The organism is Sphingobium cloacae, assembly GCF_002355855.1.
GTDB classification, from domain to species: domain Bacteria; phylum Pseudomonadota; class Alphaproteobacteria; order Sphingomonadales; family Sphingomonadaceae; genus Sphingobium; species Sphingobium cloacae.
Genome location: NZ_AP017655.1, coordinates 3,619,541 through 3,726,314 on the forward strand (window position 1 = coordinate 3,619,541; position 106,774 = coordinate 3,726,314).

The window sequence follows — 106,774 nt, forward strand, 5'->3', positions numbered from 1 at the left end:
GAGGGGCAGGGCTTCGCCATGGTCGACGCGCCCGTGTCCGGCGGCATAGCGGCGGCCAATGGCGGCACGCTCACCTTCATGGTCGGCGGCACGGACGCGGCTTTCGCCGGCGCGAAGCCGATCCTGTCCGCCATGGGCAAGGCGGTGATCCACGCGGGCGGCGCGGGCAACGGGCAGGCGGCGAAGATCTGCAACAACATGCTGCTCGGCGCGACCATGATCGCGACCTGCGAGACGTTCGCCATGGCGCGCAAGCTGGGCCTCGATCCCCAGACCTTCTACGACATCGCCAGCGTGTCCTCCGGCCAGAGCTGGTCGATGACCAGCTATTGCCCCGTCCCCGGCGTCGGCCCGCAAAGCCCGTCGGACAACGACTATCAGGGCGGCTTCGCGGTCGGCCTGATGCTCAAGGATCTGAAGCTCGCGGCCGAAGCCGCCGCGTCCGTCAACGCCTCCGTCCCGATGGGCAGTGCCGCCGGGGCCCTTTATCAACTGCTCGCCAATCAGGGGAAGGCGGCGCGCGACTTCTCCGTCATGATCGAGATGCTGGAAGGGAAATAGGCGCCGTTCCCAGCGCATTTCGTGCTCCCGCGCAGGCACTCGAACGGGACGAGCGGCTCGCGAGAGCGCAGCCGCGCCGTCCGAACCATTCTCCCGCCCCCCGGCTCCCATCAGGGCAAACTCCCGCCATCCTCCAGCAATCGTCGCATATCCGGCACGGCGTCGCCTTGTCCCATACCGTGCCGTTCCATCTCGCGCAGCGTCGCCAGCGCCATCGCGCGATAGTCGGGCAGCACGGCGGGGCAGCGCTGGCGGAAGGCTTCCAGATGATCGCCGATGGTGCCCCGGTCCCCCCGCAGCAGCGGGCCGGACAGGGCCGCGAACCCGTCCGCAAGGCTGTTCTCCATCGCCGCCCGCGCCAGCGGCCCCAGCACCCCATGCGGATCGGCGACCCCGGCCGCCTCCAGGGCCCGCGCCGCGCCCTCCATCAGCGTCACCAGATGGTTCGCCGCATGGCTGAGCGCCCCGTGATAGAGCGCCCGCATCTCCTCCGCGATGACGAACCCCTTGCCGCCCAGCGCCTTCACGACCGCCATTGCCCGCTCGACCGCCTCGGCGGACCCGCCCGTCACGCCGAAGGGCGCGCCCGCCATGCGCCGCGCTTCGTTTGCCGGATCGCCGGTGAAGGTCATCACCGGATGAACGGCCGCCGTCACCGCGCCCGCCTGCCGCAGCGGTTCCAACACCCCCACGCCGCATCGCCCGCTCAGGTGAAATAGGAAAGGACGGCCCATCCCCGGCCTCCCAAAACTCAATCCCTTCGCCATCTCGTTCATGGAATCGTCCGCAACCGCCATGACGATCAGGTCGCAGCGCCGCCAGATCTCCGCCGCCCGCTCCACCGCCCGCGCCCGCGGCAAACGGGCCAGCGCTTCGCCCAGCCGCCTAGGCGAACGGTTGAAGAGCAGCGGCGCACCCTCCGAAAAGGGAGCGAGCGCAACGGCGAAAGCCTGACCCGCCCGCCCCGCGCCGATAATGCCGAGTTGCTTGCAGCGGGGAAACGCGCCCGTCATATCCGACGCGCGATCGCTCCGGCGGCCCAGCCCATGCCGACCGCCAGCAGGATGGCCGTCAGGCCATAGAGGAAGGACCAATGCTCCGCCGCCAGGGCCATGAACTGTTCGAAGCCCGATTTGCGGACCGTGATGTCCCGGATCGCCGCCGCGACCACGCGCCCGTCCTGGACGAGGAAGGTTTCCGCCGTATAGTCGCCCACCGTCACGCGCGCCGATAGCGGCAGCCGCGCGCGATAGAGAACGCCGTCCGTGATCTCGACCGTGCCGGGCCTTTCCACATAAAGGCCGACCCGTCTCCGCAGGTCGACCAGCCCCGCCTGGAACCGTTCCAGTTCCGCGCTGTCGTTCAGCGACGACGGCGACAATTGCAGCTTGTCCACGCCTAACTCATATATGGCCGCGGTCCGGTCATCGACGATCCGCCCGATCGGCCGGGAGGACGCCATCGCATAGAAGCTGGGCGCCGAGCGGAAGCGCGCACGGTCGGCATTGACCCAGATGCCCGCCACCTTTTCCTTCTCCCGCATCATGATGGACTGGTCCGGGCCCTTGAGGACCACGACGATGTCGGCGGGCTTTTGAGGGCGGCGGCCGTCCGGATAGACGATGGCGCCGAACAGCAGCAGATCCGCGCCGGTGAAACTGTACTGGATCTCGACATTGCGTTGCGACACGTCGGGCACCAGCTGAGGTTCGTCGGCTCCACCCAGCAACAGGAGCAGCGCGGGCGCCAGCAGGGAAAGGGCGGAAGCGCGCGTCATCGGACTTCGATCGTATAGATTTCATCCGGCCGCCATCCCAGGCCCAGAGCCATGCGCGCCGCCACCAGCAGGACGATGGCGGCCAGCAGCATGCGCAGATATTCCGGGCGGAGCGTCATCGATATGCGCGTCCCCACCTGCGCCCCTGTCACGCTGCCGATGAGGAGCAGCAGGGCCAGGACCAGATCCACCGCCTTGGTCGTCATGGCGTGCATCATCGTGGTCGCCATGGTGACGAAGAGAATCTGGAAAAGGGAAGTGCCGACCACCGATTGCGTCGTCATGCCCAGCAGGTAGAGCATCGCTGGGACGAGGATGAAGCCGCCGCCCACGCCCAGCAGCATGGTGAGAATCCCCGTCGCCACGCCCAGCAGCAGCGGCGCCAGCGGCGAGATGTAAAGCCCCGAGCGATAGAAGCGCCACCGCATCGGCAGCGCCGCGACCAACGGATGATGGCGGCGTTTTCGCGCCTGGATCCGCTTGCCGGTCTTGAGCGCGATCAGGGCCTGGATCGATTCCTTGGCCATCAGCGACCCGATGCCACCCAGCATCAGGACGTAGAGAAGGGCGATCACCGTATCGATCTGGCCCAGCGATTGCAGCAGCCTGAACAGCAGCACGCCGATGCCCGCGCCGACCACACCGCCCGCGATCAGCACGCCGCCCATACGGAAATCGACCGTGCCGCGCTCCATATGGGTGACTACGCCCGAGACGCTGGCGCCGGTCACCTGCGACGCGGCCGAAGCCGCCGCGACGGTCGGAGGAATGCCGTAGAAGATAAGCAACGGCGTCGTCAGGAAACCGCCTCCCACGCCGAACATGCCGGACAGCAGGCCGACGACCCCGCCCAGCCCGATGATGACGAGGGCATTTACCGATAGATTGGCGATGGGCAGGTAAAGGTCCATGTCTCTCCGGCTTAGGGCCAAAGCGCCGGGATATAAAGGCATGCGATATCTAGCTGCCTAAAAATCGGTAGCAAGCGTCATGGCCAGTCCGGATGGAGGATGTGTCCGCCCCGCGATCCGTTCGCGCCATTCGACGGTGACGCGGGCATTCACATCCGGAAGCCGAAATCGCCACTGCAATTCGGGACCCATGTCCAGACGTTCGAGATGGGGTTGCGCGCCGCCCGACACGCTGCCGCCGATGCGAAGAGGAGAGTGGCCCAAGGGTGAGGAAATCGAAATCCTCCCGTCGGCAAACAAGTCACGGCTCCGAAGCCCGACCATGCCCATCTGCGCATATCCTTCCGCCTCCAGTCCTTTCGTCAATGCAGTCGGCCCGAAACCGCCAACGATCAGCGCGGCGTTGGCATTCCGGCCGCCATCGCCCAGGGCCATCCGGCGTTCGACGCCGATGCTGACGGGGATATGAGAGAGAGGCTGTATGGAGAGGCCCAGTGCTGCCTCTGGCGCAACCGGACGGTCAAGTGCGCCGGCTATCCGCCCATAGGCGGTGACGCGCCCTTGCGCGGTCTCTGCCAGCAGGAAATCGATCCGCATACCCATTTGAGACGCGCCCAGCCGTCCGGGCGAGAGGGCATTGGGCACATTGCCGCCATCTCTCCAGAACAGCCATGCGCTTGTGTGCCAGCGACTGGGCGGTTTGCGGGAAGGAAGGAGCGCGGCCCCGGACGAAGGGACCGCCATAATGCCGGGCGCGCTCTCCCGGGATGGATTGGCGGATCGCGGGGGCGTGAATGAAGGGAGAGCAGGCGTTCCCGGATCGATCGATGCCTTGGGCCGGGCTTGGGCCTGATGATGATCGGGAGCCTTTTTGTAGAAGCCAAGTGCATCCCTGCCTGGTGTGATCGATAGGGTCGTCGATGGAGGGGGTGAGGCGGGCTGCGTTTCCAACGGCGAAGCCAGGCGCGGCATGGGCGGCATCGATCCGTCCATCTGCGTGACGATGATGCGGAATGCGGCCCATCCCAAAATCAGCAATCCGAAAAAGCGAAGGGGACGTCCGCTGGCCGGGGCTGTCATTCCTGCGTTCGCAATTCGGGGAAGCGATGTTTCGTCTTGTCCCATGCCAGCGGTCGGCCGGTCAGCGAGCGCACATAATGGAAGATGGCGCGACGGGCCGCCAATATGGCGATCATGTTCGCTATGACTATGCGCGGGATGGCAGCTGCTCCATGCCGCCAGCCATAGCTATGCCCGGCAAATAGAGCCCGCAGAAGCGCGCGCCAGATCATCAGTCCGGCGTTCAGGAGCAGCAATGTCCTGATGCTTTCGGGATAGGGCGGCAGTGCATGGGGCAGGAAAAATCCGATGACCAGTAAAGCGCCCCACAGCAGCAAGGAGAGATAGGCCGCGAACAGCACGAGCGCGGCCAGCGCCGCCCGGCGATCACGGAAGCGCATCCAGCATTCGATCGCGCCGCCGCGCCAGCCCAGCCGGTCCCAGCCTGCCAGGGATATGCCGATGATCCAGCGCGCCTTCTGCCTGATGGCCGCATCCAGTGTATCGGGAAAATATTCGCGCGTTGCGACCAGCCGACCCTCCTCGTCGCGCATTCGGACGAAGATTCCGCGCCCGCCCATCTCGCCGATGCGTAACCCGGCTTCATAATCTTCCGTCAGAGAGGTGGGATCGAACGGGCCCTCGCGCCTTTCGTCCGTCAGGCGGCCGAGCGCTTGCCGGTCGAAGGCGCAAGCCACCCCGGCGGAGGGAATGGCGGCGCCCAATGCTTCCCGCATGGTCAGGAACTTGGAATGACTTTCCGCAAATTCATCGCAATAATGGTTGGTGACGGCCCGAGCCAGCCATCCGCCTTGGCCCGGCAACGGCAGCACCGGTAGTTGGACAAGGGCGAAGCGGTCTATCATGAAGTCGAACAGGCGGATTTCATCGCAATGGACCACATCTTCCGCATCGTGGAGCAGAACGGCCTTGAACGCCGAACCGCTTTCCTTTTCCTCCGCTTCCATCGCGCGCCACAGCAGGTTGAGACAATCGGCCTTGGTGGTAGGGCCGGGGTGGGAATTGACCGCCAGAACCACGCGGGATTCCAAAGCCGCGATGCCGCTCACCGCTTCGATCGTCGCCCGATCATTGGGATAGGCGCCGACGAATATCCTGTAATCGGCGTCCTTCCAGCGATGCAGGGCATTCCTGATCATCGGGCCGATCACTTCCGACTCGTCCCATGCGGGCACGAAGACTGCGATCCTTCCCGGCTTCGAAGACGGCGGCAAGGTGGCCGTCGTCATGCGGGGATGGCGCGAATAAATGGTGAATTTGCGCCAGATGCGGCGGCACAGGAACAGTAGATCCAGGAGCAGATCGTCGATACCGCCCAAGAAAAGTCCTGCCACCGCGAAAAGAAGAATTTCGCGATGAGCGATCGCCAGAAAGGCGACCAACGCTTCCCCCAAAATACCTGCCCCCTGCCGTTATGGGAAAGGATGATGCCATGGCGATGATCGTTTTCCAAGGGTGGGATTGGAGAGTTTGCAGGATTTTTCAGTATGTTCGGATGAGTCGGACACCAAGGTTGCATGGCGCGCCATGCGCGGTGAACGGGTTCATTGGCGCGTCAGGCCGCGCCGCATATGGGATGGACGGATTCACGGTGAGGGACATAATAAGATAAGCTCTTTGCCGGCAGACCGCTCGCTGGTTGCCATGAGCCACCTGAAATACGCCATGTGATGCGAAGGAGGGGCTGATGAATATGGAGGTGGATGTCAATTATCTGCTGCATCGCCAGCAGATTTCCTTGATTCACGCGGAAAAGAGCCGATCCGTGGCTGGCAGGACGGCTTATGAAGATCTGGCTCGGGGCTATGGCGAGCGCGTGGAGGCTTACCGGCAGGAAAATTCCCGCATCATCGCTCTCGTGCATTAGACTCGGTCAGCGCCGCGCGATCAATCTTTCGAGAGCGTGGCGGTGCCTTTCATCGCCGCCGCATTCTCTTTCCAGCACGATCTTCACCTGTTCGAGTTCCGCTTCCGTGAGGTGCTCGATTCCGATGAAATCGTTGCGCGCCGCTTCGACGGCGCGAATTAGTTCGTCGAGCTTGGCCTGGATGGCCGATCCATCCCGGTTCTGGACGTTCTGTATCAGGAACACCATCACGAAGGTGACGATGTCGTGCCGGTATTGATGACCAACTGCCATGTATCGGAATAATGGAAAAGGGGACCGGACAAGACCCACAGCAGGACGATGGTGATGGAGAGAATGAAGGCTTGCGGTTGTCCCGACCAGCGGGCGACGTGATGCGACAAGGCTGCGAAAATCCGATCCATCCTGTTTTTGCTCCTGCAATCTTCCCGGGTTTGTTTAGGCTTGGTTCAGCGACATGTCGTCATCCATCCGGGATGACGAGTTCGATCTTCAACCGTGCCGCTCTGACGCTGGTCATCCCGGCACTGCTCTCTTCCTGCGCGGCGGTTTCGCCTGAGTCGCGGTTGCGGAACCGTCTGATGGAAGCTGGGCTTTCCCCTCGCACGGCGGCATGCATGGCGGGCAGGATGGTGGACAGGCTGAGCCTGGCTCAACTTCGCAAGTTGCAATCGCTTGCCTCGCTTCGCAACGCGGACATGGGGGAAGTCACGATCGATCGCTTTCTTCGCAAGATCAGGGCGTTGGAAGATCCGGAAATTTTTATCGTCACCAGCAAGGCGGCAATCTCCTGCACCCTATGACGACATCATAAGATACGGCTCCAAGCATTTTCGTTTTGCAATTTTGCAAAGTGATTTTGCGGAATTGGCTGGCCAGGCGGAAACAGCTGTGCTTTAGCCCCGACCGACAGTTTACGGCAAAAGGACGGCTGGACCGATGAACATCCATGAATATCAGGCGAAAGAGCTGCTGGCGAAATATGGCGCGCCAATCGCCGCGGGCTATGCCGCGTTTTCGGTAGAGGAAGCCGTCGAAGCCGCGAAGAAGCTGCCCGGACCGCTCTATGTCGTGAAGTCGCAGATTCATGCGGGCGGTCGCGGCAAGGGCAAGTTCAAGGAACTCGGCCCCGATGCAAAGGGCGGCGTCCGCCTGGCCTTCAATCTCGACGAAGTGAAGGCGCATGCCACCGACATGCTCGGCAACACGCTGGTCACCGTGCAGACGGGTGAAGCGGGCAAGCAGGTCAACCGCCTCTACATCACCGATGGCGCGGACATCGCGAAGGAATTCTATCTTGCCCTGCTGGTGGATCGCGCGACGGGCCGCGTGGCTTTCGTCGTGTCGACCGAAGGCGGCATGGATATCGAGGAAGTGGCTCATTCGACGCCTGAGAAAATCCACACCTTCGCCGTCGATCCGGCCACCGGCTTCATGCCGCACCATGGTCGCGCCGTCGCCGCCGCGCTGGAACTGACGGGCGATCAGGCGAAGCAGGCTGCGAAGGTGGCTTCGTCGCTCTATGCGGCGTTCCTCGACACTGACGCCTCGCAGATCGAAATCAATCCGCTGGCGGTGACCGAGCAGGGCAACCTTCTCGTCCTCGACGCCAAGGTGGGCTTCGACAGCAATGCCATGTTCCGTCACAAGGATATTGCCGAACTGCGCGACCTGACCGAGGAAGATCCGGCGGAAGTCGAAGCGTCCGAATATGACCTCGCCTATATCAAGCTGGACGGCAATATCGGCTGCATGGTGAACGGGGCTGGCCTTGCCATGGCGACGATGGACATCATCAAGCTGAATGGGGAATTCCCCGCCAACTTCCTGGACGTCGGCGGCGGCGCTTCCAAGGAGAAGGTGACGGCGGCCTTCAAGATCATTCTGAAGGACCCGGCCGTGAAGGGCATCCTCGTCAATATCTTCGGCGGCATCATGCGCTGCGACATCATTGCGGAAGGCATCGTCGCGGCCGCCAAGGACGTGAACCTGTCGGTTCCGCTGGTCGTTCGCCTGGAAGGCACCAACGTCCAGCAGGGCAAGGACATATTGGCCCAGTCCGGCCTGGCCATCGTTCCGGCGGACGATCTGGGCGACGCGGCGAAGAAGATCGTGGCGGAAGTGAGGAAAGCGGCCTGATCCCCAAGGCCTCTTGAACGGAACGATGGGACGCGGAGAGGAGACTCCCCGCGTCCTTGTCCGCGTTTGCGGACTATCGCGTGACAATGGAAGGATGTTGCAATGAAGATCCTTGTGCCCGTGAAGCGGGTGATCGATTATAATGTGAAGCCCCGCGTGAAGGCGGATGGGACGGGGGTTGACCTGGCGAACGTCAAGATGTCGATGAACCCGTTCGACGAGATTGCGGTCGAAGAGGCGATCCGTCTGAAGGAAAAGGGGGTCGCGACCGAAGTCGTGGCGGTTTCCATCGGCGTTGCAAAGGCGCAGGAGACGCTGCGCACGGCGCTGGCGATGGGGGCTGACCGGGCGATCCTGATCGAGGCCGAGGGCGATGTGGAGCCGCTGGGCGTGGCGAAGCTGCTGGCGAAGGTTCAGGAAGAGGAAGGCGCTGGCCTCATCATCCTGGGCAAGCAGGCGATCGACGACGATAGCAACCAGACGGGCCAGATGCTGGCCGCGCTCCTGAATCTGCCGCAGGGCACCTTCGCGAGCAAGGTGGAGGTCGAGGGAGACAAGGTGAACGTCACCCGCGAGGTCGATGGCGGCCTGGAGACCGTGAAGCTCAACGTGCCCGCGATCATCACGACGGACCTGCGTTTGAACGAACCGCGTTATGCCTCCCTGCCCAACATCATGAAGGCGAAGAGCAAGCCGCTGGCGACGAAGACGCCCGCCGATTACGGCGTGGACGTGTCGCCGCGTTTGGAGACGCTCGCCGTCAACGAACCGCCCAAGCGCTCGGCCGGGATCAAGGTGGCCGATGTCGATGAACTGGTGGCGAAACTGAAAGCTCTGGGAGTTGCCGCATGAAGACGCTTGTCTGGGTTGAACATGAAGGCGGTGCGGTCAAGGACGCGACGCTTTCGGCCGTCACCGCCGCCGCGAAACTGGGCGAGGTGCATCTGCTGGTCGCGGGGCAGGGCGTCGATGGCGTCGCCGCCGACGCCGCGAAGATCGCGGGCGTGGGCAAGGTGCATGTCGCCGACGATGCCGCCTTCGGCCATGCGCTGCCGGAGAATGTGGCGCCGCTGATCGTGGAACTGATGGGCCATCATGACGCCTTCGTCGCGCCCGCCACGTCCAACGGCAAGAACATCGCGCCGCGTGTCGCCGCGCTGCTCGACGTGATGCAGGTCAGCGACATCCTCTCCGTGGAGAGCGAAGACACGTTCACGCGCCCCATCTATGCGGGCAACGCCATCGCGACGGTCAAGAGCAAGGACGCGAAGAAGGTCATCACCGTGCGCGGCACCGCGTTCGAGAAGGCGGAACGGACGGGCGGCAGCGGAACCGTGGAAGCGGTGTCCTCGACCGGGGACAAGGGGCTGTCGAGCTTCGTGGGCGCGGAGATCGCGAAGTCCGAGCGTCCCGAACTCACCAGTGCGAAGGTGATCGTGTCGGGCGGCCGGGCGCTCAAGGATGGCGAGACGTTCGAGGCGACCATCTTCCCGCTGGCCGACAAGCTGGGCGCGGCGGTGGGCGCGAGCCGGGCTGCGGTGGACGCGGGTTATGTGCCCAACGACTATCAGGTCGGCCAGACCGGCAAGATCGTCGCTCCCGAAGTCTATGTCGCGATCGGGATTTCCGGCGCGATCCAGCACCTCGCCGGCATGAAGGACTCCAAGACGATCATCGCCATCAACAAGGATGAGGACGCTCCCATCTTCCAGGTGGCCGACATCGGCCTCGTCGGCGACCTCTTCAAAATCGTACCGGAACTCACGGAAAAGCTCTGAGATTTCGGGCCAGATAGAAAAAAGGGGCGCGGTCCGCCGGACCGTGCCCCTTTTTCCTGCTTATTCGCAGCGGATGTCGTTGCGGTCTATTGCGCGGCCCGCCAATGCGCCGCCAGCTCCGCCCAGAATCGTGCCGAGCGTTTTGGAGCCGCCCGGAGCAATCACATTGCCCAGCACGCCGCCTGCGATGGCACCGACGATGGTGCCGGTGGTGCCATCGTCGCGCTTGCAATAATAGCGGCCATCCCGATCACGATAGATGGTGTCATTGTCACCCAAATGACGCCGCTGATGGCGTGGACCATCCCGCCGGTCGCCGCGATGGTGGGGACGATCGTAGCCGCCGGGCCGGTCATAACCGTAACGGCCGCCATAACCATCGGAAGCGCATGCGCCTAATGGCAGCATGGCGATCAGGGCAACGGCGAGAATGGGGGTTCGCATATATCATCCTCCTTATGAGCCCTTCACCAACCCTTTGAAACGCAGAAAGTTGCGTGGCCGTTAGGATGGAAGAGGCCCGGAAGCAGCGGAAGAAGAGCCAGGTTCGGAATGAAGGGTCTCTTCGCTGGCCCGTTGCGCCTTGGCCTTCGTTTCATTGTAGCGGGCGGCGAGATCGTTCCGGAATGCCGTCAGCTTGCCTTCGTCATAAAGCTTTTTGCCGACATAGCCGGCAATGGCGCCAAAGATGAGGGTGCGGATCATGGGAAAATTCCTCGGTCTATGGAAACGGTAAGCCGCACAACGGACCGCCCCGCACTACAGTTCCGAACAAGGGAGATCGGTACGGCCAGCAGAAGAGGGGAGGCGGCGGACTGCCCGCCTAGCCTTACTCCGCGGCTACCGCCTCCATCCCCAGTAACGGCGCCAGATAGCGCCCGGTGAAGCTGCGGGCGTTCTTCGCCACCTTTTCCGGCGTGCCTTCGGCCACCACTTCGCCGCCCTTGACGCCCCCTTCCGGGCCCATGTCGATAATCCAGTCGGCGGTCTTGATGACGTCCAGATTATGTTCGATCACGACCACGCTATTGCCTTGCTCCACCAAGGCGTGAAGGACTTCAAGCAGCTTGCGGACATCCTCGAAATGCAGGCCTGTGGTGGGCTCGTCCAATATGTAGAGCGTGTTGCCGGTCGCCCGGCGGGACAGTTCCTTGGCGAGCTTGACGCGCTGGGCTTCGCCGCCCGACAGGGTCGTCGCCTGCTGGCCGACCTTGACATAGCCAAGGCCCACTTCCGCCAGCATCGCCATCTTGTCGCGGATCGGAGGGACGGCCTTGAAGAATTCCACCGCATCCTCGACCGTCATGTCGAGCACGTCGGCGATGGACTTTCCCTTGAACTTCACCTCCAGCGTCTCGCGATTGTAGCGCGCGCCATGGCAGACGTCGCAGGTGACATAGACGTCGGGGAGGAAGTGCATCTCGATCTTGAGCACGCCATCGCCCTGACAGGCTTCGCAGCGCCCGCCCTTGACGTTGAAGGAGAAGCGGCCGGGTTTGTAGCCGCGCGCCTGCGCCTCGGGGAGACCGGCGAACCAGTCGCGGATGTTGGTGAAGGCGCCGGTATAGGTCGCCGGGTTGGAGCGCGGGGTGCGGCCGATGGGCGACTGGTCGATGTCGATCACCTTGTCGCAATTTTCGAGGCCCGTCACCTTGTCATGCGCGCCCGCCACGATGCGCGCGCCGTTGAGCGCGCGGGCGGATGCGGCGTAGAGCGTGTCGATCGTGAAGCTGGACTTGCCCGATCCCGACACGCCGGTGATGCAGGTGAAGGTGCCGAGCGGGATCGACGCCGTGACGCCGCGCAGATTGTTGGCGCGGGCATTGTGGACGGTGAGCTTCTTGCCTGTGCCCTTGCGGCGTTTCGCGGGCACATCGATGCGGCGGGTGCCGTTGAGATAATCCGCGGTCAGGCTGTCCTTGTGGGCGAGAAGCTGGTTGAGGCTGCCTTGTGCGACAATGCTCCCGCCATGGACGCCTGCACCCGGACCCATGTCGACGATATAGTCCGCGGCGCGGATCGCATCTTCGTCATGCTCCACGACGATGACGGTGTTGCCCAGGTCGCGCAGGCGCTTGAGCGTGATGAGCAGGCGGTCATTGTCGCGCTGGTGCAGGCCGATGCTGGGTTCGTCGAGGACGTAGAGCACCCCTGAAAGACCGCTGCCGATCTGGCTGGCAAGGCGGATGCGCTGGGACTCGCCGCCCGACAACGTGCCGCTGGTACGGTCGAGATTGAGATAATCGAGGCCGACATTGTTGAGGAAACCGAGGCGCTCGACGATCTCCTTGAGTATCGCCTTGGCGATCTGGTTCTGCTGATCGTTGAGCTTTTCTGGGAGAGTCGAGAAGAAAGCGAGCGCGTCCACCACGGAGCGTCGGGTTGAAAGCGATATGTCCTCGCCCGCGATCTTGACCGCGAGCGCTTCGGGCTTGAGGCGTGCGCCATCGCACGTCTCGCAGGGCATGGCTGTCTGATATTTGCTGAGTTCCTCGCGCATCCATGCGGATTCGGTCTGGAGCAGGCGGCGGTTGAGGTTGCCGATCACGCCTTCGAAGGGCTTTCGGACTTCATAGCTTTTCTTGCCGTCCTGGAAGCGAAGGGTGACAGGCTTGCCCCCGGTGCCGTGGAGGATGATGAGTTTCACCTCGCCGGGCAAATCCTGCCAGGGCGTGTCGAGGGAGAAGCCGAATTCCTTCGCCAGGCTGCCGAGCACCTGCATGTAATAGGGGCTGGGCGGATTGGATTTGGCCCAGGGAACGACCGCCCCTTTCTTCAGGGAAAGGGCTTCATTGGGGACGACCAGTTCGGGGTCGAATTCCTGCCGTTCGCCCAAGCCGTCGCAAGCGGGGCAGGCGCCCTGCGGCGCGTTGAAGGAGAAGAGGCGGGGTTCGATTTCGGGGATCGTGAAGCCGCTCACCGGACAGGCGAATTTTTCGGAGAAGACGATGCGGTTGGCGGGAATCCCGCTGTTCTTCATCTTGCCGGAGGACTGGGTTTCGTCCTCGCGACCGGGGACGATGCCGTCCGCCAGATCGACATAGGCTAGGCCATCCGCCAGTTTCAGCGCGGTTTCGAAGCTGTCGGCGAGGCGCGTGGACATGTCGGGCGCGACGGCGAGGCGGTCGACCACGACTTCGATGTCATGCTTGTATTTCTTGTCGAGGGCAGGCGCTTCCTCGATCGCGTAGAGTTCGCCGTCGATGCGGACGCGGGTAAAGCCGGCCTTCTGCCATTCCGCCAGTTCCTTGCGATATTCGCCCTTGCGGCCGCGCACGACCGGGGCGAGCAGGTAGAAGCGCGTGCCTTCAGGCAACTGCATCACGCGGTCGACCATCTGGCTCACCGTCTGCGCGGCGATGGGCAGGCCGGTCGCGGGCGAATAGGGAATGCCGACACGCGCCCAGAGCAGGCGCATATAGTCGTAGATTTCCGTGACCGTCGCGACCGTCGAGCGCGGATTGCGGCTGGTTGTCTTCTGTTCGATGGAGATGGCGGGGGAGAGACCCTCTATATGCTCCACATCGGGCTTCTGCATCATCTCCAGGAACTGCCGAGCATAGGCGGAGAGCGATTCCACATAGCGCCGCTGACCCTCGGCATAGATGGTGTCGAAGGCGAGGGAGGACTTGCCTGAACCCGACAGGCCGGTAATGACCACCAGCGCGTCGCGGGGCAGGTCGACATCCACGCCCTTGAGGTTGTGCTCGCGCGCGCCGCGCACGGAAATATGCGTGAGACTCATGGGGGCCGCTTGTTCCAGATTTGTTCTGTTCGGGCAAGTGCGTGTTTCGCATTCGTACGCTTAGATAGGATCGTCGTTGCGAAAGGAAAAGGCGTGGGGTTCCATACTGCGTCACTCCGCATTAGGGTTCGCGCCATGAGCGGTGGAAAGGCGAAGGGGGTACGAGGTGGCGTGCTGGCGGCGACGGTGCTGCTGGCGGCCTGTGGCGGGGGCGTGAAATATCGACCGGTGAGCGACGTGCCGGTGAAGATCGGAAAGCCGTACAGCGTGCGTGGCGTGACCTATGTGCCGGCGGCCGATCCGACCTACGACTATCTGGGTTATGCGAGCTGGTACGGGAGCGAATCGGGTAATCAGACGGCCAATGGCGAACGATTCCGGCCCAAGGCGGTGACCGCTGCGCACACCACTCTGCCGCTGCCGAGCTATGTCGAGGTGACTTCGCTCGATACGGGGCGCACGATCTTGGTGCGGATAAATGACCGTGGGCCATTTTCCGGAAGAGGCAGGATTATTGACCTTTCCAAAGGGGCGGCGCAGCAACTGGGTATGCATCTTAAAGGCGTGGCTCCGGTACGGGTCCGCATAGCCAACCCATCGGAAAAAGACCGGAAAAGGCTGCGCGAAGGCCAGGAGGCGGCGGAAAGACCGCGTGTTCCGGAATCCGTGCTGGCGAAATGGCGGGCCCAATTGGCTGCGGAAAAATAGGTAAATATAGCTGTCATTATTTCCAAAATGAGACGGAAATCGCATTGACGTTACGGAAACGTAGCTATATTGATGCCCACCGCCAGATGTCGCTTGTGGCCGCAGGAAGGTCGTTTGTCCCGTGGGGATGCTGCCCGGCCGAAATTGACGACGGATCGTCGAACAGCGCCTGATATATGGCGTTTCTCGATTATCATTGGCAAATCGAAGAGGGTTTCCCTCTGTTCAGAGACGGTTAACGCGCAAGCGTGTCGTCTATTGAGTGACAGTTTCAAATCCTGGAGTGCCCGACAGCATCCTGGATACGCCCCCGGCCTTCCCTTGCGCCGGGGGCGTTTTCTATTCGCACAAGTCATTTCGATTCGCGGTTTCCGCTACGGAAACGTCGCTTGTCGATACGGGCATGTCGTTCGTCATGCCTTTGGTCGGGCCTTATGGGCTCTTTGTCGACACGGCCGCTGTTGGACGATGCAGCGCGCAGTCCACCGAACGCCGCGGGTATCGCTTCGGGCCTCTCGATAAAAGGGAAGGGTAACGGCGGCGAGCCTTCCTAATTCGGCCCTGCCTCCGTTTTCATACCGGATTTCTCCTCTTTCCCCGAGGAGGTCCGGCAAGACAATAGTTGAGGAGACCTTGCCATGTTCGCCCCATTCAAGACCCTTTCCATCGCCGTCTTTGCTGCTGCTTCCATCATCGCCACCAGCGCGAGCGCGGAAACATTCATTTCCAATGGCCGCACCTTCGAGGTTCGCTTTGGCGATCTGGATCTGTCACAGGCATCGGATCAGAAGGAATTGCAGGATCGTATAGGCCGGGCGGCCAGTCGCGTGTGCAGCAGTCCGAACCTGACGGAAGCCAATCGTTGCCGCAGCAATGCCATCGCGCATGTGAAGGCGCCCATCGCCGCTGCCATCGCTCGGGCGGAAAGCAAGGCGCGCTATGCCGAGGCGGGGCGAGATCCCGCCGCGGCCCTCGCCAACTGAGCGGCGCTTTGCCAGGACAAAGGCCCGGCATGACCGGGCCTTTCCCATGATGGCGGAAATCAGCGCCCCGCCATCGCCCGTACATTGGCCAGGAAGGTACGGCCGATGCGGATTTCCTCGCCATCGGCCAGGCAGGCGAACCAGACGCCGCTGCCGTCATGGCGCAAACGGACGATATGATCGCGCCGGACGATGTGCGAGCGATGGAGCCGAACGAAATGCTGCGGGTCGAGCCGTTCCTCCAGCGAACTGATCGTCTGGTGCAGCAGATAGCTGTGCGCCCCGACATGCAGCCGCATATAGTCGCGCTCCGCCTCGATCCGGTCGATCTGCCCGGTGGCGATGCGGATGAGTTCGGACCGATGCGGCACCCAGAATTCCTCTGCCCATTCGGGTTCCGGTTCGGCCAGCAGGGCGGGTTCGGCCAGCGCGCGGCTTTGCAGAGCCAGTTCGACGCGGTCGATGGCGCGGGCCAGCCGCTCATGCGCGACCGGCTTCAGCAGATAATCCACGGCGGCGAGGTCGAACGCCTCGACCGCGAAACCCTCGAAGGCGGTGACGAAAATCACCGCGGGACGCAGTCCCATGCGCCCGACCGCCCGCGCTACGCCGATCCCGTCGAGCAGCGGCATGGCGATGTCCAGCATAACCAGATCGGGTTGCAGTCCCTCGATCATGCGGAGCGCGGCTTCCCCGTCATTGGCCGTGCCCGCAAGCGTGATGCGCGGTTCGCGGGCGCAAAGCATCTGGAGGCGCTCAACGGCCAAAGGTTCGTCGTCGACGATCATGGTACGGATGGATGTCATGTGGTTCAGCAGCCCTTTCGGATCAGCGGAAGGACGAGTTCGACGGCAAAGCCGCCCTCTGCGCGGGGACCATAGACGATGCGGCCCTGATCGCCAAAGCGCGCCGCCAGCCTGTCCCGCACGTTGGCGAGCCCGATGCCGTTGCCGCCGTCCGATGGGCGGGGCGGCTGGTCGCCATTGTCGGTGACGCTGATGTGCAGCATATCGTCTTCCTCGCGCGCCGCGATGGCGATGGTGACGGGCGCGCCGGTGCGCGACACGCCATATTTGATCGCATTCTCCACCAGCGGCTGGAGGATCAGGCCGGGGACGCAGGCGCTGAGCAGGTTTTCGGGAATGTCCATGCGCGTGACGAGGCGGTCGGGAAAACGCACCGCTTCGATGTCGAGATAGAGCTTCTGGAGGTGGACTTCCTCCTCCAGCGGCACGTCCTCCAGCGGATCGCCGGTCAGGCTGGTCCGGTAGAAGTTGGAGAGGGAAAGGATCATCTGTTCCGCTTCGTCCCGCCTGTCCTTCATGACGAGGGAGGAGAGGGAGTTGAGCGTGTTGAACAGGAAATGCGGGTTCACCTGATAGCGAAGCGACCGCAACTCGGCCTGTTGCGCGGCGCGTTCGAGGCGGGCGGCGCGACGTTCGACGCGATGGGCTTCGCTGGCATAGGAAAGGGCGAGATAGAGCCCCGCCCATGCCGCGAGGAAGAAATAGCGGCTGATCGCATCTTCGGCGATCGACATGAGCGCATAGCCGGGCTTCGCATATTTCTCCGGTTCGGAATCGGGGAACATGCCCGCCGGATCATAGACGTTGAAGATGTAGAAATTGGCCGCCGCCATCGCGAGCGCGAAAGGGGCCGCGAGCGAGAAGGCCGCGACGATGCGGACGCTGAGCGGTTTATGATCGAACCGGCGCAGCGCCAGATAGAGGACCCAGGTGGCGACGACACCGATCACCGTCACCACCATGCGGCGTAGCGCCAGCTCGTCCTGTGCCTCGAATCCCATGACGGCGGCGCGAAGCGTGACCAGAAGCGCGTAGAAAAACCAGAAGCCAAGGATGGAATAGAGAGCGATGGCGGGCGACACGCCGCGTTCGCCATCTTCGGGAAGGAACGTCATGGGCACAGTCTACGCCAAAGGAGACCTCCTGTCGCGCATCCACCGCGTAGCTGGTCGAACGGCGCTGACCGTTGGTCGAAGCGCGGAACCGGGGCGCGCGTGCAGCCGTTTTCTCCCTGAAGATGGCGGGCGTTCCGGCATCGCAAGGAGAGTTCCATGTCTGACAAGACTGACATTCGCCCCAATAGTCGGGAAGAGGCGCATGACAAGCGTCCCACCGACGCACAGGATCACCCCGTCACGACGGAAGAGAAACTGGACGAGGGCCTCAAGGATTCCATGGATGCATCCGATCCGCCCGCCGCCACCATGCCGGGCGACGATGGCGAGCCAAAGCCGTCCTCGGGATTTAAGGAGCGTGACCGATAGCTCCCTGAACGCAAACATGCTAACGATAGGAAGACGGCGGCTTTCCAAGGCGAAAAATCCCATCAGGCCGCCGCTTTGAAGGAGAGCCGTTTATGCCGACATCAGCCACGCCCGCCATTGAACGTATTGCTCGTGTTCTTGCCGGACGCCAGTTGAGCCTGAATGGCGTGGGGAGCGAGCCGCATGCGGCGAACGCCGTGGATGAAACGTGGCCTCATCATGTCGACGATGCCTATGCCATACTCCATACGTTGCGCGAACCGGATGCCCAAATGGCACAGGCGGGCGATGTGGCCGTATGGCGCAACATGATCGGCGCGGTGCTGGAGCGACGCACGGATTGACCTTGCGGCATTTCATTTTCAAGCTCGTCAATCGGCCGATTGCGCCATGGCGACCGCCCTTCCTTACTTATTTTCGAAAATTGATGTTGCGCTGCAAAAGGAAATCTGATTCCTTATGAATGTCGGTGGAACAGGCGCTTAAGCCTTCAGTAACCATAGGGCGCGCATGTTCTGCATGACGACTGGAAGTCGGAGGGCAAGAGCATGGGCACGAGTGCAAGACCTGCGGACGGCGCGGTCACCCTGGCGGAATTGCGCGAATTTGCGAGTTTCACCAGCGCGACGCAGCGTTATATCAGACGATCCCTGGACATAGGGCTGCATCGTCGCGATGCGATGAAGCTGTGGTCGCGCGACATGGTGGAGGAAGCATCCATTCGCGCGCAGGCGCGCATCTATGGCCGACTGGATGAGATCAAGGCGCGAGTGCCCGACGACAGCGGACTCGACCAGGTGGAACCGTTCATGGCGCCGCTGGTAATTGTGTCGGCCTTCGATCTGGGACAGGATCGGCTGGGGACATTTTCGGCCTATCGTTTCCTCTATGAGCGGCTGTTGGGAGCGGGAGCGCGGCCATGGTTGCCCGGCGCTTTCTGCGCGGCTGCGAGCCTGCCGCATTTGCATCCCGACAAGCGGCGCGCGCTGCTCCAGTCGATCAGCGAGGCGGCGGCAACGGCGATCGGCTGGTCCAATCGGGAGCCGACCTTCTATCCCGAATGGGTCGACAAGGTGGACCTGAGCAAGGCGAACTGATCCGGTCATACCAGTCAGAAGCTGGTAGTACCCTCCGCTGCGCGGCTTCCTGCAAAGTCTGTGTCGATACCGATGGCAAGCGTCATGGTGCTGTGCGGCTGACCGCCCGCCTTCCACCTGTGCATCTGATCCCACGTCAGGACGGACTTTTCATCGACTTGTCGCGTCGACATAGAGGAGTCACTCCGACGGGGAGAATGCCGCGCCTATAAGTCGGAAGACATCTCAGGCTTTGTATCCGTCCGCCGATATCGCATATACCAGACTTCATGGCCCTGGCGCCGGGCCTTCGCCTCATAGCGGGTTTCGGGCCAGCCGCCGGGGCGAGCGAGGAAGTCCCGCGGCTCCTTCGCCAGCCATTCGAAAGCGGGATGACCGTTCATCACCATCAGCGCCCAGCGCAGATAGACCGGATGGTCGGTGCCGAAGCGGAACTCGCCTCCCGGTTTCAGCTTACGGGCTATCAGTTCGACAGGTCCCTTGTTCATCATGCGTCGCTTGGCATGACGTGCCTTGGGCCAGGGATCGGGATGTAGCAAATAGACGAAGCTGAGCGCTCCATCGGGTATGCGCTTCAGCACGGACAGGGCGTCGCCCATGTGGAGACGGATATTCGGCAGACCCTTGTCGCGTATATGGCCGAGGGCGCCGACGACTCCGTTCAGGAAAGGCTCGCACCCGATGAAGCCGTGATCCGGCAGCATGTCGGCGCGATACGCCATATGCTCTCCCGCGCCGAAGCCGATTTCGAAGTGGAGCGGGCGATCATGGCCGAACAGACCTTCCGCAGTGATTTCCCCTTCTTCGGGAACGGAAAGAATGGGGAGGAGGCGATCCACCAGTTCCTGTTGGCCCGCGCGGAGCTTGTGGCCGGACTGCCGCCCGTAGAGGCGGTTGAGGGTCGTGGGGTCACCGGATTTATGCGCGGTCATGGCGGGCCGATAGCGGGCGGCGAAGCCGGTAGCAAGCGGGAGAAGGACAATCCTTGCCTCCCGCCATCAGGATGCGTGACCTGATGGGAGGAGGCGGGAGGCAAGGTTCTTAAAACCGCTGACCCGAAGGCCGTGCGGTATCATTGTTCCATTCCAATGTCCCGGAAGCCGTCGGCGCGCAGGAGGGGAGCGTCGCGACGGCCTCCATGGGCCGACAGGAACGACAGCGGACATTCGTGACAGTCCATGTCCGCCGGAGCCGGGTGCCGGGTCCGACAGGGGTGCGGACCCGACGCCCTGCTTATGACGCTGCCAGACTGCGGAAGCTAATGAACTTTTGGTCATTTTGCGGCAGGGTTGGGACTGTCGCCAGCAGGTTAGCGGCAGGGCTTGCCTTCATATTCCCGGCGGTGAAACCTATAGCGACCGCCATCCCAGCGCAGCACCGGAAAGCAGAAGCCGGGACCGCCCACGGCGATATCGGGCCATCCGGCCACGCCCTTGGTCTTGAGGATATCGGGTATGCCGACATCCTGAGCCATCAATTTCCACTGACCGTCAGCTTGCTGGCTGAGCAGCCAGAAGGCCTGCCCGGTATTGCCGTAGCAGAAGAGGCTCGATTCGGAGACAATGGCCTCCGGGCGTCCATCGCCATTAAGGTCGCGGCGTTCCTCTACGACAGCGGGAGAGGGCGGATCGCCGGACTTATCGCATCCGCTGGTCCAGATGCCGCCCTTTTGCGTGAAACCGGCCGCGCGGAAGATCGCGGCATCATACGCCTGGCCGGGAGAAGCAAGAGAAGGGGAGGGGACGGAAGCGGTGATGGCCGCTCCCAATGCCATCATGACGATGGCGTTGCGGCTCTGCTTCTGTCCCATATGTCCTCCTTCATGGCATCAGGCGATGGCGGCCTTCAGCTTTTCGACCAGATCGGTGCGTTCCCAGGGGAAGAAATCGCCTTCGGGCTTGCGGCCGAAATGGCCATAGGCCGCGGTCGGGCGATAGATCGGCTTGTTGAGGCCCAGATGCGTGCGGATGCCGCGCGGTGTCAGGCCGCCCAGTTCCCCGATCGACCTGATCGCGTCTTCGATGCGCGCGTCGTCGACCGATCCGGTGCCGTGGGTGTCGACATAGAGCGACAGCGGCTCCGACACGCCGATGGCATAGGCGAGCTGGATGGTGCAACGCTTGGCCAGGCCCGCCGCGACGATGTTCTTGGCGAGGTAGCGGGTGATATAGGCGGCCGAGCGATCCACCTTGGTCGGGTCCTTGCCGCTGAACGCGCCGCCGCCATGGGGCGACGCGCCGCCATAGGTGTCGACGATGATCTTGCGGCCGGTGAGGCCAGCGTCGCCGTCCGGCCCGCCGATCTCGAAGCTGCCGGTCGGGTTGATGTGATAGACCGTCTCGTCGGAGAGCAGGTTCGCGGGCAGGATTTCCGCGACGATGCCCTTCACATAATTCTTCAGTTCCGCTTCCTTCTCGCCCTGGTCGTAGCCCGGTGCGTGCTGGGTCGACACGACGATGGCGGTGGCGGCGGCGGGCTTGCCGTTCTCGAAGCGGAGCGTCACCTGGCTCTTGGCGTCGGGCTCCAGGAAGGGCGCCTTGCCGCTGTGACGGTCGGCAGCCATTTTCGCGAGGATCTTGTGGCTATAGTCCAGCGTGGCGGGCATGAGGTCGGGCGTTTCGTCGCAGGCGAAACCGAACATGATGCCTTGGTCGCCCGCGCCTTCATCCTTATTGCCGGACGCGTCGACGCCCTGCGCGATATGCGCCGACTGGGCGTGGAGATTATTCTCGAAGCGGAGATTTTCCCAGTGGAAACCGTCCTGTTCGTAACCGATGCGCTTCACCGTGTCGCGGACGGCTTTCTCGATCTCTTCCTGCGCGCCGGGGGCCCACTGGTCGTTCTCATAGACGCCCTTGCAGCGGATTTCCCCCGCCAGCACGACAAGCTGCGTGGTGGTCAGTGTTTCGCAGGCGATGCGGGCTTCGGGGTCCTTGGACAGGAACAGATCGACGATGGCGTCAGAAATCTGGTCCGCGACCTTGTCGGGATGGCCTTCGGACACGGACTCCGAGGTGAAGAGATAATTGCTACGCATGGGACTCCCGTTAGCACGCTGACTGAGCAGGGGACATAAAGAAAAGTTTATGTGGCTATTAGCGGCTCGATCTGCGCGTGGCAATGGCTAGCCCGGCAAGGATCAAGAGGAAGGAGAATGGCAGCCAGTTGCCAAGCCGCGCGAACGGCGTCGGCGGCAGGGCGGCAGGAAGCCCCGTATCGAGGAAACCGGCGCGATGTGGGCCGAGTTTGTGCAGCACATGGCCGCGCGCATCGATGACCGCCGAAATGCCGGTCGGCGTGGAGCGGATGATGGGCAACCCTTCCTCCATGGCGCGCAGGCGCGCCTGCGCGAGGTGCTGGACCGGTCCCCAACTGCCGAACCAGGCGTCGTTGGACGGGTTGAAGAGGAAGGCGGGACGGTTGGCTTTGTCGATCACCTGCCCTGAAAAGATGATCTCATAGCAGATCTGGACGCCCATCTTCATTTCCGGACGGCCGGTCGCGGCGGGGAGCGTCAGGCTCTGCGGGCCGGGGCCGGGCCAGAAGTCGGCGTCTCCGGGAACGAGGCGCGAGAGGCCGAGCGGCTGGAGGATCGAGCGCATCGGCAGATATTCGCCATAGGGGACAAGATGCGCCTTGTCGTAGCGGGCGGGCAGGCGGGCGTCGGGCGTGACGATCCAGACGCTGTTGTTCGCGCCTGCAAGGACGGTTTCGCTATAGCCGCCCCCATGCGCCTGTCTCGCGACCTGTTTGTAATAGACCTTGTTCGCGCCCGTCAGCAGCAGATCGCCGCGACCAAGCAGGGCGGCGAGACGATCGCGCCATGCCGGTTCCATGTCGAGATAGGCGGGGATGGCGGCTTCGGGCCAGAAGAGCAGGCGCGGGGCCGGGCGCGGCGTGCCGGAGAGGGCGGCGAGGGTGCGGAAATGCGCCTGTTCGAGTTCGGCGGAATATTTCTCGTCCTGGCCGATATTGGGCTGGACCACGCGGATGCGCGGTGCGCCTGTGGGCGTGGCGGGTGCTTGCGACAGGAGGCCCCAGAATGCGAGGGCCAGCAGCGGGGCGGCGATGGCGGCGGCAGGCTGCCACCGGCGGCGGGAAGCGAGGACCAATGCGCCCGCCGCCAGTATCGCCAGCGCGCCGAGGCCATAGGTGCCGATGATCGTGGAGGCGATGGCGACGCCGGTCGGCAGCCAGATGACCCCTAGCGGATTCCATGCGAAGCCGGTGAAGGCGACCGCGCGGAGATATTCGGACGCCAGCCAGCAAGCAGCGAGGAAGAGGAGAAAGGGCAGCGGCTTGCCGGGAGCGAAGCGGCGGCCGAGGCACCATGCGCTGAGTGTCGCGAGTCCCGGATAGACCGCCAGATAGAGCGAGAGCAGGACCACCGCGCCATAGCCGAACCAGTGCGGCATCGCGTCCTGATAGGTGAAGGCGTGGGCGATCCAGTTGAGGCCCAATGTGAAATGGCCGAGGCCGAAGAGCCAGCCGCGCGTGAAGGCGGCTTTGCGGTCGGGCGCGCGCTCGATGAGCAGGATCAGCAGGGCGAGGCAGGCGAGCGTGACGGGCCAGAGCCTCAACGGCTCGAAACCCGTGGCCGACAGGAATCCGGCAAGCAGGGCGGCGAGCTTCGGGCGGCGGTCGAGGACTGCCGGCATCGGGGCGGTCAGCGGACCGTCGCCATGGTGGCGTGGGTGCATTTGTCGCTCTTTTCGCCGCCGCCGGTCAGCATGGAGGCGGCGATGAAACCGCCGACCAGCAGCACCAGGAACAGGCCGGAGAGGAGGGCGAGATATTTCTCGATGAAGGCCTTGATGGGGCGGCCGAACTTCCAGAAGAGGAAGCCCACCAGCATGAACTGGAAGGCGCGGCTGAGGATGCTTGCCCAGAGGAAGGTGAAGAGCGGCAGCCCGATGAAGCCCGCCGTGATGGTGATGAGCTTGAAGGGGATGGGCGTCGCCCCCTTGATCAGGATGATCTCCGCCCCATAGTCGCGCAGGTAGCAGGCGGCGACGGGGAATTTGGCGGTGAGGCCCAGGGCGGCGAGGATCTGGTGGCCGACCGTCTCATAGACGAAATGGCCGATGGCGTAGCCCAGCAGGCCGCCCAGCACCGAGGCGATGGTGCAGATGAGGCCGAAGCGGATCGCGCGTTCCGGGCGGGCGAGGCACATGAGGCCGAGCAGGGGATGCGGGGGAATCGGGAAGAAGCTCGATTCCATGAACGAGATGGCGAAGAGCCAGCGTTCGGCGTGGGCGTGGGCCGCCTTGGCGAGGGTCCATTGGTAGAGCCGGGTAAGCATCGGGGGCGGGCCTAGCCGAGATCAGGGCGGATCGCCAGCGGTTTCGCCAGCACGGCCATGCGATAAGGCGGGTCGAGCGGAATAGGAAATGGCCGCTTTTCGCCCGTAGGAAAATAGCCCCGCCGATCATACCAGGCGATGAGTTCGTGGCGGCTGTCGATCACCGTCATTTCCATGACCTTCGCGCCGAAGAGGCGGGCGGCATGATCCTCCGCCGCGGCGAGGAGCCGGCGGCCCAGGCCCGCCGCCTGACGCCGGGGTTCGATGCAGAAGAGGCCGAGATAGGAAAGGCCGCCGCCTTGATCGGCGATGTTGACGCAGCCGATGGGAATGCCCGCGCCGTCAAGCGCCACGAGGAGGCGTTGGGCGGGATCGCGGACGATGGCGGCGAGGCTTTCCATGTCGGTGCGCGGGTCGGCGAGGAGGTCGGCTTCGTGCGTCCAGCCCGTGCGCGCGCTGTCGCCCCTGTAGGCGCGTTCGATGAGCGGATGGAGCGCGGGGAGATCGGAGGCCATGGCGGGGCGGACGTGCATGGAGAGCCTGTTGGAGAACCAATATGTCATTGTAAAGAACAAGCGGACAATCGGTTTTGGCTGTATCTGGAATGGGCGAATCGGGGGATTGGCCTGGCTTGCCGTTGGCGCCTCGGGGGGGGATGGAGACATGACATTTCGAAGGGCCTTGGCGCTTTGGCCGGCAGCGATGGCCTGCGCCGCTTTCCTGGCCGCACCCGCCGACGCCAAGGCGCCGGAGCGCATGAGCTTGAGTTCGCAATCGCCCGACGCCATCGTCGTCCTGAAAACGGATTGGTGGCGGCCTGCCCCCAATATGCAATCGGCCTTCAAGCTGACGCTTTCCACTTATGCCGCGGAGGACGGGAAGCTGACCGGCAATATGCTGGGCGGAGCCGTGCTGGTCGAGGCGAAGCAGAAGAATATGGTGGAAGGCTATCTGATCGTTCCCATCAAAGCCGGGCGATGGATCGTGCAAAGCTATTCGCAGCAGGACAAATGGGCGCTGTGTTTCAATGCGTCCTCCCTTCAGTTCGAGGTGGGGCCGGGCGAGGTCGTCTATCTCGGCAAGTTCGATGCCCTGGCCCATCGTCGGCAGCTCACCGCGCAGGCGGTGGGTTCAGGCAAGACCATGATCAGCGGCTATGGCTTCGCGGATTTCTTCGATCTGTCCGAAGGGCCGCGTTTCGAACCCGTCGATGACATGCAAGTGGACGCCGTGAAGGAGATGCTGGGCCGCCGGGCGCCCGGCGTCACCGCGCCGGTGAAGGCGGTGGCATTCGGCCCGGCGTCGTTCGGAACGGGATCGACGCTTTTCGCCGAACGCAAATGCGGGGGATATTTCAAGGCCGGCGTCAAGAAGGAAGGCGGTGGCGGCTGACGCCCGTCGATCCGGTCCTGTCGCCCATGACCGGCTGGGCCGACCGGACTTATGCTTTCTGCATTCGCCGCGACACGGCTTGATTTTTTGAGTTCGATTTTTATTTCGATACGAAAATATATTCGATGAGCCGCAAGGAGACGGGCGATGCATGGTATGGGAGAGGGCGCTTGCCCGTTTGACTTCAATATGGACCCGGCGACCTTCCAGGTCGGGGATCAGGTCAGTTATCGGGTGACGGGCAGCCTGGAAGGCATGCCCTTTGCCGGAGTGCTGCTGGAGGTGCATGAGGATCATGTCGTGCTGACTTCCGATCCCGCCGACAAGGCGAGCCGGATGCGCGCCACCCGGGAAAGCCGTCCGGTCGTCCGCGAAGAGGATGTGTGCTGACGCGACGGCGTTGACCGCCCCATAGCGTCTGTGCCAGAGCCGCGGCGCGGCCTGAGCAGGCGATTTCCGTGTGAGCTTTTCTTCCCCTTCCAGATCACCCATCAAGGAACGTGCCGGCGGGCTGGCCTTTGCGCTGGGGCTGAACGCGCTGTTGCTGCTGGCGCTGCTGACGCTGGCACCGAAGATGCAGGCGCCGCCGGTCGATCCGCGCAACCCGGTGACGTTCGAACTCGCGCCCGGACCCAAGGAGGCGGAGGAAAAGGCGCAGGCGCAGAAAAGCGAAGAGAAATCGAAGGAAAGCGCGCCGCAGAAACAGGCGGAAGCCACGGTCCGGCCGCCGCGCCCGGTGGAAAAGCCGCCGGAACTGCCGCCTTCGCCGCTTCCCTTCCTGGTGCTGGACAGCAACCAGATGGCGGCGGCGGACATCGGGAAGATGCCGAAGAAGGGGCAGGGGCAGGGCGCGGCCCAAGGCGACAGCGCGCAGGTGGCGGGGCCGGGCGAAGGGCCGGGCGGCGTCCAGCTTTTCGCGGCGGAATGGTATCGCAAGCCGCGCGATGCGGAACTGGCGCCCTATTTGCCGGGCAACGCGCCGCCGGACGGCTGGGGCGAGGTGGCCTGCAAGACGGTCGACCATTATCGGGTGGAAAATTGCCAGGCGCTGGGGGAAGCGCCGATGGGATCGGGCTTTGCGCGGGCCGTGCGGCTGGCGGCGTGGCAGTTCCAGGTGCTGCCGCCGCGCGTCAACGGCAAGGTGATGGTCGGAAGCTGGGTGCGGATCAGGATCGATTATTCGCGCAAGGCGGTGGGGAGCGGCATCGACGGGGCGGGGCGGTAGTGAGGCAGGTGCCGGATGTTCTTACATTCGTGAATGTCCGCCTTTGGCCGGTTCCGGACGAGCCGGTTTGCCAATCGCGGTAGTGCCGTTTCCGATCTCCCGGAGGCGGCGCATAAGGGTTGCATTTTGAAATTGGTATGCCACTGTGCCCCCGCATGAGTCCCAGATGGAGCGGCAGATGATCCTTTATGGTGCCCGGCCTTCGCCCTTCGTGCGCAAGGTCATCGTGTTCGCGGCCGAGAAGGGCGTTGCGCTGGACGTGCAGCCGGGCGGCTTCGGGCAAGGTGGGGAGATTTTCGCGCAGGCTTCGCCCTTCGGCAAGATCCCGGCCTTTCAGGATGGGGATTTCCTTATCAGCGACAGTAGCGCGATCATAACCTATCTGGATACGATCTGTCCTGAACCTCCTCTGATCCCGGCGGAGGCGAAGGCGCGGGCGCGCACCATCTGGTATGAGGAGTTCGCCGACACGATCCTTCAGCCGGTGGGCGTGGAGATTTTCTTCAACCGGGTGGTCGCGCCCTTTCTGGGCCTGCCCAACGACCTCGCCGTGGCGGACAAGGCTGAAGCGGAGAAGGTGCCGGGGCTTTGCGATTATATCGAGAAGTCCTTGCCGGAGGGCGGTTGGCTGGTGGAGGATCGCTTCACGCTGGCGGACATCGCGGTCGCCTGTCCGCTCATAAACATCGGCTATTGTAGCGAGGGGCTGGACGCGGGACGCTGGCCCAGGGCGAAGGCATGGTTGCAGAAGGTGCGGGAGAGGCCGAGCTTCGTCGAGGCGCTGGCGGCCGAGGCCAGGGCGTTGAACCGGATGATGGGGATGTAATTCACCTATTTGGAACATTTATCTTGACATCGTGACGCTCTTCGGGCAGAGATGTCAACACTGGAAAATTGTGAGTCGCCGACGTGGCGGTGCAAGGGGCCGGTCCTGAAGGGATCGGCCCTTTTCGCGTTGCGCCGGGGGCGGAAGGTGGGGCGATGACGGGGGAGCGGGAAAAGGCGCGGCCGCGACTGGGCGGCCGGGCGGGGGACAAGGCCGAAGCATGGGTGGTGCAGCGCAACCAGCGGGGCGTGGCGGGAAGCGGGCCGCAATTGCGCGCGGTGCGCAAGGACGGATGGACGCCCGCGCGGCGCAAGCGGTTCCTGGAGACGCTGGCGGCGACCTGCAATGTGAGCGAGGCGGCGCGGGCGGCGGGCAAGAACCTGTCGAGCGCTTATTATCAGCGGCGGCGCGATCCGGGCTTTGCGCGCGAATGGGCGCAGGCGCTGAATGTCGGTTACGCGGAACTGGAGACGCTGTTGCTGCGGCAGTCCTTGTTCGGCGTGGAGGATGAGGAACTGACGCTGGATGGCGAGGGCGCGCTCAAGAGCCGCAAGGTGAAGCGCGGGCATCCGCATGTGGTCGCGGTGCGGCTGCTGCTGGCGCACCAGGCGGCGGTGGAGAAGATGCGCGCCGCCGAAATGCGCGACGGGCCGGAAGCGGAGGAGGCCATCGCGAAGATGCGGACGCTGCTGGAGGATGTGCGGCGTCGGCGGCAATCGGCGGGCGAATGAGGCGATGGGAGCGGCGGGCGATGCGGATGTCGGACATGGAGTGGCTCGCCGGGCAGGATGAAGCCGTGCGGGAGCGGGTGCTGGCGCATCTGGACGAAGCGGCGGCGGAACGGCTGGCGGCGGAGTGGCGCTGGACCGCGCGGGCGGAGCAGCTTGCGCCGGAGGGCGGCTGGCGGCTGTGGCTGATGATGGCGGGGCGCGGCTTTGGCAAGACGCGGGCCGGGGCGGAATGGGTGCGCGAGATCGCGGAGCATGATCCGGGGGCGCGGATCGCCCTGGTCGGGGCGACGCTGGGCGAGGCGCGCAGCGTGATGGTGGAGGGGCCTTCGGGCCTGCTGTCGATCGCGCCATGGTGGTGCCGTCCGGCCTATGCGCCTGCCTTGCGCAAGCTGATGTGGCCTAACGGGGCCGTCGCCACGCTGTTCGGCGCGGCGGACCCGGAGGCGTTGCGCGGGCCGCAGTTCAGCCATGGCTGGGCGGACGAGATCGGGAAATGGCCGAATGGCGAGGCGGTCTGGGACAATCTGATGCTGGGGATGCGACTGGGGCGCTGGCCGCGGGTGCTGGCGACGACGACGCCGCGCCCGGTGCCGCTGGTGCGGCGGCTGGTGGCGCGCGAAGGGCTGGACACGGTGGTGACGCGGGGGCGGACGGCGGACAATGCGGCCCATCTGGCGGAGGATTTCCTGGCGGCGATGGTGGAAGGCTATGGCGGCACGCGGCTGGGGCGGCAGGAACTGGACGGCGAACTGATCGGGGAGGTCGATGGCGCGCTGTGGACGCGCGATCTGCTGGAGCGGTGCCGGGTCAGGCATGTGCCGGCGCTGGCGCGGGTCGTGGTGGCGGTCGATCCGCCTGCTTCGGCGCATGGGGATGCTTGCGGGATCGTGGTCGCGGGCATGGACGCGGACGGGCGCGGCTATGTGCTGGCGGATGCGAGCGTGGAAAGGATGCGGCCCGAAGGCTGGGCGCGGGCGGTCGCGGCGGCGGCGGCGGCGCATGGCGCGGACCGGGTGGTGGCGGAGGCCAATAATGGCGGCGCGATGGTCGAAAGCGTGCTGCGCGCCGCCGAAGCCGGAATGCCGGTGAAGCTGGTCCATGCGAGCCGGGGGAAGGCCGCGCGGGCGGAGCCTGTGGCGGCTCTTTATGAAGCGGGGCGGGTGGCGCATCGCGGCGCCTTCCCCGATCTGGAGGACCAGATGTGCGGCCTGGTCGCGGGCGGCGGCTATGAAGGGCCGGGGCGATCGCCTGACCGGGCGGACGCGCTGGTGTGGGCGCTGACGGAATTGATGCTGACGCGGCGCGGCGAGGCGCGGATCAGGGCGATGGGTTGAGGAACCCTTTGTCCGGGCGGTTCGTTTTGAAGGCGTATCGTGGATTTATGGAGTTTGTACGATGAAGTTCGGCAAGGGTCTGATGGCTTTGGCTGGCGTTACGCTGATCGCTTCGCCGGTTTTCGCGGCCTCGCTCAACAGCAAGGAACGGGCGCGGGTGGCGCGCGCGCATCCTTCTGACCGGGACGATGTGCGCTATTGCCTGTTGCAGGGCAAGAAGGGCCGCGACAAGGGCACCGTCATAGGCGCGGCCGGCGGCGCGGGCGTCGGCGCGATCGCGGGCGGCAATCTGGGCGAATCGCTGCTGGCCGGCGCGGCGGGCGCGGTCGCCGGGCGCGTGATCGGGAAGAGCGAAGGCACCAATTCGGAATGCGACCGGGTGCTGGAACGCAATCCCTAGGACGGATCGCCATTCAGCTCTGTCGGCCTGCAAATGGCGGCTTTTCGCGCTCCGGAGCGCAGTATACTGAACGTGTGTGAGCACCGGAAGCGCGAAAAGCCGCCATTTTAGCTGGTGCTGGCCTTCGGCCTGCCACGCCATCTGCTGAATGGCGATCCGTCCCAGGACTGCGGGCGGGGTGGCGGTGCGTTTCGGGTGGGAGGGGCATCCCCTCATCCGTTCGGGCTGAGCCCTTCGACTGACTGCCCGCCAAGGCAGGCGCCCAGGACAGGCTTCGACTTCGCTCAGGGCGAAAGGTGGCGGCATGGAAGCACGCGTCGGCTTCCACCCTGTTTTGTCGTTCGCGGTGTCGGGCGGTTCGCAATCATGAGTTTTCCATCATCCTCGTTCCCCGATCGGGAGCGGGGATTTTTCGCGGGGTTTGGGCATGAAATGGTTCGGGACGAAAGCGGCGCGCGATGGCGCGCGGCCGGTGTTGGCGCGCGCCTGGGGATCGGGCGCGGCGGCTTTGGGAGAATGGCCGGCCTCCTATGAGTCGCAGGTGCGCGCCGGGGTGATCGGTAATCCCATCGCGCAAAGGGCGACGCGGCTGGTGTGCGAGGCGGCGGGCGCCGCCGTACTGAGGGCGGGCGGCGTGGAGATCGACGCGGGCGCGCGGGTGATGGCGCTCGTCAACCGTTGTTCGGCGGGGCAGGCCCTGATCGAGACGCTGGCCTGCCACCTGCTGCTGCACGGCAATGGCTATGTGCAGATATTGGCGGGGGCGGACGGCGCGCCGGGCGAGCTTTACGCGCTGCGCCCGGAGCGGGTGAGCGTGGAGGCGGATGCGCGGGGCTGGCCTGCCGCCTATCTCTATCGCGTGGGGGACAGCGTGACGCGCCTGACGCCGGAGGACGGCGCGGGGCGCACGAGCATCATCCACCTGAAGGCGCTGCATCCGCTGGACGATCATTATGGGCTGGGCTGCGTCGGCGCGGCGGCGGGCGCGGTGGCGATCCACAATGCCGCGACGGTGTGGAACAAGGCGCTGCTGGACAATGCGGCGCGGCCGAGCGGGGCGATGGTCTATGATCCGGGCGACGGGTCGGTGATGTCGCCCGAACAGTTCGAGCGGGTCCGGCAGGAGATGGAGGCGGCCTTTTCGGGCGCGGCCAATGCGGGGCGGCCGATGCTGCTGGAGGGCGGCCTCAATTGGAAGGCGCTGAGCCTCTCGCCCGCCGAGATGGATTTCGTGGGGCTGAAGGCGGCGGCGGCGCGGGAGATCGCGCTGGCCTTCGGCGTGCCGCCGATGCTGCTGGGGCTGCCGGGGGACAACACCTATGCCAATTATCGCGAGGCGAACCGGGCGCTGTGGCGGCAGACGATATTGCCGCTGGTGAGCAAGCTGTGCGCGGGGCTTTCGCAGGGGCTGTGCAGTTGGTTTCCGGGGGTGCGGATCGAGGCCGATCTGGACGCGGTGCCCGCTCTGGCGGAGGAACGGGCGGCGTTGTGGGATCGGGTCGCGGCCGCCGATTTCCTGACGGCGGAGGAGAAAAAGGCGCTTTTACTGACCGCTTCCTAGGGCGAAGGGGGCTGGGCGAGGGAGTCGAGGCGGCAGAAATGGCCGCCCCAGTTCCAGCGCCCGCCCTGCATCAGGCAATCGCCCGCGGTGAAGAGGTCCGCCCACCAGGCGAGGCCGCCCAGGGCGATGAGGACAAGGACGATCAGCCATTTGCGGTGCATGCGTTTCATGGCGGGGGAGATAGGCGATGGGGCGCGGCGGGAAAAGGGCGGCGGGGAGCGATGGGCGATGAAATATGATGGCGAGATGCTGGCGCGGCTGGTCGCGCAGGCGGAGGCCCAGCCGGTCGGCGCGGACATGGTGATGATCCGCGCCCTGATCGAGGAGGCGAGCGAATTGGGCGCGGGCCGGGCTTTGGAAAGGCTGGGTCTGGCGGACCGTCGGGCGGAGGGCGATGTGCGGGAATTGCGGGAGCTGCTTTCCGCATGGCGGGACGCGAAGAAGGCGGCGCGGGGCGCTGTCGTCGGCTGGGCGGTGCGGATCGCCATGGCGCTGGTGCTGCTGGGACTGGCGGTGAAGACGGGGCTGCTGGGGACGATGCGCGGATGAGCGGGGCGGACGGCGATGTGCGCTTCGCGGGCTATGCGGCGGTGTTCGACCGGGTGGACCGGGGCGGCGACGTGGTGCGGGCCGGGGCTTTCGGCGGCGCGCGGGCGGCGGGCGTGCCGCTGCTGTGGCAGCACGGGCCGGGCGAGGTGATCGGATCGGTCGAGCGGCTGGAGGAGGATGCGCGGGGGCTGCGCGTGATCGGGCGCGTGTCCGGGCGGACGGCGGCGGGGCGCGCGGCGGCGCGGATGCTGCGGGAGAAGGCGGTGGATGGCCTCTCCTTCGGATACCGGGTGCGGGAGGCGCGGGGCATGAGGCCGCGCGAGCTGCTGGGGCTGGATCTGGTGGAGGTGAGCATCGTGACGCATCCGATGCAGCCTTTGGCGCGGGTGATCGCGATGGAGGGGAGCGGGGAGCCCCCCTCATCCCACTTCGCCTAGCCAGCGGGCTGGCAAGGCTTCGTATCCTTCTCCCACGAGGGGAGAAGGTTTTGGGCGGTCCTGCGGGGCCGCCTTTTTTCGTTTCATGGCAAGGAGAAGTCGATGACGGACGTGGTGACAGGCGGGCTGGAGGCCAGCTTTGACGCGGTGCTTCAGGGAGAGAGGATCGCGGTTCTGGAAGGCGATCTGGCCGCGCTGAAAGGCCGGGTGGACGGCGCCTTCCTTTCCGGGCAGCGCCCGGCGCTGGATGGCGTGAAGGGCGGGGCGGTCGATCCGGCGCGGGCGGCTTTCGTGGATCGGTATCTGCGGCAGGGGCTGGAAGCGGGCGTGGAGCTGAAGAGCTTTTCCGGGGCGAGCGGTGCCGCGGGCGGCTATGCGGTGCCGCGGGAGATCGATCAGCTGATCGACAGCACGTTGAAGGCGATCTCGCCGATCCGGTCCATCGCCAATGTGGTGCGCACCGGCAGCGCGGGATACCGCAAGCTGGTGAGCGCGGGCGGCGTCGTTTCGGGCTGGGCCAGCGAGACGGGGGCGCGGACCGAGACGGGGACGCCCAGCTTCAATGAGATCGCGCCGCCTTCGGGCGAGCTTTACGCCAATCCGGCGGCGTCCCAGGCGATGCTGGACGATGCGCAGTTCGATGTCGAGGGCTGGCTGGCCGGAGAGATTTCGCGCGAGTTCGCGGCGGCGGAGGGCGCGGCCTTCGTCAACGGCAACGGCACGAACAAGCCCAAGGGGTTCCTGACCTATGCCGCCACCAATGAGGCGGACGGGGTGCGCGCTTTCGGGTCGCTGCAATATGTGGCTTCGGGCGCGGCGGGGGCCTTCGCGGCCAACCCGCAGGACAAGCTGATTGATCTGGTGCAGAGCCTGCGCGCGCCCTATCGGCAGGGGGCGTCCTTCGTGATGAACTCGGCGACTCTTGCCGTCATCCGCAAGATGAAGACGAGCGACGGGGCTTTCCTGTGGCAGCCTTCGCTGAGCGCGGGTCAGCCGGCGACGCTGCTGGGCTATCCGGTGGTCGAGGCCGAGGATATGCCGGATATCGGCGCGAACAGCCTGTCCATCGCCTTCGGCAATTTCCACGCGGGCTATGTGATCGCGGAGCGCAGCGAGACGAGCATCCTGCGCGATCCGTTCAGCAACAAGCCCTTCGTCCACTTCTATGCCGTCAAGCGTATCGGCGGCGCGGTGGCGAACAGCGAGGCGATCAAGCTGATGAAATTCGCCGCTTCCTGATGCGGGGATGACGATGGGGTGACCTTGGGGGGGGCGTTCGCGTCCCCCTTTTTGTTTTTGCGGGAGACGGGCGTGGCGATCACGGATTGGGAAATGGCCGATCTGGTGCGGGAGGTCTGTTACGATGGGGGGACGGGGCCGCTGGCGCTGGGCGGGGCGATGGCGGGCTATCGCGCCTTTGCCGACGCGCTGGGCGCGGGCGCGCGCTTTCCCTATGTGATCGTGGGCGTGACCGATGCGAGCCAGTGGGAGGCGGGCAGCGGGACGCTGGATCAGGCGGGGCGGCTGATGCGGACGGTCAGCGCCTCCTCGGCGGGCGGCGCGGCGGTGGATTTCGCGGCGGGGGAGAAGCGGGTCGCGCTGGCGCTGCACGCAGGCTGGGTGCGGGCGGTGGAAGGACATGGCCATGCGCCCCCGGATTTGAGCGGGATCGAGGCGGCGCTGGCGGGGAAGCAGGCGGCGAGCGACGTGCTGGACGCGCTGTCCGGCGTGGCGGCGGGGGCGGATGTCCTGCCCTGCTTTACCGGGGAAGACAGCGCCATGGGGGTGCCCTGCACCGCCTTTGCGCGGTCGCTGCTGGACGATGCCGATGCGGCGGCGGCTCTGGTGACGCTGGGCTTGCGGGACGCGCGCGGCGACATGCTGCCGGACGGGGACGACGCGCAGGCGCTGGGCAGTCCGTCGCGGCGCTGGTCGGCGGTGCATGCGGCCGCCCTCGTCAGCGGCAATGCGCAGATCAGCGGGGGGACGATCAGCGGGATCAGCGACCTTGCCATTGCCGATGGCGGGACGGGGGCGTCCACCGCCGCGCAGGCGCGGGTCAATCTGGGGCTGGGCTCCATGGCGGCGCAGGATGCGGGCGCGGTGGCCATCACCGGCGGGAACGCGGTGTTCGGCAGCTTCGGCGTGGTGATCGCGAACGACCCGTATATCGACCGTTATTCGAATGCGGCGGGCACTGGCGCGGGACTGGTGCTGCGACGGGCGCGGGGGACGAAGGAGGCGCCTGCGGCGGTCGGCAACGGCGATGTTCTGGGCGGGCTGTATGTCGCCGGGTTCCAGTCCGTCGCCAATGCCTATAGCGTCAATGTCGCGGCCATCTATGCCTATGCGACGGAGGATTATTCCAGCGCCGGCTATGGCACGGAGATCGCGCTGGCGACCACCGGCAAGGGCTCCACTGGCCGGGCCGTCCGGCTGCGCGTGGGGGATGCGGGTTTCCAGCCCGCGACCAACAATGCCTATGCGCTGGGCGCGGCGGCCAATCGCTGGTCCGTGGTCTATGCGGGGACCGGGACGATCAATACCTCCGACGCGCGGGAGAAGCAGGATGTGGAGGATGTTCCCGCCGCGCTGCTGGACGCCTGGAGCGATGTGGCGTGGCAGCGGTTCCGCTTTGCCGACGCGGTCGCGCTGAAGGGGGAGGAGGCCCGCTGGCATGTCGGGCTGGTCGCGCAGCAGGTGCGGGACGTGATCGACGAGCGGCTGGGCGAGGGCGAGGCCGTGCGGCTGGGCCTGGTGTGCTTCGACAGCTGGGACGCGGAGGCGGAGGAACGGGACGAGGACGGGCATGTCGTTCGTCCCGGACGCGGCGCCGGGGATCGATGGGGGCTGCGTTACGAGGAATGCCTGGCGCTGGAAGCGGCGTGGCAGCGCAGGCGGATCGCGGGGATCGAGGCGGCGCTGGCCCGGCTGGGCGGAGGTTCCGGCCATGGAGGGTGAGGCGCTGGGCGCGCTGCCCATCGGCGATCCGGGCGATGCGCGCGCCGCGCCGGTCTGGCCGGGGAGCTGGCTGGAGGGCGCGCGGCCGGGCCAGAGGCAGCGCATGGAGGGCAGGGCCGGCCCCGCAAGGCCCGAAGCGACGGGAGGGAGCAGGATAAGATGAACCTTTATCTGAAAGATCCGCAGGCGCGGATCGACCATGAAATCGACTGGTCGGCCTATCTGGCCGGGCAGCATGTGACCGGCAGCCTCTGGCATGTCAGCCCCGTCGAAGCGGGCGGCGTCGTGGTGGAGGCCGACGCCTTCGAGGAATTGCGCACCAGCGTGCGGCTGAGCGGCGGCGCGGCGGGGCGGCTTTATGCCGTGACCAATCGCGTCACCCTGTCCGACGGGCAGGAGGATGAGCGGTCGGTGCAGATCCGGGTGGAGGAGCGATGATGATGGCGGCGCAAGGGGAAGCGGGCGCGCTGGCGGCGTCGCTGGCGGAGCTCAAGGCCTATCTGCGGATCGCGACGGGGGATGAGGACGCGGTGCTGGCGGGGCTGCTGCGGAGTGCGGCGGCGCTGTGCGAAGGGTTCATCGGGCAATGGCTGATCGTGCGGGACGCGCGGGAGACGGTGGCGGGCGACGGGAGCTGGCAACGGCTGTCGGCGCGGCCCGTGGCGGCGATCACGGACGTCAGGGTGATCGGTCCGGCGGGCGTGGAGGAGGTTTTGCCGCCCGAACGCTATGCGATCGATATCGATGCTTCGGGCGAAGGATGGGTGCGGTTGCGGGGCGTGGGCGACGGCCGACGGCTGGCGGTTCGGTATCGCGCGGGCATGGCGGAGGAGATGAACGGCCTGCCCGAAGCGATCCGGCAGGGAATCGTGCGGCTGGCGGCGGACCATCATGCGGCGCGCAGTGGGGAAGTGGCGACGCCGCCCGCCGTCGTGAGCGCGCTGTGGCGGCCATGGCGGCGGATGCGGCTGGCATGAGGGACGGTCTGCGGGCGCGCATGGCCGCGCTGGCGGAGGCGCGGGCGGCGAAGCTCCGCGCGGCGGTGGTGGAGGCCATGGGCGCGGCGGGCGTGGCGTCGGCGCGGGTGGATGGCGACAGCGTGCGGGCGTCGGGACGCGGGCTGCTGGCGCGCTGGATCGACGATCTGGCGCTGCGGGAAGCGGGAAGGGGCAGGGCATGAGCGCGGAAATAGCGGTGCGGGCCGCCGTGATCGCGGCGTTGAAGCGGGACGTGGCGTTGATGGACGGGCTCAACGGCCTGTTCGATGGCGCGCCGGAGCGGGCATCGGCCCCCTATGCGGTGGTCGAGGAATGTCTGGGCGCGGAATGGGGCGCGAAGAATGTGGACGGGCGCGAAGTGCGGCTGTCGATCAGCCTGCACGACATGGGAGAGACGCCCGTTCGCCTTGGCCCGCTGCTGGCGCGCGTGGAGGCTGGCGTCACGGGGATGGCGGCGGCTGGCGGCGGCTGGCGGGTCGTTTCGGCGCAGGCGCTGCGTTCGCGCGTGGCCCGGCAGGCGGGGCGGGAGCGCGGGTGGCGCGCTGTCGCGGATTATCGGTTGCGGGTGGTGCGGGAGGAGTGAGGGGGCGGGAATTACGGCGCAAGCTGCTTGCGGGCAAAGGCGGACATTGAATCTCCGTTCGGGCTGAGCGGAGCGAAGTGGCCTCCCTCCGGTCGGCCGTGCCCTTCGACTTCGCTCAGGGCGAACGGAATGAGGAAAGCGGACCGTCGCCAATCCACCCAAATCCGCCATCCGGCACAATAACACCGATCAGGCGGGGCTGAGATAATCCTCATATTCGGTGGTGATCTTGTCCACATATTCGGACACCTGATCGTTGGCGTCGGACTGGGCTTCCTTTTCGGACATGCCGCTCGACTTGTCGTCGGCCACGATGGCGGCGCGGAAGGCGGCTTCCTTGTCGGCGCATTTCTGCTTCAGCGTGGACTGGAAATCGCCGAGCGTCAGCTTCTTGTCGAGCGAGGGCTGAATCTGGGCCGAAAGGCATTGGGAAAAAGCCTTGCGTCCGGCGCCGACGGGATCGGCCGCGGGCGCGGCGGCAAGCATCATCGCAAGGGGGACGGCAACTAGCATCGGAACTCTCCACAGCCTGATTCTGGCACGGATTAACGAAAGGGAGAATGCGCCATGGGCGTCGAAAAAGGAAGTGCATTTCTGTTGAAAGTGGGGGACGGCGGCACCCCCGCAGCCTATGCGACCGTAGCGGGAATGCGCACTACGCAATTGTCCGTAAATGGCGAGGCGGTGAACGTCACCAGCAAGGATTCGGGCGGCTGGCGCGAACTGCTTTCCGGCGCGGGCGTGCGGTCGGTCAGCGTGTCGGCGGCGGGCATCTTCACGGGATCGGCGGCGGAGGTGCGCATCCGTAATCACGCGCTGTCGGGCACCATCGAGGATTATGAACTGAGCTTTGAAAGCGGGGAGCGGATGCGGGGGCGGTTCCTGGTCACGCGGCTCGACTATGCGGGCGATTATAATGGCGAGCGCAACTATGCGCTGAGCCTGGAAAGCTCCGGCCCGGTGGTGTCGCAATGAGCGGCGCGGCGAACGAGGCGCGGGGCGAGGCCGCGCTGGACCTGGGCGGCGAGGTGCTGACGCTGCGGCCCAGTTTCGCCGCGCTGGTGGCGGCGGAGGAGGAACTGGGGCCGCTGTTCGAACTGGTCGAGCGGGCGGCGGACGGGAAGCTGTCGCTGGGCGATCTGGCGGCCTTGTTCTGGCATTGCCTGACGGACCGGCGCGGAGGGTTGACGCGCGAGGCGCTGGGCGAGGCGATATTGGGGCTGGGGCTGGCGAAGGTGACGCCGGTGCTGCGGACCCTGTTGCAGCAGATATTGGCGGGCAAATGAGCGCCGGGACGCGGTTCGCCGGGCGGGCCGCGCGGCTGGCGGGGATCGCGGGCTGGCTGCTGGGCTGGCAGCCGGACGAGTTCTGGCGCGCGACGCCCGCCGAACTGGCGGCGGTGCTGAAGGCGGCGCGGGGCGAGGATGGCCCGGAGACGGGCGTCGATGGGCGCGATCTGGAGCGGTTGCTCGCCATGATGCCGGATCGGTGAGGGGCGCGGGGAGAAATCCGATGGAAGAGGAAGTCGATACGCTGGTCGTGCGCGTGCGCGCCGACACGCAGGGGCTGGCGCGCGATGTGGAAGCGATGCGTGCCGGGATGGAAGGGCCGCTGGCGGCGGGCGCCGAACGAGCGGGGCGGCGGATCGAGCAGGGACTGCTGCGGGCCGCGCGGACGGGGAAGTTCGGGTTCGAGGACCTGCGGCGCATGGCGCTGTCGACGCTCGACCAGATCGCGGGCAGTGCGTTGCGGTCGGCCCTGGGGTCTGTCGGCGGCGGAGGCGTGGGCGGCGGGCTGCTGAGCGCCGGAGCTTCGTTGGTCGGGGCGGCGCTGGGCTTGCCGGGGCGGGCTACGGGCGGGCCGGTGGGTCCGGGACGGGCCTATATGGTGGGCGAGCGAGGACCGGAACTGTTCGTGCCGACGGCGAGCGGACAGGTCGTGGCCCATGGCGGCGGCGCGCGGGACGTGCGGGTGAGCATCGCGGTGCAGGGGCGGGGCGACGGGCAGGACGGCCCCCGGCTGCTGGCGCGGAGCGCGCGGCAGGTGGCGCGGGCGGTGAAGGGGGCGCTGAACGGATGAGCGGGATCGGCTATTGGCTGGCGAAGGCGCGGGGCGGACAGGAAACGCGCTTCATGAAGCGGTTCGCGCCGACGCATTGGACGGTGAATTTCCCCCGGCCGATGATGGCGAGCGTGATGACGAGCGCGCCGGACGCTTTGCGGGTGGATGCGGTCTTCTATGGGTCGGGCGATCTGGCGGGGCTGATCTGGGAGGCGGAGGATCGGTGGAGCCATCCGTTGCTGGCCTATGAGACGGCGCGGGATTTTCGGGATTGCATGTTGCGATTCCGGTGGCGGAGCGGGGGCCTCCGGCGGCTGGACCAGACGCATGGACCGACGCTGACCATCGAGGGGCGCGATGCGGAAGGGCAGGCGCGGTCCTGGTATGTGCGCTTGTGGAACTATGCCCATGGCGGGCCGGAAGATTCGGAGATCATTCTCGATTTTTCCGATATGGAAGGCGGGTTCCTGCTGCCGGAGGAGGCCGATCCGGTCTGGGCGGGCGATGTGGATCGTATGTTCATTTCGCTCGCTTCGCCGGATTATGACGAAGGCGATACCGTCTTTGCGGCGGGCGTGGAGGGCTGGGCGGAACTGAGCGACATGCGTTGCGACGGGGCCGGATCGGTGCTGGCGGCGGGCGATGTGGTGCTGCCGGAACATGGGCTGTCCATGGCGACGGGCTATGACGACTGCCTGAACCAGACGCCGGAACGGATCGTCGCCGCGATCCATGCGCTCGGCTATCGCGGGGACATCAATCATTATGTGGGGATGAGCCATTATTTCCGGCTCCTGCCCGATGCGGGGAAGCATCTCGTCACGCTGGAGGGCGGTGCGCTGAACGGGCCTTGCGCGGCGTGGCATGAGGATTTCGCGCGGCGGTCGAAGGCGATGGGGCTGGGGGTGATCTGGTCGCTGTCCTATGAACTGTTCGACGCCCATTGCCCGGAGGCATGGAAGCAGCGGGCGGAAAATGGCGATCCGGCGCTGACGGGCTGGGAGCCGCCTTCGACGCTGTTGTCTCCGGCTCATGCGGGGGCGATGGGCTATTTGCGGGCGGTGGCTTCTGCCTTTGTTTCCATGGCGTTGAATCAGGATATTGCCGTCAAGTTTCAGGTCGGGGAGCCATGGTGGTGGGTGATGCCCGCCGATGGGCGCATCTGCCTGTATGACGATGCGGCACGGGCGGCTTTGGGGGGAAGTCCGGTTTCCATTCCGGACGTGCGGGGCGCGCTTTCGGAAGGGCAGAAAGCGCTGCTGGATGCGGCGGGGGCGATCCTGGCGGGGTCCACGGCTTCGCTGTGCGGGGCGGTGAAGGCGATGGCTCCGGAGGCGGTGACGCATCTGCTGGCCTATCTGCCGACCGTGCTCGATCCGCTGGCGCCCGAGGCGAAGCGGGCGAACATGCCGCTGGGGTGGGCGGACCCGGCCTTCGATGTGCTGCAACTGGAAGATTATGACTGGGTGACGCAGGGGCGCAGGCGGCTGACGGCGCGGGGCGTCGAGGAAGCGGCGGCGCGGCTGGGCTATCCGGTCGAGCGGCAGCATTATTTTTCGGGCTTCGTGCTGTTGCCGGAGGATGCCGCGCAATGGGCGGAGATCGCGGAAGAGGCGGATGCCGCTGTGCGGCGGGGGACGGCGGCGACCTTCGTCTGGGCGCTGCCGCAGGTCGCGCGCGATGGCTTCACCTGTTTCAGACTGGATGGGGAAGAAGATATGCAAGCCTTTGACGATATTGTCTTTCCCTTGAGCGTGGGGCGAGAGGCGAGCCTGTCGCCGGCCTTTTCGACGCAGATCGTGGAGAGCCCCTCCGGCCATGAGCGCCGGACGAGCGACTGGGCGGATGCGCGACTGTCTTTCGATGCGGGGCCGGGGGTGCGGTCGGAGGCCGATATCGCTGAACTGATCGCCTTTTTCAGGGCGCGGCGCGGGGCGGCGCGGGGGTTCCGCTTCACCGATCCGTTCGATGATCGCAGTTGCGCGGCGGGCGGGACGCCGGGGCCGATGGACCAGCGGCTGGGGACGGGCGACGGCGTGAAGGCGGAGTTCCAGCTGATGCGCTTCTATGGCGAGGGGGAGGAGGCGCAGGCGCGGGCGATCACGCGGCCGGTGGCGGGTTCCATCCGGGTCGCGGTGGATGGCGTGGAGCGGCTTTCGGGCTGGAGCCATGCGGGGATGGGCGTCATCGCTTTCGATGTCGCGCCGGAGGATGGCGCGGTGCTGACCGCCGGTTTCCGGTTCGACGTGCCGGTGCGCTTTGCCGAGGACCGGTTGGACATCAACCGGGCGACCTTTGCCGCCGGGGAGGCTCCGTCGGTGCCGCTGGTGGAGATCAGGGAATGAGCGTGGACGAGATTCTGGGCAAGCCGCTCTGCACGCTGGCCTTCTGCTGGCGGCTGGAGCGGCGGGACGGGGTGACGATCGGGCTCACCAGCCATGACCGCGATTTGACGGTGGACCATGTGCGCTATCGCGCCGCGCCGGGGATGATGCCCTCGGCCATTCGCAACGGCATCACGGCGGAGGGCGCGGACATGGATGTGGAGGGCGCGCTGACCTCCGAAGCGATCAGCGAGGCCGATCTGATGGCGGGGCGCTGGGACGGAGCCGCGCTGGAGGTGCGGCTGACCGAGTGGGAGGAACCGGGTGTGCTCTGGCTGCTGCTGGCGCGCGGAGAGATCGGGGCGGTGGGGCGCAAGGGGGGCGCTTTCACGGCGGAACTGATCGGGGCGACCAATGTGCTGCGGAGTGCGGTGGCGCCTTCGACGTCGCCCGATTGCCGGGCGCGGCTGGGGGACCGGCAGTGCCGGGTGGACATGGCGGGACGCAGGCGCGTGGTGGCGGTTTCCGGGGTGGAGGATGGCGTGGCGCAGGTCGATGGGCTGGCGGCGAGCGCTTATGCCTTTGGCACGTTGCGCTGGCTGACGGGCGTCAATGGGGGGGCTGGTTCAGGCGGTGATGGACAATGCGGCGGACGCGGTGACGCTGGCCGATCCGCCGCCCTTTGCGGTGGAGGCGGGGACATTGGCCCTGCTGACGGAAGGATGCGACCGGCAATTGGCGACCTGCGCGGAGCGCTTCGGCAATGCCGTCAATTTCCGGGGGGAGCCCTATCTGCCGGGGACGGACCTGCTGACCCGTTATCCCGGCGCATGAGCGGCGATGGCTTTGCGGCGCGGGTCGTCGCGGAGGCGCGGGCGCTGATCGGCGTGCCGTTCCGCCTGCATGGGCGCAGCGCGGAGATGGGGCTGGACTGCGTGGGGCTGGCGGCGCTGGCGTATCGGCGGGCGGGGCATCGGGGGATGGTTCCGCGCGGCTATGCGCTGCGGACGAGGGACGTGGGGCGGATCGAGGCGTGGCTGCGCGAGGCGGGGCTGCGGGACGTGGAGAAGGGCGAGGCGGGCGACCTGGCGCTGGTGCGGCCGGGGCCGTTGCACCTGCACCTGATGATCCGGGCGCCGGGCGGCTTCGTCCATGCCCATGCGGGGTTGCGGCAGGTGGTGGAGATGCCGGGGGATTCGCCCTGGCCGGTCATCGGGCACTGGCGGACGATGGGGGAGAAGTGAGAGATGGCGACGGTTGTTCTGACCGCCGTGGGGACGATGTTCGGCGGTCCCATCGGCGCGGCCATTGGCGGGTTGATCGGCAATGTCTTCGACCATGGCGTGCTGTTCAGGCCGAAGGGGGCGCAAGGGCCCCGCTTGCAGGACCTGCATATCCAGACTTCGACCTATGGCACGCAAGTCCCCAAGCTGTTCGGGACGATGCGGGTGGCCGGCACGGTCATCTGGGCCACTGACCTGCGTGAGACGAAAACGAAAAGCGGCGGCGGCAAGGGCAGGCCGAGCGTCACCAGCTACAGCTATTCGGCGAGCTTCGCGGTGGCGCTGTCGGCGCGAGCGGTGCGGTCGGTGAAGCGGATATGGGCCGACGGCAATCTGCTGCGCGGGACGGCGGGCGATTTCAAGACGGGGCTGGGGGGTTTTCGGCTTTATGCCGGAGGCGAGGACCATGCCGTCGATCCGCTGATCGCGTCGAAACAGGGGATGGCGCAGACGCCCGCGCATCGGGGAATCGCCTATGCGGTGTTCGAGGAACTGTCGCTTGCCGATTATGGCAATCGCATTCCGTCGCTGACCTTCGAAGTGGAAGCGGACGAGGGCGCGGTTTCGGTTGGCGCCATCGGCGCGGCGCTGGGCGAAGGGCGGATCGGCGGCGAGGGGCTGGCGAGCGTGGAAGGCTATGCGGCGGGCGGGAGCGACCTGGAGGATGCGCTGGCGCCGCTGGTGGAGGCTTATGGGCTGGCGCTGACGGCGGGTGAGGATGGGCTGGAGATCGTGCCGCCGGGGCGGACGGCATCGCGCGAGATTCCGGTGTCGGGCCGATGCCGGCGCGTGAACGGGCGGGCGGTGGACGCGCTGGAGCGGTCCGGAGCGGCGGCCGATGCGGTGCCGGTGGCGCTGTCGGTGCGCTATTATGATGCTGCGCGGGACTATCAGGCGGGGGTTCAGCGGGTGACGCGGCCCGGACCGGGGCGGTCGGAGCAGGGACTGGAACTGCCTGCCGTGATGAGCGGAGACGCGGCGCGGGGGCTGGCGGCGGAGCGGATGGGCGCGAACTGGGCCGGGCGGGCGGCGCTGACGCTGCGATGCGGGTGGGAGGCGCTGCGCCATCCGCCCGGTTCGGTGGTCACTGTCGAAGGCGAGGCGGGCCTCTGGCGGATCGAGGAGCGGGAATGGGAGGCGATGGCGGTCCGCCTCTCCCTGCGCCGGGTGCCGGGGCAGGGCGGGACCATGCCTTCGGGCGCTTCGTCGGGCGCGATCGTGCGGGAAGCCGACGCGCCGCATGGGCCGACCACGCTGATGCTGGCGGATTTGCCCAACCTCAGGGACGGGACGCCCACCGCCCCCATCCTCGTCGCGGCGGCGGGCGGAAGCGCGGGCTGGCGCGGGGCGGCCCTGTTCGTGATGAATGAACTGGGCGAAGCGGCGCCCGCGGGCAGGACCGCGCCGCGCGCCGTGATGGGGCGGGTCGACGCGGCGCTGGCGCCGGGGAGCGCCACGCTGGTGGATGAGCGGAATGCGTTGCTCGTCACCTTGATCGCCGAAGACATGGAATTGACGGACGCCAACGAACCGGCTCTCGCGCAGGGGAACAATCTGTGCCTGGCCGGGGATGAGTTGATCCAGTTCGGCCGGGCGGTGCGGACGGGGTTGCGCAGCTATCGGCTTTCCGGGCTTCGGCGCGGCTTGCGCGGGACGGAATGGGCCATGGCCGGTCATGCGGCCGGGGAAAGATTCCTGCTGCTGGAGGAGGATCGGCTGGCCGAGCCTCTGGCCGCGCTCGGCATGGAGGGGGAAACGGGCGCGACGCTGCGGCTGGGCGCGGTCGGCATCGGCGATGTCGAGCCGGCGGAGGCGGCGCTGGTCATCGAAGGCGAGGCATTGAAGCCGCCGGCCCCCGTGCATGTCCGGTTGGCGTCCGATGGCGCGGGAGGCTGGCGCATCGGCTGGACGCGGCGCAGCCGTGCGGGGTGGCGCTGGGCGAGCGGCGGGGACGTGCCGCTGGGGGAGGAGAGCGAGCGTTACGAACTGCGGATTCTGCGCGGCGTCGAGGAGAAGCGCCGCGTCGAAACCGTTATGCCGGAATGGTCCTATGAGGCCGCCATGATTTCCGAAGACATGGCGGGCGTGGGCGAGTGCGTCGTGGAGATCCGGCAGATCGGCTCCCGCGCGATGGGGCGACCTGCTCGAACGGTCATTCCGGTCCAGGGCATCTAGAGATTTGGGAGAAGAGGGATGGCGATGGATATGACGCCGCGCTGGGGGTTGCCGCTGCTTTTCGCGGGGCAGGCGCAGAAGGAACTGTTCCACAATGAATCGCTGACGCGCATCGACATGCTGCTGCATGGCCGGGCGGAAAGCGCCGATCTGACGGAAGCGCCCGCCGGGCCATCCATCGGCCAGTGCTGGATCGTCGGCGCGGGCGCGTCAGGGGCCTGGGCGGGGCGGGAAGACGCCGTTGCCTGCTGGACGGAGGGCGGCTGGCGCTTCGTTCCGGCCGCGGCGGGACTGACGCTCTGGGTCGCGGACCGGGGCCATGCGATGCATCATGACGGCACGGCATGGCAGGCTGGCTCCTGCCGCGCCGACGGACTGTATGTGGATGACGTCCGCGTGGTCGGTGAACGATTGGGCGCGATCGGCGACCCTTCGGGCGGCAGCGTGGTCGATGCGCAGGGCCGCGCGGCGATCGTCGCGATTCTCGATATCTTGCGGAGACATGGTTTGATCGCCTCGTGACTTCGGCAATAGGCTGGGTCGCGAAGGAGGAGACGCCTTTTAGCTCGACAATGGTGCTAAACCCTTCCGGTTGCGTCTTTTTTGCAACAGTTTCACTAATTGCGGACTTGCCATGAAACTTTCTTGTGGATACAGGGTTTCAGCAGTCCTTCGTGACACTTTTGAAAGGGGAATCCAAATGCGGAAGCTTGCCCTCGCGGCTGTGCTTGCCACTAGCGCCCTGGCCACCCCGGCTCTGGCGCGTGACAATAGCTGGTATGTCGGCGTCGATGCCGGTGTGCTGCTGGTCGAAGATCAGGATATCAGGTTCAATCGGGGTACGGCGATTGCGGACACCGCTGCAAATGTCGACTACCACAAGGGCTATGATTTCGACGCCAATATCGGCTACGATTTCGGTGCTTTCCGTCTGGAAGCCGAGGCCGCTTACAAGCGCGCTAAGGTCGATCTGGACAAGGCCGGTTTCGGTGGCGCGGCTTCGGCTCTCTCGTTCATGCTGAACGGCTTGCTCGACTTCGGTCCCGATGATGGCCTCCAGGGCTTCGTCGGCGGCGGTGCCGGTGTTTCGCGCGGCAAGCTGGCCAATGACGAAGTGAACGATTCGGACACCGGCTTTGCCTGGCAGGCACTGGCTGGCGTTCGCTATCCGCTGAGCAACAATGTCGATGTCTCGCTGAAGTATCGCTTCTTCAACCAGAACAAGATCGATCTGGTGAGCCAGTATGCCGGTCAGTACGGTCCGGCCGGTTCGGACGTCCGCACCAAGCTGCGCACGCACAGCATCCTGCTCGGCCTGACCTACAACTTCGGTGAGCCGGCTGCTCCTCCGCCGCCGCCCCCGCCGCCTCCTCCGCCCCCGCCGCCTCCGCCGCCGCCTCCGCCGGTCGTGGAATGCAGCCCTGGGCCGTACATCGTCTTCTTCGAATGGGACAAGTCGGACATCACGCCTGACGCGGCCACCATTCTGGACAACGCGGTTTCGGCCTACAGCAACTGTGGCAGCGCCCAGGTCATGCTGGCGGGTTATGCGGACCGTTCGGGTTCGGCCTCGTACAACGTCGGCCTGTCGCAGCGTCGTGCTGACTCGGTCAAGGCCTACATGGCCTCGAAGGGTATCCCTGACGGCGTGATGACGACCCAGGCGTTCGGTGAATCGAACCCCCGCGTCGAAACCGCCGACGGCGTTCGCGAACTGCAGAACCGTCGCGTGGAAATCACCTACGGTCCGGGTTCGGGTCAGTAATCGAATCTCTCCTTCGCGGGAGAATGAAGGAAGAGGGCTGGTCGAAAGACCGGCCCTTTTTCATGGGGTCGCCAGCGCGGCGCTTCTCGGACGCGGATCGGCTCTGGAGACAGTGGATGGAGGGATCGTATCGCCGCGGAGCGTAGGAAAATCCTTTTCTTTTCGGGCGGTCGATGACAATTTGGTTCGAACGTGCAACAAATCCGTGTCCACCGCGTTCGTTCCCCATTGTCCAAGTCCGGGAGTCTGCTCCATGAAGTTTGTTCCGATGGCCTGTGCCTTGCCCTTGTTCGCCATTGTCGCAGCCTGCGCAACCACGTCCGAGGAAGGGGCCTCCGCTGGCTCTACCTCTGCGGAAGCTCCCGTCGCTCATGCGAAACTCGTGTCCGGGGATGGTGCGGCACGGGGGAATGTGAAGATAACCCAGGCGGCCGACGGTCTTCATGTTTTCGTGCGCGGGGAAGGACTGACCCCCGGCCTTCATGCGGTTCACGTCCACACGACCGGCGCTTGCACCGCGCCTGATTTCACGAGCGCGGGCGGACATTGGAATCCGACCGGCCGACTGCATGGGAAGGATAATCCCCAGGGAATGCATATGGGCGACATGCCCAACATGCTGGCCGGTTCGGATGGAACGGGCGAGATGGAATATGTCATCCCGGGCGGTCTGATCAGTTCGGGCGCGACGCCGCTGCTGGACGCGGACGGCGCGGCCCTGGTCATCCATGCCCAGGCGGATGACAATAAGACGGACCCGGCCGGCAATGCGGGCGGCCGCGTGGCATGTGGCGTGCTGACCGCCGGTTGATTCGGAAAAGGCTGAAGGGCGGCTTCTTTCGAGGAGTCGCCTACTTGTTCCAGGCGGAATAGTGGGCGATCGGATCATAGATCGCCCCTTCGCGGCCCAGATGGCTCTCATACAGGGAAAAGCCGTCCACCTGGAACGGCGCACTGGCGAGGCTGGCATGGTTTTCCATGAAGAGGCCGGGCGGGGCCATGGAACGCCCGCCACGCGCAAGGGTGATGTGCGGCAGATAGGCGCGCCTTTCGGGGTGCAGCCCCATCGTCACGCAAAGATGGTCGATCTTCCGGTGCAAGGCGCTGAGCGCTTCGCGAGGATGCACCCCGGCCCATAAGGCGTCGGTCCTGCCATTTTTTTCGAACCGGCCGACGCCGGCCAGTGCGATCGAAAAGGGTTGGAAGCGCACCGTTCCCAAAAGGCCGGCCAAATCATCGGCAACATGTCCGTCCACTTCACCGATGAAGCGAAGGGTCAGATGCAACTGATCGTCCTTCTGCCAACGCGCGCCCGCAACGCCCTCCATCAGCGCCAGAAGCTGCGATCGGATGATGAGAGGCGGACGGATGGCGACGAACAGGCGATGCATGGCCTCCATATAGGTTTCCGGCGAGGCACCGTCATCGGCAAGGCGGGTTGAATTAAACGGCGGAACAGACGATAATGGAAGAACCCGGCGTACAGATGCCGGTTAAGGAGAAGTACCTCATGGCCAACTGGTCCGACCCCCGTTCCGACATTGCGGGCTTTGGCGGCGGCGCCACGGCGGCGCGCGGCGAGGCGTTCGACGCCGGTCTGCGCAGCTATATGCTGTCGGTCTATAATTATATGGCGAGCGGCGTCCTGTTGACGGGCGTCGTTGCCATGCTGTTCGCGAGCAGCGGACTTGCCTATCAGATTCTCGCGGGCCCCGGCATATTGAAATATGTCATCATGTTCGCGCCGTTGATCTTCGTCATGGTGATGAGCTTTGGCGTCAACCGGCTTTCGACCGTGGCTATGCAGGCGATGTTCTGGGCCTATGCCGCGGTGATGGGGCTGTCGCTGGCCTCGATCTTCCTCGTTTATACGGGCACGTCGATCGCGCAGACATTCTTTGCGACCGCTGCGGCTTTCGCGGGGCTCAGCCTTTGGGGCTATACCACGAAGAAGGATCTGTCGGGTTTCGGCACCTTCCTCATCATGGGACTGGTCGGCCTGCTGGTGGCGAGCCTGATCAATCTCTTCCTGCGCTCGAGCGCGATGGATCTGGTGATCAGCGTCATCGGCGTCCTGCTGTTCGCGGGACTGACCGCCTATGATACGCAGAAGATCAAGAGCATCTATGCCCATGTCGCGGGTACGGACATGATGGGCAAGTCGGTGGTGATGGGCGCGCTGAGCCTCTATCTCGACTTCATCAACATGTTCCTGTTCCTGCTGCGGTTCATGGGCAACAGCCGGGACTGAGCGCGGTTCGTCTCGATCCAAAAGCCCGGCGGTCAAGTCCGCCGGGCTTTTTTATTGCCCACCTTGCTGCACCTCCGCGATCAGGGCGTTGTCCAGCTCCTTCTGGCGTCGATAGGCGGGGCGGTCTCGAAGGCGGGCGGCATAGGCTTCGAAGGCGGGTCGGCTGGGCATCGTGCCGAACAGCAGACCCCAATCCACCTGCGCGCCGACATAGACATCGGCGGCCGTGAACTGATCGCCGCAAATCCATGCGGGTCCTGAAATCGCGTTTTCCAATGCGTTCATGGTCTGGTCGAAGGTGCCGTAACCCGCCATGCGCTCCCGCCCCTCGGGCACGACGAAACCGAGCGCCTTGTTCGTGACCGCCGCTTCCACCGGACCGGCCGCGAAAAAGAGCCAGCGATAATAGTCGGCGCGGCGATCGGGTGGCGGAGCGAGATTGGCGGCGGGGAAGGCATCGGCGAGATAGGCGCAGATGGCGGCGGCTTCGGTGACCGTTTGGCCGGCATGGACGATCGCGGGAACCTTGCCCATGGGATTGACGGCGAGATAGCCGGGCGCTTTCATGCTGGTATCATAGTCGAGCAGCACCATGTCATAGGGCTCGCCGATTTCCTCCAGCATCCATCGGACGATCTGGCCGCGCGACATGGGGTTTGTGTAGAAGCTGATGCCTGCCATCGGGACTCTCCTCTCCCTTGCCTTGCTTTCCGTTGTAGCAGGTCTGGAGGGAGGGGGGCTACTTCAGGTTGGCGGGCATGTGATGACGATCAGCGCAAAAGGGAGGCAAGGTGCCTGCCGATCTTCGCGCGGGAAGCTGCAAAAAAGGGCGGCCCGCATGGACCGCCCTTTCTTATCTTGTGGGGAGAAGCTTATTTCGCCTGCTCCGCCGCCTTCGGCTTGCCCCCTTTCCTGCCCTTTTTCGGGGCGGCGGGCGTGATTTCGAAGGCGAGGGCGTCGTCCTTCAGCCGGACATGGACCTCGCCGCCGTGGACGAGCTTGCCGAACAGCAGTTCCTCGGCCAGCGGCTGCTTGATCTTCTCCTGCATCAGGCGGCCCATCGGGCGCGCGCCGTAGAGCTTGTCATAGCCGCGCTTGGTGAGCCACGCCTTCGCATCGTCGTCCAGCGTGATGTGGACGTCGCGGTCGGCCAGTTGCAGTTCGAGCTGGAGCACGAACTTGTCGATGACGCGTGCGACGATCTCCGGCGGGAGGTAGCCGAAGGGCACCACCGCATCGAGGCGATTGCGGAACTCGGGGGTGAAGAGCTTCTTCACCGCATCCTCCTGCACATCCTCGCGGGTGAGTTCGCCGAAGCCGATGCTTTCCTTCGCCATGTCCGACGCACCGGCATTGGTGGTCATGATGAGGATGGTGTTGCGGAAATCCACCGTCTTGCCGTGGTGATCGGTGAGGCGGCCATTGTCCATCACCTGCAACAGGATGTTGAACAGGTCGGGGTGCGCCTTCTCGATCTCGTCCAGCAGCAGGACGCTGTGCGGATTCTGGTCGACCGCATCGGTGAGCAGGCCGCCCTGATCGTAGCCGACATAGCCCGGAGGCGCGCCGATCAGGCGACTGACCGAGTGCCGCTCCATATATTCCGACATGTCGAAACGCTGGAGCGGGATGCCGAGCAGCGTCGCCAACTGGCGGGCCACCTCCGTCTTGCCGACGCCGGTGGGGCCGGAGAAGAGATAGTTGCCGATGGGTTTGTCCGGATCGCGCAGGCCCGCGCGGGACAGCTTGATCGCGGAGCTGAGCACCTCGATCGCCTTGTCCTGGCCGAAGACGACCCGCTTGAGGTCGGTTTCCAGTGATCCGAGCACGGTCTTGTCGTCGCTCGACACCGTTTTGGGAGGGATGCGCGCCATGGTGGCGATGACCGCTTCGATCTCCTTGGGCGTGATGGTCTTCTTGCGCTTGGAGGGGACGACCAGCATCTGCATCGCGCCCACTTCATCGATCACGTCGATGGCCTTGTCGGGCAGCTTGCGGTCGTTGATGTAACGCGCCGAAAGCTCCACCGCCGATTTGATCGCGTCGGGGGTGTATTTGACGTTGTGATGCTCCTCGAAGGCGCTCCGCAGGCCAGCGAGAATCTTGATCGTGTCCTCGACCGTGGGTTCGTTGACGTCGATCTTCTGGAACCGGCGCAGCAGGGCGCGGTCCTTTTCGAAATGGTTGCGGAATTCCTTGTAGGTGGTCGATCCGATGCAGCGGATCGTGCCGCCCGACAGAGCGGGCTTCAGCAGGTTCGACGCATCCATCGCCCCACCGCTGGTCGCGCCCGCGCCGATGACGGTGTGGATCTCGTCGATGAAGAGAACCGCGTGGGGCATCTTCTCCAGTTCGGTGACGACCGCTTTCAGCCGCTCCTCGAAATCGCCGCGATAGCGGGTGCCAGCCAGCAGCGCGCCCATGTCGAGCGAGTAGATCACCGCTTCCTTGAGCACGTCGGGCACTTCGCCCTCGACGATCTTGCGCGCCAGGCCTTCCGCGATGGCGGTCTTGCCGACGCCCGGATCGCCCACATAGAGCGGGTTGTTCTTCGACCGGCGGCAGAGGATCTGGATCGTCCGGTCGACTTCGGCCGCACGGCCGATCAGCGGGTCAACCTTGCCCCGCTCGGCCTTCTCGTTGAGATTGACGGTGAACTGCTCCAAGGCACTGTCCTTCTTGCCCTTGCCGTCCTGCGCCTTCTTTTCCTCTTCCTGCGGACCTTTGGTCTCGCGGGCTTCGGGCGCGGAGGTGCCCTTGCCGACACCGTGGCTGATATAGCTCACCGCGTCGAGACGGCTCATATCCTGCTGCTGGAGGAAATAGACGGCATAGCTCTCGCGTTCCGAAAAGAGCGCGACGAGGACGTTGGCGCCCGTCACCTCATCCTTGCCGGAGGACTGGACGTGCAGGATCGCGCGCTGGACGACGCGCTGGAAACCGCTGGTGGGCGAAGGGTCGGACTGGCCCTCCACCTTCAGGCTTTCGAGCTCATGGTCGAGATATTGGGTGACGGCGTCGCCCAGTTCGCCCAGTTCCACGCCGCAAGCCTGCATCACCTTCGACGCATGTTCGTCGTCGATCAGGGCGAGCAGGAGATGTTCCAGCGTCGCATATTCATGATGACGCTCGGAAGCATGAGTCAGCGCGTTGTGCAGCGTGGTCTCAAGAGCGGGTGCGAAAGATGGCATGTCTGTTCTACTCCTGGCCCCGAAGAGGGGCTGTGTTGAACCATATGTCGGCATTGCTCGACGGCGGATCAAGGTGCCTGCCCTGATCGCCGGAATTGCCAGACTGCCCGTGCCCGGTGAAGCCTTCGCTGAGGCCGCAAGGGGCGGGGCGCGGGTTCATCGCTTGAATAACGCCTCGGCGGTTGATCTATGGTTAACGGCGCTTTCAATCTTTGATCGGGTACGGACGATTTCGCCTTCCAGAGTGGCGATGCGCGCTTCCAGTTCGGCAAGGGACAAGGGGTCCAGATCCTGTCGGATCAACTGGGCCAGCGGATCATCGGCCCTGCGCGGCAGATCGTCGTTCAAGTCCATGAAAGGCAATGTTGACCCGATAGGGCAGTCTGTCAATAAGGGCGCAGACTTCACGCGTTATTTCCTTTTGACGCGGCGGGATGAAGGGGCGAGCATGAACATCGACGGGGCAGTGCCGGCCGAAATGACGGCTATCGCCATTCCTGCGCCGGGAGGACCGGAAGCGCTGGTTCCCGAACGCCGCCCCGTGCCCGTCCCGGGGGAATCCGAAGTCCTGATCCGCGTGGCCGCCGCCGGCGTCAATCGCCCGGACGTGCTGCAACGGATGGGTAAATATCCCCCGCCGCCCGGAGCGTCCGATATTCCGGGACTGGAAGTGTCAGGCACCATCGTGGCGGCAGGATCGGAATCGCGAGCGGTGGTGGGGCAGCGTGTCTGTGCGCTGCTGCCGGGCGGAGGCTATGCCGAATATGCGGTCGCGCCTGCGGGGCAATACCTGCCGGTGCCGGACGGCTATGACATCGTCGAGGCGGCTGCCCTGCCGGAAACGCTCTTCACCGTTTGGACCAATCTTTTCGAGCGCGCCTATGTGGTCGAAGGCGACACGGTGCTGGTGCATGGCGGGACCAGCGGCATCGGCACCATGGCGATCACGCTCTGCCGCCTGTTCGGTATCGTCGTCATCGTGACCTGCGGGAGCGATGAGAAATGCGAGCAGGCGCGGCAATGGGGCGCGGATCATGCCGTCAACTATCGCACGCAGGATTTCGTGGCGGAGGTTAGGCGCATCACTGGCGGGCAGGGCTGTCAGGCCGTGCTGGACATGGTGGGCGGGGATTATGTGCCGCGCAATATCGAATGCATGGCGGAAGACGGGCGGCATGTGTCGATCGCCGTGCTGGGGGGACCGAAAAGCACGCTATTCCTGCCCACGATCATGGCGAAGCGGTTGACGTTGACCGGATCGACGCTGCGCAGCCGACCGGTTTCGTTCAAGACCCTGGTGGCGGAAGAGTTGATGCGTGTCGTGTGGCCGATGGTCGCGGAGGGCCGGCTGAGGCCGGCGATGGACCGGCGCTTTCCCTTGGCGGAAGCGGCGCATGCGCATGCGCGGATGGACGCAGGCCAGCATTTCGGAAAGATCGTTCTCACCGTCTGATCCGGCCCTGAAGACGCATTTCCGTAACATTCGGCGCGGATTTGTAACATTGGGACGCTAAGGCCCGGTTCCGAGGACAACAGCCTTGGGGACAGACTGTGATGGACGCCGTTACGCGCCTGCCTTTCCTTGCGGACCTGGAAGAGGGTCTGACGCAGGAACCGTATTTTCCCGAGCGGCACGGCCATGGACGCCGCCGTTATCGCACCATCTGGATTTCCGACATCCATCTGGGCACGCGCGGCTGCAACGCGAAGATGCTGATCGATTTCCTCGACAACGTCGACAGCGATACGATGTATCTGGTGGGCGACATCATCGACGGCTGGCGCCTCAAGAAGCGTTTCTACTGGCCCGCGAGCCATAATGACGTGGTCTGGCGCGTGATGAAGCGGGCCAAGCGCGGGACCCGTGTCGTCTATATTCCCGGCAATCATGACGAGATGTTCCGCCAGTTCACCGGCCTCAACTTCGGCGGCGTGGAGATCAGGCGCAAGGCGATCCACGACACCGCCGATGGACGCAAGCTGCTGGTCCTGCACGGCGACGAGTTCGATACGATCATGCTGGCCCATCGCTGGCTGGCCTTCGTGGGGGACGCCGCCTACACTATGCTCATGCGCCTCAACGTCGTCGTGAACGCGGTGCGGCAGCGGATGGGCCTTCCTTATTGGTCGCTGTCGAAGATGGCGAAGCACAAGGTCAAGAACGCCGTGTCCTTCATCTCCCGTTTCGAGGAGGTGGTGGCGCATGAAGCGGGCGCGCGCGGCGTGGACGGGGTCGTATGCGGCCATATCCACAATGCCGAAATGCGCGAGATCGGCGGCATCCAATATTATAATGACGGCGACTGGGTGGAAGGCTGCACGGCGCTGGTGGAGCATTTCGACGGGCGAATGGAGATACTCCATTGGGCGGACGAGATCGCGGCGCGCAACATGCGCGAGCAGACGCGCATAGCGGCGTGACGGATCGGGCCATGCGCATCGCCATCATCACCGACGCCTGGCTGCCGCAGGTGAACGGCGTGGTCCGGACGCTCCAGATGATGCAGTCGCAACTTCTGGGAAAAGGGCATGTCGTCAAGATCGTGTCGCCCGATCTTTACGGGTCCATTCCCTGCCCGACCTATCCCGAAATCCGTCTGGCGCTGGTGCGATCCACCGTGATCGGCCAGGCCATCGCGGCGTTCCGGCCCGACGCGGTGCATCTGGCGACGGAGGGACCGCTCTGCCTTGCCGCGCGGCGCTGGTGCCTGCGGAATGGAGTGCCGTTCACCACCGCCTATCATACTCATTTCCCGGAATATGTGGCGCGGCGTACCGGCCTGCCCGCGGGGTGGTTCTGGCGCTATATCCGCTGGTTCCATGGCCCGGCCCAGGCCGTGCTGGTGTCCACGCGGTCCGTTCGGCGGCAGCTTCGCGCGCATGGCGTCGCGCAGGTGCGGCCATGGGGACGGGGGGTGGACCTGGCCGCCTTCACGCCGCAGGCGACGCCGCCCGCATGGTTCGCGGCGCTGCCCCGGCCGATCCAGCTTTATGTGGGCCGCGTCGCGGTCGAGAAGAATCTGGAGGCTTTCCTTTCCAGCAGCCATCCGGGAAGCAAGGTCGTCGTCGGGGACGGACCCGCGCGGCCGATGCTGGAGCGGGCCTATCCGCAGGCGCATTTCCCGGGCGCGATGTTCGGGGAGGCGCTGGCGGGCGCCTATGCGGGCGCGGATGTCTTCGTCTTTCCCAGCCGGACCGACACCTTCGGCCTTGTCATGATCGAGGCGCTGGCCTGCGGGACGCCCGTCGCGGCCTATCCGGTTTCGGGGCCGGTCGACATCGTGACCTGCGCAACGGGTGCGCTGGCGGAGAATCTGGACGATGCCATCGCCGCCGCCTTGCGATGCGACAGGGACGTGTGCGCGGCCCAGGGCCAGACATTCACGTGGGAAAACAGCGCGGAAGATTTCCTGTCGGGTCTGCACCCCATTGGCCGCGAAAGGCTCGATGGCGTCGCCTGACGCTTTTTCTTGCCGAGAAGGGCGGGATCGATTATCTCCGGGCTGTCATGGCCGCCCTGCTTGGGCGGCCCTTATTGTTTTTACGTGGAGAACATTCCCGTGTCCCAGCCCCTCATGCCCCACGCGACCGCCAGCTGGCTTGTAGACAATACGGCGCTGAGCTTCGATCAGATCGCGGAATTCTGCGGGCTGCATATCCTGGAAGTGCAGGCCATCGCCGACGATACCGCCGGCACCAAATATACCGGCCGCGATCCGGTCCGCGCCCATGAAATCACGATGGAGGAAATCCACAAGGGCGAAGCGAACCCGGATTACCGCCTCAAGATGCTGAAAGGGCCTGAGCCCGTGCGCCGGACCAAGGGGCCGCGCTACACGCCGGTTTCCAAGCGTCAGGACAAGCCCGACGGCATCGCCTGGATCTTGCGCAACCATCCGGAAATCTCGGACGGCGCGATCGGCAAGCTGATCGGCACCACGCGGACCACGATCGCGGCGATCCGCGACCGGACCCACTGGAACATATCGAACATCGTGTCCAAGGACCCGGTGACGCTGGGCCTGTGCTCGCAGCGGGAGCTGGACGCGCTGGTGGCCAAGGCGGCGAAGAAGGCGGGCATCGAAGCGCCCGCCGATTCGCGCCTGGACGGCGACCGCGAGGCGCTGATCGAGGAATTGCGGCGGGAACGCGATGACGCGGCGCGCCGGGCGGAGGAGGCTTTGAACAGCCAGTCGGAACTGATTTCCGACGTGGCCAAGGTGCTTGACCCCTTCAGCGACAATAAGGGCCATGTCTGATGCCGTAGCGGCATGGGATTCCATGAAGGAATCATAGAGGCGATGCGCTTTTGAAACGGGGGCCGGGCCGCGAGGGCAGCGCGGCCCCTTGTCGTTGCTTTACGCTTGCGTAAAGCAGGGGTGGTCCATACATTCCCTTTCATGGACAAGAACGAGACCATCTGGCGAGAGCGCTACAACCATCCGACCCCGTGGGACCAGCAGTTCGCGCCCATGTCGATGGTCGAGATGTTCGAGCAAAGCGCGCAGGCCCATCCCCAGGCGCCGCTGATCGACTTTTACGGTCGTATCTATTCCTATGCCATGGTGCGCGACGGCGCGCGGCGGGTCGCCTGCGGCCTGATGCGGATGGGCGTCAAGAAGGGGGACCGGGTCGGTCTCTATCTGCCCAATGTGCCGCATTATGTCGCCGCTTATTACGGGATCATGATGGCGGGGGCGACGGTGGTGAATTATTCGCCGCTCTACACCGCCGCCGAGTTGGAGCATCAGGTCGAGGACAGCGGCACGACCATCCTGTTCACCCTGTCGGCCAACGCGCTGCTGCCCACGGCTCTGGAAGTGCTGGACAACAGCAGCCTCCAGAGGTTGATCGTCGGATCGGTGGCGGGGGCGCTGCCGCCCGTCAAATCCCTGCTCTTCCGCCTGTTCAAGCGGAGCGAGACGGCGGCGCGGCCCCATGATCCGCGCGTCACGACCTTTTCCAGCCTGATCGACAATGACGGGGATTGCCCCGCCGCTGACATCGATGCCGAGCAGGACATTGCCCTGCTGCAATATACGGGCGGCACCACGGGCCAGCCCAAGGGCGCGATGCTGACGCACCAGAACCTGACCGCCAATGCGCGGCAGGTGCAGATGATCGATCCCCTGCCGGGCGCGGTGGACCGGATCATCGGCGTGCTGCCCTTCTTCCATGTCTTCGCCAATACCTGCGCGCTCAACCGCACGGTGCTGAACGGCGGCGAGATCGTGATGCTGCCGCGTTTCGACGGCACGCAGGTGCTGGCCGCGATCCAGCGGACCAAGGCCACGGCGCTGCCCGGCGTGCCGACCATGTATCAGGCGCTGCTGGACAATCCGGCGACGCCGAATATCGATTTTTCTTCCCTGCGCCTCTGCATTTCCGGCGGCGCGCCATTGCCGCTGGAGATCAAGGAACGGTTCGAGGCGATGACCGGCGCGAAGGTGGTGGAGGGCTATGGCCTGACCGAAAGCAGCCCGGTCGTGTGCGTCAATCCCTATGAGGGCCTGAACAAGAGCGGCACGGTGGGCCAGCCCGTCCCCGGCACCCGCGTGCGCGTGGTGGACCGCGAGGACCCGATGAAGGAAGCCGCGCCCGGCGTGCCGGGCGAACTGACCTTCGCGGGGCCGCAGGTCATGAAGGGTTATTGGCAGCGGCCCGACGCCGACAGCGAGGTCTTCGTCGGCGAGTGGCTGCGCACGGGCGATGTCGGCTTCATCGACGAGGACGGTTATGTGAAGATCGTCGACCGGTTGAAGGACATGATCGCCGTGGGCGGCTTCAAGGTCTTTCCGAGCCAGGTCGAAGCGGTGCTGTATCACCATCCCGCGGTCAAGGAGGCGCTGGTGATCGGCATCCCCGACGCCTATCGCGGGGAATGCCCCAAGGCCTTCGTATCCTTGCAGGAAGGCGCCGCGATCAGCGGGGAGGCGCTCAAGGACTGGCTCAATCCGCAACTGGGCAAGCATGAGCGGGTCTGCGCGGTGGAAGTGCGCGACAGCCTGCCCAAGACGCTGGTCGGCAAACTGTCCCGCAAGGAACTGGTGGCCGAGGAAAAGGCGAGGGCGGACGCGCTGAAGGCTGGAAGCGCCGCCTGAGATTCCCTATCTCTGCGTCCCATTCAGAATAAGGACGCGGATCATGGTCGATGAAGTCGCCACGCTGGCGGGCGGTTGTTTCTGGTGCACCGAAGCGGTCTACCAGAATCTGAAAGGCGTGAAGGCCGTGGAAAGCGGCTATATCGGCGGCACCGTGCCCGACCCGACCTATGAACAGGTCTGTTCGGGCGCGACCGGACATGCCGAGGCGATCCGCATCACCTACGATCCGGCGGTGATTTCCTATGCCGACCTGCTCGACATCTTCTTCGCGACGCATGATCCGACGACGCTGAACCGACAGGGCAACGATGTCGGGACGCAGTATCGATCCGCCATCTTCCCCCGGTCGGCGGAGCAGGAAGCGCAGGCGCGGGCCGGTATCGAACGCGCCCAGACCGACCGGTCCAGCCCCGTCGTCACGACCATCGAACCCGATGCGCCATGGTATCGGGCGGAGGATTACCACCAGAAATATTGGGACAGGATGGGCGACCGCAACCCCTATTGCATGGCGGTCATTCCGCCCAAGCTGGCGAAGCTGCGCAAGGGATTTGCCGAACGCATCGACGCCTGATTTGTCCGTGACGGCGATTTTGCCGTGACAGGCGCGGCGCTTTGCCTGCTATGCTGTGGGCGGGACCGCAAGGGGACGGAATGATGAAGGCCACGCCGATCTGGATCGCGCTGCCTGCCCTGCTGCTGTTGCCGGGCTGCGTGGCGAAGACGGCGCTCGACGTGGCGACGCTGCCCGTGCGGGCCGGGTCGCAGGCCGTCGACTGGAGCACGACCAGCCGGGAAGAGGCCGACAGGAATTATGGCCGCAAGATGCGCAAGCAGGAAGCGCGCGAGGCGCGGGAACGGCAGAAGGCGGAGAAACAGCGCAGGCGGGAATGCCGCAAGGCGGGTTATGGCAACTGTTAGGTGAAACCACTTAATAATAAGATCATCTTTACAAACTGCGGCAGCGATCAGGCGGCGGCGCGGCGCAGGCGGTCGTTGATCGCGACGCCGATGCCTTCCTCCGGGATCGGGGCGACGGCGATGCGGCTGGCGGCGCTGGCGTCGGCCAGGTGCAGGGCCGTGAACAGTTGCGCCGCCGCTTCGTGCAGGTCCGTGTCCGGGCTGAGGTTGAAGTGGCATGGCATCAGTCCGAAACCGATGAGATATTCGTCCTTTTCCGCCTTCAGCGCATGGAGGCGGACCGGCTTGGACGGGGCATAATGGCTGGCCATCTGGCCGGGCGCCTCGATGGCGGCATCGGCCTTGCCCGCCACGACCGGCAGTCCGCTGGCTTCCTCCAGCATGGCGGCGGTCACCGGGCCGGGGCGGAGCAGGCGGATGCCGTCCGCCCGCGGGGCGGCGATCGTCGATTCCAGCCCTTCGCTGGTCGGGCCTTCGTCCAGGATCATGCGGATCTTGCCATTGAGGCTCGCCAGCACATGTTCGGCCCTGGTCGGGCTGATCGAACCGCTGCGATTGGCGGAGGGGGCGGCGAGCGGGCGTCCGCTCTCCCGGATCAGGGCGCGCATAGCGGGATGCGCGGGCAGGCGGATGGCGACGGTGGGCAAACCGGCCATGACGAGCGGGGAAAGTCCGCTATCGTCCTGCGCCGGCAGCACCAGCGTCAGCGCGCCGGGCCAGAAGCGGTCCGCCAGCTTCGCCGCCTGCGGGGAGAAATGCGCGAGGCTTTCGGCCATGGCCCGATCGGCCACATGGACGATCAGCGGGTTGAAGCTGGGGCGGCCCTTCGCGCTGTATATGGCCGCGACGGCGTTGCTGTCGGTCGCGTCGGCGGCAAGGCCGTAAACCGTTTCCGTCGGCACCGCCACCGGCTCTCCCGCCCGGATCAGCAAGGCGGCTTCACGCAGGGATTCCGCGCCATAGTGGCAGATTTTCGTGGAAAAGGCGGAATGTGCGATAGTCACGGCCTCTGGGCTATAAACGGCTCACCCCGTCTGTAAAAGGCCAATGCGAAAGAAGGATGACAGCGCCGTGCGGCTTGCCGAGGGCGGGATGGGGGATTAAGCGCGCAGCATGACCGACGCCCTTCTCGCCCGCATCGCCGAAGCCCTTGAGCGCTTGGCGCCGCCGCCCGCGCCTTCCGCCGATCTCGGCGCCGCTCCGGCCTATGTCTGGGACGGGGAAGCCATCCAGGCGGTGGAGGCGTTCGATCCGGTGGATTACGATCTGCTTTCCGGCATCGACCGGCAGAAGGAGGCGCTGCTGGAAAATACGCGCCGCCATGCCGCGGGCCATGCCGCGCATGACGTGCTGCTGTGGGGCGCGCGGGGCACGGGCAAGTCGGCCACGGTCGCGGCGGTGGTCGCGAAACTCCAGCGGGAAGGGCAGGACGTCGCCCTGCTGCAATGCGCGATAGGGGAACTGGCGAGCCTGCCCCGGCTTTTCTCGCTTTTGCGCGAAACGGAGCGGCCTTTCGTGCTGTTCCTCGACGATCTGGGCTTCGACGAGGGAGTGGGGGACGCCCGTTCGCTGCGGTCCCTGCTGCAAGGGGGGACGGCGGCGCGGCCCGCCCATGCGCGGCTCTATGTCACGTCCAACCGCAGGCATATCGTGCCCCGCCATCTTTCCGAGCAGGACGATCCCGTCAATCCGCGCGACGTGGTGGACGACAAGATGGCGCTGTCGGACCGTTTCGGCCTCAGCCTGGGTTTCCATGCCATCGACCAGCAGGCCTATGTGGACATCGTCACCGGCTATGCGCAGAGCCTGGGCCTGCCCTTCGATCCGCTGGAGGCGATCCAGTGGGCGACGCAGCGGGGCAGCCGTTCCGGTCGCGTCGCCTGGCAATATGTGGTCGAGCTGGCGGGGCGGAACGGGCTGGCGCTTTGAAGCTCAGTCCGCCTTCACCACCCGCCAGATCACGCCGCCCACATCGTCGCTGACCAGCAGCGCGCCCCTGGCGTCGGCCGTCACGTCGACCGGGCGGCCATGCGCCTTGCCGTCCTTGTCGAGGAAGCCGGTCAGCACGTCGACCGGCCTGGCGGCGGCGACTTCGCCTCCATTCTGGAACGGCACGAACACGACCTTGTAACCGGCGGCGGGCTTGCGGTTCCAACTGCCGTGCAGCCCGACGAACGCGCCATTGGTGAAGGGCGCGCCCAGCTTCATATCCTTCGCGAAGGACAGGCCGAGCGGCGCGACATGGTTGCCCAGCGCATAGTCGGGACGCTTGGTATATTCGCGGATTTCGGGCCGCTGCGGCTGGACCCGGCGGTCCTCATAGCCGCCCCAGTAATTCCATGGCCAGCCGTAGAAAGCGCCGAATTCCACCCGCGTCAGGAAATCCGGCACCAGGTCGCTGCCCAGCATGTCCCGTTCATTGACCACGCCCCATAGCACGCCGCTGGCCGGTTCGAACGCAAGGCCGGTCGGATTGCGCAGGCCCGACGCGAAGATGCGATAATCGCCGGTCTTCGGGTTGACCTCCAGCACGGCGGCGCGATTCTCTTCCTTGTCGAGGCCGCCTTCGCCGATATTGCTGTTCGATCCGACGCCGACATAGAGCAGCCCCTCCGGGCTGGCGACGAGGCTCTTGGTCCAGTGCTGATTGGGGGCCTGCGCGGGCAGGTTCAGGATCTTGCGGCCCTTGTCCGTGATCTTCGTCTCGCCCTCCTTGTAAGGGAAAGCCATCAGCGCATCGGTATTGGCGACATAGAGCGTGTCCCCGATCAGCGCCATGCCATAGGGCGAATGAAGGCCGGTGAGGAAGGCCGTCTTCGTGTCCGCCCGCCCGTCGCCGTCGGTGTCGCGCAGCAGGGTGATGCGGTTGGGGGAAGCGCCGCCCGCGCCCGCCTTGTCCATCATATAGGCCATGACGCGTGCGGTGATGCCGCCTTGCGGACGCGGCGGGCTGTTGGTTTCGGCCACCAATATGTCGCCATTGGGCAGGCGGAGGAGGGAACGGGGATGGGTCAGCCCATCGACGAAGCGGCTGACCGACAGGCCCTTGGCCGCCACCGGCTTTTCGCCCGCTTTCCATCCGATCACCTCGGCGATGTTGACGGTGGGGATCAGTTCATTGCGGGGCGTCGTGAACGCGGGTTCCCTGCCCACGTCCGCGCCGGAAGCCAGCCTGGCGGTATCGCCTCGCGCGAAATAGAAGAATGCGCCGCCGACGATCAGCAGGGCGATAAGGGCGAGGGCGATGACATGCTTTTTCATGGCGACCACATCTATGTCGCCATGGCGCGTCCGGCAAGGCGCAGGATGCGGGCGCGGCGCGCTATTTTCCGCGTTCGCGAAGCCATAGCAGCAAGGCGATCGCCAGGCCGATGGCGGCGCCGACCAAAAGCCCGGCGCTGGGTTGCCCCATCAATCCGCCCACGATGGCGCCGCCCAGGATCAGCAGGGCGATGATCGCGCCCGCGCCGGTGGGGTTGTTCTTTCCTGTCGTCATGAGCGGCCATTGCCATGCGGCGGCGTCCAAGGCCAGCCGCTTTTGCAAGCGCCCCCTTTTCGGACGGACTGTGCCTTAACGGGATTTTCGTGCCGGATCGGGACTTGGCTAACGGGCGATAAACCCTTCCATCCCGCCCGATCCCTCAAAACGGACAAATGGCATGTTATTTGAGAGGAGAGCGGGTCACGGGGCGCTTGCCATATGGGGGGATCGATGCACTTGCCATATCTTTCGGATCGCAGAAGCTATGAGGACGCGGCCGAACTGATCAGCCTGTTCGGCGACAATGCCGGCTATGAAGCCGCCGCGCGCGCGGATCGCAGCCGCGACCTTGGCAATCATGTCCATTTCTGCCGATGGCGGCAGATCGAACGGCTGATCGTGCTGTTGTCCTACGACCAGCCGCTCGGCACCATCCACTGAACTTCAGAGGCGCAGGCCCGCGGTTTCCGGCAGTCCGGCGAGGATGTTCAGATTCTGGACCGCCGCGCCGGACGCGCCCTTGCCCAGATTGTCGAGCGCGGCGGCAAGGCGCACCTGCCCGCTATCCTCATTGCCGAAGACGAACAGGGTCAGGCGGTCCGTCGCGCCCACATGCTCGACCCGCAGATGGGACATGGCGGCGCTTTCGGCCAGCGGCACGACCGTGACGATGGGCGAGCCGGCATAGGCGGCGGACAGCGCGTCATGCAGGCCGGCGACCGATGGCCTGCCCGGCATGGCGCGCAGTTGCAGCGGCACTTCCACCACCATGCCGCGATGGACGTTGGCGACGGCGGGCGCGAAGATCGGCGGATGCTCCAGCCCCGAATAGCGGGTCATTTCCGGGACATGCTTATGCGCCAGATTGAGGCCGTAGGCGCGGAAGGCGGTAGGGGCGCCGTCGCCCTCCTCGAACTCCGCGATCATCGACTTGCCGCCGCCTGAATAGCCCGATGCGCCCGATACCGTGACGGGCCAGTCGGCGGGCAGCAGTCCCGCCAGCGTCAGCGGCCGGACCAGCGCCAGGAAGCCGGTCGGCCAGCAGCCCGGATTGGTGACGAAGCGCGCCTGCGCCAGCTTCTCGCGATGGCCCGGCTCCAGTTCGGGAAAGCCGTAGGTCCAGCCATCGGCCACCCGGTGCGCGGTCGACGCGTCGATGACGCGGGTGCGGCCATTGTCGATCAGCGCCACCGCTTCGCGCGCGGCGTCGTCGGGCAGGCACAGGATCACGATGTCGGCGCCGTTCAGCGCATCGCGCCGCGCCGCCGCATCCTTGCGGTGCTTCTCGTCCAGCGTGATGAGCGTCAGTTCGGGCCGCCCGGCCAGCCGCTCCCGGATTTCAAGGCCCGTGGTGCCGACGCCGCCGTCGATGAAAATCCGAGTCGTCATGCGCCTATTCTCCGCCGCGCGATAATGGGATCGGCATGGTCCGCCTGCAAGCGCGCCACCACATCGGCAAGAGGTTCGGCCACCACGGCCATCCAGTGCGCGTTGGCGTGGAGCAGCGTATCGCCGTCCGTCATGATGCCCACATGGCCGGGGAAGAAGACCAGGTCTCCCCGCCGCAGCGGCGCGTCGTCGGGCAGGGGAAAGCCGATGCCTTCGCGTTGCAGATCGGTGTCGCGCGGCACGCTGATGCCGCATTGGCCCAACGCCACCTGCACGAGGCCCGAACAGTCGATGCCATGATGGCCGCGCCCGCCCCAGATATAGGGCTGGCCCAGATAACCTTCCGCCACCGCGACCCAATCCGTTTCCTTCCGGTTCGCCGCCTGTGCGTGGCGGGCATGGATGAAGCCTTCGCCCGTGGCGATGAAGGGACCGTTTTCCGCGCCCGCGAACAGGGCGTTGCGGGGCCAGCAGTCCGCGACGGGGGCCTTGATGTCGGCGGCGCTGAACAGCGGCGCGCATGGCGCCGTCACGCGATGAGTCGGTGCCTCCAGCACGTCCAGCGCTTCCCGACGGACATATCCGACATAACCGTCATGGCCGCAAAAGCCCCATGCCCAGTCAGTCGTGATGTCCAGCGCATGAAAAGCCTCGCCGCGCAGCAATTCGCTGACCGCCCGGGCGTTGGCGGCCGGAGCCGCGAGAAGGGGCGCGCCCGCCGCGACGCAGGTCAATTCGACCGCCCGTGCATAATGAGCCGAGAACAGCACCCCCGCCAGCGAGACATCGGCCAGGTCGCCGCGCGCCGCATGGGTGCGGCTGTCCAGCGCCACCGACCGGCCCTGGAGCTTGAAGCGGATTCGTTCAGGCGGATTGGTCCGCGCGGGTGTATCTATGACGTTCATCGCGCGCGGTTCCTGCGATGAAATGGTGAAAGGCGTCAAGAAATTCCGCCCCTTTCGGCGTCCGCACGATGAAAATATTGCGCCGGTCCGCGGCGTCCCGCTCCCGCCGCACATAGCCGAGCGCGGACAGCTTGTTGAGCGCGCGGGTTATCACGGGCTTGGAAACATTGAGCACTTCGGCCAGCCCCCGCACCGTATGAGGACCGGAATCGATATAGACCGTCATCATGAGGGCCATTTGCCGATTGGTCAGATCGGGTTTCCCCGACCGGACATAATCGACCAGCGTCTGCATCCATTGGCCGAGCGGCCCGACGGCAGGGCGTTCGTTTCGCGCCGATTCTTTGGCAGGTGAGGCATCCATGTGCCCCTAACGCATGATGGCCAATCCGGTTGCGTAACGGATGGCGCTTTAATCCTGCCGCCCGTAGCGCTGCTGCAAAAGCCGGAAAATCGCCCGCAACCCAAGCGCTTCGCCGCCCTTTGGCCGGCCCGGACGCGCCGACGGCCTCCAGGCGAAGGTGTCGAGGTGCAGCCAGGGCGTATCGTCGGGCACGAACCGCCGCAGGAACAGCGCGGCGGTGATCGCGCCGGCGAACCCGCCTTCGCCCGCATTGTTGATGTCGGCCATGTCGGATTTCAGCATGTCCGCATAACCGTCCCACAGCGGCAGGCGCCAGCTGGGATCGTCCACTTCCGTTCCGGCCGCGCTGACGGCGGCGGCAAGATCGTCGTCATTGGCGAACAGGGCGGGAAGGTCGGGGCCGACCGCCACCCGCGCCGCGCCGGTCAGGGTCGCGAAGTCGATGATGAGTTCCGGCTTGTCCTCCCCCGCGCGGGCCAGCGCGTCGCCCAGCACGAGTCTGCCTTCCGCGTCGGTATTGCCGATCTCGACGCTGATCCCCTTGCGGCTTTTCAGGATGTCGCCGGGGCGGAAGGCGTTGCCGCCCACGGCGTTTTCAGCCGCGGGGATCAGCAGGTGCAGCCGCACCGGCAGCCGCGCGCCCATCACGAGTTGCGCCAGGGCGAGCGCATGGGCCGCGCCGCCCATGTCCTTCTTCATCAGGAGCATGGCGGAGGCGGGCTTGATGTCCAGCCCGCCGCTGTCGAAGCAGATGCCCTTGCCCACGATGGCGATGCGCGGATGCGCGGGGTCGCCCCATTGCAGATCGATCAGGCGCGGCGCGAAGCTCCTGTCCGCCGCCTTCCCGACGGCGTGGATCATGGGATAGCCCTGCTCCAGTTCGTCGCCCTTCGCGACCGTGAGCGTGGCGTCGAACCGTTGGGCGACCTCCCGGACCGCATCCTCCAACTGGGCCGGGCCCATGTCGGCGGCGGGGGTGTTCACCAGGTCGCGGACGAGCGCGACCGCCTGCGCCAGTTGCACGGTCGCGTCGATGCGCGCCACGTCGCGCGTCAGCAATATGCGGGGGCCGGCAGGATGGTCGTCCTTGCGATAGCGGCTGAAGCGATATTGCGCGGCCAGCCATCCCAGCGCGGCGCCGCCGGGGGTTCCTTCGCTCAGCCGATACTGTCCTTCGGGCAGGACTTCGGCCAGCTTCGCAAGGCACCATGTGCCAAGCTTCTCCCGGTCGGCGACACCGGCGACCACGGACCATTCCTCGTCCCCCTGCGCGGGCAGGACGGCATGTTCATGGGCCTTTCCCCGGAATTTCTGCGCGCCGACGATGGCGCGGACCGGTTCCGGCTGGCCGTTCAGCCAGGCTTCAAATTCCTTGCTGTCTAAAAGGTGGATCGAACGGGCGGGCTGATCGTTGTCGGCTTTGAACAGGTCGGAAAAGTCGGTCATCCGGCAGGATGTAAGGGAAAGGCGAGGCTGTTGGAAAGCGCATTTTTCGTTGTCCGATCGCTTCGGTCCGGCGCCCGGTCCCTTGCCATATGCCCCCGCCGCGCCCAGATTCCATTGTGCCATGATCGTGAAGGAGAATTCAGGATGTTCCACGCTGACGACAGCAGTCTCCAGGCTCTTCGCGCCCGCGCCTACAAGCTGGCGGAAAGCGGCCAGTTCGATGGCGCGCATGCGATCCGGACGGCGTTGATAGCCGAAGGATGGTCCAATGCGGGCCGCGCCTTCCAGAGCGATTATATGCGAAAGGCGATCAGCGAACGCTGTCTGGCGGCGGCAAAGGCCCATTGATGCGCGATGTTTCCTTTTGGAGCATGGGGCCGCTGGCGATGGCGGCCCTTGCCCTGTCCGCCTGTTCCCCTTCCCGGCACGATGACGCCGCCCCGGCCAATCAGGCCGCCAATGCGGAAGTGACGGACTTCGCCAACCGGATGGCGGGCGCGCAGCAGGAGCAGCCGGCTCTGGCCGGCAAGCCCTTTGCGGTTTCGGAAAAGACCGATCTGCTGGACTTCGTCTATGAATATCCGGGCGAGGCCGCGGCCGTCCCCGCGCTGGTGGCGAAACTGGGCAAGGCGATGGGGGAAGCGAAGGAGAACGCGCTCAAGATGGCGCGGGAGGACCAGAAATCGGCGAAGGAATCTGGCTATCCCTACCGTAAGCACAGCCTGGAGACGCGCTGGGCGGTGACGGCCGACACGCCGCGGCTGCTGGCGTTGAAGTCGGAGACCTATATCTTCACCGGCGGCGCGCACGGCATGACCGGCTATGACAGCCTGATATGGGACCGCCATGCGAAGAGGGAGGCGAGCCTTGCCGCGATGATGACGTCGCCCAAGGCCTTCGCGGCGGCGATCCATGACGGCTTCTGCAAGGAACTCGACCGCCAGCGCGCGGAAAAGCGCGGCGCTCCGGTCGTGCCGGGCGATGACGACTTCACCAAATGCGTCGATCCGATGAAGGAAGTGCTGGTGCTGACGTCGAAGGACGGCAAGCTGATCGACGGCGTGACCGTGATCGTCGGGCCTTATAGCGCCGGTCCCTATGCGGAGGGCAGCTATGAGGTGGCGCTGCCGGTCGATGGGGCGATCCGGAACGCGGTCAGGACGGAATATCAGGACGCCTTCATCGCGGCGCGGTGATGATCCGGTGTTGGGAGCGGTCAACAAACTTATGGATATGTGACGGCTGTTTTCGGTCAAAGGCGGACATTTGATTTCCGTTCAGCCTTCGCCAAGCTCAGGCGGGCTCCCTTCCACTGCCTGCCAAGGCCAGCGCTCAGGACAGGCTTCGACTTCGCTCAGGGCGAACGGGAGGAAGAAGTGCAAGGGCACGGCTGAGCTTAAGCTGACGGCTGCCAATCACCCATAATCGCCGCTCATCCGCAGGTTCATGCCTCCGTCTGGGGCACCCCGAAGAGATCGTGTTCGTCGGCATCCTCGATCAGCGCCCTCATGATGTCGCCCGGCTGGCGTCCTTCGCCCACGTCGCGCAGGAAGACGTTGCCGTCAATCTCCGGGGCATCGGCCTGGCTGCGCGCGGTCGCGCCGATGGAGCCGTCCTCGTCCGGTTCGCCCACCTCGTCGATGATGACGGGAAGGACGCGCCCGACCTTGGCCGCCAGTTTCGCGGCGGAGATGGCAGCGGTCTTTTCCATGATCCGCTGATAGCGTTCTTCCTTCACCTCTTCGGGCACGGCATCGGGCAGGGCATTGGCCGCCGCGCCCTCGACCGGTTCGAAGCGGAATGCGCCCACCCGGTCGAGTTGCGCTTCGTCCAGCCAGTCCAGCAGATATTGGAAATCCGCCTCGGTCTCGCCGGGGAAGCCGACGACGAAGGAGGAGCGGATCGCGATGTCCGGGCAGATGTCCCGCCATTTGCGGATGCGGTCCAGCACCTTGGCCTCATTGGCGGGGCGCTTCATGGCTTTGAGCACATTAGGCGCGGCATGCTGGAAGGGAATGTCGAGATAGGGCGTCAGCAGCCCTTCGGCCATCAGCGGGATCACCTGATCCACATGGGGATAGGGATAGACATAGTGCAGCCGCACCCAGGGCGGCGCGCCCTCGCTCGTGCGGAGCTGGCCCAGTTCGCGCGCCAGATCGGTCATGTGCGCGCGGACTTCCCGGCCTTTCCACTGGCGCGGCTCATGCCGGGTATCGACGCCATAGGCCGATGTGTCCTGGCTGATGATGAGCAGTTCCTTCGTGCCCGCATGAACCAGCTTTTCCGCCTCGCGCAGCACGGCATCCACCCGGCGGCTGACCAGATCGCCGCGAAGCGAAGGGATGATGCAGAAGGAGCAGCGGTGATTGCAGCCTTCGGAAATCTTGACATAGCTGTAGTGGCGCGGCGTCAGCTTGAGGCCGCCTTCGGGCACCAGGTCGACGAAGGCGTTGGGGACGGGCGGCGACGCTTCATGCACCGCGTTCACGACCGCCTCATATTGATGCGCGCCGGTGACGGCCAGTACCTGCGGGAATTTCTGGCGGATGAGGTCCGCTTCATTGCCCATGCAGCCGGTGACGATCACCCGGCCGTTTTCCGCCATCGCCTCGCCAATGGCTTCCAGCGACTCCTCCTTGGCCGAGTCGAGGAAGCCGCAAGTGTTGACCAGCACGACGTCCGCGCCGGAATAGTCGGCGGACATCTGATAGCCGTCGGAACGCAGCTTCGTCAGGATGCGTTCGCTGTCCACAAGAGCCTTGGGACAGCCGAGCGATACCATGCCGACCTTGGGCGGCGAAGGGATTTTGGTTGCCATGATCGGCGCGCACATAGGGATTTTCGCGCCGAATGTCACGGCCTGCTTGTCAAGAGGCTGAATCGGGGCCTTCTTCGCCTGTTTCGCCGACGATCTCTATGATCATGTCGCCGGTCTGGAGCTTCTGCGCGCCTTCCTCCCAGAAGCCGATGGGACGATCCTCCCGATAGATGCGCACGCCAAGGCCGGTGGCGATGGCGGACATGGGCTTGCCGATCTCTTCGGGCAGCACGAATCGCTCGTTCAGCTTCACCCGGCCACCCGAGGCGGCGAGATCCGCCATATAGTCGGCGATATGCCGTCCGCTGGTGCTCCCTGCCAGCAGCAGGCCCGCGAAGCTCACCGGATTGATGACGGTGGTCGCGCCCGCCTGCCGCGCGGGCAGTTCATTGTCCTCGTTCCGCACGACGATGCTGATCGGCAGGCGCGGGGCCAGATGCCGCGCCGTCAGCGTGATGAGGATGGAGGTGTCGTCCCGTCCCGCCGACACGATCAGGCTGCGCGCCCGGTGGATGGCGACATCCTTCAAGGTCTTGTCCCGCGTGGAGTCGCCGGTCATGACGTTGCAGCCCATTTCCTCCGCGTCCGTCAGCGCCCGCTCGGACGGGTCGATCACCACGATCTCCCGCGCGTCCACGCCGCGCGCCAGCAATTCGCGCACCGCTTCGCTGCCCGACGTGCCGAAGCCGGTGACGACGATGTGATTGTGCAGATCGGCCTGTATGCGTGCCATGCGCCACCTGTAGAAGATATTGCGGAAAAAGAGATTATAGGCCGTGCCCAGAAAGATCAGCCAGATGAACAGCCGGATCGGCGTCACCAATATCGCTTCGAACAGACGCGCCGCCGGGCTGACCGGGACGATGTCGCCATAGCCGACCGTCATGATCGTGACGGTGGTGAAATAGAGCACGTCGACGAAGCTGATATTATTATCGAGCGTGTCCTTCAGCCCGTCGCGTCCCAGCCAGTGGATCAGCAGGATGAGTAAGATCAGGCCCAGCACCAGCGCCACGCGCCAGACGAGGTCCATCCATATGGGCAAGGCGGACCGGCGCCGCAGGAAACCCGCCGTGGGCGACCGCCGGGGCAGGGGATTGATCCTCATCGCGCGTCCCTGGGCAGGTGATCGACGGGATTGACGGGCGCGCGGTCCTTGCGAAGCTCGAAATGGAGCTTGGGACGGCTGGCATAGCCGCTGTCGCCGCTGAGGCCGATGATCTGGCCCTGACGGACCTTCTGCCCGCGCACCACGTCGACGCGGCTGGCATGGCCATAAGCGCTGACCCAGCCGTCGCCATGGTTGACGAGCATCAGGCCGCCGAACACCGCCACCGTGTCTCCCGCATAGGCGACCACGCCGTCGGCGGCGGCGCGGATGGGCGTTCCGGCGGGAATGGCGATGTCGATGCCGTTGTTGCGCGCTCCGCCCGCGCCCGGCCCGAAGCGGGAGAGCAGCGTTCCCCGCGCCGGCCACGCGAAGCCGCCCGCGAAATGCGCCGGCTCGGCGATGGGCACATGGGAGGGCAGGGGGCGGGGCTGGCTGGAGGCGGCGGGCGGTTTGCCTCCGCCGCTCGCGGGCTGGCCGCCGGTCAGCACATCGTCGATGTCGATGCGGAAGGCGGCGGCGCGCTGTTCCATGGAGAGCGGCTTGCGCGGCGTATCGTCGGGCAGCAGCAGGCGCTGGCCGTTCCTCAGCATAGAGGGTTCGGCAAGGGCGTTGATCTCGACGATTCGGTTCCACGCCGTGCCATAGGCCGCCGCGATGGCGATGCCCGTTTCCCCCGCCGACACGCGATGATAGCGCCCGCCCGGAATGGCGAGCTTCTGCCCTTCGCGGATGGTGTAGGGATAGCGCAGGCCGTTGACCCGCGCGATGGCTTCCGATCCCGCGCCGCTGCGATGGCCGATCCCGCGCAGGGTTTCGCCCGCCTTCACGACATAGGTGGACGGGGCGACCGTCACCGCGTCGGGCACGACCTGCTGCATCTTCCAGACCGGCTGGGTTTCGATGACGCTGACGGGCGTGTCCGCGCCGTCGCGCGCGCCTGCCGCCGCCGCGAGGGGAAGGCCCATGCCAAGGGAGAGGAAGATTGTCAGCGGGCGCGGCATCGCTTCTTCTCTAGCCGCGCCGATACCCTGCGATCAATCCGCGAAGGCCTGGGCGGTCGCGGCCATCGCGCTGTCCTGCGTCAGGTCGAAATGCAGCGGCGTCACCGTCACATACCCCTCCGCTATGGCGGCGAGGTCGGTGCCTTCCGGCACGGCATGGCTGGTGCCCAGGCCGAACCAGTAATAGCGGTAGCCGCGCGGATCGACGCCTTCCACGATGGAGGTGCGGTCGATGTCGTGGAAGCCCTGCCGCACGACGCGGACGCCCTTCACCTGTTCGGGATCGATGGCGGGGAAGTTGACGTTGAACAGCATCCGGGGCGTTGCCGGCATGGCGATCAGCGGGCGCAGGACTTTCTCTCCCCATGCCCGCGCTGCGGCGAAGGGGACGGCATCGCCCATGCCTTCGCGCGAATAGACCTGGCTGAGCGCGATGGAACGGATGCCCGAAATCGCGCCCTCCATCGCGGCGGAGACGGTGCCGGAATAGGTCACGTCCTCCGCCAGATTGGCACCGCGATTGACGCCAGACAGCACCAGATCGGGCTTGCAGTCCTTCATCAGATGGCCGACCGCCATCATCACCGCGTCTGTCGGCGTGCCGGTGACGCTATAGTGCCGCTCGCCATGCTTGCGGATGCGCAGGGGGCGGGTCAGCGTCAGGCTGTGGCCCGCGCCGGACTGCTCCTCCTGCGGGGCGACGATCCAGATGTCGTCGGACAGGGTACGGGCGATCTCCTCCAGCACCTTGAGGCCGGGGGCGTAGACGCCGTCATCATTGGTGAGCAGGATGCGCATCATTTCCGCCTTCAGTTGGTCCGCAGCCGCGTGATCCCGCCCATATAAGGCGCCAATGCTTCCGGCACGACGACGCTGCCGTCCTCCTGCTGATAATTTTCCAGCACCGCGACCAGCGCGCGGCCGACCGCCAGCCCGGAGCCGTTCAGGGTGTGGAGGAAGCGGGTCTGCTTCTCGCCTTCCGGCTTGTAGCGGGCGTTCATGCGCCGCGCCTGGAAATCGCCGCAGTTGGAGACGGAGCTGATCTCGCGATAGGTTTGCTGGCTGGGCAGCCAGACTTCAAGGTCCCAGGTCTTGCGCGCGGAAAAGCCCATGTCGCCGGTGCAGAGCAGCATCTTGCGATAAGGGAGGTTCAGCGCCTGAAGCACGCCCTCCGCCGCGGCGCACATGCGTTCATGTTCGGCTTCGGAGTCTTCGGGTTTGCAGATGGCGACCAGTTCCACCTTCTCGAACTGGTGCTGGCGGATGAAGCCGCGCGTGTCGCGGCCCGCCGATCCGGCTTCGGACCGGAAGCAGGGGGTGAGCGCGGTGAGGCGGATCGGCAGGCTTTCCGCCGCGACGATCTGTTCGCGCACCAGATTGGTGAGGCTGACTTCCGCTGTGGGGATCAGCCAGCGGCCGTCGGTGGTGCGGAACAGGTCCTCGGCGAATTTGGGAAGCTGGCCGGTGCCGAACAGCGCATCGTCGCGGACGAGGAGGGGCGGGTTGACTTCCTCATAGCCATTCTCGCCCGATTGCCGGTCGAGCATGAACTGGGCGAGCGCGCGGTGGAGCCGCGCCATCTGGCCGCGCAGGGCGGCGAAGCGCGCGCCCGACAGCGCCGCCGCGCCCTCGAAATCCAGACCGAGCGCGGGACCGAAATCGGCATGGTCCTGCGGCGCGAAGGGGAAGCTGCGCGGCTCGCCCCAGCGGCCGATTTCCACATTGGCGGCTTCGTCCGCGCCCTGCGGCACGTCGTCGGCGGGGAGGTTGGGGATGGCGGCCAGCATTGCCAGAAGCTGTTCGCCGGTCTCGCGGTCCTCCGCCTCCAGCGCGGGCATCCTGTCCTTGAGCGCGGCGACTTCGGCTTTCAGGCTCTCGGCCTTTTCCATGTCCCTGGCGGCCATGGCCTGACCGATGGCCTTGCTCGCTTCGTTGCGGCGGGCCTGGCCGTGCTGCAACTCCGTCTTGAGGGCGCGGTTGCGTTCGTCGAGCGCGAGGATGCCCACCGAAAGCGGTTCGAGGCCGCGCCGGGCCAGAGCGGCGTCGAAGGCGGCGGGGTTTTCGCGGATGAAGCGGATGTCGTGCATGGATCAGCCCTATGCCGTTCCACGATGAGCGGCGCAACCCTGCGCGCTGTCGTCCGTTGATGAGGGGAATCCATGAAGGAGATGGCGATGCGAATCGATCATGACGGGGTGGTGATGGTGGTGGATGGGCGTAAATTGTTACTGTTCCGTAACAAAGGCGATGAGGCGTTCCTCAATCTGGAGACGGAGACGGTGCGGGAGCAGGACAATCCGCCGGACCGGGATCAGGCTTCGGATGCGCCGGGGCGCTCCTTCAATTCGGTCGGGAGCCATCGCAGCGCCATGGAGCAGACGGATTTCCACGACCTGGAGGAAGCGCGTTTCGCGGCGGAAGCGGCGGACCTGCTGAAACGCCGCGCGCTGGCGAACGATTATGAGAAGCTGATTATCGTCGCGCCGCCCACGGCCTTGGGCGAGATGCGCAAACATTATCACAAGGAAGTGCAAAGCCGCCTTGTCGGGGAGATCGCCAAGGATCTGGCCAACCATCCGGTGCCGGAGATCGAACGGATCATCGCGGAAAGCTGATCCGCGATACCGGAAAGAGGGCGGGGCCGTTGCCCGGTTCCGCCCCTTTTCATGATCGCGCCCAGCCGGTCGGGATCAGTGCATGGCGGCGAGCATCACCTTCGCGCCCAGAGGCGATCCTTCCGGCAGGGCGGCGACGATCGCGAGAGAGCCGTCGCCTTCCCGGCGCGCGACCAGGATGGCAAGGCCGTCCGCGTCGGTGAGGATGGATTGCGGCGTGAGGGGCGGGGCGGCCCGGATCGCGTCGCGGGCGGCGCGGCCGCGGTCGGGCCGCGCGGGACGGTCGGCCCGGCGGGATGCGCGGACATCGCGCACCAGCGCCTTGAGGCCGCCTTCATAGGCCGACAGATACGCGGCCAGCGCGCCTCTTTCCATGTCCCGCGCGCGGGCATGGTCGAGCGCGGCCGCATATTCGGTGAGGCGCGTCTTGTCATAGGCGGCGCCGAAGATGAGCTTGACGACCGCGGTCATGGGGCTGCGCGCCTGCGCCTTGATGCCCGCGTCGGCTAGCAGTTCAGCATAATCCTCCGGCGCAGCCTGCGCGGCGAGGGCGAAATCATAGGCGAGGCCGATGGCATGGTACAGGGCGCCGTGGCTGCGCGCTTCGCCGGCACGGGCCTGTTCGGCGCCGTCGCGGGCGGCGGCCAGCCAGTCGGCCAGCGATGCGTCGGCATCCGGGCCCGGCGTGGCGATCATGTCCGAAGCGGTAAGGTCGAGCACGGAAGGATCGGCAAGGCCCTCCTGCTCCGCATCCCGGGGAAGGCCGAGCGCTTCGCTGACTTCCCGTTCCAGCGCGTCGGTTTCGGCGCGGCTGGCGGCTTCCTTCCAGTTGATGACGCCGAACACGAAGTCGATCGTCTCGTCATCGGAGGAAAAAGGCATGAGGATGCCGCGATAAAGCAGGTCCGCGCCGCGCTGGTTCACGAATTCGGCTTCGAAGCCGATGGGGGCCGCGTTGGCGATGATCTGGAGATAATGGTCGGTCAGGCGCGACAGCAGCGAGCGCGACGGCACGTCGCCTATATGGCTGATCGGCCCGGAAATCTCGCACTCCCGGCGCAGGGCCGTGCCCATATAGATAACCGCCGGGTTATCGACGCCCGCGCTGAAGTCCAGCAGGACGCTGTAAGGGCCGAAATCCTCCAGCCGGTCGGGCTGAAGATCCTCGATCGACGGCAAGGCGCGGTCGCCCAGCAGCGATGCCCAATAATTATAGGCCCGGATCTGCATCCGCCGATCATGGGCGGTAATGGCCGGCGGACATTCGATCGCGGCATCGTCGGCGTCGTCGAAGTCATCCCGACCGCCCTCGATTTCATGCCCCCGCAGAGTGTCCATCCGATCGATCCCTTGAACCAAAAAGCAAATCTTTGGGGCCTACAGTGGCATCAGATGGTAAATGCCCGGTAAAGAACGCGGGGAAGGGCGTAAAAAGCGCGGGATGGAGGGGCGGGGACGCAAATGCCCGCTTGTTCTTCGCCGCAACCGCTGTTATCTGCCCGCCCGACGCCGCTTTAGCTCAGTTGGTAGAGCACATCATTCGTAATGATGGGGTCACGTGTTCGAGTCACGTAAGCGGCACCATTTCGGTCCAAAAGCCCGAGTCCCTAGCACCGCCGCCTCTACGCCAGAGACGGCGGTGAGGGTGCGCAGCAACTCGGTGCGCGTGCCGCAGATTCGCACATCCGTCTTGCTATGGACCTCGACCCGCTGCGCAACGGCGCGCACATGGTTCCGCGCATAGGAGCCGTCGTCATGGCGCAGCTTATGTTTCGCGGCCAGCGCGAACGCATGAAGGCTCTCGACCGTGATCTCCGGGCTGATCCGCTCGATATGCGCGACCGCGCGCTCGGCATCGCCTCTGGCCTGGTCGCGGATGGTGGTCAGCTCCGCGATCCGGGCCTTGAGCGACGGATCGCCCATATCGACCAGTCCATTTTCGATTGCTTCATAGAGCCGGGAGAGCTTGGTATCCGCCTCCGTCGCCCGCCGTTCCATCTCGGCGACGTGCAGGCGGCGCTCCGTCACCCATTCCTCACGCCGGGCGATAAGCTGGTCCATCAGTGAGGATCAGCGTGCAATAGGCACCCCCTTCGTGGGGTGATCGGCGTGCAAAAAGGACCCCTTCATCCCGGGGATTTAGTCGGCCGACTGGTTTTGATCAGTTGGCGAGAACGGGATGTTGATCGTGGAGACAGTGGTTCGGATTCGGCGTGAGCATGCAGGGGGGAAGGCGATCAAGGCGATCGCGCGCGACCTTCGTTTGTCGCGGAAGGTAGTCCGCAAGGCGATCCGGTCGCCGGAGGCGGCGTTCAACTATCAGCGCAAAGTCCAGCCGCTGCCGCGGATCGGTCCTTATCAGGATCGTCTCGATGCGCTGCTTGAGGAGAACGAGGGGCGCGGCCGCCGCGATCGGCTACGGATGACGCGTATCCATGACCTGCTGGTGCGCGAGGGGTTCGATGGATCCTATGATGCGGTGCGCCGCTATGCGGCGCGCTGGCGTGCTGCGCGGCGGAAGGATGCTGGCGAAGGCGCACCGGCGTTCATCCCGATGACCTTCCAGCCGGGTGAGGCCTACCAGTTCGACTGGAGCCACGAGGATGTGGAGATCGCCGGCAAGCCGATGCGGGTGAAGGTGGCGCATATGCGTCTCTGCGACTCGCGCGCACCCTATGTCCGGGCCTATCCGCGCGAGGGCCAGGAGATGCTGTTCGATGCCCATGCCCGGGCGTTCGCGTTCTTCGGCGGTGTGCCGCGACGCGGTATCTACGATAATATGAAGACGGCGGTGACGGCCGTGTTCACCGGCAAGGAGCGTGTGTTCAACCGCCGCTTCCTGATCATGACCGATCATTACATGGTCGAGCCGACCGCCTGCTCGCCGGCGGCGGGATGGGAGAAGGGCCAGGTCGAGCAGCAGGTCCAGACGATCCGAGGCCGCTTCTTCCAGCCGCGACTCCGGTTCGCCAGCCTGGCCGAGCTCAACGGGTGGCTGGAGGCCGAGTGCCGGCGCTGGGCCGAGCATCATGCCCATCCCGAACGCGGGGATATTACCGTCGCCGAGGCGCTGGATATGGAGCGACCGGCCCTGCAGCCGATCCTGGCACCGTTCGACGGCTTCCATGAGAGCGAGCATGCCGTCACCGGCACCTGCCTCATCAGCTTCGATCGCAACCGCTACTCGGTCATGTCGACGGCCGCACGCCGGACCGTTCAGGTGCGCTCCTATGCCGATCGCATCGTCATACGCTGCGGCGATGCGATCGTCGGGGAGCATGAGCGCCACTTCGGTCGGAACCGCACGATATACGATCCCTGGCATTATCTGCCGGTCCTCGCGCACAAGCCCGGCGCGCTGCGTAACGGCGCACCGTTCCAGGACTGGGATCTGCCGCCCGCCCTGCACCGATTACGGCGAAGGCTCGGCACCGGGGACGAGGCCGATCGCAGGTTCGTGCGGGTCCTCTCGGCGGTGCTCACCGATGGCCTGGAGCCGGTAGAGGCTGCCGTGCGCGAAGCGTTGGCGAACGGAACGGCCAGCGACGAGCTGATCCTCAACATCCTCTCCCGGCGCCGCGAGCCGGCGACACCCCACAGCATCGTCACTTCGGAAGACCGGATGCTGCAGCATCCTCCGCTCGCCGACTGTGCCCGCTATGATCTGCTGCGAGGCTATGATGCAGCGGCATGATATGATCGACACGATGCGCGGCCTCGGACTCAAGGGCATGGCGGCGGCGTTCGACGAGGCGGTCACCACCGGCCTCCAGCGCAAGCGCACCACCATGGAGATACTGACCGACCTGCTCCGTGCTGAGGCGACCCACCGGGATGCAGCCTCCATCCGCTATCGGATGACGGCTGCGAGGCTGCCCGTGGTGAAGGACCTGGAGCGGTTCAGCTTCGAGGGCACACCGATCAATGAGGAGATGATCCGCTCCCTTCACGATGGCTCCTTCCTCCCGCCTCGCCGCAATATCGTGCTGGTCGGCGGCACGGGGACAGGCAAGACCCACCTCGCCATCGCGATCACCGCCAATGTCGTGCGAAGGGGCGCTCGCGCCCGCTACTTCAACACCGTCGATCTGGTGACACGCCTCGAAGAGGAGACCCGGATCGGCAAAGGCGGGACCCTGGCGGCGCAGCTGTCGCGGCTCGATCTGATCGTGCTCGACGAGCTTGGATATCTGCCGTTCGCACGCTCGGGAGGGCAGTTGCTGTTCCACCTCATCAGCAAGCTTTATGAGCGCACCAGCGTCATCATCACCACCAACCTTGCCTTCGGCGAGTGGCCTACCGTCTTCGGGGATCCCAAGATGACTACGGCGCTGCTCGACCGCGTCACCCACCACTGCGATATCATCGAGACGGGCAACGACAGCTGGCGCTTCAAAAACCGCAGCTGACCGCTACCTTCGGCGCCTTCAAAAATCTATCTTGCGCTGCGCGCGCCTCCGGTCGGGCTACGCCCGCCCTCCGCCGCACGCAGCGCAAGGCCATCTTCAACAAACCAACATCATATCCGAAAAAGGGGGTCCCTCTTCGACGCCGATCGGGGGTCCCTTTTGAACGCCGTTTGACAATCGAAGCTCCACGCCGTGTGCGACGGCCAGGGTAGGCCACTGGTCATGCTGCTGAGTGAGGGCCAGATGAACGACTACAAAGGAGCAGCCTTGATGCTCGACGCTTTGCCCCATACCAAAGCCCTGCTCGGCGATCGAGGCTATGACGCCGACTGGTTCCGCAAGGCGCTCGCCGAACGCAACATCGCGGCCTGCATCCCGTCAAAGAGAAATAGGAAGGCCCCGATCCCGCACGATGCTGTGCTATATCGCCAGCGCCACAAGATCGAAAATATGTTCGGCAGGCTCAAAGATTGGCGGCGCATCCACACCCGCTACGACCGATGCGCCCACACCTTCATGTCCGCCATCTGTATCGCCGCAACCATCATCTTCTGGATCAATCAATGAATCCTGAGCTTAGGGGCGATACACCCGGATACCCAGCCCGATATTCCTGATATACGAAACTGGACAGGTGCCTTGATGATACATGGATCGCCCTTTACCCTGAAGCCGATCCGCTCGGATCTGTCATTCGGTGTCCAGATCGAGAATGTCGATCTCGGCGCATTGTCGAACGAGGATGTCCAGAAAGACCTGCGGACGCTCTTCATACGGGAAGGGCTTCTCGTTTTCCGGGGTATTGAGGACGATGACGAAACCCAGATTCGGCTGAGCAGGATTTTTGGTCTGCCGATCCCTCACCCGGTACGTGAGGCCCAAAATGGCAGGGATGAATTATTGGCGGTTCACTACCGGCCGGAAGACGGATGGCTGATCGATGTCGATGGCGAACTGCGTGGTCAGTGGCTGCCCTGGCATTCCGACCTCGTCTATCTCGACAAGATCAATCGTGGCGGAATTCTGCGCCCGGTCAGGATGCCGGACCGGCTGGGGGAAACCGGCTTCATCGATCAGATCGCCGCTTATGACCGGCTGCCTGATGCTCTGAAGACCCGGATCGAGGGGCAATTCGTGAAGTATAAATATGATCTGGACCCCGCCCGGCAGCGCTTCGGGCGAAACCACAACGCTGCGGTGGTGAGATACAGTCCGATCATCGAGGCGATCCAGCGCAGGGTCGATGAATTTCCCTTTTCCTATCATCCCATGGTCTACGAACAGGAACTCACCGGTCGGAAAGTCCTCAACGTCTCTCCTTGATTTGCCGTGGGCATCGAAGGCCTAGAGAATGACGAGGGCGATGCTCTCCTGCACAGCGTGATGGACTATCTCGTCGATGAGAGCTTCGCCTATTTCCATCAATGGCGGCAGGGCGACATGGTCCTGTGGGACAATTGGCGGATGCTGCACGCGGCGAACGGTTCGCCCCACGATCAGGAACGGTGGATGAAGCGCACCACCATATTGGGCGATTACGGGCTGGGCCGTACCGATGCCGCCAACGGGGTTTCGGAAAAAGATTGTATCAACATCTGACCGGGTTATTGACGCGGTGGCCGCTGCGCAATGACGTCAAACCGCAAATGCATTTCCCTGAAGGGCCGGAACAACAGGCTCGGCGAATGGGGCGGCTGGGGCAGGGGCCGGGCAATCCGGATATTGTCGAGCCGTAACAGCAGGGCGGTGAAGGCGGAATGCATTTCCTGCCGGGCCAGGGTGCGCCCGATGCAAAAATGGATGCCGTTCCCGAAGCCCACATGGGTCGCGACATTCCTGCGCTCGATATCGAAGCGATGCGGGCACGCAAATTGTTGCGGATCGCGGTTGGCCGCGCCATAGCGCACCATGACGATCGCATTTTCCGGGATCGTCGTCCCGGCGATTTCGGTAGCGCGGGTCGCCCGGCGCAGCAGGCCCTGCACGGGGGCGTCGAACCGCACCACCTCATCGATGAATTTGGACATCAGGGACATGTCCGACCGCAGCTTCTCCAACTGGTCGGTATGGCGCATGAGCAGCCACATGGCATGGCTGATTGCGTTCATCGTCGTTTCGAACCCGCCTGCAATCAATTGTCGCAGGACATATTGATATTCGATCATCGGCAGGACAGCGCCGTCATTGGCCGGTTGCGAGGCCAGAACGGAGATGATGTCCCCTGTAGGATTTTTGCGCCGTTCCTCTCGCATATCGGCCAGAAAATGCTGTAGCTCGACCTCCGCCCGCGCGGTTTCCGCTGTTTCCTCTACGGACATGACATGGGTGATCGGCGCAAGAAGCGCGTCCGCCCAGCGCTTGAACAGCGGCAGTTGATCGGCGCTCAGGCCGATCAGCTTGGCGATCAATATGCCCGGCAGGGGCATGGCGAACTGCGATACGAACTCACAGCACCCGTCCGCTGCAAACCCATCGATGAGATCGTGACAGACCTCATCGATCTCGTCCGCCATTGCCAGCACGTTCTTCCGGCTGAACGCGAACTCTATCAGCTTGCGGTGCTTCGTATGCAGCGGCGGGTCGGCATTCTGCAAGGAGAGCGAATGCGGCCAGCCCTCTTCGCGCAGGATTCTGGCGTATAGCTCTTGCTGTTCGGCCCCCTGCAACTCCAGAAAGCTCTCTCCGAAGCGGCTGGAAAATGTTTCATGGTCGAGCAGTACGGCTTTGACTTCATCAAATCGCGAGACGACGAACACGCCGGTTTCGGGAATTTGATAAATCGGGCGATGCTCGTGCAGCAGGGCATAGAAATCGAACGGGTCGTTCTGGACCGCGGGGTCGAGCAGGCTCATAGCTTGCAGTGCGTCCGAAGCTGTATCATTCATGATGAAATCCCCAAAATGGCCTTCGCGGGCGGTCAGGCCGCGTCCCCGACGACGGCGAGAAAGCCGCCATCGACGACATAAGCGGCCCCTGTGCAGAAAGAGGCTTCGTCAGAGGCGAGGAACATCACGATGTTCGTCACCTCATCGGGTTTGCCGATGCGCGGTATCGGTTGTCTCCGGGGCGCGATGGCATCCACGTCGCCAAGCATGGCGGTGTCGATAATGCCCGGGTTCACGCAGTTCACGCGTATGCCATATTTGGCGAGGTCCAGCGCGGCGACCTTGGTCAGGCCGACAAGGGCATGTTTCGATGCCGAATAGGCGGCCAGCGCCGGAACGGGCGCCAGACCCGTCACGCTGGAAACATTGATGATGGAACCGCCGCCGGCCTTTTTCATGGACGGGCAAACCGCCCTGATGCCAAGGAACGCGCCGGTGTGATTAATCTCCATAATGTCCCGGAAAAGGCTGGGTTCCATCTCGTCAATGGCCCCGCCACCAACGATGCCGGCATTGTTCACCAGAACGGCAATGGGGCCGAAGCTGTTCTCGGCATGGGCCACGGTATCGCTCCAGCTTTGTTCGCTGGTTACATCGAGATGGACGAATGTGGCGTTGGCCCCCAGATCGTCCGCCAGCGCGCAGCCAGCCCCCTCGTTGAGATCCGCGATAACGACCTGCGCGCCTTCTGCCGCGAAACGGCGGGCATGGGCTTGACCCATGCCTCCCGCCCCGCCGCTGATCAGCACGACCCGATCCTTGAACCGTAGAGACACCATATGTCGTCACTCCGCCATCTGGAACACGCCTTGTCAAACATGACGGGGACGCGCAGGCTCATTCCTTGCTGTCGCATCATTATGTGGGCCAAACCGGCCCCCGCCTTTGCGCGCGATGCGCTGACAGGCCAATATCCCGTGCGCTCAGTCCGCGACCGCTGGCGCGGCGGGAAGGCGGCACACAATATCGATGCCCAATATATGGGTCGCCCGCCCAAGGCCGATCCAGTTGGCGGCGCAATAGGTCAGGTCGACTATCTCGCTATCGTCGAAGGCGGCCTTCATCTCCGCCCAGAATGTCTCGTCTGCCGCCAGTTCCTGGGGGTTGGTCCCCATTTGCTGAACGAAGCGGACGGCCAGACGCTCCCGATCGCTCAGGCCGGAGAGATCCCCTTTGAGGACGGATTGATAGAAGGCTTCGTCCGGCGGCGTTCCTTCGCCGGCCATTCCCTCATCCATGTCGAAGAGGGATAGATGCCGGGAAAGCCGAAAGTCGCGGCAGACGGTGCAGCCGTTGATGACGGCTGTTGCAATCCGTGCCGCCTCGAAGATGCGAGGGGGGAGACGAGAATGTCGATAGGCGGCGACTGAAAATTCATTGGCGGCGTTGATCAGGCCGGGTGAATAGGTTTCAGCCAGATCGGGAATGGCCCGGTCAGAGCGGGGTTCATGTGCGACACGCATGATATCTCCAATTCAACAATATGACCGCATCGGTGGTGCCGATCATGGGTGAGAGGACTGGTTCGGTAGCCGCAGGGTCCGGGCGGACGACGGGAAGGCCGTCCGCCCATGATCCGCCGTGGCTCAGAACGCCGCTTCGAGGGAAACCCCCCATGTCCGGCCCGGCTCCGGTATGGCGAATTCAAAGAAGCCACCGGGCAAATTGCCGGAGAAATGCCCGTTATAGGGGTGCTTGTCGGTGACGTTCTTGACGAAGCCGATGATCTTGAGGTCCACGCCATCCAGTGCGAAGCCATATCGCGCACTCAGATCGATCTTCGTCGTGGCCGGGACGCGGCCCCTCGGATCGTTGAGAATATTCGTGTCGAACTTGTCCACGAAGCTCAGCGCGCCGTTCAGGCCGAAGGTGCCCTCGCCAAGAGCGAACTGGTAATCGGTGATATATCCTACCGTCCACTGCGGCGTCCGGCGCAGTTTGAGCCTCGTCAGATCCTGCGAGCCTTGCCCCAGATCGCCGGAGAAGTTGGTATATTTGGCGTCCAGATAGCCTACGGCCAGCGAATTGCTCCAGCCTTCGACCGGAAGGACGGACAGCTCCGCCTCGATACCCTGATAGCGCGCCTTGGCCGCGTTCACCGTGGTGGTGCCGCTGCCCCCGCCCAGCAGAAAGATCGTGAGATCTTCCTGCTTGTCCTTCATCTCGTTTCTGAATGCGGACACGTTCAATCGTACGCGGCGGTCGAACCAGTCGCTCTTGAAGCCCACTTCGTAGGCATTGAGGGTTTCTGGCCTGTACGGGCCGATAAAGGCCGAACTTGGCGCGCGTGCGTTGAAACCGCCGGTATTATACCCCACGCTAAAGGACGCGTACATCATGAGGTTGGGCATCGCCTGATACTGGACGGCGACCTTGGGCGTGAATTTCTTGAAGGTCACGCTCCCTCGCCCATGGTCGGCGGGCGCCCCCAGCACGGTGTCGGGCAGCGGCGCGTTGAGCGGCGCGGGGGTGCCCATTCCGAAGCCGTAATTGACCAGATCCAGCCGCTTCTTGTCCCAGGTGTAACGGCCACCCGCGATAAGCTTGAGTTTCTCGGTGAGATTATATTCGGCCTGCGCGAACACCGCCTTGGATGTGGTCCAGTAATCCGTGCTGTAGGAAAGCGGGTTCGTGATGATTCCCACGCCCGGCGCCAGCGTCGGATCGAGGAGTGCGGCATCCAGTTCGGTGATCTGGGTGATGTGCCATTTCGAATGAAAATAGAAGCCGCCGGCGATGATGCTGAAGGGGCCTTCGAAGTCGCTTTCAAAGCGCAGTTCCTGCGAAAATTGCTCGTAGCGCTCATTTTGCTGAATCGGGAAATATCCGAGCGCCGTTCCGTCCAGATAAGAGAAAGACCTCTGCTTGGTATCGCGATAGCCAGTAATCGCGACCACCGAAAAATCGTCGAACCTATGGGTTAGATGGAGCGTGGCCGCGCTCATGTTCAAACGGCCCGGCTGCTTCGTGGGGATTTCAGAAACATTGTCGCTCTTGCGGATGGATGAACGGCAAAGAAAACTCAGTTGAGGGTTCAAGCAGGGTGAATTGGCGCCTGTCGTGTACCCCGTGACCGGAAGATCTGTGATCAGATCGGGCGTAAGCAGGTTGATGGCTGGCGGCAGCTCGCTGCGATCCCGCTGTTTCTCAAGGATGAGCGTGGCGCTCAGCCGATCGGTTGGCGTCGCATGGAACGTCACATTATAGTTTTGGAGGTTCTTGTCGCCAAGATGGGTGTTCAACGTGGAATTGTAGATGGTGCCATCATCGGTCGAGGACAGAATGTCGACCTTGACGGCGAGCTTGTCCTTGATGAGGGGGAGCATCAGGCGCCCCTCGACATCGGTGCGCCCGAAGCTGCCGACCGTGAATTTGAGCTTGCCATGCGTATCGTCGCCCGGATCGGGAATGGCGCGCACGATGTTCAGCGCTCCGCCCGTCGTGTTGCGCCCGAACAGCGTCCCCTGCGGACCGCGCAGGACTTCGAGTCTTTCGACATCGAAGGAATCCAGCAGCAGGCCGACCGGCGTTCCGATCACCACACCATCCAGCACGAAGCCGATGCCGGGTTCGAAGGCCTTGGATGTGTCCTGAATCGAAATGCCGCGCAGGCTGACGTGAACCAGATTGGCGGACGACTGCCCCTTGTTGATCGTCATGCCGGGAACCATCCCCTGAATACCGGCGATCGTGCCGACATTCGCATTCTGCAATGTCTCCGTGGTGAATGCCGACACGGTGACGGGAATCTTCTGGATCGACTCCGATCTTTTCTGTGCCGTCACGACGATATCGGCCAGTCCCGTTTCCGCCGGTGCGGGCGCGGGGGCAGCGTCAGCGGTGACACCCTCTTGCGAGAGGGCGGGCTGTTCCACCGCGGCCCATGCGACATTCCCCGTGCTCATCGCAACTACCGATGCGCACGCCAATGTACTTGCCCTCATCATATTGACCTCCCCTAATAGCATTTCTCCGCATCGCCCCAGCGAGCGTTCGACACCAAGCAAAAGCCGTGCCAATGGCATTTTCAATCGATTGGGATTGAGAAGAAAGCAGTTCAATCCATAATGATCTACCGCCCTCTCCACGCAGAGCAGTCAGAAACTATGACAGTCTAGGCCACGAAAAGGACAGTCCATGCCGAGCAAGAAGTGCAAGAGGAGAAATTATAGGAAGTTGCGGGAAGTTGAAACTGTGCGTGTGCAGGAGAAGCAATAGGTATGGGGCTGAATCCGTAGGCGTTCATTTATTCAGTGCATAATTCCTCCTCATGGATGTTGACCGCTCTGTAAGTTGTCCAACCCTTCGCCGCAGCCTTTCATAATAAAGTTCGTGCCAGACGTGCCGCCAGCTCCTCGCGCTGGAGGCATTTCCGTGCGACCATCTGTTCTGACATGCCTGTAACGCACATTGATCAAGGGCGCTGTCCGTGAAAACGACAGTAGCTGTCGTCAGGTGAAGCATCCAACATTGAGCATGCCGGATATACGCTATCGATTGGCGCAGAGCGTTTTCGGGGGGCGACGGCCTTTCAGTTACACCAACGTTCTTAGCATGTTGGCGTCGTACGCCAGCAGCTCATCGAACGTGCCCTCGCGTACTTTTTGAGCCCAATTAGGATCGGCGATCATACCTCGCCCCACGGCGACGAGATCGAATTCCTCCCGCTCGACCCGCTTGGCCGCTTCCACAATCGAAGGTATGTCCGTTCCAGCGGCTTTGGTATTCAAGGCCTTGATTAGATCGTTGTCGAATCCGATGGAGCCCACGGTCAGCGTTGGTTGGCCTGTCAGCTTTTTCACCCACCCTGCAAGATTGAGGTCGCTGCCTGCGAATTCCGGTTCCGAGAAGCGGCGCTGGGAGCAATCAAATATGTCTACACCTGCATCTTTCAGCGGCCCCACCCACTCCTCCAGTTCGGAAGGGGTATCTACCACCCGGGCATCGTAAGCCGCCATTTTAAATTGCGAGAGCCGGAAAAAGATGGGGAACTCCTCTCCTATCTCGGCGCGGACGGCGCGGATGACTTCGGTGGCAAAAAGAGTGCGTTCCTTTATTGTGTTGCCGCCATAGCGGTCCGTCCTGTTGTTCGTCGCTTTCCAGAAAAATTGATCGAACAGATAGCCGTGCCTACCATGAAGTTCTATCGCGTCGAAGCCGAGGGTTTTAGCATCACGAGCCCCCCGCACGAATGAAGCGACAACATCCGCGATATCCTCTTGGGACATGGGTTTTCCGCCACTCTTACCCGGCGCATAAAGGCCTGAAGGGCTTTCGAGATCTTCACCTAATGGTGAATTAGGTGTTCAGTCCCGGCATCTGGTGGATTGGGTTGACGATGAACCGTTCTGGCTCTGACGTCCAGATCTTGGCGATGTATTCGTAGGGTGTGAGCCCGCTGAGCGTTTTGAGCCTTCGGGCGAAGTTGTAGGCGGCCATGAAGTCAGCGAGGTGCGTCCGGAGTTGCTGATGGCTGTCGTAGTGGAAGCGTTTGACGGTCGCCTCCTTGATGGTCCGGTTCAGGCGAGAGATGCCGTGTCGCTGCAGGCACCGATGCAGCGCCGATCGTGTCAGGTGCGGGATCGATGGTTGCAGGGCATAAAGACAGTCATCGAGCGGCAGCAACGTGTGTCGACGGAACGCCACAACCATTGCCTCCTCGGCCTCGGACAGGGTGGTGGAATGAGGGGCCTTCGGCCCGGTCTTCAAATCCTCGACCGTCGCCCGCTTGCGCCACTTCGCCACCGTCTTCGGGTTGATCCCCAAATCCCGGCTCAGCGTCGCGAGCGAAGCTTGCGATCGCTGTATTGCTGCTCGGACGGCGTGCGTGGTCGTGGCGCTCCCGTGACGTACCTGTCCCATAAGGCTTCCTTCCATTCCAACGAAAGGATCGCACCATCAAACCGTGGGATCAAACAACTAGGAAAATTGAAGTCGCGCACCCCGCCGACATGCCAAAGCTGCAACGCGATCGCGCCGCCACCGGCATGCACGGTTTCGACAATGCGTCGCCAGGGTTGCAAGCGTTCTCCGTGAAACCAAGGGATGCGCTCGTTGTTTCGCGCCAATTTTCGGTCAAGAAAGGTGCCTTCGGTAATAATGAGTCCGGCGCCGCCTCTGGAACGGCGTCCATAGTAAGCTGCAACCTCGGGTTTTGGGACGCCTTCGGGTGCGTAGTAGCGCGTCATCGGCGACATTGTCAGTCGATTGCGAAGGTACAACGATTTATACCTGAATGGCCTAAACAGAGATCTCAATATTTCCGCTTCCACCAGCCACCTCCGTCGCGAACCTTCCGCACTTACAAGCAAGAGGTGTGCCTGATCGCATGCGCCACGTTCACTGTCGGCCTTTGAATGAGCGCTTGGTGCAATCATCATCCCTACCATCCAACACTCGGCGCGGCTTGCAGTGCCGCGAGCCGAGCGCGACTAGGGAGGGCGCATCGGCTGTGTCGCAACAGCCGAGCCCTCTCATCCGTGTATTTATTGAAGACACTTCGCGGACCTCGTCGGCGCGCTCGTCGCGGAGTTTGTCGTGCAGCTCGTTGATCAACCTCAACCGGCTCTGAATCTCGTCGAGCGCCAGCTTGGCAGTGGCGACGCCCCAATCGGCGAGGATACCGTCCAACTGATCAAGCTCGCCCGGGCGGAGCCCATGCAATCTCGCCAGCAAACTATATTGCGAGGATGATGCCTCCAGATTGGCGGGAATGCCGGCGACCTGATCCACGAAGCTGTTCCACCGCTCGCGTCCGCTCGGCGTAATCCTAACGACGGTGGAGGCATAGCGGTCGCGGACAGCCTGCTTGGCGTCGGTGCGCCGCTCCGAATTGAATGCGGTGAGACGATGCAAAGGCGGACGTGTTCGATTACATCGAACGCTTCTACAATCCGAAGCGTCGGCATTCGACACTGGGCTACCTCAGCCCGATGGAATTTGAAAACGAGGTCGGACTCGCCTAACTCCGTGTCCACGAAACCGGCAGCAGGCCAATCGGAGTTCAACTGGTGGCGCGTGCGCTTGATGAGCAACTGCTATTCAGAGCTTGCCATGCCTTTCAGCGAATGACGGATTGGCACCTTCGCCTACCAGCAGAAGAGAACCGCTTCAGTTTCTTCGCATCCTCCTCCGCCATGCCTTCGGTCGCGACGGCTTCCAGCGATTCCACCTTTTCCCGCGTCAGCCGCAAACCGCGTGCCGTCACCAGATTGGGGCCGGGCGGGATCGGAATCTCGAAAGTCGGCTCCAGATGCTCATCATCGCTTTCGCGGCGAAAGGCGACGCTCATGACACTCTCCTCGCTTCATGGCCGCTGATGCCGGGAAGCGGGAGGTCCGGGCCTTTCTCAAGAGAAGGAGCCGGACCCCGCCCGGCTCATCGGCCGGTCAATCCTCGTCGAACAGCCCCGCGAGCTGCTCGACCATCGTGCCGCCCAATTGCTCGGCGTCCATGATCGTGACGGCGCGGCGGTAATAGCGGGTCACGTCATGGCCGATGCCGATGGCGACGAGTTGCACCGGGGACCGGTTCTCGATCCATTCGATCACTTGCCGCAGATGGCGTTCCAGATAGGTGCCGCTGTTGACCGACAGGGTGCTGTCGTCCACCGGCGCGCCGTCGGAGATGACCATCAATATGCGCCGCTCCTCGGACCGCGCGATCAGCCGGTTATGCGCCCAGAGCAGCGCTTCCCCGTCGATATTCTCCTTGAGCAGCCCTTCGCGCATCATCAGGCCCAGATTCTTGCGCGCCCGCCGCCACGGTTCGTCGGCCTTCTTGTAGACGATGTGGCGCAGGTCGTTCAGCCGCCCCGGCATCGGCGGACGCCCGGCGGCGAGCCAGTCCTCGCGGCTCTGCCCGCCCTTCCACGCGCGCGTGGTGAAGCCCAATATCTCGGTCTTGACGCCGCAGCGTTCCAGCGTGCGGGCCATGATGTCGGCGCTGATCGCGGCGATGCTGATCGGCCGCCCGCGCATGGAGCCGCTATTGTCGATCAGCAGCGTCACCACCGTGTCGCGAAATTCGGTATCGCGCTCGACCTTGTAGGAGAGGGAGTGGCTCGGGTCGATCACGATCCGCGCAAGCCGCGCCGCATCCAGCAGCCCTTCCTCCTGATCGAAGTCCCAGCTTCGGGATTGCTGCGCCATCAGGCGGCGTTGCAGCCGGTTGGCGAGCTTCGTCACCGCGCCCTGCAAGCTCACCAGTTGTTGATCGAGGAACCCGCGCAGGCGCAGCAGTTCATCCTCGTCGCACAGGTCTTCCGCCGTCACCACCTCGTCATGGAGCAGGGTATAGGCCTTGTAGTCGAAGCCCGGCGGCAGGTCGCCCATCGGCCGGTTCGGGCGCACGGGCATCATGCCCTCGTCGCCCATCTCGTCGCCGCCTTCCTCGCTGTCGGCGTCGAACTCGTCGCTATAGTCGGTGTCGCCGTCTTCGGTATCGCCGCCCTGGTCCTCGGCCCGCGCCTGCGCGTTCATGTCGCTGTCGCCGGGCTGGTCCTCGCCGGAATCGCCTTCTTCCTGCTGCTGCTCTTCCTCTTCGCCCTCCTGCTCCGTTTCCGATTCATCGGATTCGGGCGGAACGTCGGCGTCCACCAGTTGCAGATGTTCCAGCATCGCGGCGGTCAGCTTCTGGAAGGCCCGCTGGTCGTCGATGGCGAGCGAGAGCGCGTCGAGATCCGTCCCCGCCTTGTCCTCGATCCACCGGTCGACCATGGCGAGCCCGTCAGTCACGTCCCTGGGCGCGGCCTGGCCGGTCAGCCGCTCGCGCACCTTCAGCGCCAGCGCGGTGGACAAGGGCACCTCATCGGCCGATCGCGCCCGCCGGATCGGGTCGGATTTCAGCCGCATGTCGAGCGCATGGTTGAGATTGTCGCGCACGCCCGCCATCGTCCGCGAGCCGATCGCCTCGATCCGCGCCTGCTCCACCGCGTCATAGACCGCGCGCGCCACCGCGTCCGCAGGGGCCGACGCATTGTGCATCCGCGCATTATGATGGCGCAGCTTCAAGGCGTTGGCGTCGGCGAAACCGCGCGCCAGCGCGACCTGATCGGCGGGCAGCGTGCGTCCGGGTGTCGGCACCTTGATCGCCTTGCCCGCCATGTGCGGCGCATCGGCGGTGAAGCCCACCTCCACCTCCGCATCGCGCGCGATGGAACGCGCCGCGCCGGAGAGCACGTCCTTGAAAGCGTCGAGGGCGGAGCGCTCGGTCATCAGTCCAGCAACGCCGCGCGCATGGCTTCGCGTGCGGCGTCATCCACGCCCAGCACATCGGTCAGATAGCCCTCAAGCCCGCCATAATGCTGGTCCAGCGTCTCGAACAGCGTATCGAGATAGACGGTTTCGGCACGCAACAGAGGCGCCAGCATATCCGCCCTTTCAAAGCGCAGGCGTGCGACCAGCGTATCGCGCTGCGCCATCAACCAATCCCAGTCGGCATGGTCATTGGTCAGCATATAGTCATTGGTGATGGCCTCGCGCGGCACGCCCAGCGCGCCAAGGATGAGCGTGGCGGCCACGCCCGTCCGGTCCTTGCCGGCGGAACAGTTGATCAGCAGCGGTACCCGGCCGGCCAATATTCGCGTGAACATGGCGCGATAGGATTCGGCGTGGTCCGCAGGGATGACGCGATACAGCGCTATCATCCTCTCGCGCATCTCGTCGGCCGTCGCGTCTTCGCGCTTCAGCATCTCACTCAGCAGGCCGCTGCTTTCCCGATAATCGCGGGAGAAATAGTCGACATCCGCGCCATGCCACAGGGTCGGCTCGGTTTTGCGTTCATTGCCCCGGCGGAAATCGCAGATCGCCCGGATGCCCAGCGACCGCAAATACGCCGCGTCGGCGTTCGTCAACAGGGCCATGGTGCCTGACCGGAACAGCATGCCCCGTTTGACGCGGCGTCCGTCGATCGTGGGATAGCCGCCAAAGTCGCGCAGATTGAACGCGCCTTCCAGGGGAATGCGGCTTGCCTGTGTCATCGAATCCACCGCTCCGCTCATGGTCGTTCAGGCTCGCCCACGCGCGGCACCGCGATGGTTTCGATTTCCGTCCGCACTTCGTCCATCAGCTTGTGGACGGGGCATTTGGCCGCGACCGCGATCAGCTTGGCATGCTGCTCGTCGGTCAGCGGGCCGCTGACCGCGATGCGGGTCGTGAGGCGATAGACGCCCTGCCTTTCCCGGCTCGCATCGCGCGCGACGCCGACATGGATGCCTTCGACGGGGATGCCGTTGCGCTGCGCATACCAGAGCATCGTCATCGCCTTGCACGCGCCCAGCGCGGAATCGTAGAGATCGTGCGGATCGGGCCCTTCGTCATGCCCGTCCGGCGCGCTCATGTCCGCGACCAGTTCGTGCCCGCGGATGTGGATGCGGTGCGCGGTGCCGTCCGGCGCGATCCGTTCGACGACGATCATGGCGTCACGCCGCCCGGTGCGCGACGCTCTCCGGCAGGTCCTTGCCGAACACGCGCTGATAATATTCCGCCACCAGCGGCCGCTCCGCCTCGTCGCATTTGTTGAGGAAGGACAGGCGGAAGGCGAAGCCCACATCCTTGAAGATCAATGCGTTCTGCGCCCAGCTTATGACCGTGCGCGGCGACATGACGGTCGAGATGTCGCCGTTGACGAAGCCCTGGCGGGTGAGTTCCGCCACCTTGATCATATTCTCGACTTCCTTGCGGCCACCCTCATGGTCATATTCGCCCGACTTGGCGAGCACGATCTGCGCTTCGGTCGCGGCGGGCAGATAGTTGAGCGTCACCACCAGGTTCCAGCGGTCCATCTGTCCCTGGTTGATCTGCTGGGTGCCGTGATAGAGACCCGTCGTATCGCCCAGGCCGACGGTGTTGGAGGTGGCGAACAGCCGGAACCACGGGTTCGGACGGATGACCCGGTTCTGGTCGAGCAGCGTCATCTTGCCGTCCGTCTCCAGAACGCGCTGGATGACGAACATCACATCCGGGCGGCCCGCGTCATATTCGTCGAACACCAGCGCGACCGGACGCTGCAACGACCAGGGGAGCAGCCCTTCCCGGAACTCGGTCACCTGCTGCCCTTCCTTGAGCACGATGGCGTCGCGCCCGACCAGGTCGATGCGGCTGATATGCGCGTCGAGGTTGATGCGGATGCACGGCCAGTTGAGCCGCGCCGCGACCTGCTCGATATGGCTCGACTTGCCGGTGCCGTGATAGCCCTGCACCATCACGCGACGGTTGAAGGCAAAGCCCGCGAGGATCGCCAGCGTCGTGTCCGGGTCGAACACATAGGCGGGATCGAGGTCGGGCACGCGCTCGTCGGCTTCGGAAAAGGCCGGAATCTTCATGTCGACATCGATGCCGAACACGTCGCGCGCATCGACTTCCCGGTCGGGCGCTTCCATCAGCGTGTCGTTGCGCGTGTCGGGCTGGACGTTGGGGATGTCGGTCATCGATCAATTCTCTTGGCAAAAACGAGTCATATGAGCCCTAACGGCTGGGATGGAGCGTGTCGATAGAGTGGGGGGATTGTCCAGAGGGTTCAAGAAGCCTGTTCCAATGGATTGGCCTGTCCTGTTTCATCGCCTGTTTACGGATGGGCTCTATCGTCATGGCAATGCTGTTGTGGATGATTCCCCTTTTCTTTGTCGCGATCAATCTGATCACCATTTTCGCCTTCTGGGACGACAAGGCCCGCGCCATCGCGGGCGAATGGCGTATTTCTGAAGCCAGACTGCTAGGATTGGCATTGATGGGAGGCTCGCCGGGGGCGCTATTTGCCCGCAGGTTTTTCCGGCACAAGACGCGCAAGGAGCCTTTCGCCACCCTTCTGCTCCTCATTGCTGTCATTCAACTGGGTCTGGGTATCGGCTGCTTCCTGTTCTGAACCGTTTCAGGCGAAAGCGACCGCCTTCCTGAGCCGCCCATAGGCTTCGATCACCGATTGCAACGCGCTTTCATGGCTGCGGTCGCCGCCATTATGGTCGGGGTGATAGCGCCGCACCAGTTGCGTGTAGCGCGCCCGGAGCGCCTTGCGGTCCGCGTCGAGGGGCAGGCCCATCACCTCCAGCGCCTGCCGGTCCTCCCGCGAGAGGAACTTGCCGTCCGCTCGCGCGGCATTGTCCCGTTCCGCCCGCGCCTTGCGCTCGCGGAACCTGGCGCCGATGGCGTCCAGCGGGTCGGCAAAGTCCGCCCAGCGCGGCGGCGGGCTGGCGGCGTTGGAGGAAAAGGCCCGCGTCTCCCGCTCCCACCCCGCATAGGGGCGCTGGGCGGCGGCGATCTCGTCGGCGTTCATGCCGCTGAAGAAATTATAGCCCTGATTGAATTGCCGCACATGTTCCAGGCACAGCCAGCGCCAGCGCGGCCCTTCATGGCTGGAGGCGCGTTCCTCCAGCGGCGGCGCGCGAAACTCGCCCGGCTCCTCGCATCCCGCGACCGCGCAGGGGCGGTCGCTTTCCACGCGGCCGTGGAAGCGGTTGAAACGGCGGGTCGAGAAGGGATCGCTGGCCAAGACTGTCCTGATGCAAGTTCGCGCAAAGGACCTATATAGGAAAGATGACCGACCAAGCGAAAGGCCCCGTGGCCACCGAAATCGAATCCCGCCTGCGCGCCGCCCTGTCGCCCCTGAGCCTCGCCGTCATCGACGATAGCGAGATGCATCGCGGCCATGCCGGGCATGACGGATCGGGCGAAAGCCATTTCACGGTGGAGATCGTCGCGGACCGCTTCACAGGGCAAAACCGGGTGGCGCGCCAGCGGCTCGTCAACGCCGCGCTGGCGGACCTGCTGCAAGAGAAGGTGCACGCCCTCGCGATCAAGGCGAAGGCGCCGGGCGAATAAGGAAACTCAGGGAAGGACGGATCATGCGGGACGACTTCATCATTCAGACGATCACGCCGACCAGTCACGACCTGGGCGATTTCCGCGTCCACCGCGCGCTGCCGGCCAGGGAACGCACCATGGTCGGCCCCTTCATCTTCTTCGATCAGGCCGGCCCCGCGCAGATCGGCCCCGGACAGGGCGTGGACGTGCGGCCGCATCCGCACATCAACCTCGCCACCGTCACTTACATGTATGAAGGCGCGTTCCTGCATCGCGATTCCCTGGGCACCGAACAGCTTATCGAGCCGGGCGCGGTCAACCTGATGACGGCGGGCAGGGGCATCGTCCATTCCGAACGCTCGCCCGAGGCGGACCGCGCCCGCGCCTCCCGGCTCTCCGCGATCCAGACATGGCTCGCCCTGCCCGACCGGAACGAGGAGATGGACCCCGCCTTCGAGCATGTGGGGGAGGATCGCCTGCCCGTGATCGACAGCGGCGCGGCCCGCGCCCGCGTCATCATGGGAACGCTCTGGGGCCAGCGCGCGCCGGTCACCACCTATGCCGACACCATTTATGCCGACATCCAGCTTTCGCCCGGCGGCCGCGTGCCCATCGATCCCTCGGCGGACGAGCGGGCCATTTATGTGTCGGGCGGCGACGCGGCGCTCGACGGGATATTGCTCCGGTCCCAGACGCTCTATGTCCTGCGCCCCGGCGCCAGCGCCACATTGATGAGCGTCGATGGCGGCCGGGTGGTGCTGTGCGGCGGAGAAGCCTTCGCCTCGCCCCGCCATGTCTGGTGGAACTTCGTGTCCTCGACCACCGAGCGGCTGATGCAGGCGCGCGAGGATTGGGAAGCGATGCGCTTTCCCCTCATCCCCGGCGACGATCGGGAATATATCCCTATCCCGCAAGGCCGCCCCAAGACGGTCAGCTATCCCTGAGGGCCGATAGCACTGGACAGCGCGCCGCCAACGGGGCAAGAGCCGCGCGATCCCTTTTCCGCGCAGCATCGAAGGAATCCCATGTCCCGCAAGCTCATATCTTCCGGTTCGCCCTTCGAGGCGCGTGTCGGCTATTCCCGCGCTCTGGTCCAGGGCGACTGGTGCTTCGTATCGGGCACGACCGGCTACGATCCCGAAACCCGGGCCATGCCCGAACGCGTCGCCGATCAGGCGGCCAATGCGCTGAAGGTCATCGGCGCGGCGCTGGAGGAAGGGGGCTTCACCTTCGCAGACGTGGTGCGCGTGAACTATTACATCACCGACACCGCCTATTGGGATGAAATGGCCGCGCCCCTGCGCGCCGTGTTCGGCGACATCCGCCCCGCCGCCACCTGCACCGTCACCGGCCTTATCGAGCCGTTGATGAAAATCGAAATCGACGTCACCGCTTTCAAGGGATAATCCGCCATGATCACCATGTATGGCATCAAGAATTGCGACACCATCAAGAAAGCGCGCAATTTCCTCGACAACAGCCGCGTGTCCTACAGCTTCCACGACTATAAGGTGTCGGGCGTGGACGAAGCGGCGCTGCGCGGCTGGGTGGACGAACATGGCTGGGAAACCATCCTCAACCGTTCGGGCACGACCTTCCGCGCTTTGCCCGAAGGCGACCGCGCCCATATCGACGCGGACAAGGCCGTGCTGCTGATGATGGCGAATCCCTCCATGATCAAGCGCCCGATCCTGGACCTGGGCGGCCGCACCATCGTCGGCTTCAAGGCATCGACCTATGAAAATGCGCTGGAGGGCGTGTCGGCGTGAAGCGCGGGGCGCGGGCAGGGCATAATCCCTGAATTTCCGCGCCTTGATCCTTGTCAAATGCCGGGCATGAGCGAATAACGGGATCATGCTCTCGCAGAAGACCCGTTACGCCATCCGCGCGCTTCAGCATCTGGCCGATCGCTACCGTCAGGGTCCGGTGCCGCTCACCGAAATTTCCACGAAGCAGAATATCCCCGCCAAATTCCTGACGGTGATCCTGTCCGAACTGGCGCGCGAGGGGCTGGTGGAAACGCAGCGCGGGCGGGACGGCGGCTACTGGCTGGCCTTGGCGCCGGTCGACATCAGCTATGGCGATATCGTGCGGCTGACGCGGGGATCGCTCGCGCTCACGCCCTGCGCCAGCCGTTTCGCGCATGAAACCTGCAACAATTGCCTGCCCGAATCGGAATGCCGCCTGCATCGCGTGATGCTGCGCCTGCGGGACGAAACGGCCAAGGTGCTGGACGGCATCAGCCTGGCCGAGCAATTCGACATGGAGGAAACGGAGCGGTAGGGACGAAGCGAAGTCTTGCGCCGCGCCGTTCCCTTCGCCACATCGGGGTCATGACCATGCCTCCGCTCAAAGCCGCGATCATTCCCGTCACGCCGTTCCAGCAGAATTGCACATTGCTCTGGTGCACGGCCACCAACAAGGGCGCCTTCGTCGATCCGGGCGGCGACCTTCCCCGGCTGAAGGCCGCAGCGGCGCAGCAGGGCGTCACCATCGAAAAGCTGCTCGTCACCCACGGCCATATCGATCATTGCGGACAGGCGGGCATATTGGCGAAGGACCTCGGCGTCCCGATCGAAGGGCCGCACGAAGCGGACCGTTTCTGGATCGACCAGCTTGCCGACGACGGTACGCGCTACGGCATGGAAGGCGAGGTGTTCGAGCCGGACCGCTGGCTGACGGACAGCGATCAGGTGACGGTCGGCGATCTGGTGCTGGACGTGCTCCATTGTCCCGGCCACACGCCCGGCCATGTCGTCTTCCACCATGCCCCCAGCAAGCTCGCCATCGTGGGCGACGTGCTGTTCCAGGGTTCCATCGGCCGCACCGATTTCGCCAGGGGCAATCATCAGGACCTGATCGACGCGATCACCGGCAAGCTGTGGCCGCTGGGCGGCGACACCGCCTTCGTTCCCGGCCATGGTCCGATGAGCAATTTCGCGCATGAACGGCGCAGCAATCCCTTCGTCGCCGACGCGGTGCTGGCCTGAGCCTATAGCGCCGCCATCGCGGGCGGGACGGGCCATCCCCGCGTTCCCTGATAGGCGGCATACAGCGCGGCGCAGGCCAGCGCGGTCAGGATGAACCAGGTCAGCAGGGCCCCGATGGCGCGCAAGGGGCTCCCGCCTTCCGCGTCCATGCCAAGCCCATGGCAAAGGCGCGCCAGGACATAGGCCAGCGCGCCGATCCACAGCCACAACGACGCGCCCAGCGCCATTTCGATGAGGGCGGACAGGATCAGCACCATGGGCGTATATTCGATGAAATTGGCGTGGGCGCGCATCCGCCGGGCGAGCAGCGCATTGCCGCCATCGCCGTGCAGCGCCGCCTTGTCGGCCATCCGGATTCGCACGCAGCGGCTCGCCAGCCACAGGTTGATGAGCGCGCAGGCCGCGGCCAGCGTCAATGTGATCGGAAGCAGCATGAAGTCCTATCCCCAGCCATGATGGAGACGGCAGCATAGGATACGCGCCGTATGCGGCAAGGAAGGACTTGCACCCCGGCCAAAAACCGGTATAGGCGCAGGGCTTCGCGATCACCCGGGCCGCATGGGTCTGCGGCGCCTGTGGCGTCCGCATCCATCGGATGTCGGCCAGTCGCACAACCAGATTTTTATTTACGGAATAAGGTGCCGACATGGCTGTCCCCAAGAGGAAAACGTCTCCCTCCCGCCGCGGCATGCGCCGCAGCCACGATTCGCTGCGCGTCGAAGCGTTCCAGGAATGCTCGAACTGCGGCGAACTGAAGCGTCCGCACAATCTGTGCGACGCCTGCGGCCATTATAATGGCCGTGAAATCGTTGCCGTCGGAGCCTGACGACATCCTTTCCGCCCAAAAGGTGATCTGACTTGTCCAGCCAACCGCGAATCGCAATCGACGCGATGGGCGGGGATGAAGGCGTGCGCGTGATGATGGCGGGCGTGGCTCTGGCCCGCCGCCGTCATGACGGCCTGCGCTTCCTCCTGTTCGGCGATGAGACGCGGATCAAGGCGGCGCTCGACCATCATCCCAATCTGCGCGCGGCTTCCGAAGTCGTCCATAGCGATTCGGTGGTCGACGGCAGCGAAAAGCCCAGCACCGCGATTCGCAAGAAGGGCAGTTCGATGAGCATGGCGATCGCCGCCGTGAAGTCGGGCGACGCCGGGGCGGCGGTATCGGCGGGCAACACCGGCGCGCTGATGGCGATGGCGAAACTCGCGCTGCGCACCATGCCCGGCATCGACCGGCCCGCGCTCGCCGCCATGTTGCCGACGCTGGGCGATAACGACGTGGTCATGCTGGACCTTGGCGCGAACACGGAATGCGACGCGCGCAACCTCGTCCAGTTCGCGGTGATGGGCGCGGCCTATGCCCGCATCGCCTGCGACCTTGAACGGCCCCGCGTCCGCCTGCTCAATATCGGCACGGAAGAGCTCAAGGGCACGGATGAAATCCGCGACGCCGCCGCGATCCTGCGCGCCGCCGATGCGCTGCCCCTGTCCTTCGAGGGTTTTACCGAGGGCGACAAGATCGGCCGCGGCGACGTGGACGTGATCGCGTGCGACGGCTTTTCGGGCAATGTCGCGCTCAAGACGGCGGAGGGCACCGCCCGCTTCGTCACCGACCTGCTGCGCAAGGCGTTCACCAGTTCGCTGCGGTCCAAGATCGGCTTCCTGATCTCCAAGCCCGCCATGCATCTGCTGAAGCATCATCTCGACCCCAACAACCATAATGGCGCGGTCTTTCTGGGCCTCAACGGCGTCGTCGTGAAAAGCCATGGCAGCGCCAACGACAAGGGCGTGGCCAACGCCGTCCATGTCGCCGCGCGCCTGCTGGAGGAAGACATCACCCGGCGCATCGCCGCCGACATGGCGGGGGTCGCGGCCCTGTTCAACGTCGCATCCAAGCAGGAGTTGCCGGTCAAGTGATCCGCCGTTCGATATTATTGGGCACGGGCTCTGCCCTTCCGGCGCGCAAGGTCACCAACGCGGAACTGGCGCAGACCGTCGACACCAGCGACGAATGGATCGTGGAGCGCACCGGCATCCGCGCGCGCTATATCGCGGGGGAGGGGGAGACCACCGTATCCCTGGCGACCGACGCGGCCCGCGCCGCCCTGGACGCCGCCGGGCTGGCGCCGCGGGACATCGACCTCGTCATCCTCGCGACCGCCACCCCGGACCAGACCTTCCCGGCCAGCGCCACGCTGGTGCAGGCCGCGCTGGGCATCGACGATTGCGTCGCCTTCGACGTCGCGGCGGTCTGTTCGGGCTTCCTCTATGCCCTGACCGTGGCCGACAGCATGATCCGCTCCGGCGCGGCGCGGCGCGCCCTGGTGATCGGATCGGAAACCTTCAGCCGCATCCTCGACTGGGAGGACCGCACCACCTGCGTCCTGTTCGGCGACGGTGCCGGCGCGGTCGTGCTGGGCGCGGAGGAAAGCGAGAGCGGCGCGCGCGGCATCCTCGCCTCGAAACTCCATGCCGACGGACGCCACAACCAGCTTCTCTATGTGGACGGCGGGCCTTCCACCACGCAGACCGTCGGCAAGCTGCGGATGAGGGGGCAGGAAGTGTTCCGCCATGCCGTCGTCAACCTGGCATCCGTCCTGACCGAAGTGCTGGCGCTGGCGGATTTGACCCCCGCCGACATCGATTGGCTGGTCCCGCATCAGGCCAATGCCCGGATTCTCGACGCGACCGCGCGCAAGCTGAAACTGTCGCCGGACAAGGTCATCATGACGGTGGACCGGCATGCCAACACCTCCGCCGCGTCGGTGCCGCTGGCGCTTGACCTCGCGATGCGCGACGGGCGGATCGGGGCGGGCGATCTGCTGGTTCTCGAAGCCATGGGCGGCGGGTTTACCTGGGGCGCCTGCGCCTTGCGCCTGTAAAGCTTTTTTGCCGCTGTAAAGTGCAGTTTTGAAACATTTTCCTACCCCTATGCCACCTTGCGGAAACCATATTTTTCCGGCACATTCCCGATCGGGGCATTAATCGGGGACAGTATATGGCAGGCAATGGAACCTTGACGCGCGCGGACCTTGCGGAAAGCGTCAATCGTCACATTGGCCTTTCGCGCGCGGAAGCGGCGGCGCTCGTCGAATCCATCCTCGAACATATGGCAAGCGCCTTGGAACGCGGGGAGAATGTGAAGATCTCCAGTTTCGGTACCTTCGTCCTGCGCGACAAGAATCAGCGCATGGGCCGCAATCCCAAGACCGGCGTGGAAGTGCCGATCGAGCCGCGCCGGGTGCTGACCTTCCGCGCCAGCCAGGCGATGCGGGACCGGGTCGCGAACGCCGGAGCGGCCTGATCGTCCCTTTTTCGCGCATATCAGTGCTTTACCATGGTTGACCTTGGCTTAACTATGGGTGCAACATCCCGGCCATGGAAAAGGCAGAGGGCGCGTTTCTGACAATCAGCGAGTTGGCTGGCGAGCTGGGTCTTCCACAACATATCCTGCGCTATTGGGAAACGCGCTTTCCGCAGCTCCGTCCCCTGCAACGGGCGGGCAACCGGCGTTACTACCGCCCGGCCGATGTGGCGCTCGTCCGCCGGATCGACCAGCTTCTGAATGTCGAAGGCTTCACCGTGCGCGGCGCGCAGAAGGCGCTGGCGGACGGCAACGGGGTCATGCCGCCCCGGGCGGAGGAGCGCCGGCCCGAAACCGATCTCGTCAAGCGGCTGGAGTCGATCCGCGTCACGCTGGCGCGGGCGCTGGGCGAATAGCCTTACAGGATGCGGGCATGGATCAGGTCGCGGAACGGCCTGTTCCCGACCATGAAGACGGTTTCGCCGATTTCCGCAAATCCGTGCCGCGCATAGAAACGCCGGGCTTTCTCGTTCGCCGGATAAACCGCCAGCAGCAGGCGCCGCGCCCCCCGCGCCCGCGCTTCGCCCATTGCCCGTTCCATCAGCGCGTCGCCATTCCCCTTTCCCTGCCAGTCCCCCAGCAGGTAAAAGCGCTTGAGTTCGATGTCCCCGGGCCGCCGTTCGACGGGCAGGTCCGGCGGCGTCAGCATCGCATAACCCACCGGCGCGCCCAGCGGCGTCTCGCCGATCAGGATTCCTTGGGCCGGATCGGCCAGCGCCGCCCGGTAGAATGCTTCGCCATGCGCGCTCCGGATGTGGTCGATCAGCGCTTCGCCCGGATGGTCATGCGCAAAGCTCGCGAGGAAGGTCGCCCCGCCCAGTATCGACAGGGCAGGGGCATCGCCCGGTTCCGCCTTGCGCCAATGGACCGGCGTCATCCCACGGGTCCTAGCGCGCGCCCGGTCCCAAGGCGGGGTCGAGATCGCGCGGGCGGGTGAAGCTCACCAGCGTCGCGATACTCTCCCGCGCGTCGGCCCAGCGGTCGATCGGCAGGTCCAGCACCGCAAGGCTGGCGGTCGGGAATTTCACTTCCACATCGTCGCGAACGGGGCAGGCGCCGTCATCGGGAACGAGTTCCAGGATCAGTTCCTCGAATCCCGGATTATGTCCCGACATCAGCGCGGTGCCGGCATCGTCGGGCAGGTCGCGCACCACGTCCAGCAGGGTCGCCGCCGACGCCAGATAGATGCGCCGGTCCCAATGCGCATCCAGCGTCTCTCCATAGCCCGCAAAGAAGGTTTCCAGCGTCTGCACGACCCGCACGGCGGGGGAAGCCACCAGATGATCGAACCGCATCTTCTGCGCCTGCGCGAACCGGCCCATCAGCATGGCCGCCTTTTCCCCCCGTCGGTTGAGCGGCCGGTCGAAGTCGCGGGCGACCGGATCGTCCCAGTCGGACTTGGCGTGCCGCAGCAGGGTCAGGCGCTTCATTCTCTCTCCGGGGCGGGCGGATCATGGATGATTCCCTGCCCACCTAGCTGCATGCCGCCGCCAACGCCATCGCTATATTGCGCGCCGGCGCTGACCGCGATGATCGCTTCGTCCAGCGTCAGGCGGCGGATCGGCGTGCCGGGCGGAAAGGCGGAGAGCAGGCGGCTGGGCATCGCGGCGGACAGGATGACGAAGCTGCCCTTGTCTCCCGCCCGCCGGATCAGCCGCCCGAAGGCCTGCGCCATGCGCGCGCGAATCAGCCGGTCGTCATAGGCGCCGCCGCCCTCGGCCAGCTTGCGCGCCGCGTGCAGCACGGTGGGCTTGGACCATGGCACGCCCTCCATCACCACCAGCCGCAGCGAATGGCCGGGCACGTCCACGCCGTCCCTCAGCGCGTCGGTGCCCAGCAGCGAGGCGCGCGGATCGTCGCGGAAGATATCGACCAGCGTGCCCGTATCCATCGGATCGACATGCTGCGCGTAGAGCGGCAGCCCCGCCCGCGCCAGCCGGTCGGCGATCCGCGCATGGACCGCGCGCAGCCGCCGGATCGCGGTGAACAGCCCCAGCGTCCCGCCGCCCGCCGCTTCGATCAGCCGCGCATAGGCGCCCGACAATCCGGCAATGTCGCCCCGCTTGATGTCGGTGACGATCAGCACTTCGGACCGCGCCGCATAGTCGAAGGGGCTGGACGCCTCGAACCGCTCCGCCCCGCGCGGCAGATGCGCCGCGCCGCAGCGCCGCTCCGCATTGTCCCAGTCGCCGCCGCCCTTCAGCGTGGCGGAAGTGACGATCACGCCCTGCGCCGGTTTCAACACTGTCTCCGCCAACGGCCGGGTCGGATCGAGCCAATGGCGATGGATGCCGATGTCGAACTCGCGTCCCTCGATCCGGTCCACCGCCAGCCAGTCCACGAAGTCCGCGTCCGCCGGTCCTCCGATTCGCGCCAGCAGCGCCAGCCAGGCCGACACCAGATCGCACCGCCAGCCCAGCGAGGCGATGGCGCCTTCGACCCGCGCGCGCGCCGCGCCGTCCAGCCAGTCGGGCGCGTCCTCGATCACCGCCTCCAGCCGCTTGGCCAGCCGGGTCAAAGGCCGCAGCAGCGCGTCGAGCGCCCGTGCCGCCTCCTGCGCCGCTTCCACCAGCGCGCCGTCCGGTTCGGCCAGTTCCGTCTCCAGCCCGTATCCGGCGTCGGCCTCGCCATTCTCGCCCGCGCGGGTGTAGACCGTCGCCCTCACCGCCGCGAGCAGCGCCTCTACCGGCCCGAACGGCTCGCCCGCCACGATCCGTTTCAGCCACTCGTCGGCGGGCAGGGCGCGGGCCGCGTCCGCCGCCATGCGGATCGCCTCGCCGCCCGCCTCGTCATAGCTCGCCACGTCGGAAAGGCGCGCCGCCAGACCCCGCCGCCGCCCGCGCGAACCGCTTTCCGGTCCCATGATCCATCGGCGCAATTCGATGGCTTCCTGCCCCGACAACGCCACCGAAAAAGTGGAATCCGCCGCGTCGAACAGATGATGGCCTTCATCGAAGATGATGCGTTGCGGCTGCTGCCCGCTTTCCCGCCCGCGCGCGGCGTTGATCATCACCAGCGCATGATTGGCGATCACGATGTCCGCCTCCGCCGAGGCGCGCACCGCCCGCTCGATGAAGCACTTCCGGTAATGCGGACAGCCCGCATAGATGCACTCGCCCCGCCGGTCCGTGAGCGCCGTGGAGCCGTTGCGCCGGAACAGCGTCGGCAGCCATCCGGGCAGGTCGCCGCCGATCATGTCGCCATCCTTGGTGAAGGCCGCCCAGCGCGCCACCAACTGCGCCAATATCGCCGCCCGCCCGGAAAAGCCGCCCTGCAAGGCATCCTCAAGGTTCAGCAGGCAGAGATAATTTTCCCGTCCCTTGCGCACCACCACGCGCTTGGCCGCCGTCGCGGGATCGGGGAAGAGGCGTGGGCTTTCCCGGTCCAGTTGCCGTTGCAGCGCCTTGGTATAGGTCGACACCCACACGGTTCCCTGCGCCTGCGCGGCCCAGAGCGAGGCGGGCGCCAGATAGCCCAGCGTCTTGCCGATGCCCGTCCCCGCCTCGGCCAGCAGCATATGGGGCTGGTCGCGATGGGCGCGCGGGCCGAAGGCGGCGAGGGCGGCCGTGGCATAGGCGCGCTGGCCGGGGCGCGGTTCGGCGTCCGGGCCGGTCAGCCCCTCCAGCCGCTCCAGCACCTCATCCTCCGCCAGCGCGATCACGCGCGCGGGCGGACGGGGCGGCGTTTCCTCCCATTCGGGCAGTTTGGAAAAGAGCCAGCGCTCCGCTTCCCTGGGCCGCGCGATCCGGGGCGCGACCAGCGCCGCCCAGGGCCAGCGCAGCCGGTGCAGCGCCTGCGCCGCCGTCCACGCGCCTTCGCGTTCCTCCCATGCGGGCGATTCGATCCGGTCCAGCAATCGCGCCGCCGCCATCTGCAACAGCGCGGGGATATCCGCCTCGCCGGCGATGGGCGGCAGGTCCAGCGCCTCGGCCAGCCCCTTGGGCGTGGGCACCAGGAAATGCGCGGGATAGACGAAGGCCCACAGTTCCAGCAGGTCGAGGCCGTTGAGGTCGGGATAGCCCAGCCTCTGTCCGGTCAGCGGCGCGTTCAGGATCAGCGTCGGCGTCTCGGCGGCGCGGCTGATCGCCTGCCCCTTGGCGACGCCCTGGGTGCGGCCTCCCTCGCGATGCCAGATGCCGCCATGGCTGGCATGGAGTGCGGGCAGGGCGGACGGGTCGATCACCCGTCCGGCTTAGGCGAGCCGGAACAAAAGGGAAACCCGAAAACGGTGGCCGTTAACGGGTGCGCCGCCCGAAGCCGCTCTGCATCAAGGGCGCATAGGGCGTGGGGGAAGGGCGGTTGTAAGCGGGCTGATAGGCCGCCATCGGCGCCCGCCGCGCCGCGCGCGCCATTTCCAGCTTCTCCAGCAACGGCCCTTCGGTCAGTTCATAGGGGAAACGGATGCCCATCCGGTCCTCCTCGGACCAGCGCACCGTGCCGAACACGATATGGCCGTCCAGGTCGATCTGGCACTGGGTTTTCGCGGGAAGGGAACAGCCGATGACTTGCGCGCCGCCCTCGCTCAGATCGACGATCGTTCCTTCCAGGCTGTCGAGCACCGTGGTGACGACAATCGGGATTTCGACCGTGATGCGTTCGCGGGCGCGCTGGATCTGCATGGCTACTCCTTCATGCTGCTATGAACTTATGAGGTTAATGAAAGTTGAAGATCGCCCTGCGGCTTGATGCGGATTACTGCCGAAAGGGCGTTTTCTTTCGGCTTCTTCGCCGCTACTGGCTGGGCGCATGACCGTTTCCGATATTCTCCGCGCCGCCGCGACGGCATCGAAGGCCTGGCCCTATGAGGAAGCCCGCAAGCTGCTGAAACGCTATCCGCCCGATGGACCGCAGGCGCGCGCGCCCGAAAAGGGCTATGTGCTGTTCGAGACGGGCTATGGTCCCTCGGGCCTGCCGCATATCGGCACCTTCAACGAAGTGTTGCGCACGACCATGGTCCGCAACGCCTTCCACGCGCTGTCGGACATCCCCACGCGCCTCATCGCCTTCAGCGACGATATGGACGGCCTGCGCAAGGTGCCCGACAATGTGCCCAACCAGGCGATGCTGGGCGAGCATCTGGGCAAGCCGCTGACGCAGGTGCCCGATCCCTTCGGCCAGTATGAAAGCTTCGCGCATCACAACAATGCGATGCTGCGCGCGTTCCTCGACCGTTTCGGATTCGAGTATGAGTTCGTCTCCGCCACGGAGCGTTATCGGTCCGGCGCGTTCGACGAGACGTTGAAGCTGGTCCTGCGCCGCTATCAGGCGATCATGGACATCATGCTGCCGACGCTGCGCAAGGAGCGGCAGGCAACCTATTCCCCCGTCCTGCCGATCAGCCCGAAGAGCGGCATCGTCCTGCAGGTCCCCGTCGAGGTGGTCGATGCCGAAGCGGGCCTGATCCGCTTCGAGGACGAGGGCGAGGTGATCGAACAGTCGATCCTCTCGGGCGGCGCGAAGCTGCAATGGAAGGTCGACTGGGCGATGCGCTGGGTCGCGCTGGGCGTCGATTATGAGATGGCGGGCAAGGACCTGATCGACTCGGTCACGCAAAGCTCGAAGATCTGCCGCGCGCTGGGCGGCCGTCCGCCCGAAGGCTTCAATTACGAGATGTTCCTCGACGAAAAGGGCGAGAAGATCTCCAAGTCCAAGGGCAACGGCCTCAGCCTCGAACAATGGCTGACCTATGGGCCGGAAGAGAGCCTCGCCTTCTACGCCTATCGCGAGCCGAAGAAGGCGAAGCAGCTTCACATGGGCGTCATCCCCCGCGCGGTGGATGAATATTGGCAGTTCCGCGGCAATTACCCGAACCAGCCGGTCGAGCAGCAACTGGGCAATCCCGTCCACCATATCCATGACGGCAAGCTGCCCGAAGGGTCGCTGCCGGTG

General features: G+C 65.0%; 123 protein-coding genes, 1 tRNA gene and 5 pseudogenes (2 of these 129 cut by a window edge). 71 read left to right on the forward strand and 58 right to left on the reverse strand.

The annotated features are described in order from the left end of the window. Positions 1–561 carry the 3' portion of a 3-hydroxyisobutyrate dehydrogenase gene (mmsB, locus tag SCLO_RS17765; RefSeq protein ID WP_066514651.1) on the forward strand. 324 nt of this gene lie to the left of the window's left edge, so only the last 561 of its 885 coding nucleotides appear in the window; its start codon lies beyond the left edge, outside the window; the stop codon is at positions 559–561. A 110-nt stretch (positions 562–671) separates the two neighbouring features. Here mmsB and SCLO_RS17770 read toward each other — a convergent pair whose 3' ends face one another. The 5 genes from SCLO_RS17770 to SCLO_RS17790 form a co-directional block, all read right to left on the reverse strand. Further along, entirely contained in the window at positions 672–1,574 is a 903-nt protein-coding gene (locus tag SCLO_RS17770; protein ID WP_083948982.1) for a Rossmann-like and DUF2520 domain-containing protein, read from the reverse strand. Continuing rightward, the gene (locus SCLO_RS17775; protein ID WP_066514653.1) at positions 1,571–2,338 is read right to left on the reverse strand and encodes a TIGR02186 family protein; all 768 of its coding nucleotides are present in this window, start codon (positions 2,336–2,338) and stop codon (positions 1,571–1,573) included. The genes SCLO_RS17770 and SCLO_RS17775 overlap by 4 nt, the downstream gene beginning before the upstream one ends. Continuing rightward, positions 2,335–3,249, reverse strand: coding sequence for a sulfite exporter TauE/SafE family protein (locus SCLO_RS17780; protein WP_066514655.1), 915 nt, complete (start codon positions 3,247–3,249; stop codon positions 2,335–2,337). Before SCLO_RS17780 ends, SCLO_RS17775 begins: the two co-directional genes overlap by 4 nt. Positions 3,250–3,306: 57 nt before the next feature. Continuing rightward, positions 3,307–3,846, reverse strand: coding sequence for a hypothetical protein (locus SCLO_RS23985; RefSeq protein WP_231923274.1), 540 nt, complete (start codon positions 3,844–3,846; stop codon positions 3,307–3,309). Between the two features lie 479 nt (positions 3,847–4,325). Next, the gene (locus SCLO_RS17790) at positions 4,326–5,723 is read right to left on the reverse strand and encodes a glycosyl transferase family protein (RefSeq protein ID WP_066514657.1); all 1,398 of its coding nucleotides are present in this window, start codon (positions 5,721–5,723) and stop codon (positions 4,326–4,328) included. Positions 5,724–6,016: 293 nt separating this feature from the next. On the opposite strand from SCLO_RS17790, the gene SCLO_RS17795 reads away from it, so the two are divergent. After that, on the forward strand, positions 6,017–6,196 hold the full coding sequence (locus SCLO_RS17795; protein WP_066514658.1) for a hypothetical protein: 180 nt from the start codon (positions 6,017–6,019) through the stop codon (positions 6,194–6,196). A gap of 6 nt (positions 6,197–6,202) precedes the next feature. On the opposite strand, the pseudogene SCLO_RS17800 reads toward SCLO_RS17795, so the two are convergent. Continuing rightward, positions 6,203–6,600: pseudogene (locus SCLO_RS17800) on the reverse strand (low affinity iron permease family protein). Positions 6,601–6,672: 72 nt separating this feature from the next. Between SCLO_RS17800 and SCLO_RS17805 the strand changes: the two are divergent. The 4 genes from SCLO_RS17805 to SCLO_RS17820 all read left to right on the forward strand — a co-directional run bounded on the left by SCLO_RS17805 (position 6,673) and on the right by SCLO_RS17820 (position 10,113). Then, positions 6,673–6,999, forward strand: coding sequence for a hypothetical protein (locus SCLO_RS17805; RefSeq protein ID WP_066514659.1), 327 nt, complete (start codon positions 6,673–6,675; stop codon positions 6,997–6,999). A 136-nt stretch (positions 7,000–7,135) separates the two neighbouring features. Then, positions 7,136–8,335, forward strand: coding sequence for an ADP-forming succinate--CoA ligase subunit beta (gene sucC / locus SCLO_RS17810; protein WP_066514661.1), 1,200 nt, complete (start codon positions 7,136–7,138; stop codon positions 8,333–8,335). A 102-nt stretch (positions 8,336–8,437) separates the two neighbouring features. Beyond that, positions 8,438–9,187 carry an electron transfer flavoprotein subunit beta/FixA family protein gene (locus tag SCLO_RS17815; RefSeq protein WP_066514664.1) on the forward strand — a complete coding sequence of 250 codons (750 nt, stop codon included), beginning with the start codon at positions 8,438–8,440 and terminating at the stop codon, positions 9,185–9,187. Then, positions 9,184–10,113, forward strand: a complete 930-nt coding sequence (locus SCLO_RS17820; RefSeq protein ID WP_066514666.1) for an electron transfer flavoprotein subunit alpha/FixB family protein — start codon at positions 9,184–9,186, stop codon at positions 10,111–10,113. The genes SCLO_RS17815 and SCLO_RS17820 overlap by 4 nt, the downstream gene beginning before the upstream one ends. 60 nt (positions 10,114–10,173) lie before the next feature. Here SCLO_RS17820 and SCLO_RS17825 read toward each other — a convergent pair whose 3' ends face one another. The 3 genes from SCLO_RS17825 to uvrA form a co-directional block, all read right to left on the reverse strand. Next, entirely contained in the window at positions 10,174–10,557 is a 384-nt protein-coding gene (locus SCLO_RS17825) for a glycine zipper 2TM domain-containing protein (RefSeq protein WP_066514671.1), read from the reverse strand. A 60-nt stretch (positions 10,558–10,617) separates the two neighbouring features. After that, complete coding sequence (locus SCLO_RS17830) at positions 10,618–10,818, reverse strand: hypothetical protein (RefSeq protein WP_066514673.1); 201 nt, start codon at positions 10,816–10,818, stop codon at positions 10,618–10,620. Between the two features lie 124 nt (positions 10,819–10,942). Then, on the reverse strand, positions 10,943–13,858 hold the full coding sequence (uvrA, locus tag SCLO_RS17835) for an excinuclease ABC subunit UvrA (RefSeq protein ID WP_066514674.1): 2,916 nt from the start codon (positions 13,856–13,858) through the stop codon (positions 10,943–10,945). Positions 13,859–13,993: 135 nt separating this feature from the next. On the opposite strand from uvrA, the gene SCLO_RS17840 reads away from it, so the two are divergent. After that, entirely contained in the window at positions 13,994–14,566 is a 573-nt protein-coding gene (locus tag SCLO_RS17840) for a septal ring lytic transglycosylase RlpA family protein (RefSeq protein ID WP_066514675.1), read from the forward strand. A 638-nt stretch (positions 14,567–15,204) separates the two neighbouring features. Next, positions 15,205–15,549, forward strand: a complete 345-nt coding sequence (locus tag SCLO_RS17845) for a UrcA family protein (RefSeq protein ID WP_066514678.1) — start codon at positions 15,205–15,207, stop codon at positions 15,547–15,549. 59 nt (positions 15,550–15,608) lie between these two features. On the opposite strand, the gene SCLO_RS17850 is transcribed toward SCLO_RS17845, so the two are convergent. Next, complete coding sequence (locus SCLO_RS17850; RefSeq protein ID WP_066514680.1) at positions 15,609–16,355, reverse strand: LytR/AlgR family response regulator transcription factor; 747 nt, start codon at positions 16,353–16,355, stop codon at positions 15,609–15,611. A gap of 5 nt (positions 16,356–16,360) precedes the next feature. After that, positions 16,361–17,470 carry a sensor histidine kinase gene (locus SCLO_RS17855; protein ID WP_066514683.1) on the reverse strand — a complete coding sequence of 370 codons (1,110 nt, stop codon included), beginning with the start codon at positions 17,468–17,470 and terminating at the stop codon, positions 16,361–16,363. Between the two features lie 156 nt (positions 17,471–17,626). Here SCLO_RS17855 and SCLO_RS17860 point away from each other — a divergent pair, with 156 nt between their 5' ends. The 3 genes from SCLO_RS17860 to SCLO_RS17870 all read left to right on the forward strand — a co-directional run bounded on the left by SCLO_RS17860 (position 17,627) and on the right by SCLO_RS17870 (position 18,936). After that, positions 17,627–17,839, forward strand: a complete 213-nt coding sequence (locus tag SCLO_RS17860) for a hypothetical protein (RefSeq protein ID WP_066514693.1) — start codon at positions 17,627–17,629, stop codon at positions 17,837–17,839. Positions 17,840–17,931: 92 nt separating this feature from the next. After that, a complete protein-coding gene (locus SCLO_RS17865) occupies positions 17,932–18,183 on the forward strand; it encodes a hypothetical protein (protein WP_066514695.1) in 252 nt (83 codons plus the stop codon). A gap of 204 nt (positions 18,184–18,387) precedes the next feature. Then, entirely contained in the window at positions 18,388–18,936 is a 549-nt protein-coding gene (locus SCLO_RS17870; RefSeq protein WP_066514698.1) for a hypothetical protein, read from the forward strand. Between the two features lie 206 nt (positions 18,937–19,142). Here SCLO_RS17870 and trmB read toward each other — a convergent pair whose 3' ends face one another. From trmB to SCLO_RS17900, 6 genes are all read right to left on the reverse strand, one after another. Then, a complete protein-coding gene (gene trmB / locus SCLO_RS17875) occupies positions 19,143–19,868 on the reverse strand; it encodes a tRNA (guanosine(46)-N7)-methyltransferase TrmB (RefSeq protein WP_066514702.1) in 726 nt (241 codons plus the stop codon). A gap of 377 nt (positions 19,869–20,245) precedes the next feature. Next, positions 20,246–20,746 carry a hypothetical protein gene (locus SCLO_RS17880; RefSeq protein ID WP_231923275.1) on the reverse strand — a complete coding sequence of 167 codons (501 nt, stop codon included), beginning with the start codon at positions 20,744–20,746 and terminating at the stop codon, positions 20,246–20,248. Between the two features lie 18 nt (positions 20,747–20,764). Continuing rightward, a complete protein-coding gene (gene metK, locus SCLO_RS17885; protein WP_066514704.1) occupies positions 20,765–21,973 on the reverse strand; it encodes a methionine adenosyltransferase in 1,209 nt (402 codons plus the stop codon). 58 nt (positions 21,974–22,031) lie between these two features. Then, on the reverse strand, positions 22,032–23,594 hold the full coding sequence (gene lnt, locus SCLO_RS17890) for an apolipoprotein N-acyltransferase (protein ID WP_066514770.1): 1,563 nt from the start codon (positions 23,592–23,594) through the stop codon (positions 22,032–22,034). 8 nt (positions 23,595–23,602) lie between these two features. Further along, positions 23,603–24,238 carry a YqaA family protein gene (locus SCLO_RS17895; RefSeq protein WP_066514705.1) on the reverse strand — a complete coding sequence of 212 codons (636 nt, stop codon included), beginning with the start codon at positions 24,236–24,238 and terminating at the stop codon, positions 23,603–23,605. An 11-nt stretch (positions 24,239–24,249) separates the two neighbouring features. Continuing rightward, a complete protein-coding gene (locus SCLO_RS17900) occupies positions 24,250–24,801 on the reverse strand; it encodes a GNAT family N-acetyltransferase (protein ID WP_407695311.1) in 552 nt (183 codons plus the stop codon). 100 nt (positions 24,802–24,901) lie between these two features. Between SCLO_RS17900 and SCLO_RS17905 the strand changes: the two genes are divergently transcribed. From SCLO_RS17905 to SCLO_RS17940, 8 genes are all read left to right on the forward strand, one after another. Then, positions 24,902–25,630, forward strand: coding sequence for a hypothetical protein (locus tag SCLO_RS17905; protein ID WP_123905537.1), 729 nt, complete (start codon positions 24,902–24,904; stop codon positions 25,628–25,630). Positions 25,631–25,777: 147 nt separating this feature from the next. Next, positions 25,778–26,020 carry a hypothetical protein gene (locus SCLO_RS17910; protein ID WP_066514709.1) on the forward strand — a complete coding sequence of 81 codons (243 nt, stop codon included), beginning with the start codon at positions 25,778–25,780 and terminating at the stop codon, positions 26,018–26,020. A 70-nt stretch (positions 26,021–26,090) separates the two neighbouring features. Continuing rightward, the gene (locus tag SCLO_RS17915) at positions 26,091–26,855 is read left to right on the forward strand and encodes a hypothetical protein (protein ID WP_231923276.1); all 765 of its coding nucleotides are present in this window, start codon (positions 26,091–26,093) and stop codon (positions 26,853–26,855) included. Between the two features lie 178 nt (positions 26,856–27,033). Further along, a complete protein-coding gene (locus SCLO_RS17920) occupies positions 27,034–27,681 on the forward strand; it encodes a glutathione S-transferase family protein (RefSeq protein WP_066514777.1) in 648 nt (215 codons plus the stop codon). A gap of 155 nt (positions 27,682–27,836) precedes the next feature. After that, entirely contained in the window at positions 27,837–28,412 is a 576-nt protein-coding gene (locus tag SCLO_RS17925) for a hypothetical protein (RefSeq protein ID WP_066514715.1), read from the forward strand. A gap of 20 nt (positions 28,413–28,432) precedes the next feature. Beyond that, positions 28,433–29,746, forward strand: coding sequence for a DNA-packaging protein (locus tag SCLO_RS17930; protein ID WP_066514717.1), 1,314 nt, complete (start codon positions 28,433–28,435; stop codon positions 29,744–29,746). Between the two features lie 61 nt (positions 29,747–29,807). Beyond that, positions 29,808–30,146 (forward strand): hypothetical protein, encoded by a 339-nt coding sequence (locus SCLO_RS17935; protein ID WP_066514720.1) that lies wholly within the window; start codon positions 29,808–29,810, stop codon positions 30,144–30,146. 427 nt (positions 30,147–30,573) lie between these two features. Next, positions 30,574–31,707, forward strand: coding sequence for a phage portal protein (locus tag SCLO_RS17940; RefSeq protein WP_066514722.1), 1,134 nt, complete (start codon positions 30,574–30,576; stop codon positions 31,705–31,707). Here the strand turns inward: SCLO_RS17940 and SCLO_RS23470 are convergent. Next, positions 31,704–31,877: a hypothetical protein gene (locus SCLO_RS23470; RefSeq protein ID WP_231923277.1), complete on the reverse strand. Its 174-nt coding sequence runs from the start codon at positions 31,875–31,877 to the stop codon at positions 31,704–31,706. The two genes, SCLO_RS17940 and SCLO_RS23470, sit on opposite strands and share 4 nt — an antisense overlap. Before the next feature lie 58 nt (positions 31,878–31,935). On the opposite strand from SCLO_RS23470, the gene SCLO_RS17945 reads away from it, so the two are divergent. The 9 genes from SCLO_RS17945 (at position 31,936) to gp17 (ending at position 37,235) form a co-directional block, all read left to right on the forward strand. Next, on the forward strand, positions 31,936–32,256 hold the full coding sequence (locus SCLO_RS17945) for a DUF6127 family protein (RefSeq protein WP_066514780.1): 321 nt from the start codon (positions 31,936–31,938) through the stop codon (positions 32,254–32,256). Then, positions 32,253–32,693 (forward strand): HK97 family phage prohead protease, encoded by a 441-nt coding sequence (locus SCLO_RS17950; protein ID WP_066514725.1) that lies wholly within the window; start codon positions 32,253–32,255, stop codon positions 32,691–32,693. The genes SCLO_RS17945 and SCLO_RS17950 overlap by 4 nt, the downstream gene beginning before the upstream one ends. 102 nt (positions 32,694–32,795) lie before the next feature. Further along, complete coding sequence (locus SCLO_RS17955) at positions 32,796–33,932, forward strand: phage major capsid protein (RefSeq protein WP_066514728.1); 1,137 nt, start codon at positions 32,796–32,798, stop codon at positions 33,930–33,932. Positions 33,933–34,004: 72 nt separating this feature from the next. After that, entirely contained in the window at positions 34,005–35,654 is a 1,650-nt protein-coding gene (locus SCLO_RS17960) for a tail fiber domain-containing protein (protein ID WP_123905538.1), read from the forward strand. Beyond that, positions 35,644–35,817 carry a hypothetical protein gene (locus SCLO_RS23475; protein ID WP_169800537.1) on the forward strand — a complete coding sequence of 58 codons (174 nt, stop codon included), beginning with the start codon at positions 35,644–35,646 and terminating at the stop codon, positions 35,815–35,817. The genes SCLO_RS17960 and SCLO_RS23475 overlap by 11 nt, the downstream gene beginning before the upstream one ends. Then, positions 35,814–36,092 carry a phage fiber-tail adaptor protein gene (locus tag SCLO_RS17965; protein WP_066514732.1) on the forward strand — a complete coding sequence of 93 codons (279 nt, stop codon included), beginning with the start codon at positions 35,814–35,816 and terminating at the stop codon, positions 36,090–36,092. Before SCLO_RS23475 ends, SCLO_RS17965 begins: the two co-directional genes overlap by 4 nt. Continuing rightward, positions 36,089–36,631, forward strand: a complete 543-nt coding sequence (locus SCLO_RS17970) for a head-tail connector protein (protein WP_066514740.1) — start codon at positions 36,089–36,091, stop codon at positions 36,629–36,631. Before SCLO_RS17965 ends, SCLO_RS17970 begins: the two co-directional genes overlap by 4 nt. Beyond that, on the forward strand, positions 36,628–36,834 hold the full coding sequence (locus tag SCLO_RS17975; protein WP_096362181.1) for a hypothetical protein: 207 nt from the start codon (positions 36,628–36,630) through the stop codon (positions 36,832–36,834). The genes SCLO_RS17970 and SCLO_RS17975 overlap by 4 nt, the downstream gene beginning before the upstream one ends. Continuing rightward, entirely contained in the window at positions 36,831–37,235 is a 405-nt protein-coding gene (gene gp17 / locus SCLO_RS17980; protein WP_066514744.1) for a tail completion protein gp17, read from the forward strand. Before SCLO_RS17975 ends, gp17 begins: the two co-directional genes overlap by 4 nt. Before the next feature lie 189 nt (positions 37,236–37,424). On the opposite strand, the gene SCLO_RS17985 is transcribed toward gp17, so the two are convergent. Continuing rightward, positions 37,425–37,748 carry a hypothetical protein gene (locus SCLO_RS17985; RefSeq protein WP_066520132.1) on the reverse strand — a complete coding sequence of 108 codons (324 nt, stop codon included), beginning with the start codon at positions 37,746–37,748 and terminating at the stop codon, positions 37,425–37,427. Positions 37,749–37,802: 54 nt separating this feature from the next. On the opposite strand from SCLO_RS17985, the gene SCLO_RS17990 reads away from it, so the two are divergent. The 10 genes and pseudogenes from SCLO_RS17990 (at position 37,803) to SCLO_RS18035 (ending at position 46,843) form a co-directional block, all read left to right on the forward strand. After that, positions 37,803–38,210: a phage major tail protein, TP901-1 family gene (locus SCLO_RS17990; protein WP_066520139.1), complete on the forward strand. Its 408-nt coding sequence runs from the start codon at positions 37,803–37,805 to the stop codon at positions 38,208–38,210. Then, on the forward strand, positions 38,207–38,521 hold the full coding sequence (locus SCLO_RS17995) for a gene transfer agent family protein (RefSeq protein ID WP_066520142.1): 315 nt from the start codon (positions 38,207–38,209) through the stop codon (positions 38,519–38,521). Before SCLO_RS17990 ends, SCLO_RS17995 begins: the two co-directional genes overlap by 4 nt. Continuing rightward, a complete protein-coding gene (locus tag SCLO_RS18000) occupies positions 38,518–38,727 on the forward strand; it encodes a phage tail assembly chaperone (RefSeq protein ID WP_066520144.1) in 210 nt (69 codons plus the stop codon). The genes SCLO_RS17995 and SCLO_RS18000 overlap by 4 nt, the downstream gene beginning before the upstream one ends. Positions 38,728–38,747: 20 nt before the next feature. After that, entirely contained in the window at positions 38,748–39,314 is a 567-nt protein-coding gene (locus SCLO_RS18005; RefSeq protein WP_066520147.1) for a tail tape measure protein, read from the forward strand. After that, on the forward strand, positions 39,311–41,641 hold the full coding sequence (locus SCLO_RS18010) for a DUF2460 domain-containing protein (RefSeq protein ID WP_066520149.1): 2,331 nt from the start codon (positions 39,311–39,313) through the stop codon (positions 41,639–41,641). Before SCLO_RS18005 ends, SCLO_RS18010 begins: the two co-directional genes overlap by 4 nt. Further along, positions 41,638–42,454, forward strand: a pseudogene (locus SCLO_RS18015) (DUF2163 domain-containing protein). Before SCLO_RS18010 ends, SCLO_RS18015 begins: the two are co-directional and overlap by 4 nt. Continuing rightward, entirely contained in the window at positions 42,451–42,864 is a 414-nt protein-coding gene (locus SCLO_RS18020) for an NlpC/P60 family protein (RefSeq protein WP_066520152.1), read from the forward strand. The pseudogene SCLO_RS18015 and the gene SCLO_RS18020 overlap by 4 nt, the downstream one beginning before the upstream one ends. A gap of 3 nt (positions 42,865–42,867) precedes the next feature. Beyond that, on the forward strand, positions 42,868–45,078 hold the full coding sequence (locus SCLO_RS18025) for a phage tail protein (RefSeq protein WP_066520155.1): 2,211 nt from the start codon (positions 42,868–42,870) through the stop codon (positions 45,076–45,078). 18 nt (positions 45,079–45,096) lie between these two features. Beyond that, positions 45,097–45,600: a DUF2793 domain-containing protein gene (locus SCLO_RS18030; RefSeq protein ID WP_066520158.1), complete on the forward strand. Its 504-nt coding sequence runs from the start codon at positions 45,097–45,099 to the stop codon at positions 45,598–45,600. 178 nt (positions 45,601–45,778) lie between these two features. Beyond that, positions 45,779–46,843: an OmpA family protein gene (locus SCLO_RS18035; RefSeq protein WP_066520159.1), complete on the forward strand. Its 1,065-nt coding sequence runs from the start codon at positions 45,779–45,781 to the stop codon at positions 46,841–46,843. 60 nt (positions 46,844–46,903) lie between these two features. Here the strand turns inward: SCLO_RS18035 and SCLO_RS23480 are convergent, their stop codons facing one another. Further along, complete coding sequence (locus SCLO_RS23480; RefSeq protein ID WP_169925544.1) at positions 46,904–47,140, reverse strand: hypothetical protein; 237 nt, start codon at positions 47,138–47,140, stop codon at positions 46,904–46,906. On the opposite strand from SCLO_RS23480, the gene SCLO_RS18040 reads away from it, so the two are divergent. Next, positions 47,097–47,654, forward strand: a complete 558-nt coding sequence (locus SCLO_RS18040) for a superoxide dismutase family protein (RefSeq protein ID WP_066520160.1) — start codon at positions 47,097–47,099, stop codon at positions 47,652–47,654. The two genes, SCLO_RS23480 and SCLO_RS18040, sit on opposite strands and share 44 nt — an antisense overlap. Positions 47,655–47,694: 40 nt before the next feature. Here the strand turns inward: SCLO_RS18040 and thpR are convergent, their stop codons facing one another. Then, positions 47,695–48,234 carry an RNA 2',3'-cyclic phosphodiesterase gene (thpR, locus tag SCLO_RS18045; protein WP_066520224.1) on the reverse strand — a complete coding sequence of 180 codons (540 nt, stop codon included), beginning with the start codon at positions 48,232–48,234 and terminating at the stop codon, positions 47,695–47,697. A 119-nt stretch (positions 48,235–48,353) separates the two neighbouring features. Between thpR and SCLO_RS18050 the strand changes: the two genes are divergently transcribed. Then, positions 48,354–49,094, forward strand: a complete 741-nt coding sequence (locus tag SCLO_RS18050) for a Bax inhibitor-1/YccA family protein (RefSeq protein WP_066520161.1) — start codon at positions 48,354–48,356, stop codon at positions 49,092–49,094. Between the two features lie 51 nt (positions 49,095–49,145). Here the strand turns inward: SCLO_RS18050 and SCLO_RS18055 are convergent, their stop codons facing one another. The 3 genes from SCLO_RS18055 to SCLO_RS18065 all read right to left on the reverse strand — a co-directional run bounded on the left by SCLO_RS18055 (position 49,146) and on the right by SCLO_RS18065 (position 52,639). Continuing rightward, the gene (locus SCLO_RS18055; protein WP_066520162.1) at positions 49,146–49,775 is read right to left on the reverse strand and encodes a glutathione S-transferase family protein; all 630 of its coding nucleotides are present in this window, start codon (positions 49,773–49,775) and stop codon (positions 49,146–49,148) included. Between the two features lie 191 nt (positions 49,776–49,966). After that, positions 49,967–52,285, reverse strand: coding sequence for an ATP-dependent Clp protease ATP-binding subunit ClpA (gene clpA, locus SCLO_RS18060; RefSeq protein WP_066520164.1), 2,319 nt, complete (start codon positions 52,283–52,285; stop codon positions 49,967–49,969). 156 nt (positions 52,286–52,441) lie between these two features. After that, positions 52,442–52,639 (reverse strand): DUF1192 domain-containing protein, encoded by a 198-nt coding sequence (locus SCLO_RS18065; protein WP_066520171.1) that lies wholly within the window; start codon positions 52,637–52,639, stop codon positions 52,442–52,444. Positions 52,640–52,733: 94 nt separating this feature from the next. Between SCLO_RS18065 and SCLO_RS18070 the strand changes: the two genes are divergently transcribed. The 7 genes from SCLO_RS18070 to SCLO_RS18100 all read left to right on the forward strand — a co-directional run bounded on the left by SCLO_RS18070 (position 52,734) and on the right by SCLO_RS18100 (position 59,310). After that, positions 52,734–53,738 carry an NAD(P)H-quinone oxidoreductase gene (locus SCLO_RS18070; protein ID WP_066520226.1) on the forward strand — a complete coding sequence of 335 codons (1,005 nt, stop codon included), beginning with the start codon at positions 52,734–52,736 and terminating at the stop codon, positions 53,736–53,738. Positions 53,739–53,839: 101 nt separating this feature from the next. Next, positions 53,840–54,706: a UDP-2,3-diacylglucosamine diphosphatase gene (locus SCLO_RS18075; protein ID WP_066520174.1), complete on the forward strand. Its 867-nt coding sequence runs from the start codon at positions 53,840–53,842 to the stop codon at positions 54,704–54,706. 11 nt (positions 54,707–54,717) lie between these two features. Further along, complete coding sequence (locus SCLO_RS18080) at positions 54,718–55,746, forward strand: glycosyltransferase family 4 protein (RefSeq protein ID WP_066520175.1); 1,029 nt, start codon at positions 54,718–54,720, stop codon at positions 55,744–55,746. A 114-nt stretch (positions 55,747–55,860) separates the two neighbouring features. After that, positions 55,861–56,544 carry a DUF1013 domain-containing protein gene (locus SCLO_RS18085; protein ID WP_066520176.1) on the forward strand — a complete coding sequence of 228 codons (684 nt, stop codon included), beginning with the start codon at positions 55,861–55,863 and terminating at the stop codon, positions 56,542–56,544. Positions 56,545–56,685: 141 nt separating this feature from the next. Further along, positions 56,686–58,386, forward strand: a complete 1,701-nt coding sequence (locus SCLO_RS18090; protein ID WP_066520177.1) for a long-chain-fatty-acid--CoA ligase — start codon at positions 56,686–56,688, stop codon at positions 58,384–58,386. 43 nt (positions 58,387–58,429) lie between these two features. After that, a complete protein-coding gene (gene msrA, locus SCLO_RS18095) occupies positions 58,430–58,963 on the forward strand; it encodes a peptide-methionine (S)-S-oxide reductase MsrA (protein WP_066520178.1) in 534 nt (177 codons plus the stop codon). Positions 58,964–59,046: 83 nt separating this feature from the next. Beyond that, positions 59,047–59,310, forward strand: a complete 264-nt coding sequence (locus SCLO_RS18100; protein WP_066520228.1) for a hypothetical protein — start codon at positions 59,047–59,049, stop codon at positions 59,308–59,310. Between the two features lie 47 nt (positions 59,311–59,357). On the opposite strand, the gene SCLO_RS18105 is transcribed toward SCLO_RS18100, so the two are convergent. Next, positions 59,358–60,314 carry an L-threonylcarbamoyladenylate synthase gene (locus tag SCLO_RS18105; RefSeq protein WP_066520181.1) on the reverse strand — a complete coding sequence of 319 codons (957 nt, stop codon included), beginning with the start codon at positions 60,312–60,314 and terminating at the stop codon, positions 59,358–59,360. 109 nt (positions 60,315–60,423) lie between these two features. Here SCLO_RS18105 and SCLO_RS18110 point away from each other — a divergent pair, with 109 nt between their 5' ends. Continuing rightward, entirely contained in the window at positions 60,424–61,239 is an 816-nt protein-coding gene (locus SCLO_RS18110) for an ATP-binding protein (protein WP_066520183.1), read from the forward strand. Positions 61,240–61,242: 3 nt separating this feature from the next. On the opposite strand, the gene SCLO_RS18115 is transcribed toward SCLO_RS18110, so the two are convergent. Then, positions 61,243–62,571: a PQQ-dependent sugar dehydrogenase gene (locus tag SCLO_RS18115; protein ID WP_066520189.1), complete on the reverse strand. Its 1,329-nt coding sequence runs from the start codon at positions 62,569–62,571 to the stop codon at positions 61,243–61,245. A gap of 61 nt (positions 62,572–62,632) precedes the next feature. Further along, positions 62,633–62,854 carry a hypothetical protein gene (locus SCLO_RS18120; protein ID WP_066520190.1) on the reverse strand — a complete coding sequence of 74 codons (222 nt, stop codon included), beginning with the start codon at positions 62,852–62,854 and terminating at the stop codon, positions 62,633–62,635. Between the two features lie 168 nt (positions 62,855–63,022). Here SCLO_RS18120 and SCLO_RS18125 point away from each other — a divergent pair, with 168 nt between their 5' ends. Beyond that, positions 63,023–63,232, forward strand: a complete 210-nt coding sequence (locus tag SCLO_RS18125; protein WP_174521982.1) for a hypothetical protein — start codon at positions 63,023–63,025, stop codon at positions 63,230–63,232. Between the two features lie 3 nt (positions 63,233–63,235). On the opposite strand, the gene argC is transcribed toward SCLO_RS18125, so the two are convergent. Genes argC through SCLO_RS18145 form a run of 4 tightly spaced genes read right to left on the reverse strand, consistent with a single transcriptional unit; the run spans position 63,236 to position 66,895 of the window. Beyond that, the gene (gene argC / locus SCLO_RS18130) at positions 63,236–64,180 is read right to left on the reverse strand and encodes an N-acetyl-gamma-glutamyl-phosphate reductase (RefSeq protein WP_066520191.1); all 945 of its coding nucleotides are present in this window, start codon (positions 64,178–64,180) and stop codon (positions 63,236–63,238) included. Next, positions 64,177–65,085 (reverse strand): C40 family peptidase, encoded by a 909-nt coding sequence (locus SCLO_RS18135; protein ID WP_066520193.1) that lies wholly within the window; start codon positions 65,083–65,085, stop codon positions 64,177–64,179. The genes argC and SCLO_RS18135 overlap by 4 nt, the downstream gene beginning before the upstream one ends. Beyond that, positions 65,045–65,449 (reverse strand): MarR family winged helix-turn-helix transcriptional regulator, encoded by a 405-nt coding sequence (locus SCLO_RS18140; protein ID WP_066520196.1) that lies wholly within the window; start codon positions 65,447–65,449, stop codon positions 65,045–65,047. Before SCLO_RS18140 ends, SCLO_RS18135 begins: the two co-directional genes overlap by 41 nt. A 48-nt stretch (positions 65,450–65,497) precedes the next feature. Further along, positions 65,498–66,895: a leucyl aminopeptidase family protein gene (locus tag SCLO_RS18145; RefSeq protein ID WP_066520236.1), complete on the reverse strand. Its 1,398-nt coding sequence runs from the start codon at positions 66,893–66,895 to the stop codon at positions 65,498–65,500. A 144-nt stretch (positions 66,896–67,039) separates the two neighbouring features. Here SCLO_RS18145 and SCLO_RS18150 point away from each other — a divergent pair, with 144 nt between their 5' ends. Beyond that, positions 67,040–67,243, forward strand: coding sequence for a hypothetical protein (locus SCLO_RS18150; protein ID WP_083949161.1), 204 nt, complete (start codon positions 67,040–67,042; stop codon positions 67,241–67,243). Next, the gene (locus SCLO_RS18155) at positions 67,243–68,091 is read left to right on the forward strand and encodes a DUF4163 domain-containing protein (RefSeq protein WP_066520199.1); all 849 of its coding nucleotides are present in this window, start codon (positions 67,243–67,245) and stop codon (positions 68,089–68,091) included. The genes SCLO_RS18150 and SCLO_RS18155 overlap by 1 nt, the downstream gene beginning before the upstream one ends. Positions 68,092–68,339: 248 nt before the next feature. Here SCLO_RS18155 and rimO read toward each other — a convergent pair whose 3' ends face one another. The 5 genes from rimO to serS all read right to left on the reverse strand — a co-directional run bounded on the left by rimO (position 68,340) and on the right by serS (position 73,912). Beyond that, on the reverse strand, positions 68,340–69,728 hold the full coding sequence (gene rimO / locus SCLO_RS18160) for a 30S ribosomal protein S12 methylthiotransferase RimO (RefSeq protein WP_174521983.1): 1,389 nt from the start codon (positions 69,726–69,728) through the stop codon (positions 68,340–68,342). A 34-nt stretch (positions 69,729–69,762) separates the two neighbouring features. Further along, on the reverse strand, positions 69,763–70,821 hold the full coding sequence (locus SCLO_RS18165; RefSeq protein ID WP_066520202.1) for a potassium channel family protein: 1,059 nt from the start codon (positions 70,819–70,821) through the stop codon (positions 69,763–69,765). Next, a complete protein-coding gene (locus SCLO_RS18170; RefSeq protein ID WP_066520243.1) occupies positions 70,818–71,789 on the reverse strand; it encodes a M23 family metallopeptidase in 972 nt (323 codons plus the stop codon). Before SCLO_RS18170 ends, SCLO_RS18165 begins: the two co-directional genes overlap by 4 nt. A gap of 69 nt (positions 71,790–71,858) precedes the next feature. Then, positions 71,859–72,623, reverse strand: coding sequence for a 5'/3'-nucleotidase SurE (gene surE / locus SCLO_RS18175; RefSeq protein WP_066520245.1), 765 nt, complete (start codon positions 72,621–72,623; stop codon positions 71,859–71,861). An 11-nt stretch (positions 72,624–72,634) separates the two neighbouring features. Further along, complete coding sequence (gene serS, locus SCLO_RS18180) at positions 72,635–73,912, reverse strand: serine--tRNA ligase (protein WP_066520208.1); 1,278 nt, start codon at positions 73,910–73,912, stop codon at positions 72,635–72,637. An 87-nt stretch (positions 73,913–73,999) separates the two neighbouring features. On the opposite strand from serS, the gene SCLO_RS18185 reads away from it, so the two are divergent. Then, positions 74,000–74,440: a host attachment family protein gene (locus SCLO_RS18185; protein ID WP_066520248.1), complete on the forward strand. Its 441-nt coding sequence runs from the start codon at positions 74,000–74,002 to the stop codon at positions 74,438–74,440. Positions 74,441–74,515: 75 nt separating this feature from the next. Here SCLO_RS18185 and SCLO_RS18190 read toward each other — a convergent pair whose 3' ends face one another. After that, positions 74,516–75,778, reverse strand: a complete 1,263-nt coding sequence (locus tag SCLO_RS18190; RefSeq protein WP_066520215.1) for a PAS domain-containing protein — start codon at positions 75,776–75,778, stop codon at positions 74,516–74,518. Between the two features lie 170 nt (positions 75,779–75,948). Between SCLO_RS18190 and SCLO_RS18195 the strand changes: the two genes are divergently transcribed. Next, a tRNA-Thr gene (locus SCLO_RS18195) sits at positions 75,949–76,024 on the forward strand. Here SCLO_RS18195 and SCLO_RS18200 read toward each other — a convergent pair. Beyond that, entirely contained in the window at positions 75,995–76,501 is a 507-nt protein-coding gene (locus tag SCLO_RS18200) for a hypothetical protein (RefSeq protein ID WP_083949163.1), read from the reverse strand. The two genes, SCLO_RS18195 and SCLO_RS18200, sit on opposite strands and share 30 nt — an antisense overlap. 118 nt (positions 76,502–76,619) lie before the next feature. On the opposite strand from SCLO_RS18200, the gene istA reads away from it, so the two are divergent. From istA to SCLO_RS18220, 4 genes and pseudogenes are all read left to right on the forward strand, one after another. Then, complete coding sequence (gene istA / locus SCLO_RS18205; RefSeq protein WP_096362065.1) at positions 76,620–78,134, forward strand: IS21 family transposase; 1,515 nt, start codon at positions 76,620–76,622, stop codon at positions 78,132–78,134. Then, positions 78,121–78,849, forward strand: a complete 729-nt coding sequence (istB, locus tag SCLO_RS18210; protein WP_096362194.1) for an IS21-like element helper ATPase IstB — start codon at positions 78,121–78,123, stop codon at positions 78,847–78,849. Before istA ends, istB begins: the two co-directional genes overlap by 14 nt. A gap of 222 nt (positions 78,850–79,071) precedes the next feature. Continuing rightward, the gene (locus SCLO_RS18215; RefSeq protein WP_096362182.1) at positions 79,072–79,416 is read left to right on the forward strand and encodes an IS5 family transposase; all 345 of its coding nucleotides are present in this window, start codon (positions 79,072–79,074) and stop codon (positions 79,414–79,416) included. A gap of 75 nt (positions 79,417–79,491) precedes the next feature. Then, positions 79,492–80,448 (forward strand): annotated as a pseudogene (locus tag SCLO_RS18220) (TauD/TfdA dioxygenase family protein). Between the two features lie 5 nt (positions 80,449–80,453). Here SCLO_RS18220 and SCLO_RS18230 read toward each other — a convergent pair. From SCLO_RS18230 to SCLO_RS18265, 8 genes are all read right to left on the reverse strand, one after another. Continuing rightward, positions 80,454–81,734: a cytochrome P450 gene (locus tag SCLO_RS18230; protein WP_083949251.1), complete on the reverse strand. Its 1,281-nt coding sequence runs from the start codon at positions 81,732–81,734 to the stop codon at positions 80,454–80,456. 32 nt (positions 81,735–81,766) lie between these two features. After that, positions 81,767–82,483: an SDR family NAD(P)-dependent oxidoreductase gene (locus SCLO_RS18235; RefSeq protein ID WP_197705114.1), complete on the reverse strand. Its 717-nt coding sequence runs from the start codon at positions 82,481–82,483 to the stop codon at positions 81,767–81,769. A 174-nt stretch (positions 82,484–82,657) separates the two neighbouring features. Further along, positions 82,658–83,197, reverse strand: a complete 540-nt coding sequence (locus SCLO_RS18240) for a carboxymuconolactone decarboxylase family protein (protein ID WP_066522096.1) — start codon at positions 83,195–83,197, stop codon at positions 82,658–82,660. Between the two features lie 123 nt (positions 83,198–83,320). Further along, positions 83,321–85,639 (reverse strand): TonB-dependent receptor, encoded by a 2,319-nt coding sequence (locus SCLO_RS18245; RefSeq protein WP_066522090.1) that lies wholly within the window; start codon positions 85,637–85,639, stop codon positions 83,321–83,323. A 630-nt stretch (positions 85,640–86,269) separates the two neighbouring features. Beyond that, complete coding sequence (locus SCLO_RS18250) at positions 86,270–86,962, reverse strand: oxidoreductase (RefSeq protein WP_066522088.1); 693 nt, start codon at positions 86,960–86,962, stop codon at positions 86,270–86,272. A 70-nt stretch (positions 86,963–87,032) separates the two neighbouring features. Then, a complete protein-coding gene (locus SCLO_RS18255) occupies positions 87,033–87,596 on the reverse strand; it encodes an IS3 family transposase (protein ID WP_096362183.1) in 564 nt (187 codons plus the stop codon). Beyond that, the gene (locus SCLO_RS18260) at positions 87,509–88,123 is read right to left on the reverse strand and encodes an oxidoreductase (RefSeq protein WP_096362184.1); all 615 of its coding nucleotides are present in this window, start codon (positions 88,121–88,123) and stop codon (positions 87,509–87,511) included. The genes SCLO_RS18255 and SCLO_RS18260 overlap by 88 nt, the downstream gene beginning before the upstream one ends. Further along, positions 88,074–88,589 (reverse strand): hypothetical protein, encoded by a 516-nt coding sequence (locus SCLO_RS18265; RefSeq protein WP_066521656.1) that lies wholly within the window; start codon positions 88,587–88,589, stop codon positions 88,074–88,076. The genes SCLO_RS18260 and SCLO_RS18265 overlap by 50 nt, the downstream gene beginning before the upstream one ends. On the opposite strand from SCLO_RS18265, the pseudogene SCLO_RS18270 reads away from it, so the two are divergent. Further along, positions 88,580–88,699: pseudogene (locus tag SCLO_RS18270) on the forward strand (IS3 family transposase); the annotation flags it as partial. The gene SCLO_RS18265 and the pseudogene SCLO_RS18270 overlap by 10 nt on opposite strands. A 140-nt stretch (positions 88,700–88,839) precedes the next feature. On the opposite strand, the pseudogene SCLO_RS18275 reads toward SCLO_RS18270, so the two are convergent. The 5 genes and pseudogenes from SCLO_RS18275 to cobS form a co-directional block, all read right to left on the reverse strand. Next, positions 88,840–89,025, reverse strand: a pseudogene (locus SCLO_RS18275) (GreA/GreB family elongation factor); the annotation flags it as partial. A 97-nt stretch (positions 89,026–89,122) separates the two neighbouring features. Then, positions 89,123–90,949 carry a cobaltochelatase subunit CobT gene (gene cobT / locus SCLO_RS18280; protein WP_066521655.1) on the reverse strand — a complete coding sequence of 609 codons (1,827 nt, stop codon included), beginning with the start codon at positions 90,947–90,949 and terminating at the stop codon, positions 89,123–89,125. Continuing rightward, entirely contained in the window at positions 90,949–91,713 is a 765-nt protein-coding gene (locus SCLO_RS18285) for a tyrosine-protein phosphatase (protein ID WP_231923279.1), read from the reverse strand. The genes cobT and SCLO_RS18285 overlap by 1 nt, the downstream gene beginning before the upstream one ends. 17 nt (positions 91,714–91,730) lie before the next feature. After that, a complete protein-coding gene (locus SCLO_RS18290; protein WP_066521651.1) occupies positions 91,731–92,150 on the reverse strand; it encodes an OsmC family protein in 420 nt (139 codons plus the stop codon). A 4-nt stretch (positions 92,151–92,154) separates the two neighbouring features. Beyond that, positions 92,155–93,162: a cobaltochelatase subunit CobS gene (gene cobS, locus SCLO_RS18295; protein WP_066521649.1), complete on the reverse strand. Its 1,008-nt coding sequence runs from the start codon at positions 93,160–93,162 to the stop codon at positions 92,155–92,157. 158 nt (positions 93,163–93,320) lie between these two features. On the opposite strand from cobS, the gene SCLO_RS18300 reads away from it, so the two are divergent. Then, positions 93,321–93,596, forward strand: a complete 276-nt coding sequence (locus tag SCLO_RS18300) for a DUF1294 domain-containing protein (RefSeq protein WP_306304827.1) — start codon at positions 93,321–93,323, stop codon at positions 93,594–93,596. A 6-nt stretch (positions 93,597–93,602) separates the two neighbouring features. On the opposite strand, the gene SCLO_RS18305 is transcribed toward SCLO_RS18300, so the two are convergent. Then, positions 93,603–94,220 carry a J domain-containing protein gene (locus SCLO_RS18305; RefSeq protein WP_066521647.1) on the reverse strand — a complete coding sequence of 206 codons (618 nt, stop codon included), beginning with the start codon at positions 94,218–94,220 and terminating at the stop codon, positions 93,603–93,605. A 44-nt stretch (positions 94,221–94,264) separates the two neighbouring features. On the opposite strand from SCLO_RS18305, the gene SCLO_RS18310 reads away from it, so the two are divergent. From SCLO_RS18310 to SCLO_RS18335, 6 genes are all read left to right on the forward strand, one after another. Further along, positions 94,265–94,549, forward strand: a complete 285-nt coding sequence (locus SCLO_RS18310; protein WP_066521644.1) for a BolA family protein — start codon at positions 94,265–94,267, stop codon at positions 94,547–94,549. 23 nt (positions 94,550–94,572) lie between these two features. Next, positions 94,573–95,475, forward strand: coding sequence for a pirin family protein (locus SCLO_RS18315; RefSeq protein WP_066521641.1), 903 nt, complete (start codon positions 94,573–94,575; stop codon positions 95,473–95,475). 81 nt (positions 95,476–95,556) lie between these two features. Then, positions 95,557–95,937: a RidA family protein gene (locus SCLO_RS18320; protein WP_066521639.1), complete on the forward strand. Its 381-nt coding sequence runs from the start codon at positions 95,557–95,559 to the stop codon at positions 95,935–95,937. Between the two features lie 6 nt (positions 95,938–95,943). After that, positions 95,944–96,300, forward strand: a complete 357-nt coding sequence (locus SCLO_RS18325) for an ArsC family reductase (RefSeq protein ID WP_066521637.1) — start codon at positions 95,944–95,946, stop codon at positions 96,298–96,300. 85 nt (positions 96,301–96,385) lie between these two features. After that, positions 96,386–96,814 (forward strand): RrF2 family transcriptional regulator, encoded by a 429-nt coding sequence (locus tag SCLO_RS18330; protein WP_066521635.1) that lies wholly within the window; start codon positions 96,386–96,388, stop codon positions 96,812–96,814. A 50-nt stretch (positions 96,815–96,864) separates the two neighbouring features. Next, complete coding sequence (locus tag SCLO_RS18335; RefSeq protein ID WP_066521633.1) at positions 96,865–97,521, forward strand: MBL fold metallo-hydrolase; 657 nt, start codon at positions 96,865–96,867, stop codon at positions 97,519–97,521. 2 nt (positions 97,522–97,523) lie between these two features. Here SCLO_RS18335 and SCLO_RS18340 read toward each other — a convergent pair whose 3' ends face one another. After that, positions 97,524–97,955, reverse strand: coding sequence for an MAPEG family protein (locus SCLO_RS18340; RefSeq protein ID WP_066521631.1), 432 nt, complete (start codon positions 97,953–97,955; stop codon positions 97,524–97,526). Positions 97,956–98,167: 212 nt separating this feature from the next. Between SCLO_RS18340 and rpmF the strand changes: the two genes are divergently transcribed. The 3 genes from rpmF (at position 98,168) to SCLO_RS18355 (ending at position 100,403) form a co-directional block, all read left to right on the forward strand. Then, on the forward strand, positions 98,168–98,347 hold the full coding sequence (gene rpmF, locus SCLO_RS18345) for a 50S ribosomal protein L32 (RefSeq protein ID WP_024021087.1): 180 nt from the start codon (positions 98,168–98,170) through the stop codon (positions 98,345–98,347). A gap of 65 nt (positions 98,348–98,412) precedes the next feature. Next, entirely contained in the window at positions 98,413–99,438 is a 1,026-nt protein-coding gene (plsX, locus tag SCLO_RS18350) for a phosphate acyltransferase PlsX (RefSeq protein ID WP_066521629.1), read from the forward strand. Further along, the gene (locus tag SCLO_RS18355) at positions 99,435–100,403 is read left to right on the forward strand and encodes a beta-ketoacyl-ACP synthase III (protein ID WP_066521628.1); all 969 of its coding nucleotides are present in this window, start codon (positions 99,435–99,437) and stop codon (positions 100,401–100,403) included. Before plsX ends, SCLO_RS18355 begins: the two co-directional genes overlap by 4 nt. Before the next feature lie 47 nt (positions 100,404–100,450). Here the strand turns inward: SCLO_RS18355 and SCLO_RS23990 are convergent, their stop codons facing one another. Next, the gene (locus SCLO_RS23990; RefSeq protein WP_231923438.1) at positions 100,451–100,630 is read right to left on the reverse strand and encodes a hypothetical protein; all 180 of its coding nucleotides are present in this window, start codon (positions 100,628–100,630) and stop codon (positions 100,451–100,453) included. On the opposite strand from SCLO_RS23990, the gene ihfA reads away from it, so the two are divergent. Both ihfA and SCLO_RS18365 read left to right on the forward strand, forming a co-directional pair. Then, complete coding sequence (gene ihfA, locus SCLO_RS18360; protein WP_231923424.1) at positions 100,577–100,825, forward strand: integration host factor subunit alpha; 249 nt, start codon at positions 100,577–100,579, stop codon at positions 100,823–100,825. The two genes, SCLO_RS23990 and ihfA, sit on opposite strands and share 54 nt — an antisense overlap. Before the next feature lie 74 nt (positions 100,826–100,899). Further along, positions 100,900–101,241, forward strand: coding sequence for a MerR family transcriptional regulator (locus SCLO_RS18365; RefSeq protein WP_066521624.1), 342 nt, complete (start codon positions 100,900–100,902; stop codon positions 101,239–101,241). A 2-nt stretch (positions 101,242–101,243) separates the two neighbouring features. On the opposite strand, the gene SCLO_RS18370 is transcribed toward SCLO_RS18365, so the two are convergent. The 4 genes from SCLO_RS18370 to SCLO_RS18385 are packed head-to-tail and all read right to left on the reverse strand — an operon-like array spanning position 101,244 to position 105,504. Next, a complete protein-coding gene (locus SCLO_RS18370) occupies positions 101,244–101,762 on the reverse strand; it encodes a GNAT family N-acetyltransferase (protein ID WP_066521621.1) in 519 nt (172 codons plus the stop codon). Between the two features lie 10 nt (positions 101,763–101,772). Next, complete coding sequence (locus SCLO_RS18375) at positions 101,773–102,315, reverse strand: SixA phosphatase family protein (protein ID WP_066521619.1); 543 nt, start codon at positions 102,313–102,315, stop codon at positions 101,773–101,775. Beyond that, positions 102,312–105,068, reverse strand: a complete 2,757-nt coding sequence (locus tag SCLO_RS18380; RefSeq protein WP_096362186.1) for an ATP-dependent DNA helicase — start codon at positions 105,066–105,068, stop codon at positions 102,312–102,314. The genes SCLO_RS18375 and SCLO_RS18380 overlap by 4 nt, the downstream gene beginning before the upstream one ends. Before the next feature lie 52 nt (positions 105,069–105,120). Next, a complete protein-coding gene (locus SCLO_RS18385) occupies positions 105,121–105,504 on the reverse strand; it encodes a PilZ domain-containing protein (RefSeq protein ID WP_066519211.1) in 384 nt (127 codons plus the stop codon). A 127-nt stretch (positions 105,505–105,631) separates the two neighbouring features. On the opposite strand from SCLO_RS18385, the gene SCLO_RS18390 reads away from it, so the two are divergent. Then, positions 105,632–106,774, forward strand: partial view of a lysine--tRNA ligase gene (locus SCLO_RS18390; RefSeq protein WP_066519212.1) — the 5' portion only. It continues 453 nt past the right edge of the window; only the first 1,143 of its 1,596 coding nucleotides appear in the window; its start codon is at positions 105,632–105,634; its stop codon lies beyond the right edge, outside the window.

Coding starts and splice junctions, on each gene's coding strand:
- SCLO_RS17770 (WP_083948982.1), bottom strand. CDS start 1,574: ATGACGGGCGCGTTTCCCCGCTGCAAGCAACTCGGCATTATCGGCGCG.
- SCLO_RS17775 (WP_066514653.1), bottom strand. CDS start 2,338: ATGACGCGCGCTTCCGCCCTTTCCCTGCTGGCGCCCGCGCTGCTCCTG.
- SCLO_RS17780 (WP_066514655.1), bottom strand. CDS start 3,249: ATGGACCTTTACCTGCCCATCGCCAATCTATCGGTAAATGCCCTCGTC.
- SCLO_RS23985 (WP_231923274.1), bottom strand. CDS start 3,846: ATGCGGATCGATTTCCTGCTGGCAGAGACCGCGCAAGGGCGCGTCACC.
- SCLO_RS17795 (WP_066514658.1), top strand. CDS start 6,017: ATGAATATGGAGGTGGATGTCAATTATCTGCTGCATCGCCAGCAGATT.
- SCLO_RS17805 (WP_066514659.1), top strand. CDS start 6,673: ATGACGAGTTCGATCTTCAACCGTGCCGCTCTGACGCTGGTCATCCCG.
- sucC (WP_066514661.1), top strand. CDS start 7,136: ATGAACATCCATGAATATCAGGCGAAAGAGCTGCTGGCGAAATATGGC.
- SCLO_RS17815 (WP_066514664.1), top strand. CDS start 8,438: ATGAAGATCCTTGTGCCCGTGAAGCGGGTGATCGATTATAATGTGAAG.
- SCLO_RS17820 (WP_066514666.1), top strand. CDS start 9,184: ATGAAGACGCTTGTCTGGGTTGAACATGAAGGCGGTGCGGTCAAGGAC.
- SCLO_RS17825 (WP_066514671.1), bottom strand. CDS start 10,557: ATGCGAACCCCCATTCTCGCCGTTGCCCTGATCGCCATGCTGCCATTA.
- SCLO_RS17830 (WP_066514673.1), bottom strand. CDS start 10,818: ATGATCCGCACCCTCATCTTTGGCGCCATTGCCGGCTATGTCGGCAAA.
- uvrA (WP_066514674.1), bottom strand. CDS start 13,858: ATGAGTCTCACGCATATTTCCGTGCGCGGCGCGCGCGAGCACAACCTC.
- SCLO_RS17840 (WP_066514675.1), top strand. CDS start 13,994: ATGAGCGGTGGAAAGGCGAAGGGGGTACGAGGTGGCGTGCTGGCGGCG.
- SCLO_RS17845 (WP_066514678.1), top strand. CDS start 15,205: ATGTTCGCCCCATTCAAGACCCTTTCCATCGCCGTCTTTGCTGCTGCT.
- SCLO_RS17850 (WP_066514680.1), bottom strand. CDS start 16,355: ATGACATCCATCCGTACCATGATCGTCGACGACGAACCTTTGGCCGTT.
- SCLO_RS17855 (WP_066514683.1), bottom strand. CDS start 17,470: ATGACGTTCCTTCCCGAAGATGGCGAACGCGGCGTGTCGCCCGCCATC.
- SCLO_RS17860 (WP_066514693.1), top strand. CDS start 17,627: ATGTCTGACAAGACTGACATTCGCCCCAATAGTCGGGAAGAGGCGCAT.
- SCLO_RS17865 (WP_066514695.1), top strand. CDS start 17,932: ATGCCGACATCAGCCACGCCCGCCATTGAACGTATTGCTCGTGTTCTT.
- SCLO_RS17870 (WP_066514698.1), top strand. CDS start 18,388: ATGGGCACGAGTGCAAGACCTGCGGACGGCGCGGTCACCCTGGCGGAA.
- trmB (WP_066514702.1), bottom strand. CDS start 19,868: ATGACCGCGCATAAATCCGGTGACCCCACGACCCTCAACCGCCTCTAC.
- SCLO_RS17880 (WP_231923275.1), bottom strand. CDS start 20,746: ATGGGACAGAAGCAGAGCCGCAACGCCATCGTCATGATGGCATTGGGA.
- metK (WP_066514704.1), bottom strand. CDS start 21,973: ATGCGTAGCAATTATCTCTTCACCTCGGAGTCCGTGTCCGAAGGCCAT.
- lnt (WP_066514770.1), bottom strand. CDS start 23,594: ATGCCGGCAGTCCTCGACCGCCGCCCGAAGCTCGCCGCCCTGCTTGCC.
- SCLO_RS17895 (WP_066514705.1), bottom strand. CDS start 24,238: ATGCTTACCCGGCTCTACCAATGGACCCTCGCCAAGGCGGCCCACGCC.
- SCLO_RS17900 (WP_407695311.1), bottom strand. CDS start 24,801: ATGACATATTGGTTCTCCAACAGGCTCTCCATGCACGTCCGCCCCGCC.
- SCLO_RS17905 (WP_123905537.1), top strand. CDS start 24,902: ATGACATTTCGAAGGGCCTTGGCGCTTTGGCCGGCAGCGATGGCCTGC.
- SCLO_RS17910 (WP_066514709.1), top strand. CDS start 25,778: ATGCATGGTATGGGAGAGGGCGCTTGCCCGTTTGACTTCAATATGGAC.
- SCLO_RS17920 (WP_066514777.1), top strand. CDS start 27,034: ATGATCCTTTATGGTGCCCGGCCTTCGCCCTTCGTGCGCAAGGTCATC.
- SCLO_RS17925 (WP_066514715.1), top strand. CDS start 27,837: ATGACGGGGGAGCGGGAAAAGGCGCGGCCGCGACTGGGCGGCCGGGCG.
- SCLO_RS17930 (WP_066514717.1), top strand. CDS start 28,433: ATGCGGATGTCGGACATGGAGTGGCTCGCCGGGCAGGATGAAGCCGTG.
- SCLO_RS17935 (WP_066514720.1), top strand. CDS start 29,808: ATGAAGTTCGGCAAGGGTCTGATGGCTTTGGCTGGCGTTACGCTGATC.
- SCLO_RS17940 (WP_066514722.1), top strand. CDS start 30,574: ATGAAATGGTTCGGGACGAAAGCGGCGCGCGATGGCGCGCGGCCGGTG.
- SCLO_RS23470 (WP_231923277.1), bottom strand. CDS start 31,877: ATGAAACGCATGCACCGCAAATGGCTGATCGTCCTTGTCCTCATCGCC.
- SCLO_RS17945 (WP_066514780.1), top strand. CDS start 31,936: ATGAAATATGATGGCGAGATGCTGGCGCGGCTGGTCGCGCAGGCGGAG.
- SCLO_RS17950 (WP_066514725.1), top strand. CDS start 32,253: ATGAGCGGGGCGGACGGCGATGTGCGCTTCGCGGGCTATGCGGCGGTG.
- SCLO_RS17955 (WP_066514728.1), top strand. CDS start 32,796: ATGACGGACGTGGTGACAGGCGGGCTGGAGGCCAGCTTTGACGCGGTG.
- SCLO_RS23475 (WP_169800537.1), top strand. CDS start 35,644: ATGGAGGGTGAGGCGCTGGGCGCGCTGCCCATCGGCGATCCGGGCGAT.
- SCLO_RS17965 (WP_066514732.1), top strand. CDS start 35,814: ATGAACCTTTATCTGAAAGATCCGCAGGCGCGGATCGACCATGAAATC.
- SCLO_RS17970 (WP_066514740.1), top strand. CDS start 36,089: ATGATGATGGCGGCGCAAGGGGAAGCGGGCGCGCTGGCGGCGTCGCTG.
- SCLO_RS17975 (WP_096362181.1), top strand. CDS start 36,628: ATGAGGGACGGTCTGCGGGCGCGCATGGCCGCGCTGGCGGAGGCGCGG.
- gp17 (WP_066514744.1), top strand. CDS start 36,831: ATGAGCGCGGAAATAGCGGTGCGGGCCGCCGTGATCGCGGCGTTGAAG.
- SCLO_RS17985 (WP_066520132.1), bottom strand. CDS start 37,748: ATGCTAGTTGCCGTCCCCCTTGCGATGATGCTTGCCGCCGCGCCCGCG.
- SCLO_RS17990 (WP_066520139.1), top strand. CDS start 37,803: ATGGGCGTCGAAAAAGGAAGTGCATTTCTGTTGAAAGTGGGGGACGGC.
- SCLO_RS17995 (WP_066520142.1), top strand. CDS start 38,207: ATGAGCGGCGCGGCGAACGAGGCGCGGGGCGAGGCCGCGCTGGACCTG.
- SCLO_RS18000 (WP_066520144.1), top strand. CDS start 38,518: ATGAGCGCCGGGACGCGGTTCGCCGGGCGGGCCGCGCGGCTGGCGGGG.
- SCLO_RS18005 (WP_066520147.1), top strand. CDS start 38,748: ATGGAAGAGGAAGTCGATACGCTGGTCGTGCGCGTGCGCGCCGACACG.
- SCLO_RS18010 (WP_066520149.1), top strand. CDS start 39,311: ATGAGCGGGATCGGCTATTGGCTGGCGAAGGCGCGGGGCGGACAGGAA.
- SCLO_RS18020 (WP_066520152.1), top strand. CDS start 42,451: ATGAGCGGCGATGGCTTTGCGGCGCGGGTCGTCGCGGAGGCGCGGGCG.
- SCLO_RS18025 (WP_066520155.1), top strand. CDS start 42,868: ATGGCGACGGTTGTTCTGACCGCCGTGGGGACGATGTTCGGCGGTCCC.
- SCLO_RS18030 (WP_066520158.1), top strand. CDS start 45,097: ATGGCGATGGATATGACGCCGCGCTGGGGGTTGCCGCTGCTTTTCGCG.
- SCLO_RS18035 (WP_066520159.1), top strand. CDS start 45,779: ATGCGGAAGCTTGCCCTCGCGGCTGTGCTTGCCACTAGCGCCCTGGCC.
- SCLO_RS18040 (WP_066520160.1), top strand. CDS start 47,097: ATGAAGTTTGTTCCGATGGCCTGTGCCTTGCCCTTGTTCGCCATTGTC.
- SCLO_RS23480 (WP_169925544.1), bottom strand. CDS start 47,140: ATGGCGAACAAGGGCAAGGCACAGGCCATCGGAACAAACTTCATGGAG.
- thpR (WP_066520224.1), bottom strand. CDS start 48,234: ATGCATCGCCTGTTCGTCGCCATCCGTCCGCCTCTCATCATCCGATCG.
- SCLO_RS18050 (WP_066520161.1), top strand. CDS start 48,354: ATGGCCAACTGGTCCGACCCCCGTTCCGACATTGCGGGCTTTGGCGGC.
- SCLO_RS18055 (WP_066520162.1), bottom strand. CDS start 49,775: ATGGCAGGCATCAGCTTCTACACAAACCCCATGTCGCGCGGCCAGATC.
- clpA (WP_066520164.1), bottom strand. CDS start 52,285: ATGCCATCTTTCGCACCCGCTCTTGAGACCACGCTGCACAACGCGCTG.
- SCLO_RS18065 (WP_066520171.1), bottom strand. CDS start 52,639: ATGGACTTGAACGACGATCTGCCGCGCAGGGCCGATGATCCGCTGGCC.
- SCLO_RS18070 (WP_066520226.1), top strand. CDS start 52,734: ATGAACATCGACGGGGCAGTGCCGGCCGAAATGACGGCTATCGCCATT.
- SCLO_RS18075 (WP_066520174.1), top strand. CDS start 53,840: ATGGACGCCGTTACGCGCCTGCCTTTCCTTGCGGACCTGGAAGAGGGT.
- SCLO_RS18080 (WP_066520175.1), top strand. CDS start 54,718: ATGCGCATCGCCATCATCACCGACGCCTGGCTGCCGCAGGTGAACGGC.
- SCLO_RS18085 (WP_066520176.1), top strand. CDS start 55,861: ATGCCCCACGCGACCGCCAGCTGGCTTGTAGACAATACGGCGCTGAGC.
- SCLO_RS18090 (WP_066520177.1), top strand. CDS start 56,686: ATGGACAAGAACGAGACCATCTGGCGAGAGCGCTACAACCATCCGACC.
- msrA (WP_066520178.1), top strand. CDS start 58,430: ATGGTCGATGAAGTCGCCACGCTGGCGGGCGGTTGTTTCTGGTGCACC.
- SCLO_RS18100 (WP_066520228.1), top strand. CDS start 59,047: ATGAAGGCCACGCCGATCTGGATCGCGCTGCCTGCCCTGCTGCTGTTG.
- SCLO_RS18110 (WP_066520183.1), top strand. CDS start 60,424: ATGACCGACGCCCTTCTCGCCCGCATCGCCGAAGCCCTTGAGCGCTTG.
- SCLO_RS18115 (WP_066520189.1), bottom strand. CDS start 62,571: ATGAAAAAGCATGTCATCGCCCTCGCCCTTATCGCCCTGCTGATCGTC.
- SCLO_RS18125 (WP_174521982.1), top strand. CDS start 63,023: ATGCACTTGCCATATCTTTCGGATCGCAGAAGCTATGAGGACGCGGCC.
- argC (WP_066520191.1), bottom strand. CDS start 64,180: ATGACGACTCGGATTTTCATCGACGGCGGCGTCGGCACCACGGGCCTT.
- SCLO_RS18135 (WP_066520193.1), bottom strand. CDS start 65,085: ATGAACGTCATAGATACACCCGCGCGGACCAATCCGCCTGAACGAATC.
- SCLO_RS18140 (WP_066520196.1), bottom strand. CDS start 65,449: ATGGATGCCTCACCTGCCAAAGAATCGGCGCGAAACGAACGCCCTGCC.
- SCLO_RS18145 (WP_066520236.1), bottom strand. CDS start 66,895: ATGACCGACTTTTCCGACCTGTTCAAAGCCGACAACGATCAGCCCGCC.
- SCLO_RS18150 (WP_083949161.1), top strand. CDS start 67,040: ATGTTCCACGCTGACGACAGCAGTCTCCAGGCTCTTCGCGCCCGCGCC.
- SCLO_RS18155 (WP_066520199.1), top strand. CDS start 67,243: ATGCGCGATGTTTCCTTTTGGAGCATGGGGCCGCTGGCGATGGCGGCC.
- rimO (WP_174521983.1), bottom strand. CDS start 69,728: ATGTGCGCGCCGATCATGGCAACCAAAATCCCTTCGCCGCCCAAGGTC.
- SCLO_RS18165 (WP_066520202.1), bottom strand. CDS start 70,821: ATGAGGATCAATCCCCTGCCCCGGCGGTCGCCCACGGCGGGTTTCCTG.
- SCLO_RS18170 (WP_066520243.1), bottom strand. CDS start 71,789: ATGGGCCTTCCCCTCGCGGCGGCGGCAGGCGCGCGCGACGGCGCGGAC.
- surE (WP_066520245.1), bottom strand. CDS start 72,623: ATGCGCATCCTGCTCACCAATGATGACGGCGTCTACGCCCCCGGCCTC.
- serS (WP_066520208.1), bottom strand. CDS start 73,912: ATGCACGACATCCGCTTCATCCGCGAAAACCCCGCCGCCTTCGACGCC.
- SCLO_RS18185 (WP_066520248.1), top strand. CDS start 74,000: ATGCGAATCGATCATGACGGGGTGGTGATGGTGGTGGATGGGCGTAAA.
- SCLO_RS18190 (WP_066520215.1), bottom strand. CDS start 75,778: ATGGACACTCTGCGGGGGCATGAAATCGAGGGCGGTCGGGATGACTTC.
- SCLO_RS18200 (WP_083949163.1), bottom strand. CDS start 76,501: ATGGACCAGCTTATCGCCCGGCGTGAGGAATGGGTGACGGAGCGCCGC.
- istA (WP_096362065.1), top strand. CDS start 76,620: ATGTTGATCGTGGAGACAGTGGTTCGGATTCGGCGTGAGCATGCAGGG.
- istB (WP_096362194.1), top strand. CDS start 78,121: ATGCAGCGGCATGATATGATCGACACGATGCGCGGCCTCGGACTCAAG.
- SCLO_RS18215 (WP_096362182.1), top strand. CDS start 79,072: ATGCTGCTGAGTGAGGGCCAGATGAACGACTACAAAGGAGCAGCCTTG.
- SCLO_RS18230 (WP_083949251.1), bottom strand. CDS start 81,734: ATGAATGATACAGCTTCGGACGCACTGCAAGCTATGAGCCTGCTCGAC.
- SCLO_RS18240 (WP_066522096.1), bottom strand. CDS start 83,197: ATGCGTGTCGCACATGAACCCCGCTCTGACCGGGCCATTCCCGATCTG.
- SCLO_RS18245 (WP_066522090.1), bottom strand. CDS start 85,639: ATGAGCACGGGGAATGTCGCATGGGCCGCGGTGGAACAGCCCGCCCTC.
- SCLO_RS18250 (WP_066522088.1), bottom strand. CDS start 86,962: ATGTCCCAAGAGGATATCGCGGATGTTGTCGCTTCATTCGTGCGGGGG.
- SCLO_RS18255 (WP_096362183.1), bottom strand. CDS start 87,596: ATGGGACAGGTACGTCACGGGAGCGCCACGACCACGCACGCCGTCCGA.
- SCLO_RS18260 (WP_096362184.1), bottom strand. CDS start 88,123: ATGGTAGGGATGATGATTGCACCAAGCGCTCATTCAAAGGCCGACAGT.
- cobT (WP_066521655.1), bottom strand. CDS start 90,949: ATGACCGAGCGCTCCGCCCTCGACGCTTTCAAGGACGTGCTCTCCGGC.
- SCLO_RS18285 (WP_231923279.1), bottom strand. CDS start 91,713: ATGACACAGGCAAGCCGCATTCCCCTGGAAGGCGCGTTCAATCTGCGC.
- SCLO_RS18290 (WP_066521651.1), bottom strand. CDS start 92,150: ATGATCGTCGTCGAACGGATCGCGCCGGACGGCACCGCGCACCGCATC.
- cobS (WP_066521649.1), bottom strand. CDS start 93,162: ATGACCGACATCCCCAACGTCCAGCCCGACACGCGCAACGACACGCTG.
- SCLO_RS18300 (WP_306304827.1), top strand. CDS start 93,321: ATGGCAATGCTGTTGTGGATGATTCCCCTTTTCTTTGTCGCGATCAAT.
- SCLO_RS18310 (WP_066521644.1), top strand. CDS start 94,265: ATGACCGACCAAGCGAAAGGCCCCGTGGCCACCGAAATCGAATCCCGC.
- SCLO_RS18315 (WP_066521641.1), top strand. CDS start 94,573: ATGCGGGACGACTTCATCATTCAGACGATCACGCCGACCAGTCACGAC.
- SCLO_RS18320 (WP_066521639.1), top strand. CDS start 95,557: ATGTCCCGCAAGCTCATATCTTCCGGTTCGCCCTTCGAGGCGCGTGTC.
- SCLO_RS18325 (WP_066521637.1), top strand. CDS start 95,944: ATGATCACCATGTATGGCATCAAGAATTGCGACACCATCAAGAAAGCG.
- SCLO_RS18330 (WP_066521635.1), top strand. CDS start 96,386: ATGCTCTCGCAGAAGACCCGTTACGCCATCCGCGCGCTTCAGCATCTG.
- SCLO_RS18335 (WP_066521633.1), top strand. CDS start 96,865: ATGACCATGCCTCCGCTCAAAGCCGCGATCATTCCCGTCACGCCGTTC.
- SCLO_RS18340 (WP_066521631.1), bottom strand. CDS start 97,955: ATGCTGCTTCCGATCACATTGACGCTGGCCGCGGCCTGCGCGCTCATC.
- rpmF (WP_024021087.1), top strand. CDS start 98,168: ATGGCTGTCCCCAAGAGGAAAACGTCTCCCTCCCGCCGCGGCATGCGC.
- plsX (WP_066521629.1), top strand. CDS start 98,413: ATGGGCGGGGATGAAGGCGTGCGCGTGATGATGGCGGGCGTGGCTCTG.
- SCLO_RS23990 (WP_231923438.1), bottom strand. CDS start 100,630: ATGTTCGAGGATGGATTCGACGAGCGCCGCCGCTTCCGCGCGCGAAAG.
- SCLO_RS18365 (WP_066521624.1), top strand. CDS start 100,900: ATGGAAAAGGCAGAGGGCGCGTTTCTGACAATCAGCGAGTTGGCTGGC.
- SCLO_RS18370 (WP_066521621.1), bottom strand. CDS start 101,762: ATGACGCCGGTCCATTGGCGCAAGGCGGAACCGGGCGATGCCCCTGCC.
- SCLO_RS18375 (WP_066521619.1), bottom strand. CDS start 102,315: ATGAAGCGCCTGACCCTGCTGCGGCACGCCAAGTCCGACTGGGACGAT.
- SCLO_RS18385 (WP_066519211.1), bottom strand. CDS start 105,504: ATGCAGATCCAGCGCGCCCGCGAACGCATCACGGTCGAAATCCCGATT.